Source organism: Rhodococcoides fascians NBRC 12155 = LMG 3623, assembly GCF_001894785.1.
In the GTDB taxonomy this organism is placed as follows: Bacteria; Actinomycetota; Actinomycetes; order Mycobacteriales; family Mycobacteriaceae; genus Rhodococcoides; species Rhodococcoides fascians.
In genome coordinates, this window is sequence record NZ_BCWW01000011.1 from 57,672 (window position 1) to 173,014 (window position 115,343).

Here is a 115,343-nt window from a genome sequence, read left to right on the forward strand (position 1 = left end):
CTCGTCGGCTGGGGCCTGATTCTGCTCTTCGGTAACCTGTGGAAGAGCAACGCGGACACCGCATATGCCTTCGGCGTCGCCGGCGCGGAAATGTTCCGTCATCCCCGGAAGGCACCGTTCATCATCGGCGGCTGCGTCATCGGGACCCTGCTCGCGCTCGTCGGTGTGCACAACCATCTGGTCGACTACCTGAGCCTGCTCGGCACCTTCATTCCCCCGTTGGGCGGTGTTCTCATCGGGGACTTCCTGTGCCGCTGGCGTCAGGGCATACCCGAGGGGCACACTCCCCCGCTCGTGCATTGGCGACATCTCGCGGTCTACGCCTTCGCGGCATTCCTTGCGTGGCTGTCCGGGGAACTCGAATTCGGAATACCACCCCTGATCGGCATCGTGGTCGCCATCGCGCTGACGGTGGTTCTGCATCGACGTGCCGCGGCGTCAGCAAGTGGCTCCGTGGCCGCTTAGGGTTGTCGACACGACTGTCAACCCCGAGGCCAGTGTTGGGCGAAAGAGGTGGCCGAAGCCGATGATCATCACCGGATTGTTCTTCGCGGAGTACGCGCGAGTCAGCGAAGACATGCTCGACATTCTCGGCGGTGTATGGGATACCTGCACGGTTCCTCGCGACACCCGAATGCTCGAATGCCGTCTCGTGGCGCTACTGCAGACGGGGCCCGACGACATCGGTAAGGACTTCCCCGCGACGCTCGAAGTGCTCGACGCGAAGGGCGAACACATCGTCAATCAACGTGGTCTCCAGATCCCCGGTGCCGGATTTACCGGGGAGAATCGATTCTGGTTCCTGCCGATGCAGATGGTGTTCCGCGACGAAGGACGGCACAACTTCATCCTCAGCGCCGGTGAAGCCACAGCGAGCGTAGGGCTTCGCATCGCGTTCGGTTAATCGAGCGGTAAGAGGCTTTCGGTCAGTTACTAGAGCGCCCGCAGCCGGGACAACACGCCTGACTGCTAGTCGACCCACTCAGCGGGACAACGCGTGCAGGGTCGCCTCTCCCGCGCGATATCCTGCCTCGAACAGCCATGGCCACTCGGAGAAGTCCTCTGGATCGACCACTACCGTCTCCACGCGGCCGTTTCCCCGCCGCTTTGGCTTGTTCTCGGGATGCGACGGGAACCGATCCTTCAAATAGGCCGGCTCGAGGCTCTGCCGAAAGATCAGCCACGTTCGCGGTGAGAAACCCACTGCTTCAGCACGTTTCGCAAGGTCGATCCAGGCTTCACTGTTCGCATATCCACCCTCGAGTACCAGCCTCCGGGTCTCGAGCATCGGGAACACCCCGAACCATATCGGCGGATAGCTCAGCAGCGTCTGGCACCAGGCACGACGACGATCCGGCGGAATGGGTTCCCATTTGGCTTGTGCTGCTGCGAGTCCGTCATCTGCAGACATTTTTCACCTCGTCCTGGAGGTGCGACCTCCATCGACTTGCGCACCCGCGGTCGCGAGATGCGCCGGTTCTTCCCCTGGGGCACCCTGTCGATGGAGACGGGGTTGCCGGACAGCCGGCCAGGTACCTACGGCTGTCGCTCTTGAACCTTCCTCGACAATAGCCGAGGGGTACGGCTGCGACAATCCTGTGGGTCAGCGGAGCATCTTCCGACGAAATTCGCATCCAGATCGGGACCCGCACTTCAGCTCGCACACCAACTGCGCAGCGGCGCAGTATCTGTCCAGACGGACCGGTGGCACCGATCGCGTTGGGCCTCGGACCTGAAAGGTCACCTGCCCAGACGCTCACCGATCTCCGCGATGGACGTCAACGTCCGCTGATCGGCGTACTCGGCTTCATCGAAGTAGCGCTTGAACACCGACCGCATCAATTCGATGACCTCGATGTGCTGCGTCAGCACGACGCGCAGCGAGCGATCACCGCTGTAGGCAATCCTCTCGAACTTTTCGCCGAGCTGCCTGGCCGAATCCAAGGAGCCGAATGCCTTGACGTCGACCAAGTTTTGCGTCTTTACCACCATGTCTTTCAAGTGCCGGATGTAGGCAGCACACACCTCGTCACACCGGAACGCCACGCCTTCTGGAATCTCGAGCTGCCCGGAATCTGCCTGCATCGACAGCGCCTGCCACTGCTGCATCGACGACGCCAGCTCGTTGGTCTCCGAACCCATCGATTACATCCACCTATTCTTCCGACGGCAAGGACAGTCGGAGCGAACGCGCCAACCGTTCGACCTCAACACACGGATTTTCAAGAGGTGGTGTCATCACCAACCCGTCGAGATTCAGGTAGACGACGCCACCCGGGTGGCCGAAGGCGACGCCGCAGTTGACCTCGTCGTACTTGATGGTCCGCTGGAAGCGCATGCCGTCGGAACCCTCGATGGGCTCGAATTTCTCGAACGGTCCCCGCTCACGCAAGTAGTCCAGACTTTCCGTGGAAGAAAAGATGCCGACGCGATACCACGGCGTCGGCAGAGGGTTCGTCCAAAAGCACGTCATCCAGTCTTCCGAAATTGGCAGATCTCCTACCAAGTTCGAGGACTTCGTCTCGACTGCCAAGCCTGCGTCCTCGATGGCCGAGTCCGGGATAGTGCACGGATCCCATGCACCATCTGCCGGTGCGGTTGTCGACACCGAGGTCGTCAACGGCGACGCAACAGGCATGCCTTCGGTCGCCCGTCCGCATCCGGTTACCGCCAGCATCACCCCGACCGCACCCGCGATCAGCAATCGCATCTTGCTCACAGCACTCCATCCAGGTAAGCCATCCTTGATGTTGGACGCAGCTAGCGACGCATCGGTTCCATTGGATCGGAGGCGAGCATGCCCTGCGTTTGCCGATAGGTGCGACGCGCTGTGGACCGAATGATCCCAGTGATGAACGGGCACCACTCCGGCCGAGGTTCTCGACGTAGATCGGACATCCGTCATCATTGATGCGTGATAAAACAGGCAACTTGTTTTGCTTTGCTCGGCGCTGTGATCGCGGTACTGGGTCACGCAGTGACCGGAACTTCGGGGTACGCGGCGTACGTCTCCGGCGAATCGTTCTATGAACCCGACACCACGCTGGGGCTATGGGTGCGACCCGTCGTCGCCGCTTCGACCGGCGCGGTGATCGGCATGTTCGCAGGGCTGGTGCTGCACCTGTGTGGCTATCGATTCATCGTCGAACCCTCTCGGCGCGTGGGGCTCGTAGTCGTTGCCGGTCTGGTCGGAGTGACGCTGGGGATGATGCCAGTGCTGATCCTCGTCGGCACAAGCTTCTCCGGTTCAAGTTCGGGCGTATCGACCGACTACGTGCTCCCGATATACGCAGGCACCGGAATATTGGCCTACGTGGTCGGAGTCGCCTCGGTCCGGTTGCTGCTCAGGGCAACTCATGATCCGTTGTCGTCTCGGACAACCAAGGTTGTAGCTGTCTTTCTCCCGATCGGAGGTGTCCTCGCTACCCTCGCTGGAATGGGGACCGCCTGGATTCTCGGATTCTCCACGACGGTATCCACTTTCGTCGCGGTGATGGTGGCGGTGCTGTGCGTACTCGTGGCAACATTCGCGCTCGCTCGGGCGTGGGCGTTGCGTACGACGGCATAGGCGCTCGAAGATCTACCGCCGAGATCGTTTAGCCTGAGGGCAATTCACGAACGAGCGAGCGAGCCGATGATCATCACCGGATTGTTCTTCGCGAAGTAGGCGCGAGTCACTGCAGACATGCTCGACGTCCTCGGCGGAAACCTGCACCGTCCCACACGAAACCCGCAGGCTCTAATGCCGGCTGGCCGCACTGTCGCAGCCGGGACCCGACGACATCGGTAAGGACTTCCCGCGACTCTGGGGGTTCTCGACGCCAAGGGCGAAGACACTGTCAATCAACGCGGTTTCCAGATTCTCAGTTCCGACTTCACCGACGAGGATAGATTCTGGCTCCTGCCGATGCAGATGGTTTTCCGCAACGAAGTACGGCACAACTTCATCCTCAGCGCCGGTGCCGCAGCAGCGGGCACCATCCGATCCGACGGCGTTTTCGGTGCCCCTCGCTATCGAACTTCGTGTGCCAGACGCCGTCCAGCGTCGATCAACCATTGTCGCGGATCCGCCATGGCGGCCTCACTGCTGCCGGCAAGGTCCGTCAGCGACACGGTCCGCACCTCGACGTCCGACTTCACCGCCCCGGCGACCACCACTACCGGAACCGAAGCGTCCGAACACATCTGAACTACATATCCGACCAGTTTGCCCGTCAGCGACGTGCGATCGAAGGTGCCCTCACCCGTCACCACGAGGTCGGCGGAAGAGACAGCAGCCGACAGTCCCGTCAGGTCCGACACCCGTTGCGCTCCGGCGGATACACGAGCCCCCAGCGCGCACAGCCCAAATGCGACCCCTCCCGCAGCACCGGTTCCCGGCATGGACGGGTCGGCCGGCAAGCCCGCATCGGCGAGCAGATCGGCCCAATACTCCAACGCTTCGTCGAGAGACTCGATGTCAGCGGCCGACGCACCCTTCTGCGGCCCGAAGATGTGTGCGGCACCGTCGAGTCCGAACAAGACCGCGCGCGTATCGGTCAGCAATTCGATATCGGACGGCACCCCCGCGAGGCCCGACGCATCCACCGACCGGGCGGCCACCAGACCTGCACCGCCCTCCGGAACGTCCTGACCCGATTGGTCCAGCACCCGAACGCCAAGCGCCCGAAGCACTCCTAGCCCGCCGTCGGTCGACGCCGAGCCCCCCAGCGCTACCGTAATTCGATCCGAACCGCAGCCTCGAATGACCTCACCGAGCCCGCGGGTGGTCGCAGCAAATGCATTCAGCGACTCCATCATCGCGATGCCCGACGACTCCGAAAGCTCGATCACCGCCCGGCCGTTGTCGAGCATCAACCATCGCGCGTCGACCGGCCGACCGTCCGGGCCGCAGACACCGCGCACCGATGACCACGTCGAGTCTGCCGAGCACGCTGCGAGCACGTCGAGCGTCCCTTCGCCCCCATCTGCCTGCGGCATCGACACCAGGTCGTCACCCTTGCGGACAGCCGCCCACCCCTCGATCAGTGCCGCGGCGGCATCCACAGCGTCGATGGTGCCTTTGAAGGAATCGGGGGCGAAGAGAACTCTCATGCGATCAGACTGGGAAGAACCAGATCGCGGTAGCGCTGCTTCATCGTCTCGATCACCTGGTCTCCATCGGTCGCCCACACGGCAGCGTTGAAGATCTCCACTTCGACATCACCTCGGTACCCAGCGTCCTGAATCCATCGGCCGATGGATTCGAAGTCGATCACACCGTCTCCCATCATTCCGCGCGACAGAAGCGGGTCGGCCTCCATCGGCACCAGCCAGTCGCACACCTGGTACGAGCTGATGCGGCCACGGTCACCTGCCGTTCGGATCAATGACTCCAGGTCCGGATCCCACCACACGTGAAAGGTGTCGACCACGACGCCTACCGCTTCCACCGGATGCGGCTCGGCCATCGACAAAGCCTGTCCCAGTGTGGAGATGACAGCACGGTCGGCCGCGAACATCGGGTGCAGAGGTTCGAGCGCTATGCGAACCCCCCGCTCGAGTGCATACGGAACGAGCAGAGCCAGCCTCTCTTCCACCCGAGCCCGCGCTCCGACGAGGTCGCGATCGGGGATGCCACCCATGACCATCACGAGCTCGGGCGCTCCGAGTTCGGCGGCTTCGTCGAGAGCGCGACGGTTGTCATCGAGACCGTCGTCGTCGATCGCCGTGAGGAACCCACCGCGGCAGAGGCTCGACACCCGCAGACCGGCATCGGAGATGAGCTTGGCCGATTCGCTGACACCGGCCTCCTGAATCCGATCCCGCCACGGGGCCACCGCACCCAGCCCGGCTCGCGCGGCCCCGTCGACGGCTTGCTTCAGCGTCCAGCTATTCGTCGTCTTGGTGTTGAGAGATAGTGACGCGTAGGGGTTCTCGATATCGAACGGTAACAATTTCACGAGGACACTCCGTTCAGATCCAGGTATAGCCCCATACGATGCGCAGCCAGCGACGGATCCGACAAGAGCCCGGCGCGATCGGCGAGGACGAACAGCGTGGTCAGGTGTTCCACACTGCGACCCGACGACAGACCGCCCACCATCGAATAGCCCGGTTGCTTGCCGTTGAGCCACGACAGGAACGCAATCCCGGTCTTGTAGTAATAGGTGGGCGCGGCGAAGATATGGCGGCCGAGCTCCTGCGTCGAACGCAGAATGGTCTCGGCGCGTGCAGTGTTCCCGCGGTCGAGCTCCTGCAACGCCGTCGACGCCGCCGGGTAGATGCCGGCGAAGATGCCGAGTAGTGCATCCGAATGATGCTGTCCATCGCCGATGATCAGCTCGGGGTAGTTGAAGTCGTCGCCGGTGTAGAGGCGGACGCCTGCGGGCAGCCCGGCTCGTAGTTCGATCTCGTGCTGAGCGTCGAGCAACGACACCTTCACTCCGTCGACCTTGGCTGCGTGCGACTCGATCAGCCCGCGGAAGGTACCCGTAGCGGACGAAATGTCAGCGCTACCCCAGTATCCGGCGAGCGCGGGATCGAACATCGTTCCGAGCCAATGTAATACGACAGGCTGTTCGACTTCGTCGAGCAATGTCGAGTAGACGTGCAGATAGTCGTCGGGTGACGTCGCCACCCGAGCCAGGGCGCGTGAAGCCATGACGATGACCTTTGCTCCCGACTCGGTGACCACCGAGATCTGCTCGCGGTAGGCGTCGAGCACAGCAGCGAGACCGTCTTTGCCCGACGGCAGCGCGTTCAAGTCGAGTTGGTCCGTTCCCGCGCCGCAGGCGAGTGATCCTCCGACGCGAGCGGCCTCGGCTCCAGAGCGACTGATCAGCTCGGACGTAGCGGCCCAGTCCAGGCCCATGCCGCGCTGAGCGGTGTCCATCGCATCGGCGACACCCAATCCGTAGGACCAGAGTTCATGGCGGTACGCCATGGTGGCGTCCCAGTCGATGTCGGCGGGTGCCCCCGGGGTGTTGTCTCCTGTGGCCCTGGGGATCACGTGCGCTGCGGCATATGCGACGCGTGAGGTGATGGGGGCGGTGGGCTTGGTCCACTCACCCGGTTCGCCGAGCGCGTAGACCCCGCGGCCGGGGAGGGTGATCGACACCCTGGAGTCGACGGCGGTCACAGCGCGATCTCCGGGACCTCGAGGCGACGGCCCTCGGCGGAGGATCGCAAACCGAGCTCGGCCAGCTGCACACCGCGGGCAGCGGAGAGCAGACCGTAGCGGTGCGGCCGTTCAGCGACGACGTCGCGCAGGAACTCTTCCCATTGCAACTTGAACCCGTTGTCCAAGTCCGCGTTCGCGGGAACCTCGAGCCACTGGTCGCGGAACGGTTCGGTGACGGGCAGATCTGGATTCCATACAGGCTTCGGGGTGTGCGAACGATGCTGGGCGACGCAGTTGCGCAACCCCGCGACCGCCGATCCGTGCGTGCCGTCGATCTGGAATTCGACCAGTTCGTCTCGGAACACTCGCACTGCCCACGACGAGTTGATCTGGGCGACAACGCCGTTCTCCATCTCGAAGATGCCGTAAGCGGCGTCGTCGGCGGTGGCGGCGTATTCGTTGCCCTGCTCGTCCCAGCGCGTCGGGATGTGGGTGGCGGTTTTCGCAATGACGGTCTCGACCTTGCCGAGGATGCCTTCGAGCACGTAGTTCCAGTGGCAGAACATGTCGACGACGATGCCGCCGCCGTCCTCGGCCCGGTAGTTCCAGCTGGGTCGTTGGGCGGGCTGACCGTCGCCTTCGAAGACCCAGTAGCCGAATTCGCCCCGTAGGGAGAGGATGCGGCCGAAGAATCCCTCGTCGACGAGCCGCTTGAGTTTGACCAGGCCTGGGAGGTAGAGCTTGTCGTGCACGACGCCGGCCGTGATGCCTGCGTTCTGCCCGATGCGGGCCAGTTCGATGGCTTGCGTCAGCGTTTCGGCTGTCGGCTTTTCCGTGAAGATGTGCTTGCCGGCCTTCATCGCCGACGAGAGCGCCTCGGCGCGCCGCGAAGTGACCTGAGCGTCGAAGTAGATGTCGACGGACGCGTCGTCGATGACCGATGCGCTGTCGGTGGTGTACTCGGCGATACCGTGTCGGCTGCAGAGCTCTTGGAGCTTGGCTTCGTTGCGGCCGACCAGGATCGGCTCGACCTGTATGCGTGAACCGTCGTCGAGGAGGAGCCCGCCGGCGTCGCGGATGGGCAGGATGGAGCGAAGAAGATGCTGACGGTAGCCCATGCGGCCGGTGACGCCGTTCATGGCGATGCGCAAGGTACGGGTGGGTGTGGGCATGAGAGATTGCCCTTTCTGTGCACTGATGACGAAGGACGTGGGACGACGGCGAGCCATGACGGATGGGGCCGCGGCGACGGTGTGGCGGAAAGTCCACTACGCGTCGTGAGGGAAAGTCAGCTTTGGAATGCGCTTTCCAAGCTATGCTGTCGATGTCGATCGGTCAAGTGCGACCGTCGATCACAACGATTTCGCAGGGGGTGAGGGGTTCATGGCGGCAGTCCGACTCAGCGATGTGGCTGCGGCGGCCGGCGTCTCGCAGGCCACAGCGTCGCGGGTGCTCAACGGCTCGTCACGAGTGCCCGGCGAGGGTGTCGCCGATCGCGTCCGTGCAGCGGCGGCGGATCTCGGCTATATCGCCAACGCGCAGGCCCAGGCGCTGGCTCGGTCGTCGACCGGACTGATCGGGCTCGTGGTGCACGATGTGGCCGATCCGTACTTCTCCTCCATCGTTCGCGGCGTGCAGAACGAGGCGCGCGACGCAGGCAAGCTGGTGCTCCTGGCCAGTACCGAGCGCGATTTCGCTCTCGAGCGGCAGTCGGTCGCCACCTTCATCTCGCACCGCGCCGATGCCATCATCCTGGCCGGCTCGAGGCAGAGCGGCGACTTGGACCGAGCGTTGGGACAGGAGTTCGCGGCATACCGCGACAACGGCGGCAGGGTGGTGGTGATCGGACAACCGGTGCCGTTCGCCTCTGCGGTCGAACCGGAGAACTTCGCCGCATCTGCGGCTTTGGCGCAGGCCCTGCACGAGCACGGCCATCGTCGCTTTGCCATCATCGGCGGACCGGGAAATATCCGGACCTCGACCGATCGTCGCAACGGCTTCGTCGAGACACTGTGCACACACGGCATCACACCGGAAATCGAAGTGGCCGGGGACTTCTCGCGAGACGGCGGCTACAGCGCCGCGCGGCGTCTGGCGGCTGCGCTCGAACTCTCCCCCGGCCACGGCGCTCCACCGTGCGTGTTCGCAGTCACCGACGTCATGGCCATCGGGGCAATCGCAGCGTGGCGTGAGCTGGGCCTGAGCGTGCCGGAGGATGTCTGCGTCGCCGGATTCGACGACATCCCTACACTGCGCGATCACTCTCCGAGCCTGACCACCGTCGCACTCTCGTTGGTGGATATCGGCGAGAGAGCCGTGCAGCTCGCCCTCGATCCGGACAGTCGCCCTGGCAGCCGGGAGTGGGCACCGGGCACCGTCGTCCTGCGCCGTAGCACCTCTCTGAACAGCTGATTGTCCGAATTGCTTGACACTGTGGGCGCGATCACACTACGTTGGGCGACAGCTTCGGAAAGCGCATTCCAGCGGGTGTAGACGGACCCGCCTCCTACTAGATCGAGGACTCCATATGACGACAACATCGTCGGTCGAAGTCCGTTCTGCCACTGCGTCGGTTCCTCAACCCGCACCGACCCGTCGTCGACGGTTCCCTTCGCTCCGCAATACCTGGTCCGGCCTCTGGCGACCTCTGGCCCTCGTGGCCGTGCTCGTCGCCGCATGGTGGGCCGTCACCGCCTCCGAACTCGTTGCGCCCTATATTCTTCCGTCACCCGGTGACACGTGGTCGACGATGGTGGACAACGCGTCCTACCTCGCCGGCCACACCTGGGTGACAACGTACGAAACCGTCGCCGGCTTCATCATCGCCAGCGGCGTCGGAATCGCCGTTGCAGTGGTGATGATCTACTCGTCCTCGATCGAGAAGACGATGTACCCGCTCATCCTGTTCGCACAGGTGATCCCGAAGATCGCCATCGCGCCACTGTTCGTCGTGTGGCTCGGCTTCGGTCCCAGCCCCAAGATCCTCGTGGCCGTCCTCATGGCCTTCTTCCCCATTGTCATCGCCGGAATGGCGGGATTGCGTTCCGTCGATCCCGAGATCCTCGAACTCACATCTACCATGGGTGCGAGCAAATGGAAGACGTTCTGCAAGGTGCGTTTTCCGGCGTCGTTGCCGCAGCTGATGTCCGGCCTCAAGATCGCCGCAACACTCGCGGTGACCGGAGCGGTGGTCGGTGAATTCGTCGGGGCCAACGAAGGTCTGGGGTACGTGATCCTCCAGGCCAACGGAAACATCGATACAGCAATGCTTTTCGCCTCTCTGATCATCATGTCCCTGCTCGGCATCGTGCTCTTCCTGATCATCGAGATCGCCGAGAAGTTCCTTATCCCCTGGCACGCATCGCGTCGCTCCACCGCGTCCGTCGGCGCTGTGTGACCCGCTTGCTCTCCCTCCATCGAAGGACATATTCCATGAAGCTCAAAAACGTTCTGGTGGCGACCGTCGCGTCGTCCGCTCTCGTACTCGCCGGATGCAGCGGAGGAGGTGGAGGCGAGGAGAAGGCCCCGGGTGCCGACGGTGAAACCACCGCGACCTCGCTGATGCTCAATTGGTATCCCTACGGCGAGCACGCCCCGTTCTACTACGGAGTGCAAGAAGGTATCTTCGCCGAGCACGGTATCGACCTCACCATCACTGCGGGCCAGGGATCGACCAAGACCGCACAGGCCGCGGGCTCCAACCAGACCGATTTCGGCTGGGCCGACACTGCGGCCGTGATGTCCAACATCGACAAGGGGGTCAAGGTCAAGAGCCTCGGCGTATTCCTGCAGACGACGCCGTCGGCTGTGCAGGTCTACGCAGACGGACCTATTCAGACCACCGCCGACCTCGCAGGAAAGACCATCGCCGTCTCCGCCGGGGATGCGCCCACCACTACATTCCCCATCTTCCTCGACCGCGTCGGCGTTCCCGAGGACCAAGTTCAGCAGCAGAGTCTGGACTCCGCGGGCAAGATCGCCGCGATGCTCTCGGGTCAGGTCGACGGTCTCATCGGCTTCGCACACGACCAGGGGCCCAATATTGCGAACAAGTCCGGACGCGAGATGCGCTACCTCCGTTACTCCGACGAGGGCTTGAACTTCTACAGCAACGGCCTCATCGCCAACACGTCGACCATCGAGCGCTCCCCCGAACTCGTTCAGGCCATGGTCGACGCCACCCGCGAATCGTTCGAGGCAGCCATCGCCAATCCTGAAGCGGCCGTGGCATCGATGGTCGGTAAGGACCCGCAGACTCCGCCGGAGTCGGTGCTTCTGCAGCAGTGGCAGGAAACCATTCCGCTGCTCACCACGGACAACACCGAAGGAATGGCTCCGGGTGTCAACAGCGACGAGGACTGGGCCAACACCATCAGCATCCTCAGCGATGCCGGACTCACCGAGGCTGGAGCCGAGTCCTCGACCTACTGGGACTCGACCTTCACCTCCAACGAGGAATGAGACGTGACCATGAATGCGATCACCAGTGAACGGCCTCCCACCGTGACGGACACCGCGGTCTCTGTCGACAACCTCACCGTTCAGTTCTCGTCCAAACGAGGTGACGTGACCGCTCTCTCCGATGTCGACCTCCGGGTTGGGAAGGGTGAATTCGTCTCCATTGCAGGGCCTTCCGGTTGCGGCAAGTCCACCCTGCTCAAAGTGGTCGCCGGTCTCACCGGTGCCTCACGTGGGTCGGTCCAGCTGGTCGGCAAGGAGGTCAAGGGCCCGCAACGCAACATCGGCTACGTCTTCCAACGTGCTGCACTGCTCGAATGGCGGACCGTGCGCAAGAACATTCTGCTTCAGGGTGAGATGCGCGGAATGAACAAGAAGGTAGCGGCCGCGAAGGCCGATCAGCTCATCGAGATGACCGGGTTGACCGGTTTCGAGGGAGCACTCCCCCATGAGCTGTCCGGCGGCATGCAGCAGCGCGTATCACTTTGTCGCGCATTGCTTCACGAACCCGAAGTGTTGCTCATGGACGAGCCTTTCGGAGCTCTGGACGCTCTCACCCGCGAGAAGATGAACGTCGAGCTGCACCGCATCTGGCGGGAGACCGGAACGACGGTCATGCTCGTCACCCACTCCGTCGCCGAAGCGGTCTACCTCGCCAACCGAGTGGTCGTCATGAGCCCACGGCCGGGTCGGATAGTGGACATCCTCGACGTCGACCTTCCTGTGCACCGCGATTACAGCGCAACGATGGAGAAGCCAGAATTCATCAGTGTTGCAAACACTGTCCGCGATCTCCTGGGAGCGACAACGAGCGCGGACTGATCACCACGCACAAGGCCCTGCAGACCTCGATGGTCTGCAGGGCCGCCTGCCGTCGTGAGGGCTGCATTTCACGGGTGCATTGTTCTCCGGCGTCGAGCTTGTCAGCTCCGCGCCATCGTCTCCCGTGCGACTCCTCGCTGCGCCACGCGTCGAGCACTCCGCGCCACGGCTTCGTCGATCAGGAATCCTTTGCTGTCCACCGCCACACCCGAGGTGGCACGTTCCAAGTCGGCCAACAGTTCCTGAGCTTCTCGTACCTCGTCCTCCGAGGGCACGAACACCGTTCGCACAGGACCGAGTTGAGCCGGATGAATACACGCACGACCGACAAAACCGAGACCAGCAAGCGTTCGGGTATCGGCCTCGAACGCATCGGCATCGCGGAAATTTCGCGACACCGCAGCAGGCGGTGGATCGATCCCCGCCGCCACGCTGGCTGCGACCACCTGAGCCCGCACGAACGACAGTGATTCCGCGGAACCGTCGACGCCCAGATCGGCGGCGAGATCCACCTCACCGATCTGAAGAAACTTGACCCTAGGCGCACGGGCGATCTCGAGAGCAGCGAACACTCCTGCGGCCGTCTCGATGAGGGGTGAGACCACCGCGCTGCTGCCACCCAGTAGAGCATCGGCCTGCTCCACCTCGCGAGCCGACGACACCTTCGGCAACCAGATACCGGTCAGGTTCGGGTGCAGCACTGCACGTATATCGTCCTCCTGCAACGGCCCTGGGTTGACCCGCACCCAGATCTGCACGTCACCCGGATCGCAGGCAGCAACCCACTCGGCTACCGTCGCGCGAGCGTGATCCTTGTTCGGCGCGGTGACGGCGTCCTCGAGATCCAGCACCACCGCGTCCGTGCCCGATGCCAGTGCTTTGTCGAACCGCTTTGGCACGTCCCCGGGAACGTAGAGGTACGTCAGAGCGGTCCTCATCCGATGACGCCCGTGCCCGCTACGAGGGACTTGGCAATGACGGTGCGCATGATGTCGTTGGTGCCCTCACCGATGGCCATGAGAGGCGCATCGCGGTAGAGACGCTCGACGACGAACTCGGTGGAGTATCCGTAGCCACCGTGGATGCGCATCGCTTCGAGGCTGGCGGTAATGGCGGCCTCGGAGGCGAAGTACTTCGCCATACCGGCTTCCATATCCACTCGCTTACCCGAATCTGCCTGCGATGCAGCCCAGTACGTCATCAGACGTGCAGCCTGCAGCTGGGTCGCGATGTCGGCGATCTTGAGCTGGATCGCCTGGAACTCGGCGATGGGCTGACCGAATGCGGTGCGCTGCTTGGCGTATTCGAGGGCGGCGTCGTAGGCAGCCTGCGCGATGCCGACGCTGCGGCCGGCGATGTTGAGACGGCCGATCTCGAGACCCGACAGTGCCTGCTGCAGACCGCGACCCTCGACGCCACCGAGCACTGCGTCGACGGGGACCCGTACGTCGGTGAACGTGATCTCGCACGATTCGGTGCCCTTGTAGCCGAGCTTGCCCATGTCGCGCTGGACCTCGAACCCGTCGGTCGTGGTGTCGATCAGTAGCAGCGACATGCCCTTGTGCGCGGGAGTCGTGGTGGTGTCGGTCTTGACCAGTACCGGAAGCACATTCGCGTGTCGGGCATTGGTGATCCAGGTCTTCGCACCGTTGACGACGTAGTGGTCGCCGTCGCGCTTGGCGGTGGTCTTGATGCCCTGCAGGTCGGTTCCGGCACCGGGCTCGGTCAGGCCGACTCCCGTACGCCATTCACCGGACGCGAGCTTGGGCAGCAGTGTGTTCTTCTGCTCCTCGGTGCCGTGCTTGCCGATCATCCAGCACGAGAGGTTGTGGCTGCCGAGAATTCCGGCGACGCCCATCCATCCGCGGGCAAGCTCCTCGTAGACCAGGGTGAACGAGACCTTGTCGAGGTCGAGGCCGCCGTACTCCTCCGGCGTCGTGATCCCGAACAGGCCCATGGCCTTCATGTGTTCGACGATCTCGGTGGGGTACCGGCCCGTCTTCTCCCACTCGTTGGCTACCGGGATGATTTCCTTGTCGACGAAGGTGCGCAAAGCTTTACGGAATGCCATCTGCTGTTCGTCGTACGTGAAGTCCATGATGATGTCCTGTCGGTTGAAGAGTCAGGGTGCCGGCGCGATGGCTGCGGCGAGATCGAGAATGGCGGTCAGGTCGGTTTCGTCGACCAATCCGAGGATGCGGTCGGAGAGCTCGGCAGCACGAGAATCGTTGCCGCAGTTGGCGAGAAACTTCTCCAGCAGACGGTCGTCGCTCAGGGGGAATCCGGCGGATCCATGACTGCCGCCGACGGAGGCGTCGAGCACTCGTCCGTCGGTGAGGGTGAGAACCGCCCTGCCCGACGCGGCGGCCGCGGGAACCTCGGACGGGAGGTTCGTCACCCGCACCTTCCGGGCGGTGACGAGTACGTCTTCGCGTGCGATGGATTCGTCGGTGTAGGTCGAGACGGTGATGGTTCCGTCGTGCAGTAGCGCCGCCACACTCCACGGCAGGTCGAACTTACCGTCGTAGGTGCTGCGCGGCGACGCGACTCCGGTGTTGGGTCCGCACACGAAGGGACTCGAATCGGGGTGAACGTACACCTCGATGTCCGCGACATCACTGGCCTGAACTGCGTTGTCGCCGAGCGCCTTTGTCACTGCATCGAGCGTGACGTGCATCAGCTGGCAACTGGGGTACGGCTTGATGCCGATCCGGGTGGCTTCCCACCGCGTGCCGAGTCCCTCGGTCAGCGCCGCGAAGTTCGTCGGCCGGTCGGTCAACGCGGCGTAGATCCCGCGTCGACCTTCGAGAACCGACGACGGGCCGGTCGCACCGGCGGCCGCGAGCCGAGCAGCGAGAACACCGTTCATACTCGCTGATCCCGGATGCAGTGCCTTGGTATCGGCGTCGGTATCGAGAAACTCCAGCAGTCCCGAACTCGACGATCCGGCGATCCCCAGGGCGTTGACCAACGTCTCGGTGTCGAACTTCGAGAGGTGTCCGGCGACGAGGGCGGCTGTCAACGGTCCCACCGCTGCCGTGGCATGCACACCCCGAGCATGGAATCCGTGCGGGCTGACTTCACCGAGGCGACAGGCGGTTTCGAGCCCGAGAGCTGCGGCGGTCAGCACATCTGCACCAGAAGCTGATACCTGCTGCCCGACGGCGAATGCCGCAGGAAGAGATACGGCCGTCGCGTGCACCAGTGCGCCCGCATGCGTGTCGTCGAAGTCCAGAGAGTGCAGCATCACCCCGGTCGCGAAGGCGGCTGCGGGCGCGGACAGACCTCGAGTGCCGGTGAGAGGACGCGCCTCCGGTGGGCCGCCGAGAGCGTCGGCCACTGTCCAGCCCGGTCGGCCGTAGCCGAGTCTTTGAGCCGCAACGGTATTGCCGACGCCATCGAGCAGGTGGCGCGCGGCCGCGTGCCGGACGTCCTCGGACAGATCGGCAACGGTGACACTCGATGCCCACTCCGCCAAGATCGTCGAGGTCACGCCCGCACCTCGTCCTTCGCCGTACCGAAGGCACCCTCCGCCTTCAGTTTTGCGACGCGTTCGTCGTCGTAGCCCAACTGATCGCGCACGATGTCGTCGAAGTGCTCGTTGCGCTGCGGCGCTCGGCGGTACTGCTTGGCCTCGGAACCGAAGTTCACCGGGGAGGCGACCTGGCGGACCGTGTTGTACACCGGGTGCTCGGTCTCGACCACAAGATTGCGTGCGAGCGTGTGCGGTTCGGTGAGTGCGTGCTCGACGTCGTTGATCGGACCGGTAGGCACCCCGGCTGGGCCGAGCTTCGAGAGCCAGTGCTCGACGGTGTTGGTGGCGAACACCTCTTCCAGGATCGGCAGCAGCACGTCCTGGTGCTTGCCGCGCAGGGAGAAGTTGGTGAACCGTGGATCGGCACCGAGGTCCGGGCGATCGATGGCGACGACGAGCCGGTCCCAGAACTTCTCCTTGGCGCAGCCGACGATGAGCCAGCCGTCCGTTGCCTCGAAGGCCTGGAACGGAACCAGGGACGGGTGAGCGGAGTTCTTCGTGCGGATCGGCTCGAAGCCGGCGTTGAGATGCCAGGTCGCGGGATAGGTGAGCAGCGACATCGCCGTGTCGTACAGCGAGACGTCGCAGTCACCGCCGATGCCGTCGCGTCGGGCAGCGTGCAATCCCGACAGCAGTGAGATCGCGGCGACGAATCCACCGGAGTAATCGACCAGCGACAGACCGGATTTGGTGGGCGGGCCGTCCGGGTCGCCGGTGACGCTCATCCATCCGGCGAGACCCTGCAGAATGTAGTCGTAGCCAGGCTCTTTCGCGCGCGGGCCGGTCATACCGAAGCCGGTGAGACTGCAGCACACGATCGCAGGATTGAGGTGCTTGAGCTGGTCGTAGGTGATGCCGATCTTCTCGGGCACGTCACCGCGGAGATTGGAGTAGACGGCGTCGCTGGTACGGACGAGGTCTTCGAACACCGCCCGCCCGCTCGGGGTCGAAAGGTCCAGTGAGAGAGAGCGTTTGTTGCGATTGAAGCTCTCGAAGAACAGCGAGTCCTCACCCTCGTTGTAGGGCGGGACGTAGCGGCCGACGTCGCCGCCGACGCTGGGGTCCTCGATCTTGATGACATCCGCGCCGAGGTCGGCCAGATGCAGGCTGCCGAACGGCCCTGCGCCGTACTGCTCGAGGGAGATGATGCGGACGTCTTCGAGTGGCCTCATGCGTCGGAATCTTTCGTCGTGGGGAGTTCGAGCGGGCCGTTCTGCGCTTCGGGGAAGTAGTTCTGCCCGATGCCACTGTCGCGGGTGGCGACCATGACCGAGCGTTTCCACGAAATGACCTCGACCCCATCCTGATTGAGGCCGCGGGTGATCATCGAGACAATGCCTGCGTAGGGGCGTGACTCCGACTTGCGCAGCCCGGTGCAGATGCTTTCGGCATACAGGGTGTCGCCTGCATAGACGGGGTGGGACATCTTGATGTCGGTGAAGGCGAGGTTCGAGATCGCGTTCTGGCTCATGTCGATCACCGAAAGTCCCAGCACCACAGAGACTGTGAAGCCGGAGTTGACGATGACCTTCCCATCGGTGATGGGGTTCTGCGACGCCAGGTGCGCGTTGAAGTGATTCTGGTTGGTGTTGAGCGACAGCAGCGTGATCCACGTGTTGTCGGTCTCCGAGATCGTCCGCCCGAAGGGATGTTGGTAGACGTCCCCCACGGTGTAGTCGTCGAAGAAGCGCCCCAGAACGGCCGGATGGATTGCCACCGTGTCTCCTCGTGTCGGTTTGGCGAGTGCCTTACCTAGACCATAAACATCAGATGTTTACGGCGTCAAGGGTTCGCGAAAACCGGTAATCGGCAGACTTCCCCTGAATCGACTCGATAAAGAGCAGATGTTTACGGGTTGCGGAGTCGATCCATCCGTCGGTACGAGTCACCGAGGTGATCGAGATGCTTGCGCATGAGATCCATGGCAGCCATCGAGTCACCGGCCTCCACCACGTCGAGCAGTCCCCGGTGGTCGCTGTCGACGCACTGCCAGAAGCCCTCAGGTGCGTGGTCACGGCCGAAGCGGCCGGACAGGACACGGAAGACAGGTGCGGTGATGAGCTCGAGCAGGGGGTTGTGGGCTGCGCGCAGCAAGACGAGGTGAAATTCCTGGTTCTTGGCGAAGGTTTCGGGCCCCTGCACTTGGTTGGGGTCGAAGATGGTCTCGTTGAGCTGCTCGAGATGCTCGTCGGTGCGGCGGAACGCGGCAATGCCCGCCGCCGGAACCTCCATCAGGTTGCGCACTTCCATGAGCTGGTCGACGGTGACAGTCTCCGCGGCAGCCATCAGAGCGACACCGGTTTCCAGGTGCTCACTGATGTGTCCGACACTGGGGACGGCGACGAAGCTTCCCCCGGTCACTCCCCTGGTCGTCTCGATCAGGTTCTGGCTGGCCAGGGACCGGAGGGCTTCACGAATAGTGCTACGCCCGACGCCGAATTCGGCGGTGAGTTCGGCTTCCCCGGGTAGCCGCTCCCCTGGCTGCAGCTCACCGGAGAGAATGCGGCCCCGAAGATGGCCGGCGAGAACCGCATACGCGGGGACACTCTTGGCGGTCGCCTTGAGCGGAGCCGATTGGGCCACGTCTTCCCCCTGATGTCGCTCGACTGTTTCTGCCGACTGGTGGGTACCAGTCGGCTCGAGCTTAGCCTGGCCGATGCCCGGAGATGCGGAGATCGCAACCCTCGATACATCCGCTTTTTAGCAAGAAACCACGCATACCTACCCGAATCTAGGCCGATATCTGGACAAAGCCGACGCAATACATCAGAGGTATTGCTTTTCCCGTCGATCATCAGCACTATGACTCATGTCACCTCAGCAGTGACCCCACGACTTCGTAGGACACGCGGAGCACGCCTTCCCGCTCCCCTCGGGCACCGACAGAACGGACGCAGCATGAAACGCATTGGAGTCGACGTCGGCGGCACGTTCACCGACCTCGTCCTGTGGGACGACGACGGCACGGTCGTCGTGCACAAGACCCCGTCCACCAACCACGATCCCTCGATCGGCACGATGGACGGAATCAAGGTTCTCGCCGAACGTGCCGGCATTGACCCGTCCGAAATCGACATGTTCTTCCACGGCACCACCGTGGCGACTAACATTGTGCTCGAGCACAACGGCTGCGACGTCGGCATGATCACCACCGAGGGTTTCCGCGACCTGCTGCACATCGCGCGTAAGAAGCGTCCTCTCAATTACTCGAACTACCAGGATCTTCCGTGGCAGAAGTGGCAGCTCGTGCCGCGACGCAACCGTCGGGTGGTCCCGGAGCGCATCGATGCCGCGGGAAATATTCTGACCCCACTCGACGAAGATGCGGTGCGCGAGCAGGTTCGCCTGCTGCGTGAGCGCGGCGTACAGGCCATCGCCGTCGCATTCCTGCACGCGTACCGCAACCCCACGCACGAGCAGCGCGTGCGAGCCATCATCGAGGAAGAGTTTCCCGGCGTCTTCATCTCACTCTCCAGCGAGGTGGCTCCGCAATACCGCGAGTACGAACGCTTTTCGACCGCAGCGCTCAACGCGTTCATCGGACCGAAGACCTCGAAGTACATCGAGAACCTGGCCGGTAAGGCCAAGGCGGCGCAGGTCGGCGAAGACGTACACCTCATGACCTCGGCCGGCGGGCTCGTCACCTCGCGCAGCGCCAGCGAAATCCCGGTCTCACTCCTGACCAGCGGTGTGGTCGCCGGCCTGCTCGGTGGCTGCGCCATCGGCAAGGCATCCGGGTTCCCGAGTGTCATCACTCTCGATGTAGGCGGCACCTCCGCGGATGTCGGCGTGGCCCCGGACGGCGCGCTGCGGATGAAGCATCTGCTCGACACGCGGATCGGTGACTACCACGCGATGGTGCCGATGGCCGAGGTCGACACCATCGGTGCCGGAGGCGGTTCCATCGCTGTGGTCGACGACGGGGGCATGTTCCGCGTCGGTCCTCGCAGCGCGGGTGCTGTTCCCGGACCGGCGTGCTACGGACACGGCGGCACCGAACCGACCTCCACCGACGCCATGGTGATGATGGGATGGCTGCGCGAGAAGAGCTTCCTGTCCGGAACCATGGAGGTCAAGCCCGAGCTGGCACGCGAGGCGATTCAGACTCACATTGCCGACAAACTCGACACCCCACTCGACGATGCCGCGATGGGCATCTTCAAGATCCTCGCCCATTCCATGACCGAGGCGATCAGCCTGCACTCGGTGCGCAAAGGCTATGACCCGCGCGACTTCTCACTGATCGCCGAGGGTGGTGCCGGCCCGCTGTTCGCCTGGCAGATCGCCGACCAGCTCGGTATTCCGCGCGTGATCGTGCCCGGTCACCCCGGCATCACCTCCGCTGTCGGCCTGCTCACCACCGACATCCGCTACGAGGAGCCGACGACGGTGTGGACGTCGTCTGCGGACCCGAACATCGAACTGCTGCAGGAGCAGGTCGAGCGTCTGTCCGCACTGGCCGTCGCGCAGCTCGAGAAGGACGGCGTTGCAGCCGAGAATATTTCGCTCGAACGCAGCGTCGACTGCCGTTATGTCGGCCAGGGCTACGAATTGCGCGTCGCCGCGCCGGACGGCGACATCGACGACGTGTGGGTCAAGACGGTTGCCGAGGCATTCCACGACGTGCACGGACGCACCTACTCTCAGCGGTTCGACGACAAGCCCGTGCAGCTGATCAACGTCCGCGTCACCGGCGTCGGTGCGGTCCCGCACGTGCAGATCGCCGACATCGCCGTAGGCTCCGCCGACTCCTCGGCCGCGATCAAGACGACCACCCAGGCGCTGTTCTGGCAGGACGAGACGTCCGCGCCGCAGTGGGTGGACACCCCTGTCTACGAGCGGTCGTTGTTGTTGGCGAACAACGAGATCGAGGGCCCGGCGATCGTCGAGCAGTTCGATTCCACCACGATCATCGGCATGAACCAGCACGCCACCGTCGACGCCGTCGGCCACATCATCATCGAGAGGAACCCCGCATGAGCAAGGCGCTGATGCCCACCACCGGAGTATCTCTGGCGGGCGAATCCACTCGAACCTGGAACGACGTCGAGGTCGATCCCATCACCCTGCGCGTCATCGGCGGAGCCCTGCAGTCGATGGCCAAGGAGATGGCCCAGGTCCTCTATCGCATGGCGTACTCCTCGCTCATCCGAGAGTCCGAGGACCTCGGCGCGGGCATCTTCGACATCAACGGACGTGAACTGTGCGAATCGGATTCGACTCCGATGCACTGTGGTTCGATTCCGGCGTACATCAAGGGTGTCAACCGTCGCCTCGCGGGAACGTACAAGCCCGGAGACGTGGTGCTGCACAATCATCCGTACCACGGCGCGGCTCACTCCCCCGATTACGGCGTGATCATTCCGATCTTCTGGCAGGGCGAGCACATCGGCTTCGCCGGGTGTACCGGTCACGTGTCCGACGTCGGCGGCAACTTCCCCGGCCTGTGCATGGACGTCGTCGATGTGTGGGCCGAGGGCAAGCTGATGGACTCGATGAAGATCTACGAGGCCGGGGTCCGCAACGACTACCTGATTCAGCACATCCTCGACAACGTCCGTACCCCGGAGCAGAATCGCGGCGACCTCGAAGCACTGATCGCGTGCTCGCGCATCGGGGAGAGGCGGTTCACCGAGCTGCTAGAGAAGTACGGCCTCGACACCGTCATGAGTGCGGGCGAGCGGTGGATGGACTACTCCGAATCCATGCTGCGCAAAAAGATTCGCGAGATTCCCGACGGCAGCTACACCGCACCCATCGGCTACCTCGACGACGACGGCAAGAACCGCGGCGAACCGCTGAAGGTGGCCGTGCGGGTGCAGGTCGAGGGCGAGGACATTCTCATCGACCTCACCGGCTCGAACAGCCAAGTGCCCACTGCGTTCAACGTCCCGTTCGAGGGTTCGGTTCTGCCGGTGACCGTCTCGGCCATTCGCACGATTCTGCTCGACGAGGATCTGACCGAGGAATTCGTTCCCCAGAACGACGGGTGCTTCCGACCCGTCAAGGCCTATGCCCCCGAGGGGACCATCTTCAACCCGGACTTCCCCGCGTCGTGCTTCGCGCGGTTCTCTCAGGTGAACCGGGTGTTCGACTCGATCAACCTGGCTCTGGCCCCGGTGCTTCCGGATCATGCCATCGCCGGATCGTCCGCCGCTCTGTGCGCCATCGCGTATTCCGGCATTGCGCCGGACGGCGAATCCTATTGGGTCTACATCGAAATCAACGAGGGCTCTTACGGTGGCCGCAACGGCAAGGACGGCATGGACGCCGTCGACGCCCTGATGGCAAACACCCGTAACAACCCCATCGAGGAACTCGAGCTCAACCACGCCATGCGCGCGTTGCGGTACGAGCTGCGCGACGAGGCTCCCGCACCAGGGAAGTGGCGCGGCGGTATCGGCAGTGTGCGCAAGTGGTTGATGGAGACCGATACGTTCCTCGGTTCCGAGGCCGACAATCGATCGGATCCGCCGGCCGGTGCTCTCGGCGGGCACGACGGTGTGTCCGGCTCGTTCACCAGGAACGCCGGGACCGATCGCGAGGAAGTGTTGTACTCCAAGGTCACTCAGGAGACGATTCGCTCCGGTGAGACGCTGGAGATCAAGCTCCCCTCAGGCGGTGGCTTCGGAAACCCGTTCGAGCGTGATCCGTTCCAGGTGCTCAGCGACGTCTGGGACGAGTACCTCACCGAGGACGATGCTCGACGCGACTACGGTGTGGTCGTGAACACCGATTCGTGGACGGTAGACGAGGACGCGACGGCCGAGCTGCGCGCCCGGAGCGCCGCCTGATCGAGGACGGGACCTTCGGCGGTGTCGTCCGGTGGATCGACGACCGGAACGACACCCCGGGGCCCCTGTCCGGCCTGAGCATCGGCGTCAAGGACAACATCGACGTGGCCGGCGTCGAGACCACCTGCGCGTCGAAGTTCCTCGAGCACAACGTCGCCGACGCTGATGCCGACGTCATCACCCGCCTGCGGCGCGCAGGCGGGTCGGTGGTCGCGAAACTGAACATGGCCGAGTTCGCCGTCGGAGTCACCTCGCAGAACTCGGCTGCAGGCCCGTCGTACAACCCGTGGGACCGCACTCGGGTCCCCGGCGGATCGAGCGGCGGTTCGGGGATTGCCGTCGCCGCCGGACTGGTCGACGCATCCCTGGGCACCGACACCGGCGGGTCGGTGCGCCTCCCCGCCGCGGCATGCGGAATCACCGGTCTACGCCCGAGCTGGGCATCGATCAGCAACGACGGCGTCTTCCCGGTGAGCGAGCAATTCGACACAGTCGGCCCGATGGCGCGGTCGGTCACCGAGGTGAAAGCCCTGTTCGACGTCCTGTCCGCCAGCCCATCCGAGCCCTCGAAGGTGACGCGCATCGGTGTCCCCACCGTGTTCCTCACCGCAGACGTGGACCCCGGCGTCGCGCAGACCGTTGCGGCCGCGGTGCGCACGTTCGCCGAACTGGGGTACGAGATCGTCCCCATCGAACTGGGGCATGCCGCCGATGCCCAGGACATCGTCTACACGATTGTCTACAGCGACCTCGCTCGCCGCCATCGGCACCGGCTCGACACCGAGCCTTCACGTTTCCAACCCGCGACCTACGAGCGAATAGCGTTGGGCCTGAGCATCTCCGAGTTCGACCGTGCCCGTGCACTCACCGGCCGTGATCGGTTCCATCAGGCCATGACCGCCACGTTCGAGACCGTCGACGTGGTGTTGACCCCGGCCATGCCTGTCGACGTTCCCCCGAGGGACGGGGGTGACGACGTCGTCGCGCTCTCGCGCCGGATGGGACAATTCACGTACCCGTGGTCGTTGCACGACGGCCCGACGCTGGCTCTGCCGGTCGGGTTCCACCCGTCCTCGGGCATGCCGGTGGGAGCGCAACTCACCGCTGCGGTGCACCGTGAGGGCGCGTTGTTCGGCGTGGGCGAGCGCTATCAGTCGGTGACCAACTGGCATCGGGCGACACCACCGCATACATCTGATCTTTAACCCCGGCCGTTCCGTCAATCAGCGGGTATTGTCCGTATTTACCTCATCTTGACGCCTAAAACATCTTATGTTTAAGTGGTGAGCAGCTGTTACGTACGTCTCACTACGGGTGGGCCTGCGACAGCCGACACTCCTACTTCGGCACCGTCACGCCGATCAGCAAGCGAGGACGCAGATGCATTTACGCCGAATCACCTCGATCATGACAGCAGTAGCGCTGTCCGGCGCGCTGGTGGCGTGCGGATCGGATCCCGGCCCCGACGCGGACCCCGCCAATCCGGTCACGATCGATGTCACCGTCTCGGCAGCGGCCGAAATCTACAGCATCCCTTGGCTTGTCGCGCAGAAGCAGGGACTGTTCGAGAAGCACGGCGTGATCGTCGAGAACATCGTGCCGGGCAAGGGCGGTAGCGCGACCATGCGCACGCTGCTCGACGGCAACATCCCCATCGGTGAGGTCAGCTACCCGTCGATCGTGCAGGCGGACGCGGCCGGCTCCGAACTGCGCATCGTCGGCGGCGGCACGCAGGGGCCGTACCCGATGAACTTCTACGCACTCGCCTCCAACCCCGACACCAACTCCATCGAGGACGTCCGCCGGTGGGCTTACACCCGGCCCAACTCGGCGTCCGATGCTCTGACGCGTCTGCTTCCCTCCGTTGCGGGCGTCGACCCGAGCCGGATCGAGCGGGTTGCCTCCGGCGGTATCGGCGAGGGCTTCGCACTACTCGAAGCCGGCAACGTCGATATCGCACTCGTTCCCTCCATCGTCGCCGAACAGCGACCGGGGGATTTCAAGCTGATCGTCAGCAGCCCCGACTACATGTCGCGATTCCTGCAGTCGACGATCACCACGACCAAGGATTACGCCGCGAGTAATCCCGGCGTCGTGCGCGCCATCAATGCCGGTTACACCGAGGCGGTGGCGTCGATCAAGGCCGATCCTGTTGCGGCAGCGCAGATTTATTCGGATTACACCGGATTCGATATGGAGTCGGCTATCGCGGTGGTCGAGCGCGCATCCTCGGTCGACACCTGGGGTGGCGGCTTCGACGCCGCGTCGGTCGAATCCGCCCAGGACGGCGTGGAAGCGTCCGGGAGCGATCGAGTACCCAACTTCTGCACCCTGTTCGACCCGGACTTCCTCGCCGCGGGAGTAGAGAACGATGTTCCCGGCGACTGCGACTCCTGACCGCAATTTCCCACCACCAGAAGGTAGCGACGTGACTCACGCAACGACTCGACCCCGCCCCGACACCACCTCCGCCATCGCCGTCGCCTCGTCGGTCTCGCGGCACTTCGGTGATGTCACCGCCCTCCACGAGATCGACTTGTCCATCGGCCGAGGAGAATTCGTCTCCGTCGTCGGTCCCAGTGGCTGCGGCAAGTCCACCCTGCTCGAGGTGTTCGCCGGACTCCAGGATCACGATGGCGGCACCGTGCAGGTCGACGGGCAACCGCTCACCGGCCCTCGATCCAAGACTGCGGTCATCTTCCAGGAATCGGCGACGCTGCCCTGGCGGACCGTCCGCGACAACGTCGGGTTCGCTCTCGAAGTCCGAGGTGTCGGCAAGAAAGAGAGGCGCGCCCGCGCCGACGAGCTGCTGAACACAGTGGGGCTGAGCAAGTTCGGTGACCACTACCCCACCCAGTTGTCCGGCGGTATGCGCCAGCGTGTGGCCATCGCGCGCTGCCTGTCCATGGAACCCGACCTCATACTCGCGGACGAGCCGTTCGGTGCGCTCGACGAGCAGACGCGACTGGTCATGTCGTACGAGCTACTCAAGATCGTCGAAAAGCTGACGTGCGGAGTCTTGTTCATCACCCACAGCATCCAGGAAGCGGTACTGCTATCCGATCGCGTACTGGTGATGAGTGCGCGGCCCGGTCGATTCATCGACGAGATGGACATCGACCTGCCCCGTCCGCGCTCCGAGGACGTTCTCGCCAGCCCAGCGGCTACTGCTCTGCACGAACGCATTTGGTCGAGTCTGCGCGACGAAGCCAAGAAGACGATGAGCATCGAACCATGAGTGCGCCGACGCGCGAGAGCACGCGCGCCTCCGTGGTCCCCGGATACATCCGGCCGGCACCCTCCACACAACTCGGTCTCCCCGCATGGGGCTGGACCGTACTCATCCTCGTCGCGGCACTGGTGACCATCGACATCTCGGCACGGTTCTTCGCTTCTCCGCTCGACATCGTGCCGGTGACCGATATGATCTCGACGTCGCTGAGCCTGCTGACCGACCCGGACTTCCTGGTCGACGAGTTGGGCCGGACGCTCGGCATCATCGTTCTGGCGTTCGTGCTCAGCTCCGTACTCGGTGTCGCCGCCGCATACGTTCTGTGGCGGTACGAGCTGTGGGACAGAGCATTTCAGCCGTACCTCAACGTCTACTACGCCGTCCCGACGTTCGCGCTGTACCCCATCATGGTGGTGCTGTTCGGTGCCGGTGTGGCTCCGATCGCCATTCTGTCCACCATCTTCGCCTTCGGCGTAGTCGCGTTGAACGCACGCACCGGTTTCAACTCGGTGTCGCCGATCGTCACCAAGCTCGGCACCACACTGATGCTCACGCGGTGGCAGTACTTCCGATCGGTTCTGCTTCCGTACGCGTTGCCGAGCATCGTGACCGGACTGAAACTGGGGCTCTCGTACGCCGTCATTTCGGTGTTGGCCAGCGAGTTCATCCTGTCGACGCAAGGGCTCGGGCACTTCATCTCGATAGCCTACGACGGGTTCGACATCGCCGACATGTACGCCGGGATCCTCATCGTGGCGCTGATCGCTCTGCTCTCGACCTCGCTGATCTCTCTCGCGCTCAACCGATTCGATTGGAGGCGCCGCTGATGAGCAGCACCTTGGACAGAGTAGCCACCACACCCACCGCTCCCCCGAAGGTCACCTCGTCCGCGGGCCGCACCAACGCCCGCCGCTTCCTCCCACCACTGGTCGTGGCCGTCGTCGCGGTCTTGATCTGGTGGGTAGCGGCCGTTCTGGTCGACAGTCTCATCTTCCCGACGCCTGCCGAGGCCATGGCCTCGCTCGTCGAAGACCTGGGCAAGGCAGACTTCCGCGCCAACGTCGGCGACTCGCTACGTATTCTTGTGCTCGCGTTTCTGGCCAGCACGGTCGTGGGTTCCCTGCTGGGCCTGACGCTCGGACTGAGTCCGTTCTGGACCCGAACCATCGCCCCGATCGTCTACTCGATCAACAGCATCCCGAAGATCGTGCTATACCCGATCTTCCTGTCATTCCTCGGTATCGGCGCATTGAGCCGATTCGGATTCTCCTTCTACGCCGCCTTCATCCCGATGTTCCTCGTCGCCGTCGAGGCCACGGCATCGGTCCAGAGAATTCACTTGAACATGGCAGCATCACTGCAGGTGAGCTGGCCCAGGTTGATCCGTCAGATCGTCATTCCCGCCGTGCTCCCGGCGCTCGCGACGGGTATGCGAATGACCTTCGGCTTGGCGTTCCTGGGACTGCTTCTGGCCGAGATGTTCTCGTCGTCCAGCGGCATCGGATACGAACTGCTCCGCAACGTCAGCCTGGTGCGGATGGAAAACATCATGGGCACGGTTGTGTTGATACTCGTGATGGCACTGCCGCCCACGATTGCGCTGCAGTGGTTGGAAAGTCGCACCACCTCGAAATACGGCGGTCGGTGACGACGACAGCTCAGGTTCTTGGCTCCTTGAGCTGAACTGAGACGAGACGCCGGCAGTCGGGCGGCGATTACCCACAATCTCGCTAGCTGACTACGGCGAATGGCCGGGCACCGTCTCGGTGCCCGGCCAACGAAAACCTCTAAGCTATCGCAGGGAGATCTCAGCCCCACCGGAGAAGACGGAATCGTGTACTTCGAGTGTCGCGGGGACCGCATCCGCGGGGATGTCGAACACGATCGTTATGTTCTGCGACAGACCGGGGTTGATATCTCCCCCGATTGCAGTTTCTGCCTCCAGATTGATCGCTGCCATCGCGTCGTTCTCGAACTCGCGACCTTGGACATCGATCAGCTTCTGGTTCGAGCCGAAGTAGCTTTGCGCCTTATCGGAAACATTGGTCACCGTGACACTGACCAGCACGAACTGCCCTAGTGCGTCTTTCTGAAGGTACGGGTTGTCGCCCAGGGTCGTAACACCTGTCTCGACGCCAGTCACGACGAAACCGAACTTGCCATCGCGGACTTCCTGGCCGATACCCGGTGCCGCCTGCTCGGGTTCGGTTGCGGGGGAAACCGATTCGACAGGAGCAACGACCGCAGCAGAAGGAGCATTTCCGGCTGCGACAGGTGCAGCCGTGGACGAGGTTGTGGATTGTGCCGTTGTGGACTTCTCATCATCACCCCCACCCAACATTCCGCCCACAACAAGAACCAGCACGACGCCACCCACAACCCACGGCCACTTCCGCTTCTTCTTCGCGGGCGGCTGCGGCTGTCCATACGGCTGCTGAGCGTAAGGCTGCTGCGCGTAAGGCTGTCCCTGCGTAGGTGGCTGGGCACCGTAAGAGCCTTGTGGCTGCCCGTAGGGGGCCTGCCCTGAGGACTGCGGCTGATTCGGATCGTGCGGAAATGTCATGAAGTCCTGGTCTCTGGTCGAAGTGGTGCTGAGTAGGTATAGGACCGGCGGGTCGGAATGTTTCAGTGCAGCGCAAAAATTCATTCGACCGAATGAACTAAGAGCATTTTCGCTTCCCCATAGGCAATCTCTGCTAGTCCCCTCGTGCGCGTCTGCGGTCCTCGGAAGTGAAGGCCGACGCCGAATACGCATCGACACCGGCCGATCGCTTCCGATGCTGGAAGTCCGCAACCGAATCGAAGGCCGCCGTCACCCGGCCGACGTCGAAACGTACGTCATCGACCTGCCGCGCTGAAAGCCTTGCCATCGCCCAAGTTTGCAGTCCATCACTCGAACGCAATCCCGACGGCCGACCGGACCAGTGCCGATACCGCCGGCGATCGGACTCCGGCCGGCCACGCGATGACCGTCGTGATCATCGGCGCATCGGACACAGGTACGGCCACATGCTCGGGCCATTGCCACGCGCGACTCGATGCTGGGATCACCAGCAGCGCCTGACCCAGCGCGACCAGTTGTGCGATCTGCGTTTGAGCGCGTACCTCGGGCCCGGGACCCTTCGGATAGGTGCCGTCGAGCTGCGGCCAGCGGGCCATCGGCAGATCCGGGACGTCACGGATATCGTCCATGCTCAGTTCGTCTTTCGAGGCCAAGGGGTGATCACACGGAACGATCGCGACTTGCCCCTCTGTGAGGAGGTCCTCGGAGTCGAACCCGACGAGGTCATCGACGGGACGATGCATCAACGCAACGTCGGCGTCACCGCGGCGAAGATATTCGGCCTGCTCACCGACTTCGCATAACAAGACATCCACGTCAGCGGGGTACGCATCGAGAACGCGGCGTAGGAGCTCGTGGGACGCACCGGCTTTGGTCACCAGCTTGACTCTGGCACCGGCGGCTCGCGCTCGCTGCGCTGCCGCTGCGACAGCGTCGAGCGCCGTCGCAGCGTCCCTCAGGAGCACGGCACCGGCAACAGTGAGTGCGACTCCGCGGCGATTCCGATCCAGGAGGGCGACGCCGAGTCGGCGCTCAATCCTGCTGATCGCTCGCGAGAGCGGTGGCTGGGCGATCCCCAATCGTTGCGCTGCGCGTCCGAAGTGCAGCTCCTCTGCAACGGCGATGAAGTACCGGAGTTCGCGTGTTTCGAGATCGTCCACTACGGCAGCGTAGCTGTGATACCCGTCGAGTATCACTGGTTGGTCGATCGGTATTGGACGCACTTGCTCTCGACGCCGACCATGGATCGCATGACGACAAAGACCGCGCTGATCACCGGCGCCAACAAAGGGATCGGCTTTGCTATCGCACACGGACTCGGAATGCAGGGAATCAGAGTAGGAGTAGGGGCCCGCAACGATGCACGACGACAGGATGCGGTCGACAAGCTTCGTACTGCGGGCATCGATGCCTTCGGAGTCCCTCTCGATGTCACCTCCGACGACAGCGTTGCTGCCGCCGCCGCCTCGATCGACGACCTGGACATACTGGTGAACAACGCAGGCATTTCCGGCGGCGACCAACAGAATCCGACGACGCTGGATATCGACGTGCTGCGAACTACGTTAAACACCAACGTATTCGGAGTCATCCGAGTGACGAACGCACTACTTCCGACGCTTCTTCGGTCTGCCTCGCCACGCATTGTCAATGTCTCGAGCAACATGGGCTCGCTCGCGCTACAGACCGGCCCGGTAATGGCGGCATATGCTCCATCCAAGACCATGGTGAACGCGATGACCGTGCAGTACGCACGGCAGCTCGCGGATACTGCGGTGATCGTGAATGCATGCTGCCCGGGCTATGTGGCAACGGATTTCACCGGATTTGCATCCACACGCACGCCGGAGGAGGGTGCGCGCATCGCTCTGAAGCTTGCCAGTCTGCCCGACGATGGCCCGCGGGGCGGATTCTTCGACGACGCCGGACCGGTGGCCTGGTGAGACTCTCGGTGCCGAGCTGACCACCGCCGGCGGTGTCGAGGAGAAAGTAGTAGACCTCCCCCTACTCCCCTCGCGCCCGTCTGCGGTCCGCCGGGGTAAAGGCCGATACCGAACACGCATCGACACCCGCCGATCGCTTCCGGTGTTGGTAGTCCGCCACCGAATCGAAAGCTGCCGTCACACCCAACGACGTCGAGACGTATGTCATCGACTTGCGACGCTGAAAGCCCAGGTCGGCACCCACCTCGACGGCGTCGATGTTCGATCCCAAGAACACGAAGTCCCAGTTGTACTCAGCCTCCTGCCGCTGGATCAACTCGCGCACAGCCGAATTCGTCCACTCCTGGCTTGAGTTCTCGTGACCGTCCGTCATCACGAGCACCGTTACCGAGCCGGGGCGCTCATCCTCCGGCATCGTGGCCAGCCCGGCCCCGACCTCGCTGACGAGCCGGCCGATCGCGTCGTACAACGCGGTGCCACCCCGCGGCTCGAGCATGAGCGGGTCGACGTCCTCGATCGGCACGTTGTCGTAGACCAGCTCGTACCGGTTGTCGAACTGCGCCAGCGTGACCACGGTCCGACCGTCGGCCTCACGCTCCCTGGCAATGAACGAATCGAATCCGCCGCGGGTGTCGTCGGCGATGGAATGCATCGAACCGGACCTGTCGAGCAAAGCAGCAACGAGAGATAGTTTCGGGTTGGTCATTGTTTCCTTCCGTGGGACGCAGCCTGAGCTGCGTCGAATGAATTGAATTGCGGGATAACGGAAGAGCGAATAGCGACGGCTACCGCAGCGCAACCGTCGTACCGCCCGAGAACGCCGAATCATGCAGCTCGATTTCCGCAGGCACGGTCCCGACGGGGACGTCGAACACGACAGTCGTGTCCAGCGCGTTGCCCGGGTTGATTTGCTCGTAGCCGATGCCCTCGTCGAGGTAGGCAGTTGCGAGGCTGTCGACCGAGTACTGCTTGCCGTCCGCGTCGAGCAACTTCTGCGAGGAAGCGTCCAAGCTCTGCGCACGATCGCCGATGTTGCGCACGGTCATCGTCACCTGAACGAACTCGCCCTGTGCGGTCTGCGTCAGGTATTCCGAACCGACCGTCGCGACGGGTGGTACGACCGCGGTGACGACGAACTCGAACTTTCCGTCGCGCACTGGGACGCCGATGCCCGGCTGAGTCGGCTCGGCCGGGGCCGCAGGAGCCGCTTCTTCCGACGACGGGGATCCGGCCGGCGCGGGAGCTGTCGGGCTCTCCGACGAACCACCACCGATGAGCCGAATGAGGACACCCAGCACGACGATAGCCAGGATGACGGTCAGGATCTTGTGTCGGGCAAACCAACTCTTCTTCTGCTCGGGAGCGGGCGGGGCGTACTGCTGCTGGGGGTTCGGGTTGTGGTTGGTCATGTCGAAATTCCTCTCGTTCGGCGATGCATCAACCACACCGCAGTCGGCCCTGTCCGCGCCTCGGCTGACCGGTCGGTACGCCTCCTCCTTTCGGTCGCATCCGATGGGTCATGCGGGCCGTTCGGACGATTCGCCGTGTCGGTGCACGGCCGTACGCTTCTCCTCGTGAGCACCCACCGGGCAGGCACCCTGCGCCGCAAAGCCTGGACTACGGCGGCGGTGGCCTTCAGCCTGTTCTGCTCGTTGATGACCGCCGGGTTGGCGGGCTCGTCCGGGACGCCCGGGTGGAACCTGGGCCTCGGAGTCACGCTCAACCTGATCGCCGGTGTCGCGTTGATCTGGCGACACGAACGGCCATGGGTGGTTCTGGGACTGGCGTTGGCCGGGCCGTTGTTCTTCGCCACCGATGCGACGGCCGCGTTGATTGCCCTGTTTGCCGTCGGTGCGTTCGCACGCACCAAGCCGCTGGTGCTTGCTGCCGTCGCGGTATATGTCGCGTGCGGGGTGTCGTTGACGTACGACGCGCATCGCAGTCGGTACTACTCCGTCCTGACCATCGGTTCGACGAAGGCCGAGGACGGATCCGTACCGGTGGAATGGGACGTCCCGGCCTGGATTCCGTGGGTCGTCGCGGCAGTGCTCGTCGGGTTGGTCGTGGGTGGAGCAATACTGCGCCGCACGCGATCCGACCTGACGGAGGCTGTGGTCACCCGTGACAAGGTGACGGTGGAGTCCAACGCTCTTCGTGAGGAGATGCTGCTGAATGCGGAACGTGCCCGCATCGCCCGCGACATGCACGACACCCTCGCCGCGAGCCTGAGCCGCATCTCGTTGTTCGCAGGCGGAATGCAGGTCAACAGCGCCGACGGGCCCGAGAAGGTAGCCCAGACGGCGTCGATGATTCGGCAGACCGCCCACGATGCGCTCGATGAGCTCAAGCGCATCATCGGTGTGCTGCGCGGATCGGCCGATGCCTCGAGCGGTGGCCGGCAGAGTGTCGAGGGCATCTCCGATCTGGTGCACTCGGCGCTGGACGCGGGCTTGCACACGTCACTGATGCTCGACGTGACGCCCGGTGATATTGGGGCTGCGAGCAGTCATGTGGCGTATCGGGTGGTGCAGGAATCGCTGACCAATGCGCAGAAGCACGCTGACGGTTCGACCGTTCGGGTGGCGGTGCACGGGTCAGATCAGACGGGCGTGCGCGTCGATGTGCGCAATCAGCTGATGGGGCAACCTGCGTTCGCGCACGGGTCGGGCACAGGGTTGGCGGGCTTGGCCGAGCAGGTCCACGGGGTAGGCGGCACGTTCAGTGCCGGCGCGCAGCCTGGTGAGTTCGTGGTGTCGTGCTGGTTGCCGTGGTACTCCTGACGGGCAGTGTCGGAGTCGCGTTCTAAGCTCAGCGAACCATGACAGCGCCAGCCGTGATCACCGTTCTGATCGTCGACGACGACCCCTTCGTTCGGCGGGGCGTGACCGACATCTTCGCGAAGACCACGGACATTTCGGTGGTCGCCGACGTGGAGGACGGTGACCAGGTGTCTGCTGCAGTGGCGGCGTACCGGCCGCACGTGGTGCTGATGGATCTTCAGATGCGACGGGTCGGCGGACTGGATTCCACCCGCGAGTTGATGACGCTGGCCCACCCACCGAAAGTCATCGCGATGACGGCGATGGATGTGGACGATCTGGTGGTACGGGCCATCGAGGTTGGGGCGCATAGCTTCCTGAGCAAGAGCGAGGCACCCGAGACGTTCCATCAGTCGGTTCGAGCAGTGGCATCCGGCAACACGTTGTTCAGTGAGGATTCGCTCCGGAAGATTGTGGCGACGTCGATGCTGCCGGCGGCCCGGCAATCGGTGTCGATGGACATGCTGAGCCCACGGGAGCGAGATGTGCTGCGCATCTTGGCTACTGGTTCGACCAATGCGGACATCTCCTCTGAGCTGTACCTCAGTGAGACAACGGTGAAAACCCATATCTCCGGGATCTTCGTGAAACTCGGTGTGCGCAATCGAGTCGAGGCGGCACTGGCTGCCTTTCGGGCAGGAATGGTTACGTGAGCGAAATCAAGCCACGATCGCCGGCCGCCTGAGTTCGAACTGCCGTGGAACAGAATGCGCCGCCGGATTAGGAGCCAGTCTCGCGCAATATGCATCTCGACAACGGACGGTCGATCTTGGAGCGCGAGGTATCCATTGGAGCGTTTGCTCCAAGACATCCGAATACCGCGCCAAGATCTCCTCGCGGCTTCTCGACGGCAATTCTGTCACCGTACAAGCACACGGCACCCAACCGCGGAAAGCCCGCCCATGTCACCCCCGGAGGGACAGTACCGGGCCTCTAGTCCTTGATCTGAGTGGCTCTTCGCAAGAACCGTGCCGAAGTCGACAACAGCGACCTCGGCAGCCATGCTTTACTCGCGGGTCAAATTCGGACAGACATGCTCGAAAAGCTGCGGACAATGGTATCGGGTGTGTGCGCAGAAATGCATTCCCATCAAGTTGACAACCAGCGCGCCTGCGGCCTTCACCACCCAAGGATCGGGTATCAACTTGGTGAGCGTGTCCAGCTCTTTGATCCAAAGCCTTAGCGTGCCAGCCCCCACGACTTCGCAGCCAGTCTCTAAGACTTCGACGCCTCGGATCACTCCCTCTTAAGGTTAAGTTCTGGCTGATGTTAATCGGTATCGACTCTCGCACCATACGGGCGGAATTGATGCGATTCTGGTGGACGAGAAACCGCACTCTCGGCCTGGGGCATCCCGTATACGCATGCGGAGCGGGTCTGCCTCAAGAGTAGCTGGTGGGTGGTACGAGACCATCGGCATCCCGGGAGACCCGCCCTGGTTGGCGGTGCCACCCAGGAGGGGAATTTCAGTGAGCGTCCATGTGGCATCTCGATGAGCGCTACCAGCAGTGGCGAATACCATCTGCGGAGAGCGCAAGGTAGCCCCTGCGGACGGTGGAGCAGCGCGGCCGATCTAAGACCCTACAACAGTCGACGCTAAAGCATGTCTCGTTCAACCTGGGGCCACCCGCCGCGATTCTCATCACTAAGCTGTACTCATAAATCGAAACATATACGCTTGGTTCTGCTTCAATGGCAAAGGTGAACTCGATCCAATACGAAGCCGCAAAATTTCCGGCATCAATCGCGAAGGCCGGCCACTGTCTGGTCAGTGATGCCAAGATGATCCATGCGGCCACAACCGTCGGGGTCGCACCCGCTGGATCCGGAGGAAGTCGTGCCGTTCGCACGGCATTGCACGGAAGAGCCCGAGCAGGACACCGCTCGTTGGCAGAGCTGATATGGAGAGTCGCGATGACCGACGCAAACCTAGTACGTCAGTCGACCGGATTTATGCGAAGCGACGGCTATATGCGTCTGGATCCGAGCGAAAAGTCCGCTGTAAGCTACTTCCTCGGAATGGTGCAAGCCAAAATCATCGCGGGTGATGTTCTGAATATCTCTCATCTCGTACACCTCGATAGCCTACCGTCGTTCTCTACAGCAACACGGTCCCGCCCCGATTTCTACGGAATTGACTGGTCACACCCGAAAACTTGTTACTTCTTAGAAGCCAAGGGGCGAACAATGGGCTACTCGGCAAGTGTGGTCGCAAAGGCAAAAAAGCAGACCACTCTGGTGACACACCACCCAAATTTCGACAGATTGACCGGCATCGCCTCCTTATCCTATTTCAATAGAAATGGGTTCTGGACTTCCTACCTTGAAGATCCACCCGCGGAATCAAAGACTTCTCCGAACGCTCCTTCCGCCGGCTCTCTGTACGCGTCTTATTACACACCCATTATCGACGCAATGACCAATGCAGATGTCGACAGACAGGATTCCAGTATTAGAACGGCATACATCGATGCGTTCGACTTTCAGCTCAGCTGCCCCACGTCTGTCTTCGACCTTTTAACTAGTAAACAAAATGACACCAGCCGAAGCGAACTGCCCGAGGCGCTCAACGAAGAACTTTCACGGCCTAGGAACAAATTGGAAGGATACCAAGACGGTAGTTCAAACTTCACCGGGTCAGATGGTATTCGAATCGAATTGGGCCCCTCGTGGTCCTCGAACGCCGACAGGGCGACGGAGGGAAACGAATCATGACAATAATACTCAGAGCAGTTGCCACTGACGGAGTGGTGATGGCAAGTGATGGCCGTACGGTGCACGGCTGGCCACACACTTCCATTAGCGAATACACTGAAAAAATCAGAGATTTCAAGCTTTGCTCTTCGGGCTTCATGGTGGCAACTTCAGGAAGGGCAACCATTGACCAGAAGCCTGTAAATGCCCACATTTCCGAAATAGTTTCGGAAATGGGTGTGATGAAATCGCTCGATACGAATCGATTGTTTGAGAATATTCAACAACGGATGCGTTCCGCACCGCCTACAAATGAGCATGATCAGGTCCTTCAGCTCGTCATCCAAGAGTATGACCTAGGCGGCCCGACGCGGTGCACTAGGTGGGCGGTCAATTCTGACAAGACTGTCGCTTTGGACTGCGCTACAACGTTCTCTGTTCAAGGAGAGCTGGAAGGCGAGCAAACGAATGGGATTAAACACAGAGTTCAACAAATAATGGACGAGAGAGCGCTACTCCCGCTTACAAATATGCGCACGACACGAAATATAGTGAAGGGCATACTGTCGTTCGCCTATAAAGATTCGTCTACAATCGCAAAGCGGCAGCCGTTTATGTATTGGCCGGAGTTCATCGAGGCTGAACTAGAGCTTAAGGAGTACGTTACAAAGAAATGGGGAGCTAACTGGAGTAATCTTTCAGAAAAAGCAAGACAAACTAACATTACGGATCTATCTGATTACCGCGAATTCGACAGAGATCTTCAATCGGCCATCGATGCCGGCACGATCTCAGCAGAGGAATCGGAGTTAATCATGGCTTCCGGCGGAGCTGCAGGAGTGGGGGGTTCAGCGCTCATTACTCAGATTGGGATGGACGGTCACGTCGATCTGGCCAATTTCGAGGAAAGGCAGGTCTTGGAGTGGGATCCGAATTTCGTAATCGAGGAAGTTCCAGGCGTTGGCGGACACTAACGTCTTACCCATTCAAATTCAAAAGAGCTCCTAAACAGACGCGATCAAGCTATCCACAGAGCGCTTTTAAAGGCGAGGACACGGTAGCCACGATTTGCGGTACCCCGTTGTCTGATTATCCGATGCCATTGGAAGTGCAATCCGGCGAGGGTGTTAGCAGCTGCTGCCAACTGGCACCAAGCTACTCGGCTCTCCCACCCACATGACCGCAAGCTCGTCTCTCGCCCTGGTTGCCGCGCCGTAGACCAACGACCGTTCCCGCTGCAGGGCATCGACACGGTCACCCTCCGGCAGTTGGGCGATAACGTAATCGCGGGGCATCGAGTTGGCACTGACGCCCACAAGGATGACGTTGGCAAACTCCATCCCCTTCGCCCGGTACATGGTCATCACCTGCACTCCCGCTGATGACGATTTGGTCGAATTGTCGACGAAGGTTGCCGTCACCCCTCGCTCGCCGAGAGCGCGTGGCAGCGCAGAGGCCTCTTTGTTTGCCGGAGCCAGTAGCCCGATGGATGACTCAGCACCACCGCCCCAGGCTGAACCTGCTCAGCCACCTTGTCGTACAAGTCCGTCAAATTCTTGGCGCGGGCAGCCGTTGGGGCGGGTCCCATACGTGCGGACCGATCGCCGACAGGTATTTCTTTGTCGCCCTCGAGACCGACAAATTCTTCCCCGGTCAACACAGCGAGTGCATAGTGCAAGTTCTGCTGTGTCGTGGGGTAGTTAAGAGTCAGCCGCCTGGACCACCCGACGATGTTGATTCCGAATTATTTCAGCCCAATCTTCTGACCATAGATTCGCTGATGAGCGTCCTCGGCGAAGAAAATGCACCGAGGGCGTGCAGCGCAACGTCATGGCCACGCCGGCGCAAGCGTAAACGGAACAACTCGATGTATTTCAAGACACTATCGAACAGAACCCACGGCCTCTGCAGGAGCGTCGTAAGTGGACCGTCATCCTCGATAGTGGAGGACCTTGAATTTTCGGTCACGAATAAGGTATTTTCCATTCGGGCCGGTTCTCACTTTCGCACACTTTTCAGGAAGTGCTTACGTTTTAAGCACGATCCACTACTCGAATTCCGGCCCTGTGATGTACCCCTGTTCTCATCCATATCGGATTTGAATGTCCCCACTCGTGGACTCTCCTCCGCGCAGCACTCCGCGCCGTTCATAGCGATTGACCAAGCCGCCTCTATTACGGTCCTCCGGCTTGATTTACGGGTATCCCGAGTCGGCTGCAGGTTCGATTGTGGGGCAACGAGGGACACGGACTGTGTACGACCCATCGGTGTTGACCGAGATGCCGCCGTAATCGCACGGTCGGGCCAATCTACGCAAAGTCGTACCGTTGCGCACCAGTGCCGCTCCAGGCTGACGAAGGACCCGATGGTTTGCCGGTGGCCACGGCGCTCCAACTAGCGCGGGGGATCATGCGGCATCTGCGACACCTTGTTGGTTCACGCTAAACCGGCATCGTCCTCGGCTATGCTCGAACAAAACCGGTGAAACCAGGTTTGGTCGAAGCGAAAGGTTCTGCGTTCTCTATGTCTGAGCCTTGGCTGTCTGCCGACGATATCGCCGCCCACCTGGGCGTCACGAAGGACACGGTCTACTCGTGGATCGCCGATAAGGCGATGCCCGCTCACAAGATCGGCCGTCTCTGGAAGTTCCAAGCGAGCGAGGTCGACGAGTGGGTCCGCAATGGCGGAGCAGCTGTCCCAGAGGCGCAGCCCCCACCCAAATGACGGCACTGATCATCGTCAGGCCGGGATGTCTGACGGTCGCGATATCTTGAACGACTTTGTTGGTGGCCAGAAGGAGGTGCACATGATGATGGACACGTCTCGGGGTTCGCGCTACGCACTGTCGTTCACCAGCGGTGCGCTTCTCATGCGCGAAGCGCTCATCGCTGCTCCGATGTACCTCCGCGAGCACGACTGGATGAAGGTCCGCCAGCTCATTGATGACGACAACCTGCTCCAGTCTCGAACCGTTGCTACCGGACGGCGGCTCGCTCGCGAGGTTGCCCAGCGTCTTTCCGTCCTGAGCGACGGCGAACTCGAATTAGTAATCGACGCGACGACATCAGAGCGCGGTCACCTGTTGTGGACTGCCGCATGCCGCCGCTACAGCCTGATCGGCGAGTTCGCCGAAGAGGTCCTTCGTGAGCGCTTTCTTCTCCTGACAGCCACGCTCGATTACGACGACTTCGACGGGTTCATCCGGAGCAAGGCGCTCTGGCACGAAGAGGTCGCGAACCTCAAGAGCTCCACCCTGCAGAGGCTCCGCTCCAACCTGTTTCAGATGCTCGTCGAGGCAGTGCTTCTCACGGATGACGGCCGAATCGTCCCCACCGTGCTGTCATCTCGCGTCTCCGACGTGCTGTATGCCCGCGCTCCGAGCGACATTCGCTTCTTCCCCACGGCAGTGGGTGTGCAATGAGCAGCGTCGACCTAGCCAAGCAAGAGAAGCACCTGTTCGCAGTGCTCAGCAGTAAGCGGTTTCTCCAGATGGAGGGCCTCGGCAACGAAGTGCCGTTCTTCATCTACCCATATCCGCCGGAGGACGCTCTTGCGGTCGCGCAGATCAAGAAGCGGGTCAAGAACAGACTGAGCCAGATGGGCATCAACGTTCGCGAGGTCAACCTCTACGACCTCTCGGTCGAGATCCTCAAGGAACGCGGCGTGTGGGAACGCGTACTCGCCGCGGAGCCCGACCAAGACAAAGACGACTTCCGCGAGCTCCTCCAAGGCATGCTGGATCCGCAGCTCCACCTCGCGCCCGCCATTCGCTCCAAGGTCGACGACGGCGACTTCGACATCTTCTTCCTCACCGGAATCGGCGAGGTCTTCCCGTACATCCGGTCACACAACGTGCTGAACAACCTCCAGAGCGTCGTGACCGGCAAACCAATGCTCATGTTCTTCCCCGGCCGCTACGAGCAGTCCGACACCCTCGGATCCACGCTCGTGCTCTTCGGTCGGCTGAAGGACGATCAGTACTACCGGGCCAAGAACATCCTGGAACAGGAAGCGTGACAACGATGTTGCTGAACGAGATCTTCGCTAAGGACGTGCAACGTCCGATCGAGGGCGTCATCAAGGCGGACGACACTGCGCATCTGCGTACCGAGGTGGACGAGTACGTCCTGACCAATGAGGCAGCCAAAGGCCTTGAGCTTCTACTCGAGGCCTACACGAATTACACCAACGCCAACGGGGTGTGGATCTCAGGCTTCTTCGGTTCGGGTAAGTCGCACCTTCTGAAGATGCTCGCTCACCTTCTCGGCGACGTCGAGGGCCAGACGTTCGACCGCACCAAGGCCACGGAAAGCTTCCGCGCCAAGGCAGCTGGCGCTTTCCTGCCCGCCCTTCTGACAAAGGCCGAGCGCATCCCTGCCAAGAGCCTGCTGTTCAACATCGATCAGAAGGCCACGCTCATCACGAAGGATCAGACCGACGCCTTGCTGAAGGTGTTCGTGAAGGTCTTCGACGAGAGTCGCGGTTACTACGGAAACCAGGGCCACGTGGCTCGCTTCGAACGAGACCTCGACAACCGCGGTCAGTACGTAGCGTTCAAGGGCGCGTACAGGCGAATCTCTGGCCGTGACTGGACCCAGGGGCGCGAGGAGGGCGTTCTCGAAGAACCCAACGTCGCCGCGGCCTACGCCGAGGTGAGCGGTCAGGGAGGAGCACCGACCAACATCCTCACCAAGTACCGCAACGAGTACTCGGTTTCCATCGAGGACTTCGCCGAGGAAGTCACCACGTGGCTCAACAAGCAGTCCGACGGCTTCCGGCTCAACTTCTTCGTGGACGAGGCGGGCCAGTTCATCGGCTCGAACACCCACTTGATGCTCAACCTCCAGACGATTGCGGAGAGCCTCAACACCAAGTGCCAGGGCCGCGCGTGGGTGTTCGTAACCTCGCAGGAGGACATGGACAAGGTCGTCGGAGACCGAACCAAGCAACAGGGCAACGATTTCTCGAAGATCCAGGCGCGCTTCAAGACTCGCGTGAAGCTCACCAGCGCCGATGTCGAAGAAGTCATCCGCAAACGCCTGCTGGAGAAGAACGCGGCAGGTGCCGCCGCACTCAGCGTCATCTACAACAAGGAGGCGGCCAACTTCAAGACCCTGTTTGACTTCGTCGATGGGGCGAAGGGCTACCGCAACTACACCGACGAAGCTCACTTCGTCGGTACCTATCCGCTTGTGAGCTACCAGTTCCCGCTGTTTCAAGCGGCAATCGAAGGCATCTCCGATCACAACGTTTTCGAGGGGCGCAACAGCTCGGTGGGCGAGAGGTCGATGCTCGGCGTCGTCCAGCAGGTCGCCAAGGATATCGGCGACGTGGAGGTCGGTCGCCTGGCCACCTTCGACCACATGTTTGCCGGTATCCGAGCGTCGTTGAAGTCGGCGGCTCAGCGCTCCATCGACGTCGCTGAGCGAAACCTCGACAACTTGCTCGCGATCCGCCTCCTCAAGGCACTCTTCCTCGTCAAGTACGTCGAGAGCTTCCGGGCCACACCGCGCAACCTGACCGTGCTCGTCTATGACCGCTTCGGCCTCGATCTGCCCGCGTTGTCGGCGGAGGTCAAGGAAGCGCTCACGCTGCTGGAGGCGCAGACCTACGTCCAGCGTAACGGCACCATCTTTGAGTACCTGACCAATGAAGAGCAGGTCATCGAAGAAGAGATTAAGAACGTCGACTTCGACTCCTCCGAGGTGAGCGCACGACTCTCCAGGATGCTCTCTGGCGACGTCATCAAGACCAACAAACTCCGCTACGCAAAGAACGGTCAGGACTTCCCATTCGGCTTCAAACTCGACGACCAGATCCACGGCCCCCAACGGGAACTTTCAATTCACTTCATCACACCGGAGTACCCGTTCACGGCAGACGAGACGCGGATGCACAGCGCCGGGAAGGACGAACTGCGCGTCATCCTCGAGCCAGACGCTCGCGTGCTCGCAGATCTCCGCCTACTAATCAAGACGGAGAAGTACACGAAACGCAAGCAGACCAGCGCACTTTCGGCAATCGAGGATCAGATCCTTCGATCCAAAGCTGCTCAGAACGTCGACCGCGAGAAGGAACTCATTGGGCGTCTCCGTCGCGCCGTGGGTGAAGCTGCGCTGATCATCAACGCCACCGACGTCTCCTCGAGCTCGCAGGACGGGCTTGCCCGCGTGACCGACGGTTTCCAGGACCTCGTCAGCCGCACCTACACTCAGTTGAAACTGCTCGACGGCGTTACCTATGCCGAGCAGCAGGTGGCCGGGGCGGCTAATCCGGACAGCGGCCTCTTCGACCCCGCGGCGTGGACTAAGCTCGCCATTCCCGGCGAGGAGGTGCTGTCGTTCGTTCTCCGCAAGGAGGCACAAGGTGAGCAGGTCACCGTCAAGGCGATCGTCGACGCCTTCCAGGCAAAGCCCTACGGGTGGGACCTCGCCTCGATCGAAGTATTCGTGGCCTTCCTGATCGGTGCCTCGAAGGTGACCCTGACAGTGGACGGTAACGTCCTCAAGCGAAGCGAAGTGGCGGCTGTGCTTCGGAATACGCAGAAGCATTCGCACGCAGTCGTCGCTCCGCAGAAAACGTTCGACGAACGTAAAGTCACCGCCTTCCGAAAGTTCTGCACGGACTTCTTCGACGATGCCAACGCGCCAAAAGATCCCCTCGAGCTGGCCCGCTACGGTGCTAACAGGCTCAAGGTCAAGCTCGGCGAACTAAAGGCCGTCGCCACTGGCTCGAAGTACCCGTTCGTGGAGCAACTCCACGGCCCCATCGGTTTGCTCGACCAGGCAGCAGGCAAACCCAACGAGTGGTACCTCACCGACTTCAATCTTGGCGATGAACTACTCGACGCCAAGGAAAGCACCGCCGACCCGATCCAGTCGTTCCTCAACGGGGCGCAAAGTGCGATCTATGACGAGGCCGTAGCACTGCTCGCCACACACAGCAGCAACCTCAGGTATCTGCCCGACGGCAGTGACAAGAGTGTCCGGTCTGGGCTCGCGGACCCAAATGCTTTCCGGGGCAACCGGATGGCGCAGCTCAAGAAGACCACCGACGAACTTCGCAGCCTCATAGACGACGTCATCGCTGCCAACCGGGAGAGTGTCGCCACCTCGATCGAAGGACGCAGGATCGAGCTTGTCGCCGGCGCCTATTACGAGAAGGCCACCGCTGAAGCCCAACAGGGCGTCGTCCGGCGGATCGACCTGACGCTCTCGCGAATCGGCGCAGAGAGCCAGGTGGCCCTCATTCTGCAGATCGGAACCGACTTCGAGGCCAGCGTGTATCCCTCGCTGGTCGACCAACTGGCCGCGTCCCAACAGGCCAGCGGGGACGGTCCGCCCCCGAAGCAGACGGTGGCGGTCAAGTCCGTCGTTGTGCCAGGAGCCACTGGCGTCCTCGAAACAGAGGACGACGTCGACAACTACCTCACCGAGCTCCGTGAAGCGCTGCTCCAGACCCTAGACGACGGAAAGCGAATCTCACTCTGATGGAGACTGCACCACTCAAATCCTTCGCGACGTGGGCGCGCACCGCACTCATTCGCGAAGTCACCGCGCGCATCGCCGTCGTGCTAGCACCGGCGTCACCGGAGCGAGTCGAGCAGCCCACAATCGTTTCCGCCCTTGAGAAATCCGTCAACGCCGCAGGGGGTGGCGACAAGGGTCGGTCGGCCGTGGCGGACCGGGTCGCCTACACCTGGTTCAACCGAATCATCGCTCTGCGCTTCATGGACGCCAACGGCTACACCGGTATCGGAGTCGTCTCGCCCCAAATGGGAGTTGACGTTGGCCAGCCAGAGATCCTCGCCGAGGCGAAGCGAGGCAACATCGACCCCGAAGTAGTCGGCCAGAAGGCTCGTGAGACCGTCACGGCGCTGCTCAACGGAACCCGACGCAGTGACGACCCGCAGGGCGAGACCTATGCGCTGCTGCTCGCCGAGTACTGCCGCTACTGGAACCGCTCCATGCCGTTCATGTTCGAGCGTGCAGGCGACTTCACTGAGTTGCTCATCCCGGCCAACCTCCTCGCCGACGAGTCGGTGCTGAACCGTGCGACGAAGGTCCTGACATCGGACGTGTGCCAGGACGTCGAGGTGATCGGCTGGCTGTACCAGTTCTACATCTCGGAGCGGAAAGATGAGGTCTTTGCCGGCTTCAAGAAGAACAAGAAGGCTGGCGCGGATGAAATCCCGGCTGCCACTCAACTTTTCACACCGCACTGGATCGTTCGATATCTTGTCGAGAACTCACTCGGGCGACTGTGGATGCTGAACCGCCCGAACTCGCGCCTGATCGACCAAATGGAGTACTACATTGCTCCTGTCGATGTAGAAACCGACTTCCTCAAAATCGATAGCCCCGAAGAGCTCAAAGTCATTGATCCCGCCTGCGGTTCGGGTCATATGCTCACCTACGCTTTCGACCTGTTGTGGGCGATCTACGAGGACGAAGGCTACGCCCCATCTCAGATCCCCGGACTGATCCTTACAAATAATCTTTACGGCACTGAGATTGATCCACGGGCCGGGGCGCTCGCCGCCTTCGCGCTCACGATGAAGGCCCGCGCGAGGCAGCGGACGTTTTTCAACAATCAGGTCGAGCCAAATGTTTGCGTAATCGATCCGATCTCGTTCGACCTCAACGAGATCGACATTCTCCTCAGTTCGGGCGACGATCGCCAAGAGCAGATTTCCTTCTGGAACCAATTCGCGGATGCCGACACTTTCGGATCTCTGATCGAGCCCAACGCCGACCAGACTTCTGAACTCGCGCGTAATCTTGAAACCCTCGACGATAGCGGAGACCTGTTCAATGCTGACGTCATCTGCCGGGCCGAACGCGTCGTACGTCAGGCTGAATTCCTCGCGACGACGTACGCAGTCGTCATCACGAATCCTCCGTATATGGGTACCGGGAACATGAGCGGCTCACTATCTTTGTGGCTAAAGGCGAACTATCCAAGCACGCGCTTCGATCTAATGACTGCGTTCATGGCTAGAGCGTTGTCACTTTGTTTAAAAGGAGGCGTGGTCGGCATGATCAATCTGCCTTCTTGGATGTTCTTGAGTTCGTACATAACGATGCGGTCAGAGTTACTAAAACGGGCCTGCATTGCTTCGATGCTTCACCTCGGCCGAGGGGTCTTTGGCTCCGATTTTGGCTCGGTCGCATTCGTGATTTGCCGTCAACCGCCAGTGGCAGACACTGGGGGTTCGTACCGCCGACTGTTCGATACAAGCTCCGAAGTCCGGTCCAACTCGGTGATAGAGGCGCGCTTTCAGGAGCGTAACCGCGATCGATACGAGGTTCGACAAAAGGACCTTGAATCCCTTCCAGGGACGCCGATTGCCTACTGGCTGTCCCCAGCCATGCGAACAGCATTTCGTGTCGGCCAGCCGATGATCGAAGTGGCAGAGCCGCGCCAGGGGATGGCCACGGCGGAAAACGCCCGGTTCCTGCGCCTCTGGTTCGAGGTTTCAGGAGATAGGTTTGGTCGCGGTTGCACCCGTGAAGTCGCCCGCACAAGTTCCTTCAAGTGGTTCCCGTACAACAAGGGCGGGGAGTATCGGAAGTGGTACGGAAATCATGAATGGGTTGTGAACTGGCAGAACGATGGAGCTGAGCTCTACGCTGAACGACCCAAGGCTGTTGTTCGAAGCCCGCAAATGTACTTCCGCCCATCGGTCTCGTGGTCCAAGGTTGGAATCGGGATTCCGGCGTTTCGTTACTTCCCTGCCGGGTTCCTATTCGACGTGGCAGGCACGTCAATCTTCGCCTCTGAAGAGCGACTGCTTCAGATAGCTGCCATCTGTAACTCGAATGTAGTTCAGGCGATGCTGGCCGCAACGTCACCCACCTTGAATGTGGAGGTGGGAACTATCGCCCAGCTTCCTGTGGTTGAGGTCTCAAGGACTGTGACCGAGGCGGCCCACGAGTTGATCGGGATTCATCGCGATGACTGGAATAGGCAAGAAAACTCCTGGGATTTCTCAACTCTCGACCTTGTGGAGACGAGGGAGCTGACGGTTAATGGAGCCGTCCAGGCAGTTCTCAAGTTCGGGCGTCGCCTGGCCGATGAGGTCCGCACTCTCGAAACCGAGATGAACGCCGAGATTGCACAGGCATACGGCCTGGAGGAAGAAGTCAACCCGGACGTACCTCTTAAGCGCGTCACACTTAATGCCAATCCTGAGTTCCGCTACGGGGTGGGGCTCACTCAGACTGAGCTTGCGGCCCGTTTCGCAACGGACCGAGTGGGCGCCCTCATCTCATACGCCGTGGGTTGCATGTTTGGTCGCTACAGCCTGGACGAGCCGGGCCTGATCCTTGCAGACCAAGGCGCCACGTTGCAGGACTATCTAGCCAAGATTCCGTCGCCGTCGTTCGTGCCGGACGCAGACAATGTGCTCCCCGTCGTGGACGGTGATTGGTTCGAGGACGACATCGTTGCCCGGTTCCGGCATTTTCTTCGTGCGGCTTTTGGTGAAAAGCATTTCGAGGAAAACCTTCGGTTCGTTACCGAGGCGCTCGGGGTGAAGGAGTTGCGCGACTACTTCGTGAAGTCCTTCTACAAAGACCACATCCAGCGGTATAAGAAGCGTCCGATCTACTGGTTGTTCTCCAGTCCGAAAGGCTCGTTCAACGCGCTGATCTACATGCATCGTTACACGCCATCGACGGTCTCGACGGTGCTCAATGAGTACCTGCGCGAGTACAAGGCCAAGCTGGGGTCCAGCCTTCAGCATCATGAGCGCTTCGCCTCGGGCGGCGGTCCACCTCGGGAATCAGCTGCGGCTCAGAAAGAAGTGGACCGGCTCCGCAAAGTTCTGCTGGAGCTCGACGAGTACGAGCACGATGTGATGTATCCCTTGGCAACCAAACAGATCGAGATCGATCTGGATGACGGCGTGAAGACAAACTACCCGAAATTTGGTGCCGGGCTGAAAAGGATTATCGGGTTGGATGTGGCGGAATGACTCGAATCGCAGCCTTGGTGGTGAGCAACCCCCTAAATGGGACCGCTCACGTTGGTAAACCGTCGCGGCGAATTCGAGGTCTTCCATGAGTGGCATTCGTGATCACCTGGTGCGTCGATTCGAGGGAACACGGGTCGTGTTCTGGCATGACCCCGATGGCCAGTACACCGCAGACTTGGACGGTCTCGATCTGGTGGATGTGGAGACGCTCTGCGTCGCAGACAACGAGTACGGCATCAAGCAGCGGTTGCTGCACGACGAGCCAGCGGGCAAGTTTCTCGTCTACCGCTCTGGGCAGGTGCCTAGCGGGATCGGCAACTGGCTACTCGATCTGGAGCTGGCCTACGGAGTATTCACTGCGGATCGCACGTCCCTGGTCGCTCAAGAACTCGGTCTCACTGGGAACGGCATCGCTGAGGTCGTCCAGGCGCATGAGAAGTTCTTCAATGCCGGTAAACGCATTCACAGTCTAAAGGGGCTGCTGAAACCTGACGACGACCCGACAGTCGTGCGCGCCAAGATGACCGCGGTGGTGCTGGGCCTTAAGGATTCGCACAGTCTGTTGGAGGTCACCCGGACGCTTCTGATGGAGAACGCCAAGGGCATCCGAACGAAGTACGACGCCCTCGTCGACTACGCACTGGACGACTTCTATTGGCGCGGCGTCGCTTCCATCTATGGATACGAGTCTCCGACTCCGAGCATCGACGACTTCGTGTTGTGGACCTTTCGCAAGGCGATCGAAGGCTTTGCGTCGGAACGACCGGGCGGCCTGCAGAACATACAGCTCGATTTCGCCAGCCTCCGCAACGACCGGCGCAGCCAGGAGTCGCTCGCCACGCTCGCCAAGCGCGCGGCTGTCGACCTCGACTACGCCTCCTCCATCGAAGACGCGAGCTTCCGCGACCTCGCAGCGGTCGACCTATTCGAAGAGACTGACCAGAAGATCCTCAGCGACCTAGCACGCGCGGTGGCCGAGCGAACCGTCACCGCGCGAGAAGTCGCCGAGGTCGTGCGTGCGCGGCAGAGCAGCGTATGGATCGATGGTTATAAGCAGCTCTATACGGCGATCGCCTGCGCGTCAGAGTTGCTGACCGAACTGGTATCGCTGAACCTCGTTGCGCAGTCGTTCGACGAGGCACTGGAGCGGTACCGCCGCGAATGGTTCCGTATCGACCAACTCTATCGGCAGTTCACCTTCGCCTATCGCACCTACGAAGGCCCGCATCCGCTTGGACCGCTTCGTGACCGAGTTGAGAAGCGCTACACCAACACATTCGTCTACGAACTGGGCAATGCTTGGCAGCAGAAGGTCGACGATACGAGCGCGTGGACGTCGTCCGTCCTGCGATCGCAAACCTCCTTCTACGCCGACTATGTCGAGCCGCTGGTGCGCGACGGCGACAAGAAGGCGGTCGTCATCATCTCCGATGCGCTGCGTTACGAGGTGGCCGACGAGCTCGGCTCCCGCATCCGCCAGGAGGATCGTTTCGACGCCTCACTCGACGCGGTCCTCGGTGTCCTGCCTAGTTACACACAATTGGGAATGGCAGCACTGCTGCCTCACACCACCCTCAAGCACTCCGGTGACGCGAAGATAGTGCTGGCGGACGACCAGCCCACTAACGGAACAGTCCTACGCGGCAAAATCCTTAAGCACGTTGGTGGTTCGGCGATCCAGGCCGAGGACTTCAAGGCCTTGAGTGCTGACGAGCGCCGGGAGCTATTCAAAGCCAACCGGGTACTGTACGTCTACCACAACCGCATCGACGCCACCGGCGACAAGCCCGGCACCGAGCGGCAGGTCTTCGAGGCCGTCGAGGACTCCCTGCGCGACATCGTCGACCTCGTGAAGAAGCTGGCCAACGCCAACGCCACGAACATCTTCATCACGGCCGACCACGGATTCCTCTTCCAAGACGACGCCCTCGCTGATTCGTTCTTCCTCTCGACGAAGCCGCAGGGCGACGACATCAAGGTGGTCAACCGCCGCTACATCCTCGGGCGCGGCCTCAAGATCGACATCGCCTTCAACACGTTCACCTCTGCACAACTCAACCTCGGCAGCGACTTCGAGGTGCAGATCCCCAAATCGATTCATCGACTCCGACTACCCGGTGGCGGCACGCGATTCGTCCACGGCGGCTCCACACTTCAGGAAGTCGTCGTACCGGTTCTCGCTGTCAACAAGAAGCGCAAGACCGACACCCGCTTGGTCAACGTCGAGGTGTGGCCGGAGTCCGACAAGATCACCACGGGGCAGGTCGTCGTTCGCCTGTTCCAGTCCGAGCCGGTGAGCGACAAGGTCCAACCGCGCACCGTCCGTGCTGGCCTCTACGTCGGGGAAACCCTGATCTCGAACCAAATTGAATTGGCTTTCGATCAGTCCTCAACCGATAAGCGGGACCGCTACCAGAGCGCTCACATGTTGCTTAGCCAGGACGCCAACGACTACAACAACCGCGCGGTTGATTTCCGAATTGAAGAGCGCATCCCCAATACCAACCAATGGCGCGTCTACGCGAAGGCTATTTACACGTTGAAGCGTTCGTTTGCCTCGGATTTCGACTTCTAAGGAAGGTACGTGATGAGCGAAGTGGGTGAGCTAAGCGAGGAGGCCATGGACGACAGGGCTCCTGATCCACTGGCGCAGTCGGCGCTCGACCGCAAGATCAACGAGCACTTTGCCGGAGTCGTCGTGCGCAAGGACTTGGTCAAGGCGGTCAAGGGCAACGCAATCGTGCCGTCATATGTGCTGGAATATCTACTCGGTCAGTACGCCGCCTCTGACGACGAAGCCACCATCCAGGCCGGCATCGACACGGTCCGGCAGATCCTTGCCGATCACTACGTTCACCGGAATCAGTCCGAGCTGGTGAAGTCGACGATCCGAGAACGCGGACGCTACAAGATCATCGACAAAGTCACCGTCACCCTCAACGACAAGGACGACGTTTACGAAGCCACCTTCTCCAACCTCGGTATCAAGCAGGTTCTCGTCGAGCCGTCCACCATCACGGCCCATCCCAAGCTACTTGTCGGCGGCGTCTGGTGCATCTGCGACATCGAGTATTTCCACAGCGACAGCGCAAAGGTCGTGCCCTGGATCCTTGGGTCGATCAAACCTATCCAGCTGTCCAACTTCGACTTCGACGGCTACATCGCGGCGCGACGCGAGCTTACTACCGACGAGTGGATCGATCTGTTGATCCAGTCGATCGGATTTAACCCGGAATTGTTCGGCCGGCGCGCCAAACTGATCCAGCTCGTTCGTCTCATCCCGTTCGTCGAGCGCAACTACAACCTCGTTGAGCTCGGGCCGAAAGGCACCGGAAAATCGCACATCTTCTCGGAATTCTCTCCCCACGGCATGCTCATCTCCGGCGGCGAGGTCACCGTTCCCAAGCTCTTCGTCAACAACTCCAACGGCCGCCTCGGCCTGGTCGGCTACTGGGATGTCGTCGCGTTCGACGAGTTCGCCGGCAAGAAGAAGCGCACCGACAAAGCGCTCGTGGACATTTTGAAGAACTATATGGCGAACAAGTCGTTCTCCCGCGGCGTCGAGACTCTCGGTGCCGAGGCCTCGATGGTGTTCGTCGGCAACACGTCACACACCGTGCCCTACATGCTGAAGAACTCCGACCTCTTCGACGAGCTGCCCGAGAGCTACCACGACTCGGCCTACCTCGACCGTTTGCACTACTACATCCCCGGTTGGGAAGTCGACACCATCCGCGGCGAGATGTTCTCCGACGGTTACGGATTCGTCGTCGACTACATCGCTGAAGTTCTCAAGTCGATGCGAGACGCCGACTACTCGGACCGCTACCAGCAGCACTTCACGCTCGGCTCCGACATCTCCACCCGTGACCGCGACGGCATCCACAAGACGTTCTCCGGGCTGTCGAAGATCCTCTTCCCACACGGGGAAGCCACGAAGGACGAGGTCGAAGAGATCCTCCGGTTCGCCATCGAAGGCCGTAAGCGGGTCAAGGACCAGATCCTGCGGATCGACACCACAATGGCCAACGTCAAATTCGGCTACCTCGATAAGGCTGAGGAGTGGCACGCCGTCACTACACTCGAAGAGGACGAGTACCCGAGGTATTACCACCGGCTTCAGTCCGAAGTCGACGACAACAAGGGCTCGCCGGGCAGCTCGATCCATGAGCCCGAAGTGCCGGATACGCCACCTGTCAATACCGCGCCAAAACCGGAGCGACTCTTTGAGGGGCACCTCGAATTTCAGGAGAACCAGCGCGGCGTCTCCTACGAGACGTTGCTACTCCCGTACCTCCGTGGCGCAAGCGAGATCACCGTCGTCGATCCGTACATCCGGCTACCGCACCAAGGCCGCAACCTTGTCGACCTTCTCGCACTGCTGGCTTCAGCGAAGGACCCGGCCGACGAAATCTCGGTGACATTGGTGACGAAGGAAGACACCGGCGAGTTCCAGAGGCAGCATCTGTTGATGCTCAAGGACATTCAGGAGGGGGCAGCTTCAGTCGGGATCAAGTTCAACGTCGAGTGGGACGCGTCGATCCACGACAGATCGATCCGAGCGGACAACGGCTGGAAGATCCTCCTCGGTCGGGGCCTCGACATCTTCCAGAAGGGATCCGGCAGCCAGTTCGATATCGGTGCTCGGCGTCAGGAGTTCCGGCAGGTCGTTGCATTTGGGATCACCTACATCCGACAATCGGAGAGCGAGCACCATGCCTGAAATGCCCGAGGTGCCTGAGCCATCCCCGGTGGAGCCCGACGGCGAGACGGCGCAGGAGAATTCGGGAACGGTATCTGCACATCCTCGAGGACTATTCGTGGTCGGCGGTGTCGTCAAACAGCTGATCAAGACAGGCGACGCGCACGTAGTGCGCGAGCATTTGAGCTCACTCTTACAGGTGAACAACCTCGTCGTGCTTTTGGGGTCAGGGGCCTCGTTCCACCTCGGGTCTCCACAGACTCGCAACCTCACCAACGAGAGCGTGCTGAAGCTGATCACAAAGGCTGGAGGCGAACCAACCGACTCTGACGTGGAGCTTCTCAACATCATCAACCCAACCGACAGTGGTGACCTGGAGAGGCTACTCAACGGACTGCAACTCGCTTCCTCACTCGCAAGGCAAGCTGGTCAAGACTCAGTTGCACTCGGCACTGGGGAGGCCACCCAGGCCTACCCGAAGGAGCAGGTCGAACGTCTCCGCCGAAGCATCAACCGGGCGCTGGCAGAAGCTTGTCGTCTGCCATCTGATGCAGCGGCACTTGACCCGCCGTTCGACGCAGACCCGTTCCACGCACACCGGACCTTCTTGTCACGGATCGTGCGCAGCCGGCGGTCAAACCTCCCGCGCCCGAGCATCTTCACGACCAATTACGACCTCGTGATCGAGCAAGCTCTCGATGAACTCGGATATCCGTACATCGACGGCTTCAGCGGTACTGTGGATCGGCGCTTGAACCTGGCGTATTACGGACTGGACTTCCACCGAGTCGAGACGAGCACCCAATCGGTTGTCGCAAGGGCAGAGGGAGCTGTGTACCTCCACAAAGTGCATGGCAGTCTCAACTGGCGCTCATCCATTGAGCGGGACCCTCTCACCGGCCTCGAATCACTGGAGGTCAAGCAGTTCGCCGATATGAACGCCGGAGACGACCTTGTGCTCATTTATCCGACCGCTTCTAAGGAGGCTGACTCGTTGGCCTACCCGTATTCCGACCTCCTGCGCCTTCTCGGAGACGCTGTACAGCAGGACGACACCGCAGTCCTCGCAATCGGATACGGCTTCGCCGATCCGCACATCAACCGCCTCCTGTTGCGCAGTCTTGCCAGTAATCCAGCACTCAACGTCTTTGTTGCCGACCCCAAGGCTGTGCTGACCGACGAAGATGTGGTGGCGGTTACGGACAACACAGATAACCTGGGCAGGGCGTTAACCGAAACCGGCGGGAACCTGAAATCGACGGCGATTGCAGCGCTTGCAGCCGCAGCCGATTCGCGTATCGCGGTCCTCACCGGAGACCTCGGTAAATTCTCTGAACTCGCCGAGTTGATGCCGGACATGAGTAGGCACGGACGCGTGCGTCCACCTGCGGCGATCACGAGCCTCATCGAGGCCCTGGAGCGGGCATCAAGCGGAGTTGTACCGCCTCTCCCTGGGATTGATCCCGCGTGAGGGACGTAGGTGTGATCGGGCGGATCATCGATGTTCGCAGCACCACGATCCGCGTCGGGTTGGAGGTCGGCGCAAAGGGCTTCACCAAAGTTGGCCCCGACGGTGTTCAGACAGTAGGTGTTGTCAACTCATACATCACCGTGCCAGCCGGAGCGCACCGCGTCGTGGGAATTGTCACCGCTGTGTACATCAGCGGGCGTCAGGATCCCAAGGCGCACATCGGATTGCTGAGCCAGGACGATACGGCTACCTACGAACTGGAAGCCACTGTCGTAGGGCGGTTCGAGGGAGACAAGTTCAAGTCTGGGCTAACCGGTTACCCACCGCTACACGCGCCCGTACAGGCGGCGACTCCCCACGAAGTCAAGGATATCTTCCATCCCAGAGGGGGCCTTGCGCTTCGGATCGGAACATCAGCTGTGGCCAGCGAACAGTCGGTCTACCTGGATGCGAATCTACTGCTAGGGCATCACTGTGCGGTTGTCGGTTCAACCGGTTCCGGCAAGTCATGCACCGTAACAGCCATCATTGATGGCCTTCTCGATCACGCGATACCTAACGGGCACATCGTCATCTTTGATATCAACGGTGAGTACGCTCAATCGTTTTCCACGTCGAGCGCCCGAGGCAAGAAGACGCGGCCCTTGATCCTCGGTCCTCGTCCAGGACCTTCGAGTGGCCTCTTCCTTCCGCATTGGTTCTTGAACAACGAAGAGCATCTGACGATGTTCAAGGCAAGCGAAGGCGTTCAAGCACCCGTTCTTCAGCGCTCGATTGCAGACGCACGTGTCGCTGGCACAGCGACCAATTTGGAGCTGCTCCGCCTACAGAATGTCTTGAGTTCAATGGTGATCACCGAGGGAGCGTTCTCAAACACCAGATCGGGCTCAGATACGACCTTTGCACAACTTGCAGGGATGCAGACCCTAGTTCACGACGTAGCGAGCCAGACGAGTGCGTGCTCTGCCCTGTGGGCCCAGATCAAGCACATCCTCGACACGGGAATCCCGCTGGCCGACGTTCAAAATGTCCAGTGGACACCATTGACGGCACCCCAACGGGATGTCCTTGCGCGCATGTTCTTTCGAATGAGGGGTCACATCCGGGAAGCGTTCGGCATCTTGGGCATGGGAAGTGCCCAGGCAGCACCGGATTTCGATGCGCCCGTGTATTACTCCCTTCAGGATCTCTGCGACCTATTCCTCCCTAATCGCATCCAATTGGAACAGGCGGTCGACAACAAGATCGCGGGCTACGTGGCAACGCTGCAGATGCGACTGAGCCGCCTTCTGGCTGATGGGCGCTACGACTTCATCACGCGCGTCGAGAAACATGCCGACCCGCTCGGCAACTACCTCAAGGCCCTAATGGGCGTCGATCCGACCGGAGGGAAATCCGACTCCGACTGGCCGGCGACGGACGCCTACCGCGCCCAGGCAGTCACCCATGGCTCGGGGCCGTCAGTCACGATATTCGACCTGAGCCTGGTCGCCGACGACGTGCTTGAAAACGTCACCGCTCTTCTCGGCCGGATCCTGTTCGACTTCGCGGTGCGAAGCCAGCCCCGAGCTGAGCATCCACTATTGCTGGTGCTGGAAGAGGCCCACCGATTTATCCCTTCCCGGCGCGACCTCGACGGGTCCGGCAGTCGCTCGGCAGCGGTCTTCGAGCGAATAGCTAAGGAGGGCAGAAAGTTTGGGCTGTCACTGCTCCTGGCAAGCCAGCGACCGAGTGAACTGAGCGAGACTGTCGTCGCCCAGTGTGGAACCGTTATCGCGCACAGGCTCACTCACGAAGCGGACCAGAGCTTGCTGCGGCATGCGACCGCCCTGAGTTCCCGCGCGCTACTCGACCAGCTGCCTAGCCTCGCGCAACAGCATGCCCTTGTGACCGGTGTCAGCACCGGTGTGCCAGTCTCGGTCCGCGTCCGTGATGTCGATGACCCGCCGAAGAGTAATGATCCAGACTTTATGAGCACTTGGGGAGAAACCGAGAAGTTATCCGGGCTCGAGGAACATATTGATCGGGTGGTCAAGGACTGGCAGGGCGACGAGCCGTCGAATTGATGTCGGCGGGGAGCGCCGCGATAGTTCGAGAACCCTGTCGGGGTGCGATCGCAACACGCCGGAACTATGGACGAAACCCGCATTCGGTCGGTTAGGTCAGCGGAGACCTGGACAACGCCAACCGCCGCTACCCAATTCTGGATGCACGCATCGCCTGCCACGGTCACGTTTCATACTGATGTCCATCATCCGGGATGACCAAGAACACTCGGTATTCGTCTGCACTAAGCTGAACTTTGTCGTGTCTTCCTTTTGCCTACTTATTGTGCGGCTTTACATTGCTTGCGACTGAGACTGAGCGACCGGCGCCGCAGAAGGCATTGCACTGTTGCCCTCTAGCGACTCGAACCTACGTATAGCGTCGATCCCTTTTTCTCGTATTTTGGCCACGTTTTCGATCGGAATGCCTTCTGATCTCGCCACTGTCATCACCGATCGACGCTGTTGCCCGCCCAAACCGAAGACATCGACGAGAATCCGAGCCTCCTTTGCTGTCAACGTCGCGGCATATCGCAACATCAAATCGAGATTGCCGGAAGCACCGCTCAAATCTGAGATTGAATCCGCTTGCACTGCGGTCGGGCTCGGCACAGTGGTAGGTGAGACAGCGGCATCATGATCCCTCCCTTGGGACCGGGACAGTTCACCACTGGCACCAGGCTCGATGAACGTCGGAGGCTTGGAGGGGACCCGGACCGGTTCCGGTTTGGGTTCGACGGGTCGCGTCAGCCATCCCGTGAGTAGCGTCGGCGCTTGCGCGATGGGGACATCAACCTGCTCCTCAGCAATCTCGAGGAGTTGCTCCAAGAACGCCTCGTGCGCGCCGAGCGCCGGGTCTTCCATGGTCCCCGGGACGTACATGATCACGAATGCCGCTGCCCGGTCTCCGGGCTTGAGCCGCAGTACCCGACCCATGCGCTGAATCATCTGCCGACGGGAACTGCTGCTGGCGATGATGACGCCGACATCGACGGCAGGAACGTCGATTCCCTCGTCCAGCACCCTCGGTGCGACGAGGTTTGTCAGTGCTCCGCTACGGAACTGCTGCAAAACGCGGGTTCTGGCCAGTCGGTCCAGTCCGCTGGAGTAAGCACTGGACTGCACGCCACGCTCACACAATATTGCCGAGCCGGCCTCAGCCGAAGCCTTCGTCTCGGAGAACACGATCGACCGGTCCGACTTCGCCAACGCCGATGCCAACGTGCCGAGCGCATCGATCTTGCCCTGGCAGTCCGCCAGCAACGACCGCCGCTTGCTGAATGCCGACAAGTACCGGCTGGCGAGTCGTCCTTCTGGGAGATCTCTTTGTTCGGCGAGCTTCGTCACGGTCTTCATGAACTCACCGAAAGGCGATGCGACACAGTCGTATTTGTTGATCAGATTCTTGCGCGAATCTCTTGCGATCGCATCGTGTTCCTCGAACTTGGCACGTTCGTCTGGTGTGAAGTCGATGGCAACCGTCATCACGCGGACCGGAGCAAGGACGTTGTCTCTCCGCCCACGGGCAAAGTCGCATCCTGCGATCTTCGTCCGGAAATACGGGAGGATGTGCGTGTCCACACCTTCGTCCTGGCGCTCCAGCGTGGCCGTCAATCCGAGACGATGATCGAACCTATCGGTGAAGACCCGCGCGAACCCATCGGTGCCATAGCGGTGGACTTCGTCCGCGATCATCAAGGCACCGGGACGCGGCTGAGGTGCACCCTTCATGATCGCCGACTGAATTGTGGTGATCAGAACGCTGCTGTGCCGGAAGTCATCCCGATGGCCATTCCCCCGCCTACCGACCGATACCGAGGGAAGTTGCTGTTTGACCTCCGTGTGCCACTGTTCGAGGAGGTCGATGGTCGGCACCACAACGAGGACCTGTTGGTTCAGGCTCCGCGCCGACACGATCGCAGCCACACCGACCCGTGTTTTACCAGTGCCTGTGACTGCTTCGACGATGGCGCGATTGCCAGCCCCTCGCCAGGCCTCGAATGCTTCCTTCTGCCAAGCCCTCAGTTCCGTCATGATGCCGCGTCCTCGGGTCGTACCCATTCGGCAACGCCGTTGGGCCGCTGTCTGCGCACGAGCTTCTTTGTCAGTTCCAAGTCTGCGAGCAGTTGCTGAGCAGCGATCGGGTTCATGCCTGTGATCAACGAGCAACGCCGCAACGTCAGTGGCGCATCACGACGCGCTGCAGCCACTGCGATGACGCGCCCCGTCGAACGGGAAGCCGCGGGTAGCGATGCCAATGCCGCTTGCACCGCGGCAGGGAGCGTTTCGATACCGACCCCCGCTGTAGCCGCGGCAGCAGGTGCTGTCGAAACGACGGGCTTTTTCGACGGTGCCCGTTTCGGCATGACTGCTGGCGAAGGACGCGTCCTGACAGGCTCGCGCTTGACCGGGGTGCTCCGTCGTGGGGTCGAGTATCGAGAGTCGACCCGAATCTCGCGCGAACCGTCGAACTTCGGCGGTCGTGTCTCTCCCGGCTCGAGCTCGACGACCTGAACGGAAGTCGATCGGACTGGATATTTTTCCTCGATTATGGTGGGCAACGGCGCGACCACGGTATCCACAACAGGAGCAGGAGTCACCGGCTTCTCGTCAGGAAGGGCGTCCTCGCTGGAATTCGCACTCAGTACAACCGGTTTCCAATTCGCATCCCGATTAGCGTCAGCAATCTCTACTTCGCCGGGAAGAATTCCGACCGCGTCCAGAATCTCGATGATCGGGGCGAGTGCCATCTCCACGTCGACGACGACCTGGGACGCACGCACTCTTCCGAACGTCCACCCACACCGCTTCAAATCCATTTCTCGGCGGAGGCGTTCGACAACAACGTCTCTCGAACGCATACGGTCGTCGTCGCATTCGATCGCGACCTTCGATGCGACACCGGTGACCACCAGATCCAGGACGAGTTCGTTGATCTCGATCGCAGGATTGACGTGGTATCCGCGATCACGCAGGGCGACGAACACCCTTTGCGCCGTCATCGATAGGAAATCGCTGTGGAGGGCTTTCTCGTCGACAACCTGCGGCATCTCCGGAACCGGGACAGTGGGGGCAGCTTCCACATAGGTGAGCAGCGATGCCCGCAGGTCCATCGGCGAGAGGTCCTCTGCCCGGACAGAATGGAACAGCCACACCTGGTCTCGTGCACGAGTTGCCGCAACATTGAAACGGCGCTGCCAGGATTCGCTGGTGAGCGCATTGCTCGACGATCCCGCGCCGACGACCATCGACACGAACACAACGTCCCGCTCATCACCCTGGAATTCGGGTGCCGTTCCCACGCGTAAACGCAGATTGTCCCGCTGCTCGGCCGGGATACGCTCCGAGATCAGCGAGCGGATCAACTCGACCTGCGCGCGGCTCTGCAAGACGACGACTCCGAAAGTCATACCGTCGTAGTCAGGATCGGAGATGCACCCGCACAGTCTCTCGACGAGGCCACGTGCTTCGATCTCGTTGACCAAGGTCGCACTCGACCCCGTCGTTTCAGCGCCCTCGACGTAGGTCGACACGAGCGGTTGCAGGCGTTCCGCTCCGAACTGTCGAACAGGAATCAGCGGAGTGTCTCGATAGAACTGCTGCGACGACCATTCGATGATCTCCGGCATGGACCGGAAGTGCTCACGTAGCCGTACACGCTGGTTGTACCGGCTCCGGAAAAGCGAGAACAGGCTCGAGCGAGGGCTGAAATTGTTCCGGACGTGCATCGGTAGATCTCCGAGGTGAGAGTCCAGACGCTCGAAAACAGTGTCGTCGGAGACCTGCTGTATTCGATCCGGTGCGCACTGCTTGTCGTCGCCCACCACGATCACCCGCGGTGCGAGCCACATCAGAAACAGACTGCTGACGTCGGCCTGACTCGCTTCATCGACAATCACGACGTCGAAGACGTTCTGCTGCGCGGGAATCGAAGACAGAACCTGCCCGATCGGCATGATCCACGCCGGCACAGCGCTCTGCGCTTCCTGCATTGCTGCCCGCGCGGCGGCTCGGTAACGCTGTGCGATTTTGGTACTGCCAACACCGATATTGCTGATGCTCTCCTGGTATGTGCGGAGCGCCTGCATCTGCCGTGACGTCATGCGCTGCAGACACTCTCGCCATGCTTTCTCGGCCGCCAGTGTCGCTGTGAGCTGGGAGATCTCTCCATCTACATCGTCGTACAGATCGTCCAAGTTCGAAGCCTCGGGACGGACGAGACGCTGCTCGACGTGCTGGTTCGCCCACCTCCACGCCCATGAGTCCTCGAAATCGCCGGCAACAGCCACCCAGTCGGTGACGCGGTCGCTCGTGACCAGATGACCAAGTGTCGGTGCTGCTGCATCGAGATCCCGCAGCAATATGTCCATCGACAACTGTTGCTGCTGTTCGACACTCGCGCGTGCGTATCCACGGACCGCAGCGTCGAATGCCTCGCGGTCGGCGGTGCGGAGCGCATCCGAGAGTGCGAGCGCTTCTGTGCTGTTCGCCCCGCCGGTGGCAGCGTCGAAACCATCGGCGACGATCACAAGCCGCTCCAGCGCGTCGCGTGCATTCGCGCCCGCCAGCGCCTTCTCGATATCCGACAACAGTCCTTCCACGCCGTCGAGCGTTCGTAGTGCCACCTGGTCTTCGAGCTCATCCGAGATTGTTGCAATACGCTCGACGACGTCCTGCACCAATACCACGTTGCGAACTGCACCGTCCACCTCGTTGATACGCGCCGCGCGACTCTCTCGGCCCGGAAGGCGAATACCGATGTCCGCCAATAACGATGCGGCCTCGTCTACCGAACGAAGCGCACGAATATGTTCTGCAACAAGGCGGTACGCATGGCCTCCTTGCGCCGGAACGCCATCGACTGTGGCCGTTACGGCCAGTTCGTCGACCGCGGTCTGCTCCTTCGGCATCCGCAACCACCGAAGGGTGTCGAACCGTCCTTCTGTGTAGAGACGCGCGGCGGCGTCGTACGTCTCCAGAGCAACGAGATCGGCTCTGTCGACGACCACATTCGCTGTACCGACCAATGCGTCGGCAGATTTCGCGTCGTCGAGCAGGGCTGACGCCCCGATTGCCCTCGTCCACAGGTAACCGAGCGAACCGGACAACACACCGTCCAGGACGGCGCGGAGGTCCCCATCCAGCTGCGTGCCGCGCGCAAGAACCTGACGAGACAGTGCTGCGAGTCGGCGCAGCTCCGCCGTCGGGAGATCAGCCAGTGCAGATACCGAAGCCCGACTGCTTGCACCGTCGCACAGTCGAGTGACCACGGTCTTGCTCGGTAGCACCGTTGACAGGTCCGGAAGAGACTGTTCGCGGCGATCCGCCGCATGAAGCTCGCTCTCGACCAGCAGACCCGCGAGTTCAGCAAATTGTGCCGAGGTGATTGGCGGCGACTCCTTATAGAGCGGACCCGGCACCCAGGACAGCTCTGCGGCCGACGCAGCAAGCTGCAAGGCCACTCCCGACATCGTTCCGTCGTAGTGCGAGCCGAAATTCTGGACCTCGGACTCGTCGGACCTCGTCGACGTCAGCGCTTCTTCCAGGGTGTACTTCTTGTTGATCGCTCGGTAACGGTCCCCGGCGATTCGCTCTATGTGCCGGTCCGCCTGCGCGATCTCGAAATCCGCAAGACGGCCGGCAATAACCGAGACACTGTGGTCGAGTTCCTCCGACCCGCCCTTCGCAAGGTCGGTGATCGACACACACAGATCTTGCAGTTCCGCCGGCAACTTGTCTCGTAGCACTCGCAATGCCTGCGACTTCTCACTGGTAACGAGAACTCGCTGCCCCTGAGCCAGCAACGCAGACATCAGGTTTGCGATGGTGTGGGTCTTTCCCGTTCCAGGCGGCCCTTCGACAACCACACCTGTGTCGTGTGAGAGCTTTTCCATGATGCTGGACTGCGCACGGTTAGCGGCAAGTGGAAACAGGATCTCGGGCGTCGGCTCTGAGGTGGGACGCGCCAACCAGTCGAGCCGGTCTGTCGACTCGATGCTTTCGACGAGCTGTTGAAGTCCTAACGGGACATCGGCACCGTCGTTCAACGCAGCAATCATGGCGTCGTAGTAGGAGACGAGCGCAAAGCCGGTTCGACGACGAAGCAGCAACGCAGGTGACTCTCGAACCGTCCCGCGTCGCGCAGCAGGCGGAAGATGCCGATCGGCGATGTACGTGATGCTGGAGATGGCCGAATTCGACCACTCCTTCAGAATTGCGGATGCAGAACTTGCGATCGGCGAGCCCGCGACGTCGCCCAGTTTCTGTGCAAGGGATGCTGCTGACGCCGTGCGGAGTCCATTGAGCCCGAGCAACAGTTGCCGGTCTTCGAGCCGAGGGCTGCTTCCAGCCGTCAACTTCACCAGCAGATCCCCGGTGTCCTCGTCTCTGATGACCTCCACAGGTTGCGTCACTAGGTGGGAATCGATGGACACTCCGGACACTGTCGCCGACAGGAGTCCTGATGCCAGAACGACTTCGACCGTCTCCGGCTGTGTGTGCGACTCTTCTCGCATTCGATCGACCGACAAGTACAGCTCGGCCAGCGGACGTTTCGTCGCGTCGTCGGCCGCCCACACCTGCCATTCGTTGAGCCACGATCGAAACAGCTCGGACTCGGCTGCAACGGCTCCGCGCGCGAGTGTCGGCGGTTGGGCGGCACGGTCGATCGGACCTTGCACCGCATCGACGAGCTGCTCGGGCAGTTGCGGGGGAGGTTCGACACTGACGCGGACAACTCTGACGACTGTGTCGCCTGCCGTTGCGTTGGCATCGACCTGGACATCGCGGTCCCGCCGATACAACCACTCGAGCCGAGTCGTCGGCCCGTAGGCGCGAACCGGTTTGGACTGAGCCGAGACCGTCTCGCGCAAGAACTCGAGCAACCGACGGACTCGCCCGCCGACCTCATCGCTGTGAACGGTCACCGCACTCCTCACTCGAACGTTGTTCCGACAATCTAGCGGCAGAGTCGGACAAACGTGACGGGCGGTCGGTTGGTGACGTGGGCTTGGTGCTGAGCCGTCGCGGGGGCAGGTCGGAGATCACGCCGTGGTCCCGCGTAAACCAGCGTGGATGTCGTGGGTGGTATGTACCGTGTGACTCACCGAGCAGGCAACCGAGGAGTCGTGTGAAGACCGAAGTCCGTTCCCCCCTGGATATTTTCAATCTCCCTCAGCACCTGGTCATTCCGTTGTTCCAACGGCCCTACGTGTGGAGTCTCGAAAACCAGTGGGCACCCCTGTGGGACGACATTCGCAGGTTGTCCGAGCTCCGCTTGAAAGACCCGTCGAGTAGCGCCACCCACTTCTTCGGAGCTGTTGTTCTGCAAGCGCAGGAAAATCAGACGGGCACATTTCAGCCGCGCCTGATCATCGACGGCCAACAGCGCCTCACCACACTGCAGCTCGTCATGGACGCAACTGCGTCCGTACTCGAGGCACGAGCCGAAGACAATCTGGCCAGACGACTGGAGGAGTTGACCCACAACCCCGCCCACTATGTCGACCAGGAAGAAGATCGCCTCAAGCTCCGACATACCAACCGGGACCGGATGGCCTTCGACGAGGTCATGCAGGCCGACCCGCCAATCGACTACGCGGGACTCACGCACGCACAGAGTCTGCTTTCGCAAGGGCATCAATACTTCAGCGCCGCCGTGGAGGAATGGCTAGGACCGGTGACCGACTCGTCCGCGCATTCCCGTGCGGAGGCACTGACGGGAGTGTTGACAAGAGGGCTGCAGCTAGTTGTCATCGACCTTCAAGCCGACGAGAACTCGCAGGAGATCTTCGAGACGCTCAATGCCCGTGGCACACCGTTGACCGCGGCCGATCTGATCAAGAACTTTGTATTTCAGAGACTGGATTCGGAGGGCACTGACACTGCGAAGTCTTACAAGGACGACTGGCCGTTCGACTCCACATTCTGGGAGCGCGAGGTCAGCGTCGGTCGGTACCTCGTCTCTCGGAGTTCGCTGTTCCTCAATCAGTGGCTGGTGGCACGCGTGGGTGAGGAGATCAGCCCCCGCCATACGTTCACACGGTTCAAGCACTTTGCCGAACACGAAGCGACACAGTCGATGACAACGCTTCTGCCGATCATCAAGGTGCAGGCCGATCAGTACAGGAGTTGGACCGAGCGCGCCGCTGAGCCTCACGCACCATTGACCGCGGTGGAACTCAACGTCTACCGACTGCATGCGAGCGAGCTCGAACTGCTCAAACCGGTACTCATCTGGCTCCACGAGCCGGACTCGAATTACGACCAGGCGACAATCGACGGAGTTGTCAACGCTTGCGAAAGCTGGGTGATGCGGCGAGTCCTCACCCGATTGGGGACGAGCGATCTCGGGCGGGTGGTGGCGGACCTCATCAAGAGCAACCGCCAGACACCGCCCGAGAATCTGATCAACGCAGTCCAGCTCTACCTCACCCGTCTGAACGCGGCCGGTACGTACTGGCCCGGCGACAAGCAAGTACTTGAGGACGTCAGGACGCAAGCTGTCTACCGTCGGTTCAAACGAGGCCGGCTCCGTGTGTTCCTCGAAGCGGTCGAAGATCACTTACGCGGCTTCACAACTGCGAAGCCGATGAGTAACTCCCGAGTTCCGCGAATTGGCTATCCCATCGAACACTTGATGCCTCAGAAGTGGGAGGCCCACTGGCCAGCGAAGACCCCACAGGGGCAAGACCAGCGGAGAGAACACATCCATCGGCTCGGCAACCTCACATTGCTGACGCAGGCTCTCAACGGGAAAGTGTCCAACGGTCCGTGGTTGGGCGAAAACGGCAAACGCGCGAGTTTGGACACTCACGACACCTTCTTGATGAATCGACGGAAGAACATCGCCGCCGACGGCTGGTCAGAGAAGGAGATCAACGAGCGAACCAATGCACTCATCCAATCTTTGCTCGCGACGTGGCCGGTTCCTGAAGGCCATATCGGGGAGGTCAAGGACAAGCCAGCAGAGCAAGCAGCATCGGTCACTCTCACGCAACTTGTTTCTGCTGGGCTCCTCGAGCCAGGCACTGAGCTTCACGCACGCTCGGGGACCTGGAAAGACCTGCGCGCCATAGTCAACGAAGATTCCAGCCTGTCTTTGGACGGACAACGGTTCACCACGCCGTCGGGTGCAGGCCATCACCTCAGGAAAGGTGCCACCAATGGGTGGTATTTCTGGCTTCTTCCGGACGGCCGGAAGTTGAAGGATCTTCGAGACGAGTACGTCGCCGGCCGTCAGCAGCAGGTCTGAGATCTCGGTGACTGACAGTGCGACGACCTTCGGGCAGCTGCACTGGGCCAAACCCATTCGTGAACAGGATAAATCGACAGCCGGAGGCATGTAGTGGCTACGACCGAGGACGGGTTCGCATTGTTCGAGGCAGAAGTACGTCGGCGCGGCGGAACCACGCAGCGGATGCCGGGCCTTGAAGCAGTCGTCGAGGTGCGGGGTCGAGATGCCCGTGTACACCGAGTCAGACTCAAGACGAAGAAGTCGGGAGACTGGCAAGACACCAAGAAGTCACGACTTGTTCGCCCACCACACAGACGCATCGACGCCTGGGCGTTCGTTGACGTGCGACTCGACGCGTCGAACATCAGCATCGTCGAACACGACTGGATGCGACAAACCATCGCCGGCGACGTGGATGTGTGGCTCTCACGGGACCCATCGCGCAACGCCGATACCGACACGCATCACAGGATCACCGATGCCCAGGTGATCGACTGGCGTGGTCGTTGGGATGTCATCGGGCTATCGGAAATACCTGCGATGCAGAGTGATTCCGTAACTTTGTCCAATCTGGGCGCCTGGGTCTTCAAGTGCAATCCGAAAACATGGGACCTGAAGTCATTCATGGCTGACGGTCATACCCTTATCGATAGTTGGTCCGTTGCGAACAACTACCGATCCGAGCTGATTCAGCACGGGCAGCGGGTAATTTTCTGGGTGAGCGGCGCCGAAGACGGCGCTATGCCGCGGGGAATCTGGGGCTACGGGTGGACGACTGGCACTCCCGATTTTGTGGCCCACCCATCCGAAGGCTATTGGGTGGACGACGACAAACGGATCGACGCTCACTCGTTCGCCCCTACCGATCTGCACTTGCTCGATGCGCCTCTGACAAGCGCAGAGTTGAAACAGATCAAGGTTCTCGATAACCTCGAAGTGCTTCGCCAGCCGTTCGCGAGCAACCCATCGTGGGTAAATCAGTCTCAGCTCGCAGCCATCCAAGATCTGCTGCCGCCGTGGCCCGAACTCGGTGAACCGGCCGGCCAGGCGATCACCGTGAGTGAGCGCGGAGCGGGCTTCGGCGATCCTGTCACGAACAAGCTTATCGAGAATGCCGCAGTCGATGCCGTGACTGACTACTATCGCGATCAATTCCATTGCGAGGTAACCGATGTAGGTTACCAAAAGCTGGGATGGGATCTTTCATGTGTGGCACCGGACGGCACGTTGTACAGGGTCGAGGTCAAGGGCGTCGCGGGTGCCAAGCCGTCAATTCTCCTGACGCGGAACGAATTGCGTTCCGCCAGAGAAGACCCCAACTGGGAGCTTGCGGTGGTTACAAAAGCTCTGAGCAGTCCGACAGTGTCGATCTACTACCCCGAAGACGTAGTCGACATCGCAGAGAGCATGGTCTACCGGGTCGACCTACCGCCAGTGTGACGCGACGAGCGCCCGGTTGACCCGGCCGGAGCCGTAGTCCACATCGACGGACTGAGCACGGTAACTATGTTTCCGCCTTACGTCCGGCGTAGACCCCTGGGCTGCCCGGCACAAGCCGAACAGCCGGTATTAACCTTTCGCTCGAAACAGACTCAATCCGCTCCGCTCGAAGGGCAGTCCATCAATGAAGTTGATCTACTTGCACGGTGTCGGCGACGGCGACACGAGCCGGGCGTGGCTCGACGCGCTCAACGAAAGCTTGTGTGACGAGAACCTGCCGGTGATCGACCCGAAGGACGTGATCGCACCTCACTACAGCGACCTCCTCTCCTCTTTGGACGCCGAGGCAAGCATTCCAAGGCCAACGGTAAGTACCGAGAAGTCCGACCAGTCTGCGGAGCGTGCTCAGTTCATCAACCGTCAAATCGAAGCCGCCCGAGTGGTTGGCGTCGACCCGAGGGTCGAGAGCCTTGGATTCCCGCTACCCGACTTCGATCCGTCGGATTCGATGTTGGGCGCATTTGCGAAAGCGATGCCCGACAAGTGGTTCGCTGACGAGATCAGCCAGATCAGGGCCTACGTGCACCGCAAAGGTCTTCGTGGGGCTGTCTTGACACGGGTGCTGGAATCGGTGCCACTACAGGGCGAGATCGTGATCGTGGGCCACAGCCTGGGTAGCGTCGTCACCGTCGATCTCTTGTCTCGATTGCCGGTTGACCTATCGGTCCGTCGCGTAATCACTATAGGAAGCCCCGCACAGACCAAATTATTTGCCGTGTCTCGGCGCGAACTAATCGGCAACTTCCCCTACGCGCAAACCAACTCGTGGTTGAACTTCTTCAGCGGACGAGACCCGGTGACACGAGCCCGCGGGCTTGCGTCGGTGTTCGCCGATGTGCAGGACATTCGGGTCGGCATCGGCCTCGTCGGTCACAGCTCGGCTGCATACCTATCGCAACCTTCCGTAGCCAGAGCCGTCGGAAGCGCATTCCACCAGTCTGCTCTCACTCCTCGACGCACGACGAGGGTGACAACGAAGCTGACCGACGATACGGCCGCCTTAATATTGGAACTGCATTTTCGGTACGCGGTATCCGACGCGATCACCGATTCGAAGGTGAAGGCTCGTTTCATCGAAGCAATCCGGATCAAGCGACTTGACCTAGTGACCCAGATATGGGAGGCAGACAGCAAGGGAGTGCCCCTCCCCCGCGAGCTGCACTTGTTGGCCGAAGGAGAAACACCAAAGGTACCGAAGTACTGGAGTGTGCCAAAAATGATCGAACAGCTCACCATCCTCGCGCTCAGCGACCTCACCGCACCCTTCGAGATCGATATCGCAGACAGTAGTTTCAAAGCACTTCCAGAGTTCGTCAAGCAAGTCGGCCGTACCCCGGAATTCGGAAATACTTTGGCTGGTGCGATACGAACTTTTAACAACAAAATGGCGAAACTCGGCAAACCCGAGGCAAATTGGCAGCGATGGGCAATCGCGGGCGCAGGAGTCGCAGTAATTGCAATTGCCCCTATCAGTCTTATCGCTCTTGCACCGGCTGGAGCTGCGGGCGCAGCAGCAATGACGGGTGGACTAGCGGCGTTGGGACCCGGAGGCATGGCGGGCGGTCTTGCGACCATCGGCGGAATCGCTGGATCGGGTGCAGCCATTACAACAGCGGCAACCGTTTCCGGACGTCGAGGTCAGCATCGCTTGAGCTCGGCGGAACTCTTGCTCGCTGTAGCCGTTGCCTACGCCCAGAAAGTTCTCGGCCATGCTTTCGACGACGAGCTTTGGCTGAAAGCATCTGGTGCTGTGTCGGAGCTGTCCGCTCAGATCAACACAGTTGAGGCGTTGAGCGATGCCAAGGCACCTTCGGTAGCAGCCATGATCGCGGAGCGAGACATGACGCAGAACCTAGTGCAGTTCATGGAATTGAACGATCTCATGCCAGTCGCCGTACCGCGAATAGCCCTAGCCTGAGGATAGGTTCCAATGTGAGGTTGTCACTGGTACGTGCGCTGTGTCGTTATATCGACACATAGATCTGGCTGCGATGCCAGTTGAGGTACGACACTTCGGGCGCTACAGACTCCGGACCCAGAAAAATTCGATCCCCTAACGGCGGCTTTCCCAGTGCGTATCTAAGCGGGGCGGCAGCCGACACGTCGTCCTCAACACTGGGCGCGTAGCTGATGCTGAGATCGTCATTCACCGTGATGAGCCCAGTATCGAATGCAACATCATGAGTGGGACACGCCGTCAGACCATTTCGCGGGTCCAGGCGCTCCTTGTTGTTGCTGTCCCGCCAGGGTTTGATGTGGCTTGCAGCCATCATCCGCGGTCGCCGCTTACCGCCGATCACCCCGCTCATTCCGCAGAACACGCACCGGTGCTGATGATTTCGCAACACCGATTGCGCAAACCGATGCTGCCCTACGCGTACCGCTGACGTCAGCATCCTCTCGGTCGTCAGAATGGGGATGTCGGCCCGCTTGCGCGACCACGTCTCGAGGGCATCTACGAGCGAGGTTTCGACGTCGCTCGAATCCAGCTCATACTGGCCTTCGAGCTCGAAGCGTTCGCCGTCTTCCAGACCCAGGAAATCGGGAAGCTCCTCGCGATCGATCCCGAGACTGCGCGCGACGTCGAGGATCCGCAGATAGACCCCCTGCAACAGCTCCACGTCCCCCAGTCGCGCAGCGACTTCCAGCTCATGCTTGCCACCGTTGCTACGGGTGCCGTCGAGATTCGCCATCTTGGCCAAGATTGAAGACGGGGGACGCTTGAACAGTCGCGCCAGAGGCTGAACCGGGAATTCAGCCTTGTGCGCCGTCGAGCTCCCGTACCTGCGGTGATCCATCAACAGCGATGCGCAATGGCACAGAACCACCTCGCAGGGAACGAAGTGCACTTGCCGGACGCCTTGCGGAACGACCTTTCGTGCAAGAACGGACATCCACTGCTCTCGCAGCATGTCGGTGGTGGGGTCGATGAACGCCGCCACACCACCGCCCATCGGTTCGGTTGTCATTTACCCTCCAACAACACGGCTACGACTCCACAGAGGTGCCTGACTTCAGCAACCGTCGGTGCCAACTCATACGCATGGTGGTGGCAGGCGTTGCTCAGCCTGTTCCACGCGACCGACGCGGCGTCCGCGCGTTCCGTGGTATCCAACGACCGCAAGATCACCAACCTAGATCGCATACTCGGTCGCTCGATGTCGACGCCCAACGCCACGCAACGCTCGATGACCAATTCCTCCAGCGCCTGGCGAGCGAGGAACGCAGCCAGACGCGCCGAACCGCCTGCAGCACCATGACTTCCGCCGAGCAGCAGTTCGGCATTTCTCAGCGCTACTGCCGGTGACGTGGTCGTAGTCATTCGGCGAGGATCCCGTCGACCATCTTCTTCAGGTCGTTCACCACTTCCCAGGTGATCGGCCGATCGGCACTGTTGTGGCTGCCGGCATTCGCGATATGAAGCGTCGGGAAGCGTTCGGTGCGGAAGCCGAGCCACTGCGACAGGTCGCGTTCGGGATCCTGGTGCACGGCGAGGGCAATCTTGTTGCGCGTCTTGAGCACTGCCGACCACCGCTCTTCAGTCGCCAGCCGAGACTCCCCCGCCCGGTGTTGCTTTGCGTAGAACACCTGCTGCGCAGCCGATTCCAGAGCCAAACGGAACAAGCCGGGTGCGACCCGACGCTTGACGTCGTCAGGCACGTTCTCGTCCAGGACCAATGCCCGCACATCGTTGAAATAGCGGGTCGCTTGATTCTGTGTCTCGGAAACACTGATGTTGGAACCTGGTTCGCGCATCACCTCGACGAGTCGAGCGTCGACTTCGAGTTGCCTGATCGCAGTGGCCAATCGGTCGTCGTGCGAGAACACGATGACCTGCCTGGTCTTCGCGAGCGTCGACAGCACCTTGATGAAGCCGTCGATCTTCGCTGGATCCATTGCCTGGATCGGGTCGTCCAGCACGATGAATCGAAACGGACTGTTCGGCGTAGTCGCTCTCGGTATGAACAGTGCCAATGCCAACGCATGCAACTCGCCCTGACTCATGACCGACAGTGCCTCGGACTCCACGCCGTCGACCGAGCCGGTCATCACCACTCGTCTGCTGGTGTTATGACCCACCAAGTTGATGGCACCGATGTCGACATTGCTTTCCTGCCGCAACTCCGCCCAAATGTCGCGCGCCTGCTCGGCAATCGGAGCAAGCCGCTGATCCCTCAATTGCTTGGCGTGCGAGGCAATCCACTTCCTGGCCGTGTCGACGTTCTTGACGGCCTCATCCGCCTCTCGCGCTGCGGATTCGAGGGTGGCCCACGCGGCCAGACGTCCAGCAATCGGTGCCCACGTGTCCTCACGCTGAGCCGCCGCTTCCTTGGCCTCTGTGCGCAGCGCCTCAGCAGACTCGATAACCGCGGGGATCGTCGTAGCGAAGTGATCCGCCACACCGGAAGAACTCGACGGTTGCTCTCGCGCCACGGCGACGGACTTTCGATACTCGGACAGGGAAGGCAGGTCGACGCCCTCCACCGCGGTGGCGTCGGCAATTCCGTTCCCCAGTTCGACTGCGGCGCGTTGCGCTTGGTCGAGTCGGCGGCGACTGTGCTTGTAGGCTGCCAGTTTCTGGCTCTGCTCGGCAAGCTGCGCCCGCGAGTGCTCGGCCCACGCATCGTCGAGCGTCCCCGTTGCGCAGACCGGGCATTCGATAGTGCCCGTCTCACTGTGCAGTCGCAGTGTCGCATCGAGCAGATCGTTGCGTTGCTCCACCACCGACAGTGCCTCATTAGCCGAATCCGCCGTATCGGCCGAAGCTGCCCGAAGCTCCGCCACCACCTCGTCGACACGCTGCTGCGTCGGGGCGCTCAACGCTGCGAGCCGCTTCAAACCGATGAGCGCGGGCGATGCCAGTGCGTCGGATCCGGTGGCGAACGCCAGCACCGCGTCGAGATCCGCAACCCGTTTCTTGACCAGGTCTGCAGCCGTTTTCGCACGATCGTCCGACGCATCCGACAACGAGGTCTTGAGCTGGCGCAGGCTCTCCGCTGCTCGTTGCCGGGGCCCCTTGATCTCCTTGAGTACCGCTGCCAGTCGCTTCTCTGCATCGGTGATCTCGTCGAGTCCGAGGAGTTTGGCCAGGGCGTCGTGCAGGGTGGACGGCGTCGCGTCGAACAGTCCGCCGATTTCGTCGTAGGACAGGATCGGGCGATGTAATTCGACGGCAGACTTCCACCCAAGTGCCTCGGTACCGTTACTGCGCTTCTGCTTTCCCACCTGAGTCCAGGTGGAGCATCCCTTCAGCGCGGCATCGGAGGTCCAATCGACACCGACAACCGTCGGTTCGGACCCTTCGATCGTGAGCCCCACCCGCACCTCACACGGGTCTCCCTGATGCAGATTGCGCCAAGTATCGGCCCACAGCTTGGCCTTGTTCTCCCAGCGGTAACTCGAACCGGTGATCGCGAATTCGAGTGCCTCGGCAAAGCTCGACTTGCCCGATCCGTTGCGGCCACTGACGATCGTGATCCCAGGCGCGGGGTGTAGCTCCAGCGCTGCCTTCGGCCCGATACCACGGAATCCCGCGACAGTGATCGAGGTCAGAAATGCACCGACCGGCTCTTCGACGAGGTGGCTACCCGACGGCTCCGGAACGTGCGGGGTCGAGACGCCGTTGAGAAGCTCTTGTAGCGCTGTCGGCCCTTCCAGGGCGGCGAGAACGAAGTACTTGGCCTCGTCGGACAGGTCGTTGTCCGCGTCGATGGCGTCGATCACCACGTCGACGAGTGGCCTGTCGACAGCATTGTCGGCAACGGGCACCGGCACTCCCCTGTTCGTTCTGATGGCTAACCAGACCCCACAGTTCCATATGGTGCCGACAGTTCGCAGGGACATGAACCATCTCCGATTCACCGTCAGCTCGAGCCTATGAAGGTTGGTCTCGGAAAGGTACGAACGTGAGGATTGTGTTCAGGCCCCCGAACCGCAGTCGACGGGCACGATCGCCCCGGTCACCGCGGACGCCCTGTCACTCAGCAGCCACGCGGCCGCCTCGGCAACTTCGCGGGCTTCGGCCATGCGACCCATCGGTGACGCAGCGCTACTGGCTGCGATGACACCGGGTGTCTTCGCCTCCCATTCGTCCATCATTTCTGTCGCAGTTCCTCCGGGCATCAGACCGTTGACACGGATGCCCTCAGGAGCCCAGGTGACCGCTGCTGTTTCGGTGATGCTGTTGAGTGCCCGCTTCATCGCCCCGTACGCCGGAAGCGGCGGAACGGCACGGCGGCTGCCGATGCTCGAAGTGTTCACGATGGCACCGCCGCCACTCCGACGCATAAGGGCGGCTTCGGCATTCATCGCCGTCCAGTGAGCGCGGAAGTTGACGGTGAACTGCTCGTCGAGGTCGTCTTCGGTGGTGGTGTCGAGGGGACCTATCTGCTGCTGGTTGACGCCGCCGTTGTTGAACGCGCCGTCGAGTCGTCCGTGCAGCTGCTCGACACGGGCGACGGCGGCACGGATGCTGTCGGAGTCAGCAAGGTCCATGGAGACCGCGTCGGCGGTACCCCCGGCCGTTCGGATTGTCGTCACGAGCTGATCGAGCGCGTCGACGTTGCGGGCGGCGAGCACAACAGCAGCACCCTCAGCCGAGAAGAGTTGAGCCGCAGCGGCACCGATTCCTCGACTGGCACCGGTGATGAACATGATTTTTCCGGCCAGAAGGCCGGCAGCACTGGAAGTTGTTTCGATGGTCATGATGCAAGCATCAAGGCGCATCGACACCGGATACAGGCACAAACGGTACTAGGGTCCGACGCTCCACTCGGGGCACAATCGAACTCATGGACAAGCAGGAACTCGGGGCGTTTCTCCGCAGCCGCCGCGAAAAGCTTCAACCGCAGGATGTGGGTTTACCGTCCGGCCCTCGCCGCCGGACCCCGGGTCTTCGCCGTGAAGAAGTAGCCGTGCTCGCGCATATTTCGACGGAATACTACGTGCGCCTCGAACAAGGCCGCGCACCACGCCCGTCGGCGGAGGTGCTGGCGGGCATCGCGGCTGCCCTGTGCCTCGGCGACACCGAGTCCGACCATCTGCACGCGCTGGCGGGCACCGCGCCCGCGAAATCAGGTGTGCACCGGCGCGATGTTCGGCCCAGCATTCTCACGCTCCTGGAACGGTTACCGCAGACCGCCGGCATCGTCATGTCGGCCGCGTTCGAGGTACTCGCCTGGAACGATCTCGCCGCAGCGCTCATGGAAGATTTCGGCACCCTGACCCCTCGTGATCGCAACCTTGCCCGCAAAGCTTTCCTCGGCACCGAGCAGCCGAGCGAGCGGCTCTACGGCATTTCCGACGACGTCCACTTCCGCCACAGCGCGGTCAACGAACTCCGCACCGCACTCACCCGATATCCGACAGACGAGACCGTGTCCGACCTCGTCGCCGAACTCCGCGACGGCAGCCCCGACTTCGCTCGACTGTGGGAACGACACGACGTTGCAGTCTCCCCCGCCCTGCGAAAGACCTTTCGGAACACCCCCGTTGGCGAGATCACGGTGGACTGCGATTCGCTGAAGCTCATCGAACTCGACCAGCACCTGATCCTGTACACCGCTGCCCTCGGCACCCCTGATGCCGACAAATTGGCGCTACTGGCAATGATCGGACCGCAGCAAACTGATCACTACGACAAACCAGCCGGGACCCGCTCGGAGTGACAGCAGCCTTCGAACTGTCGGTACCCGATGCTTCGATGGCGGTATGTCACGTCTCGACGAGGGGTTCCCGCCGCCCACGGCCTGTGTGCAGTGGTGTCAGCACCGCAGCTACGACCTGCATGTCCTCGACGACGGCGTGGAGGTGGACCTGGATTGGTGGAACGGCCACCTCGACCGGGCAGGTCACGACCTTCGACTGCGGGGCCGCAACCTCGACGGAGAAATCGTCGCATACGGCGATGCCACCGTGCAGCGCAACGATCTTCGAGTCGGCACCGATCTGGCTGTAGGCGAATACGATTCGCTCGGCCTGCTGTTTCTCTGCGCGGCCTGGCAGGGCAGTCACCGGCACCGTAGAGCGATGCGGCGATTTCCGGACGTCATGAACCCGCACCTCAGCCGTCCCGACGAGAACCCGGTCGCCAAGACTCTCGCTGTGCTCGACAGCTGTGTCCGCAACCGCGCAGTGCCCGAGCATCCGAACTCGACCTGGTCCGGCTGGCCAGATGCACCAGGCGTGGGAATGTCTCTGATGGCCACGTTCCTGTGGGCGGTGAAGGCATCGGTCTACGGCGGTCCGGCGCAGCTGATCGACCAATACGGAGTCTCGACCCTCATCCACGAAGGGTGGCTCGAAGACCCGTCCGTCACCGGGTTCACTCGTCGCCGCTACGACCGCTACGTCGAACTCATCACCGCATGGGCCGCCGACATCGGCACCAGCCCCGAGCTCGTCGAAATGTGGCTCGTACAGCGCTGGAGCGCCCGACTCAATGAAGCACGACACGGCCGCTACACCGCACCCACGTTGTTCTGAACCGCTCGAAATATCATTGCAGCTCAACGGCATTGGCCAGAACTGGAGGGGTTCGTCATCTGCTCGTCACCATCCGCACGTGCGGGATTCCAGCGTCCAGGTAGTTCTCCCCCACACGAACGAATCCGAAGCGGCCGTACCACTCTTCGAGGTGCGCCTGCGCAGAGAGTTCGACGACCCCGGGAAATGCCGCCTGTGCCGCTTTCACGAGTTCTCCGGCGTAGCCCTTACCCCGTGCACTGGCGGCGGTCGCGACGCGGCCGATGTGAACGGTGTTGTCGACGAGGACTCGGATGGTCGCCAGCACCTCACCGTCGTCGTCCTGCATCCAGAACAACTCCGTCGTCGGAAGCAGGTCGGCGCCATCGAGTTCGATGTCGTCGACGATTTTCTGCTCGTGCACGAATACCGAGACCCGAAGCGCCATGATGCGGTACAGGGTGTTCTGGTCGACGCGCTTCAGCGGGGCGTGGTGGAGAGTGGGCATGGGGGTCCGTTCTGTCGAAGGTAGGGACAAGGTCACCGGTCGGTTGCGGCACTGCGGTCGACCACGCTGGCGATCGTCCGCTGAGCCAGTCGTTTCTGCGTCGCCGGCGGATACGTCTCGGGATCGAGTACCGCCAGAACCACGATGCCTTCCACCGCGGTAGCGATGTGCTGAGCGCACTCTGCAGCCTCGACATCGGTGATGTGAGTGCCGAGGTCGGCAACGAGACCGGCTATGCGAGTGAGCCACTGACGCGTGTGGGTCACGTGTGGGTTTTGGAGCTCATCATCCGCGATCGCAGCCGCCGCGAAGCCCGTGAAAATCTTGGCCTCGACTATGCGCTCGTCGTCGAGCGGAAGCACCGAGCAGACAACGGAATACAGCCGCTCCGCCGCGGACTGCGTGCCGCCGGCTCCGGCCTCGTCGGCGCGCGCTGCCGTGCGCTCGAACAGGGTCTGTCGCGCGTGCACCAACATCGCCGACCGGGAGCCGAAGCGGTGCATGATCAGACCGGTGGTGCAGCCCGCCCGAGTCGCGACCGCGCGCACCGTCGTCGCCTCGATTCCCAACTCCCCGATCGTGTCCCACACTGCCTGCGAAATGCGATGCCGCGGGTCGTCCGATTCGAGAGTCACTCGTCCTCACCTCTCCGCTTCGCCGTAACACCTGTTACGAACAAGCGTAACAGGTGTTACGGCGAGCCGCATTCCGGGAGTCGACGGAAGGGGTTGCCGAGACACGTCATCCGCCTTATTGTTTTTCCGTAATTACGGATGAACAACCAAGGGGCTAGAGATGCGACGCCTCACCCTGGTTTCGGCAGCCTGTGCGACGGTCCTGTTGATGAGCGGATGTGCCTCCACCGACTCGGACACCGCCGAGGCCGCCACCCCGACACCGGAGAACTGCGCACCCGTCACCTCCACCGACCTCACCGCCGAAGACGGGTGGATCGGACTGATCGATCAGGCACCCGACACCGTCGGCCTCGTGATCGACGACGGACGCGGCCGCACCGTCGAACACCGAGCCGATCAGGAGCAGGTACTCGCATCGGCGATCAAGGTGGTGCATCTCGCCGCCTACGCCCAAGCCGTCGCGAACGGCAGCATCGACCCGAACGAGCGAGTGACGCTCTCGGATTGGGAGCGCTGGTACGTACCCAACACCGACGGCGGCGCGCATCCTAACGCCCTGAATCGCTTGAGAATCGCAAACACCGGCACCAACGCAACCGACCCCAATGCCACGGTCCGCATCGACGACATCGTTACGGCCATGATCCAGGAAAGCGACAACTCTGTCCCCGACTTCCTCCGTTACAAACTCGGCGATCAAGCGATCATCGACGCAGCCGCTACCGGAGGGTGGGAGAACTTCGAGGTGCCCAGCCTGGTGACGGACATCCTGTCGCTCTACGACCCCGCCCTCGCCGCCGGTGACCGGTGGGAGACCGCGCAGAAGTGGGCATTCGACCCGCAGTTCCGCGCCCAACTGGAGGCGTCGTTGCAACCGTCCACTCCCGAGGAGCAAGCCGACCGAGTGCAGAGCACCTTTCGCGGTGGTTCGGCCGCACAACTCAACGGTATGTATCGCGCCTTCACGGATGGAACCTTCGGCACCGCGTCGGATACTATTCTGCGCCAATTGGAATGGCAGCCCGCAGGGGACGACGTTCTCGGTGTCGGGTTCAAAGGCGGCAGCCTCGCGGGGGTGATCACTCAGGGATTCGAGCTACGGCGCACCGATGGAACGGTGGCGACCGCAGTGTGGCTGATCGATGGTCTTTCTGCAGACAGATTCGAGCAAGCGTATGCGGACGCAGGCGTGCAGCAGCAACTCATCCTCGAGGCCATGCTCTCGTCGGACGTACTCGACCGGATAGCCTGCGTGGTGTGAGTTCAACGTTCGAGTCGAGACTGGCAGAGCTGGAAGCTCGCGTCGCCGAGCTGGAACGACGCGACGCTCCCGAGCAGGTCGATGCCGCCCCGTCGACGGGCGGCATCGTCGCCTACCAGGGCGACGTGCACCTGCACGGCACTGTCCGCTGGGACATCAGCTACTCCCCCGACGCCATCGTCGACCTGCCCATCGCCTCGATGTCGGAAGTGCTTGCTGCGCTGGGCCATCCCGTTCGGTTGCAGATCGTACGAACCTTGCTGCGCGGTCCGGCGAACGCCGCTGATCTCCATGCCGCGGTGGGAGTCGGCTCCTCGGGCCAGATCTACCACCACCTCAAGACGCTGAGCTCGGCGAACATCGTGGAGCAGCAGGGCCGCGGTGACTATCGAATTTCCGCGAAACGAGTTGTGCCGCTTCTGGTATCGATGCTCACGGCAGCCGACATTGCCGGTGACCTGGGTACCTGACCGTTACGGCCAGGTGAGGCGACACCACAGTCTCCCGCAATCGATCGGAATGCCAGCCGTGCTAACTTTCGTGGCAGTGACACCCGTCACCAGCAGAGCACAGGGAGAAGCGGCAGTGGGACGACGCGCAACGGCAGCGATACTAGGGCTGTTTCTGATGGCGGGCGGTCTCGTCGGCACCGGTACCGCTGCGGCGCAACCCGCACCGGCCACGACGTGGCTGTGTAGCCCCGAACTGACAAGCGACCCCTGCGACCTGGGCGGCGACACCACCGACCTCGGCACCGGCACAGTGACTCCTGGACCCGCGGCCGTGCCGGAGTCCGACAAGCCCGTCGACTGCTTCTATCTCTACCCCACCGTCACCAACGACGTCGCACTCAATGCCCCCGGCAACGCGACGCCCGAGGTGGCTTCTATCGCCAGTTTCCAGGCTGCCCGGTTCAACACCCAATGCCGAGTGTTCGCGCCGGTCTACCGCCAGACCCCGTTGGTCGGGCTACCTCTGGCACTGGTGGGTGCGGCCGGACCGTCGATAGATCTGGCGTACTCCGATGTGCGCGCCGCCTGGGACAACTACATGGCCACCGAGAACAACGGCCGAGGCGTCATCCTCATCGGCCATTCACAAGGCACGTTCATGCTCCGCAAACTGATGCGCGACACCTTCGATCAGGACGCGGCCCTGAGACAGCAACTCGTCGGCGCATTCCTGATGGGCGGGAATGTCGAGACGGCCCGCGGCAGCACCACCGGTGGCGACTTCACGAACATCCCTTTGTGCACCGAACAGGGCCAGTTCGGTTGCGTCGTAGCATATTCCACCAACACGCTCCTGCCGCCGCTGTCGACGTTCGGCAATTCGTCGCTGGATCTGTGGTCTCAGCGATGGGGCCTGCCGAGTGGCCCGCAGTATCAGGTGGCGTGCACCGATCCGGTGGCACTCAGCGGAGACGATCGGCCCGTCGGAATCACGGTGCCGAGCGCACCGTTCGCGTTCGGAATCATTTCGATTCTGCTGCAGTACACCACGGCACCCGAGACCGTGCCGACCTCGAACTCGACGTGGACCACCAGCCGCGGCCGAGTGGTGGGATCCTGCATCGACGCCGGCGGGTACAACCAATACCACCTGCAGTTCGTAGAACCTCAGCCGCTCAACGAGGTTCCGCTACTCGATTCACATCTGGTCGACATGAACGTGGGCCTCGATCGTCTGGTCAGCATCGCCGATCAGCAGACGACAGCGTGGCAAACAACCCGCTGACCGTCCAGACGTGTCACGGAACGAGCAACACACCCAAGCCGGGGATGAGGGCATTCGATGCGGGTGGGGCTTGCCACTGCTCACGATTGTGGGTGACGGTCACGACCACCGGGCCCGCCCCGGTCTGCGCAGTTACTTCGAGAGGCAAGTTGACCGGATATCTCGGCTCAGCGTTGATCGGGAGCGATGGATTCTCGAGGGCTTCCCAGTGCCGTAGATCGACCGCTCCGACGGCACCCGTGGCGAGATTGCGCCAGTTCACCGTCAGGAAGCGGTAATTGAACTGGTAGTAGTACGGCCTGATGTCCGCGGCCGCAAAGCGCACCTCACCCGGCTTCTCACCTACCGTCGCCGTGATCGGAATCGTCTGAACGAGTCCGCCTGGAACCCCAGCCGGACCGAACTCCGGCCCGGTGACGACAGGGACCAGAAGCTCGGACGTCGTCGGTGCCGCCGTCGCCGCACCCACTCCCACACCCAGAACCAGTGGTACGGAGAGCGCCAGCGCAATTACTCCGCGTCGTAAAGATGTTCGCATCGTTTGCCTTTCATCCGCGATCGAATTCAGGGGACCAGCACCATGCCGGCACCGGGGAGAAGAGTGTCGAGGTACGGAGAGCCCCATTGGCCGCCGTTCGAGTAGTCCTTGGTGTGCGTCACCGTCACCACCACAGGACCCGGTCCGGTATTCGCGACCACCTCGAGGGGCAGATCTTCCCGTCCGTAGGGGCCACTCGGGGATGGTGTCGGATCGTCCTGCCAATGCCGTAGATCGGCGGCACCCGCCGCACCTGTCACGAGGTTTCGCCAGTTCAGGTTCAGATACCGGTAGGGATACTGATCGGCGAACGGGGCAATGTTTGCGGCTGAGAAGCGTGCGACACCGGGCTCGTCGCCCACAATGGCCTTCATCGGAATGGTCTGGAACAGGCCACCGGGGACGGCTCCGGGGGCTATCTGGAATCCGGTCACGACGGGTACCTGCAAATTCGTCACCTGCGGGGCAGCCGCTGCCGTGCCCACTCCGATCCCCAACACGAGGGGCACAGTCAGTGCTGTAGCTACTGCCGCTCGCCGCAATGACTTTCGCATACTGCGTACCTTTCGTCGAAGTCGCACAACGTGATTCCAGATCGAGATCGATCCTGCGCCAGGCGTCTCAGGTTGAACCTGAAACATCAACTGGCGGTTGAGTGTTATCTCCGTCCACACTCGCAGGCGAAATATCCGATAGTCCACCCGTATACCGATTCGTGACGGGGTCGTGACACGAACGACGTTAACAGACCATCTGGCCCGTTCGATTCATAGTTCAGAGGTGATGCACTCTGCAGCCACCGGTGAGGACGAACGAATGAGGCAAGTCCGCAACATCGTCGCCATGTGTGCTCTGGTCGCCGCTACCACCCTGTCCCTCACGGCCTGCGGGTCAGAGGCACCGACAAGCACCGATGCAGCGCCGGCCACCAGCGCCGCCCCCGCGCCGTCCGCGGGTGGCTCTCCCGACACAGGCGGCGGCACCGAGGCCGACAGACCCGTAGTCGAGGCCCCTGAGGTCGTGACTTCGGCACCGGCGCAGCCTGCCGATACCGGGACTCCTGCCGTTCCGTCCGCTCCGAATCGTGACGACGTGAACGTCGACGCACGCGACTTCGAGGTAGACGGTGGCCAGTACTTCTTCCAATCCCCGAGCGGGAATGTGTTCTGCGCATTCAATTCGTCGAATGCTCCCGGAACGATCGTGGGCTGTCAGGTCCGCTACTCGGTGCCGGGCAACACCGGGCGCGAGTGCTTAAACACGGCAAACAACACCTACGGCGTGCAGATCACCCAGGACGGCACCGTCGAACAGATCTGCACCAACCAGGGAATCTTTTTCGGCGGGAATCCCGGCCCACGAGTTCTCGAATACGGCCAGGTCATCGGAGTGACGGGCAACTTCTGCCGCTCCACTGAAGCCGGCATCACCTGCTACGACGGCGACAGAGGCTTCATGATCTCCCGCGACGTCAACATTGCTTTTTGATGAAGGAGCTCCGAATGTTCCGAAGAACTGCTCTGCTCGCGGCGGCCGCAACACTCACGGCCGTGACTCTGACGGCCTGTGGGAGTGACGACGCCCCCGCGGCCGCACCGGCCCCCACCGCTGCGCCACAAATCTCCGCTCCGCCGCAGGTGACCGTTGCAGCGCCGACCCAGACCGGTGGAAGCAACGCCGGAGGTGAGTCCGGTGCACCCGCGGCGACCGAATCGACGCCAACCGCTGCCGACCCCGGGAACAACACCGCACCGATCACGCCCGTCGACCCGGCCAGCTTGATCGTTCCCGGTAATCAGGTCGCGTGGAAGTCGCCGTCCGGCAAGATCTACTGCAAGATCGGCTCCGGACCCTTCTCCTCCGGCTGCCAATCGTCCGACGCCCCCGTTCCCGACGGTGCCGAAGCCGACTGCGCCCCGAACTCGACCTTCAGCGTGGACATGCTCTCCAAGGGCTTCTACCTCGACCCCGGCAAAGTGACTCCCACCTGCTTCAACCAAGGAGTATTCGGTGCCGAGGACGCCCAGGTATTGGAGTACAACACGTCCGTCTCCTACAACGGCTTCAAGTGCTTCTCTCGAGTCGAAGCAATGATCTGCGACGCCGGTGGCGGGCATGGCTTCGTGTTGTCGATGCAGCAAGCGACGTCCAACTGATGCCGAGACACAGCAGTCGCGTGGCCCTAGCCGCCATTGCGTTCATCGGTGTACTCCTGACGGGATGCAGCAGCTCGGACGAACCGACCAATGCGATGCCGTCGGTCATTCCCACCGTCGTCGCGGGTGCGCCGGCGACATCGACCGAGGCGGCACCGCAGGTGACGGTTGCTCCGCAACCGGGTGGCAGCCATTCCGAGTCCGATTCTGCGACAACACCATCGGTCGACTCTGCGCCGATCACTCCCGTCGACCCGGCCCGATATGCCGCCATCAACAACGAAGTTGGCTGGAAGTCGCCGTCGGGCAACATCTACTGCAAGCTCGGCTCCACCGCGTTCTCGTCCGGCTGCCAGGCCACGGACGCACCCGTGCCCGACGGAGCGGACTGCGACAAGCCACCGTTCTCGGCCGACGAGATGAGCAAGGGCTTCTTCCTGGACCCGGCCGAGGTGACTCCGATGTGCTTCAACCAAGGCGCCTTCGGGGTCGAGAACGCGCAATCGCTGGACTACAACACATCGATCTCGCACCTCGGCTACACCTGCTACTCCCGAGTCGACGCCATGGTCTGCGACGCGGGCGGCGGGCACGGCTTCGTGTTGTCGATGCAGCAGGCGACGTCCAACTGATCAGCGAGCCTCATCCCGTCGAGGCTCCATGACGAAGTCGTCGAGATCGGCCCGCCGCGTCATCTCCCAGTAGTCGACGATGCGCCATGGCAATGTCGAGACCACTCGTCCGGCGTCGTTGCGGTACCAGTTGTCCATGCCGCCGTGCGACCAGATCATCTTCGCGTGCGCCTCGTCGTGCTTGCGGACGTACTCCGTTTCGACGTCGGCCTTGCACTCGATGGCTCCGATTCGCTTGTCCACCATGTCTATCAGCACATCGACGATGTAGCGGACCTGGCATTCGGCGATCGTGATGTAGCTACCCCCGTGGCCCAATACCGTTCCGGGGCCGCAGGTGATGAAGAAGTTCGGGAAGTCCGGGACGGTGATGCCGAGATAGGCGTGCGCATCCTCCGGACCCCAGATATCGCGGATGGACTCACCCGACCGTCCGCGCACGTCGATCGGCGTCAGCAGCTTGTGGGTCTCGAAGCCCGTCGCCAGGATCACCACGTCGACCTCGGTCTCCGAACCATCGCGCGCAACAACCGAATTCGAGGTGATGGACTCGACGGCGTCGGCGATGAGGGTGACGTTGTCTCGTTTGAGCGCGGCGTACCAACCGTTGTCGAGCAACATCCGCTTGCCGAAGGGCGGGTAATCGGGAAGTGACTTCTCGATCAGGTCCGGCCTGCCTTCGAGCTCGCGTTCGATGTAGCGGGTGAACACCCGTCGGTGGGCGTCGTTCATCGGGTTGATCGAGCGCTGCGGATGCTCCCACTCGGGATCGACCTGTAGCGAGCTGTGCACGCGATCGTTGAAGTTCCAGGCCAACCGCGTCCGGTACCACAGGCGATACAGCGGAACGACGTCCATCAAGTAGTTGGCGTCGTCGCCCATCTCGGTGAAATACACGTCGCTCGACGACACCCACTGCGGCGACCGCTGGAACACGGTCGCATGCCCCACCGTCGACGCGATGGCCGGCAGCACCTGCATGGCACTGGCCCCGGTTCCGACGATAGCGACACGCTTGCCGGTCAGATCCAGATCGGCCGGCCAGTTCGCGGTATGGAAGATGGGGCCGTCGAACGACTCAAGCCCGGGGATGTGGGGCACCTTCGGCCGATTGAGCTGACCGGTAGCGGTGATCACCATGTCGGCGGTCAAGATCTCACCATCCATCGTCGTGACGGTCCAGCCTTGCCGCTGCGCGTCGTACTCGGCGGTCGCCACTTCGGTGTCGAAGCGAATTCGTTGCCGCAGATCATGTTCGGAGGCAACGTCGCTGAGGTACTGCCACACCTCGTCGCGCTTGCCGAAGTGCGTGCTCCAGGCCCGCGGCGCGAAAGAGTAGGAGTACAGGTGACTGGGGGTGTCGACGCCCGCACCGGGGTAGGTGTTCTCGAACCAGCCGCCGCCCACATCGGAGTTCTTCTCGAGCACGGTGTGACTGATGCCCGCCTCGTGCAGCTTGATGGCAGCGAGCATCCCGGAGACGCCGGCACCGATCACGATGACCGACAGATCGTTCGGTGCAGCCACCGGAGTGTCCGAGGCAGTGAAGCCCAAGTCCTCGGCCACCATGACGCCGAACTCGGGTGGAACCTGCTCACCGACAGCCACGCTGATCATCTCGACGAGGTGCTCCGAGTCAGGGGCGGGCACCGCCATGGGCGTGCCCTCGTGGAACGCGCAGATCGCGTCGAGCGCCGCGGCGCGGATGCGGTCGGCCACGGCGTCGTCGAATCCGCCCGTGTCGTTGTTGTCCATGCCCCGACTACGGGTGGGGCGATACGGATCGATGAGCCACGTACGGTCTCCGGTCAGCTGATAGAGCACCGCCACCAACGTGGGCAGATTCGCCGCGGTGAGAGCGCGCGTGAGCCGATCCCGATCCACGCCTTCCACGGTCTCCGCTGCCGTTGCTGCATCTGTGGACACCGGTTACCTCCTGTTGCGTGCTGCTCTCTCCGACTCCGATAGCTCAACTAACCATGGTTAGGCAATTTCGCGCAAGGGATTCGCGGTCTCAATGTTCACAGCACTTCAGGCCTTGACAATGTGGCCCACGCCACACAATGCTTCAGGGCACTACCTAACAGCGGACAGGCGAAGGGACTTTACCCATGGAACTCACCGAGGCGATGCGCACCACCGGCACCTGCAGGCGGTACCTCAGCGATCCTGTTCCCGACGAGGTGTTCAAAGCCGCGTTCGACGTCGCGCGCTTCGGCCCGCAGGGCGGCAATCGTCAGCCCGTGCGGTGGATCGTCGTGCGCGACGCCGCCCGCAAGCAGGCTCTCGCCGATCTGTACCTCCCGATGTGGGACGCCTACTTCGCCGGCATCACGGGCGGAACCGTCGCCGTCGGCGCACTGCCCAAGACCGTGCAGGACGCCGATTACTTCGCCCGCCACCTCCACGAGGTGCCCGCCATCGTGGTGGTCTGCGCCGCGCTGGACGGACTGCACCCCACCGATCACGAACTCGGCCGACTCTCCGTCGTCGGCGGCGCGTCAATCTACCCCACCGTGCAGAACCTGTGCCTGAGCCTGCGCGATCAGGGCGTTGCAACTGCTGTGACCACTCTCCTGTGCCATGAGGAGCCGGCCATTCGCGAACTGCTCGGCATCCCGGACGACTACATCACCGCCGCGCACATCGCCGTCGGCTATCCGGAGAAGTCGTTCCCGCGCAAACTCACCCGTGATCCGGTGGAGCAGATCGTTGCGGCAGAGACGTTCTCGCAGCCGATGTTCGACTCCGCTGCACTCTCCCCTGCCCTCTGAACCACGTTCATCTCAGGAGTCCGCCGTGCCCGGTACCGCCATTCACCACCGTTCCCCCATCGGTCGCGCCACCATCGGCGATCAGCTGCGTCGCCATGCGCGGACTCAGCCGAACAAGGTCGCCTTCATCAGCTACGCAGCGGACGGCACCCGTGCGGTCACCACCTACGGCGAACTCGATTCTCGCGCAAATCAGTTCGCCAACCTGCTGGTCGATCTCGGGGTGACGACGGGTGACCGCGTCGCATCGATGGCCCGTAACAGCGTCGACGTGGTGGTGGCGTACTACGGCACACTCAAAGCCGGAGCGGCCTTCACCGGCATCAACGTGATGTATCGCGCGGCCGAGGTGAAGCACCAACTCGAACACGCGGAACCGACTGTAGTGGTCGCCGATCCGGCCTTCGCCGAGATCATCTCCTCGGTGAAGCCGGACACCACCACCCTGGTGACGTTCGGCTCCGAATACGCCGCGCTGACCGCGAACATCCCGTCCACCGAGCCGGACGTCGAGATGGACGAGAACGACGTCGCGATGGTCATCTACACCTCCGGAACCGAAGCGGCTCCCAAGGGCGTCATGATTCCGCACCGCAACTTCCTCATCTCCACCGCGCCCGCGTGGAGCTGGGGCCTGCGCACGGGACCGGAAGACACCTGGTTGTTTGTCATGCCGTTCCACACCATCGCCGGACTCGGCTCGATGACCACCCTCACGCTGATGGGCGCGACCCTGGTGCTGCCCGCGACGGTCGACCCGGCCCAATCGCTCCGCATCATCGCCGCCGAGAAGATTTCCGTCATCGCGCAGACTCCCACCTTCTACCTGGCGCTGGCCCGTGATGCGCAGTTCGGGCCCGAGGCCGTGAGCCAGGTGCGGCGCTGCCTCACCTACGGTGGCCAGGTGTCACCGCACACGATCAGCGCCTGGGCCGCCGCTGCACCCGAGGCCATCTGGGGCACCTACTGGGGACAGTCGGAACTCTCGCAGCTCGGCTCGGTCGGCTGGTTCTCCACCCTCGACGACATTCCCGACGGCGACGCGTCGTGGATCGGAAAGCCCGTCACCCACCTCGAGATCAAGGTGGTCGACCCCGCGGGCAACGAGAGCGAGATCGGTGAATTGCTCTGCCGCACTCCATCGGTGATGCTCGGCTACTTCAAGGACCCCGAGCGCACCGCCGAGGTGTTCCGCGACGACTGGGTCCACACCGGCGACATGGTGCGCATCGACGCCGACGGCAACCTGTTCTTCTACGATCGGATGAAGGACATGATCAAGTCGGGAGGGATGAACGTGTCGTCGCAGGAAGTGGAACGCACCATCCACACGCACCCGGATGTGCTGCGCGCCGCCGTCGTCGGCGTACCCGACCCGTACTGGTCCGAGGCCGTGACCGCCTTCGTCATCGCCCGCGACGGGGTGACCGCCGACCCGGCCGCGATCATCGAATACTGCCGCACCGAGTTGGCGTCGTACAAGGCCCCGAAGTCGGTACACATCGTGGCCGAACTGCCCGTCGACCCGCAGGGCAAGATCCTCAAGCGTGAACTGCGACTGCTGGCGGCGGTCGAGGAAACCGTATGACGCAGCCATCCGAGGTCACCGCTCTCCCCCGTCAGGTTCGGACCCGACAACGACGACAGGACATCGTGGCCAATGCCGCGAATATCTTTGCGCGTGAGGGTTACTCGAATGTCGGGATGCGCGATATCGCCGACGCCGTCGGCATCAAGGGTGCCAGTCTCTACCACCACTTCCCGTCCAAGGAAGACATCCTGTTCGCGATCTGTCTGACGGTGACGCAGGAACCGGCCGAGGAGAACCTGCCGCTGCTCGACGCGGCCGGAACCCCCACCGAGCGCATGTCGTCTCTGGTGCGCGCGCACCTGGTGCATCTCAATCGCCGACGGGTGGAGTACATCGTGGGCCTGCACGAGCTGGCCTCGCTCACCCCCGAGCACCGCACTGTTGTCGAGGACTATCGCCGTCAGTACCAACGACGCGTCCGCGACGTGATCACCGCGGGTATGCGGAGCGGCGAATTCACCGTCCCGGATGCGCGATTGGCATCCTTTGCGTTGACCGACATGCTCAATGGCATCAGCAACTGGTTCCACGACGGCGGCGAGCTGAGCATCGACGACGTTGCTGACAACTACGTCGAACTGGCCGTTCACCGCGTTCTGGGGGCATCACATGGCAATTGACGGTCACTGCGACTCGGCCTTCACTGCGGTGCGCGAGAAGTTGGCGGCCAACTTCGATAGTGGGGAAGAACTCGGCGCGTCCATCGTGATCGACATCGACGGCCACACGGCCGTCGACCTGTGGGGCGGCTACCGCGACACCGAGCGCAGCCTTCCGTGGGAGTCGGACACGATCACCAACGTGTGGTCGACGACAAAGATGGTGACGTGCTTGGCCGCGTTGATGCTCATCGACCGTGGGGTGCTCGATCCGGATGCGCCGGTCGCGACGTACTGGCCCGAGTTCGCCGCCGAAGGCAAGCAGGACATCCTGGTGCGGCATCTGATGTCGCACACCTCCGGCGTCTCGGGCTGGGACCGGCCGTTCGGCGAAGAGGACCTCTACGACTGGGAACTGGCAACATCGCTTCTGGCCGCGCAGGCACCATGGTGGGATTCGCGCACCACGTCGGGCTATCACGCTGTCAGTCAGGGCCACCTGATCGGAGAAGTCGTCCGCCGCATCGCCGGAAAGTCGTTGCGGCAGTTCGTCGCCGACGAGATCGCCGGGCCACTCGGTGCCGACTTCCAGATCGGTGCCGCCGAGGCCGACTGGGATCGAATCGCCGATGTCGTTCCGCCGCCAACACCCACCGATGATGCCGTGCCCGATCCGACGATGGTGCGTCGCAAGACCTTTCTCGGACCGTTGGTCCAGGCCTCGTCCGCGAACACCGCGGCATGGCGTGCCGCGGACTTGGGTGCCCTCAACGGGCACGGCAACGCACGATCGGTCGCGAGGATCCTGTCGGTCATCTCCCGCGGCGGAACCGTGGACGGCGTACGGCTGCTCAGCCCGGAGACGATAGACACGATCTTCGAGGAGCAGTCCAACGGAATCGATCTGGCCCTGGGCATTCCGTTGCGCTTCGGCCTGGGCTTTGCCCTCCCACAGCACGAATCGATTCCCTATATCCCCGACGGCAAGATCTGCTTCTGGGGAGGTTGGGGCGGATCGCTCACCGTTCTGCACCCGGAGTCGAAGCTGACCATCTCCTACGTCATGAACCGAATGGGGCCCGGAATCATCGGTTCCGACCGCGCGGAGCAGTACGTCCGGGCGGTGTACGCCGGAATCTGCTGACAGTGCGTATCACCGACTCCGAGCGGCCGAGGACCGGCTATGGCGCGAGCAAAGCCAACGGAATCACCGCGATACCGTCCTGTCGGCGGTAAGCGTGAGGACCTGTCGTCACTACGATCGCGTCCCTCATTCGACTGCCCACTGCGCTCCGAAGCCACTTCAGATGTCGGACATCGTGGTCCGTGATATCGGGCGAGACTTTCACCTCGATGCCGATGAACGATCCATCGCCTTGCTCGACGATCAGATCCACTTCGGCAGTCCTGCCACGGAAATGAAACAGCCTCGCCTCGTTCGCTTGCGCGTACACCTCGAGGCTTTGCGTTACGAACGACTCGAAAAGGTGCCCCAATCTGACGCCCGCCGAGCCGCCAGGCGTCAACAGGGACTCAGCTGTCACGCCGAGCAATCGAGCGCACAGGGCTGGGTCCACTAGATGGTGCTTAGGTGCCTTGGCCAGCTTCCCCAACGAATTATCCTGCGGCAACCAAGCTTCTACGTCATGCAGCATGCGCAGGCGACTGAGCACATCGCGATAGTTGATCGATGTTTGACGGGTTGGCTTGTGGGTCGCACCCGGCGTTGCCGCATCCCTGATCGACTCCCAGGATGCTGTGGTCGATGTGGCTGCGGCGTATGCAGTCATCCAGGCACGAAGGGATTCCGGACGTCGAACCACGTGGCCTTGCTCCGGAAAGTCGTGTTCGATGATCGCGTGCAGGTAGCCGTCCAAAGCTGCGCGATTCGCGCGACCGGCGAGACGACGGATGCCAGGGAAGCCGGAAACCAACACTTCTTCGATGTAATCGCCGAGCACGGTCTCGGTCGAACCCGAAATAGTCACCTGCCGGGGAGACAGCAAGTCCTTCAGGGATACAGCCGAATCCGACGGCCGACGTTCGGCGAAGCTCAGAGGCCACATTCGTACACGGACAATTCGGCCTGCACCGGAGTGGACGACAGCGTCGGAAGGCGGCGCGCTTCCCGTCAGCAGAAATTGCCCACCCGACGCATCGTTGTCCACGGCTCTGCGAACCAGATCCCACGACGGCGGGAATCGTTGCCATTCATCGATAAGCATGGGGCGCGCCGATCTCGCGAGCAGATCTGGGTCCGCAGAAATCAGCTGCCGATCCACCGCGTTGTCGAGTTCGAGAACCGACTTCGCACGGCGGGTGGCGGTGGCGGTCTTGCCTACGCCCTTCGCACCGTCGAGGTTGATCGCGGCTAGGTGAGGGAGGAGGTCGTCGAGCTCCTCGTCCACGATTCGCGGGACGTACATGGCACTGGACACGCAGCCATCATACAGATTTGCCCTCGTCTATCATCCATTTTTCACACCATCTACTGGACAGATTTCCCAATTGCGCAGACCCGGCGGGTTCGATCCCACGTGCTCTAGCGCGCGGGAACCGTGATTCCTCGTGCGTCGAGGATGGGGCGTACTCCCTCGGCGAAGTGGTACGCCTCCTCGAGGTGTGGGTAGCCCGACAGGATGAACTCGTCGAATCCGGCGTCGTGATACTCGCCGATCAGGTTGGCAACTTCCTCGTGCGAACCGACCAGCGCGGTACCGGCACCGCCTCGAACGAGACCTACTCCGGCCCACAGGTTCGGGTAGATCTCGAGAGAATCCTTGCTGCCGCCGTGCAAGGCCGCCATCCGCCGTTGTCCCTCGGACTGTGAGGACGAATGAAGTGCGTGTGCCGCAGACACCTGCTCCTCGGGAAGCTCGTCGAGCAGCTTCTGTGCGACGGCCCAGGCCTCTTCGGAGGTGTCGCGACTGATGGTGTGCAGGCGAATGCCATAGGTGAGCTTGCGGCCCTCGGCGTCCGCGAGCGCCTGCACCTTCTCGATCTTCGCGCGAGCGTCGGCCGGCGGCTCGCCCCACGTCAGATACGTCTGGACGTGCTTGGCCGCGACAGCGAGTGCGGGATCGGAGGAACCGCCGAACCAGAACTCTGGCAACGGGTCCGGGGCCTCCGAAACTCGCGCGTCAGCCACCTTGAAGAACTCGCCTTCGTGATCGACCGCCGTCTCCGTCCAGATCCGATGCACCAGTCCGAGGAATTCGTCGGTGCGGGCGTATCGCCGATCGTGGTCGATCCAATCCCCGAAACGACGCTGCTCGACGTCGTCGCCGCCGGTGACGATGTTGAACAGCACCCGACCTTCCGAGAACCGCTGGAGCGTCGCTGCCTGTTGCGCCGCCAACGTGGGCGGCGTGAGGCCGGGACGGAAGGCGACAAGGAACTTCAACCGTCGGGTGCTCTGCAGTAGCGCGGCGGTGGTCAACCAGGCGTCCTCGCACCAGGTTCCGGTCGGAGTCAACACTCCCTCGTAGCCGAGGCGGTCCGCGGCCTGAGCCACCTCCGTGAGGTACCGCAGCGACGGACGACGGAACCCGGCAGGTTCGACGATGTTGGCCGACGCGTGAGATGCACCGACGATGGAGCGGCCGTCGCCTGCGGTGGGGAGGAACCAGAAGATTCGTGCGGTCACGAGTGAACTCCTACGACGTGGTGGGTGATCAGTTGGTGGAGGCGGTCGCGGCGGCGATGGCGTCGTTGTAACGCGTGTCGACGAAGTCTGCGAACGTGTTGCCGCCGGGGATGCTTCCGCTCTCGACGAATACATCGAACAGCGTCTGCTCGGATTCGATCACGTTGTCGTCCAGAGCAATTGCTGGTCGCTGGCTTCGTCCCTGCGCCAATTCACCCGCGGCCGGGTCGATGCCGACGGCGGTCGAGTACGCCGCCGCCCACTCTGCCGGGTGTGCGTCCGCCCATGCGGACGCCTTGGCCAGGCGAACCACGAAGTCCTGCAGCGCAGTGTTTTTCGCGGGGTCGTCCAGAGCCTGCTGAGACGCGATACCGAAGCCGTACCCGTTGGCCACACCCTCGGCAGTGGTCAGTGTCTTGGAGCCGTTCTGCACCTGCGCGATCGCGGTGAACGGATCCCAGATCGCCCAGGCATCGACCTCGCCCGAGGTGAATGCCGTCAGCGCGTCGGCAGGCTGAAGGAACACCAACTGAACGTCGTCGGTGGTCAAGCCGGCCTTCTGCAACTGCAGCAGCACGTGGCCGTGCGCCGAACTTCCCTTGCCCACCGCGATCTTCTTACCGCGCAGGTCGGCGAACGACGCCAGAGTCGAATCCGGTGGCACGAGAATCTGATCCCCGCTCGCATCGTTGGTGTAGGCAGAGACGACCTTGATGCGGGCATTGGCTGCAACCCCGAAGACGGGAGGCGTGTTGCCTGTGACCGCGAAGTCGATCTGTCCGGCCGTTGCGGCCTCCACCTGAGGCGGGCCGGAGGTGAAGGTGGAGAACGCAACATCGTAGGGAGCGGAGTCCAGCTCACCCGACGCGCGCAGCAGGGCTTCGGTGCCACCCTTCTGGTCGCCGACGTCGAGGGTGACTGTGGCGAGTTGGTCGTTCGAGACGAGCGCGGGGGCTTCGGTGGCGGTGGTGTCGCTGCCACGCGAGACGCAGCCGGTGAGTCCGACGACCGTCATGGACAGGGCAGCGAGCACACCGAGTGCGCGCAGAGAACGAGGACGAGCGTATGACGACATGCGTGAAAGATCCTTGTCAGGTGCCGAATTGGACGGTCAGTGAACTCCAAGAGCTCCGAGCAGATGGGTGCGAAGGCGGGAGAAGCCCGGCGTTCCGCGATCGCGGGGGCGGGGCAGATCGACGGTGACGGTGTCCGAGACTGCGCCGTTCTCGAGCACCACAACCCGATCGGCCAGCGCGATCGCCTCGTCGACATCGTGCGTGACCAGGAGGATGCCGAAGCGGTGCCGTCCCCACAGGTCGAGCAGAAGTGACTGCATGGTCAGTCGTGTGAGTGCGTCGAGCGCTCCGAACGGTTCGTCGAGGAGCAGCAGTTCGGGCTCCCCCACCAACGCCCGCGCCAGCGCAGCGCGCTGAGCTTGCCCACCGGACAATGTGAGTGGCCATGCGTCTCGCTTCTCGGCCAGCCCCACCTCGTCGAGAGTCGCGTCCGCAGCAGTCAATGCTTCGTTGCCGGTGACGCCTGCGGTGTTCAGACCGTAGGAGACGTTCTGGCGAACCGACCGCCACGGGAACAGTCGTGGTTCCTGGAACGCGACTGCAGGATGTCCGGCGACGTGCCGCTCCCCCGTGTGGTCGGTCGACAGTCCGGCCAGGACACGCAGGATGGTCGACTTGCCGGAGCCGGATCGTCCGACCAGCGAGACGATTTCGCCGCGCTCGATGGACAGGTCGACACCCTTCAACACGTGACTGGATCCGTAGAACTTGTCGATGCCGTGCAGGGTGGCGACGGAAGTCGTCGTCGTAGTCATGAATCACGCATCCAATCGATAACGGAGGGCTCGCTTTTCGAGGATTCGGACGATTCCGTCGGTGCCGATTCCCATCAGCGCGTAGACGACGAGACCGAAGATGATGGTGTCGACCCGCAGGAAGTCCCGCGCGTTGTTGATGATGTAGCCGAGCCCCGATTCGGCGTTGATCTGCTCGGCCACGATCAACGACAGCCACGCGATCGCCAACGACTGCCGAAGTCCCACCAACAGCTGGGGCGCGATGCTCGGCAGAATGATGGTGGTGAATCGCTGTCGCCACGAGAAACCGAGGACAACGGCGGTGTCGAGAAAGTCGCGATCGATCTGACGGATGGCCGAGAACGTGTTGAGGTACAACGGAAATGCCACTCCGAGAGCGACGAGCAGAATCTTGGGAGTCTCGCCGATTCCGAACCACAGGATGAACAGTGGGATCAACCCGAGGTGCGGGAGTGCACGCAGCATCTGCAGCGGCGGGTCGACGGTTGCTTCGGCGAGCTTCGACAGTCCGACGAGCGCCCCGAGTGCCACCCCGATCAGCCCGCCCAGCAGGAGTCCTTGAACCACTCGCGTTCCGGAAATGGCCAACGCGTCTGCCAATTCACCGTTGCGCAGCAATTCCAGGCCCGCGTCGAAGATCAGGGACGGTGCGGGCAACACTCGTTCGGAGAGAACTCCGGCAGCACTGGCGATCTGCCAGAGGACGAGGAGGACGATCGGCGACAAGGCGCGCAGGACGGTCCATCGGTATCGCTGCCACAGTGGCGTTTTGGACGAGGCGGAAACCGGGTCGACCTTCGGTACGACGCTGCGCCGCGTGTCCACAGGTCCCGCGGGAGCGGCGTACGACGTCACGACCATGTTCACGTGCCTTCCACTTGATGACGATCAGCTTCGACTCACCACCCTCCGTTACGAGAGGGGTACGGGACCAGGGTTCGAATCAGCGTGAATCTAGGTCGGGCAGAATCGGACATATGACAGTCGAGCCCATCCACACCGAGCGCCTGACCCTTCGTCTGTACGAACCCGACGACGCAAACAGAATTCTCGCGTACTACAGCGACCCCGAGGTGTGCCGCTATCTCCTGCACGAGGCCTGGACGCACGCCGACGCCGTTGCAGCGGTGGGTAAACGGATGAAGCGATCCGGATTACACACTCAGGCGCTCGCCATGGTCGTCGAACACGAGGGGACGGTGGTGGGCAATGTCGAGGCGTGGCTCGTTGACGGTTCGCCGGCACTCGTCGAACTCGGCTGGACGTTCTCCCCTGCCGTGGCCGGTCGTGGTTACGCCACCGAGGCGGTCGATGCGTTGATCGAGCACGTGTTCTCACTGCCCCAGATCCACCGGGTCAGCGCACAGATGGACGGACGCAACGACGCGTCGGCCCGATTGGCCGCACGGGTCGGGATGCGTCAGGAAGCGCACTTCCGCCAGAACTGGTGGTGCAAGGGCGAATGGACCGACACGCTCGTCTACGCATTGTTGCGCGAGGATCGCTGACGCACATCATGCGACGTTCACCTCCGCGTCGGTTCCCCGACACCGGCCGGTGACCGCGGTGCGACAGTCTCGGAAAACTTCACTTTCCGAACTCTGGGAGTTTCACGAATGGCATCGCGTCGCAGAGCTGCTCTACTGGGCACGCTCGCTTTGATCTCGATCGTCTCCACGTCGATGGGCGGCGTCGCCACTGCCGCCCCGGCACGGACGGCGTCGCCGTTGTGTCAGGTTGCGGACCTGCTCCCCAGTGGATCGTCCTCGGGCCTCGGCTACCAATGTGCCGAAGCGGGTGAGCTTCTCGATCTGCCGATCGGTGATGTCCGCGCCACGCAACCCTCACTCGGATACGACGAGGTGTACTACAAGCTCGGTCGATACACACTCGGCAAGGACGAGATCAACAAGAAGTTCGACGACTGGTGCGAAGCCAACGGCCAGGAGAAGGCCGCGTCGGCGCTACCCGATGCGCGCCTGGACAATCCGTCGTCGTTCACCTGCACCGTGCCCGTCGGCCAGGAAACGCCCGACACGATCGCGCCCATGAAGACGGTTGTCATCGGACCGGGCGGCGTGCCCTATCTGACCGACGGACACCACACTCTGACGTCGTTCTACGAAACGGCCGACGGTGGACCGAATCTGCATCTTCGTCTGCGAGTGGTCGCGAACCTCAGCGACCTGAGCCGTGCTGACTTCTGGGCTCGGATGAAAGCCGAGAAGTGGGTGTGGAACTACGACGTCGACGGCAACGAGGTTCCGGTGGAACAGCTTCCGTCAGGAGTCGGTCTCGCCAAGTTCCAGAACGACAAGTACCGCAGCCTGATGTACTTCGCGCGCGACATCGGCTTCACACCCGGCACGATCCCGTTCCAGGAATTCTATTGGGGTGCATGGGTTCGCGACTCGGCGGAAGTCGACATCAGCGGATGGGACAGCAACAACCTGGCCAGCTACCTGAGCACCGTCGAGTCGGTCTCGCGCGCTCAGGTGGCGGCCCCGAAAGACGCGGTCATCGACAGTGGTCGTACCGCAGCGGAACTCGGCGCACTGGCTTCCTGGAACGACGGCAAGACTGCTGGTAAGGGCGAGTTCGGGAAACTCTCCGCACCGTACGCGAACGACAAGCCCGGAAAACTGGCCTACGCCTTGCAGTACAAAATGGGGCTGCCCCGATAGGTGCATGTCAGGTCGCCGGGGCCGGCGTCGTCACACACCGGCCTGGCGGCGAGACCGCAACCGCAGGGCCACGAAGGCGACGAAGGCAATGGCGACCGTCACGATAACGATTTTCTGCAGGATCTCGGCGTACGAGTCGACCAGGTGCCAGTTCTCGCCGAGCTTGTATCCCGCGGTGACGAAAATGGTGTTCCAGATGAGACTCCCAATGGTGGTGAGTAGAAGGAACTTCGCCATTCCCATCCGCTCGATCCCGGCCGGCAGGGAGATGAAGCTACGAAAGAGCGGGATCATTCGGCCGAGCAGAACTGCCTTCGAGCCGTGCTTGGCGAACCATGCCTCCGAGCGGTCGAAGTCGCTGGCCTTGATCAGGGGAATTCGCGCTACCAATGCCCGTGTGCGCTCGCGTCCGATGAGCGCACCCACCGCGTAGACGATGACCGCGCCCAGTACCGAGCCGAGCGTCGTCCAGAAGAGCGCAGCACCGAAAGAGAACGCTCCCTGACTGGCCGAGAACCCGGCAAGTGGGAGAACGAGTTCGCTCGGGATCGGCGGGAACAGATTGTCTGCACCGACGACGACCGCTGCGCCGGGGCCGCCGAGGGCATCCATGACGCCGACCGCCCACCCGGCCAGTCCGTCGAGAGTGCTGGTTTCTGCTGCTGTAGCAATCGATATGTTGGACATGGCAATTCCCTTGTTCGTCTATGTTTCCGGTCGTGAAGGACACGGAAAACGCTACGAACTATGTGGTTGCGGGACATCGAGGAAGACCGTCGCCTGCCGCGGGGCTATCTGCATGGAAGTGTGTGGTTTACCGCAGTATCAGCGGCCACTTGCTCGGATACGCTGCTCGTGTGCTGGCCAACCGTGACGTCTACTCACCCGAGCAGGCTGATCGCGCGTCGATCGGCTCACTTCTACGGCGCTGGCTCACGGCACTTTCCGGAGTTCTGCTCGGAATCTTCACCGCGATCGCGGCTCTGTCGTTCTCCGTGGCGGCTTTACTCGCCCTAGCACTGGTGCGTCTCCTCGGCCGGTGGGGAGAACCAATACGGACGGCCGTAGATGAGACCGCATTGATATTGTCCGACTTCGAGATCCGGCGGATCACACGCTTTCACGGCGCGTTCTCCACGGATGCGGCGGCCCCTCGTCGCTGCCGCTGGTATCTCGGAATTCGTTGGCCTATCGGGCTGCTCGGGCTCGGCGTGGTTCTCCTCCTGACGCTGTGTCTCGTGGTCGCCGCATCGATGGTCTCGGCATGGACTCTCAGCGGCGACTGGGGCTTGATCGAGGACTCGAACCGCGTCGACGGCGGACTCGTTGCTATGGCCGCACTACCCGGAATCCTCCTGATTTTCGTCGCGGCAGTCGGAGTGGCAGGGGTGGGATCTCTCGATCGTTGGTTCGCCATCCAGGTACTCGGCCGGCAGTCGGATCGGTTGCTGCACCACCGGGTTGCCGAGCTGACGAGCACCCGCGATCATGTCGTGGACGCTATCGACGACGAACGCCGACGCATCGAGCGTGACCTGCACGACGGCGTGCAACAGCACCTGGTTGCTTTGGGAATGCTCGTCGGCCGGGCTCGCCGCGCTGAAGATCCCGACAAGGTGAACGAACTCCTCCGCCAAGCCCAGGTCGCCTCGCAGGGAGCGATGGACGAGCTGCGCGAGGTTGCCAACCGGGTGTATCCGATCGCACTCGACAAGGACGGCCTGCGTCCAGCTCTCGAGGCGCTGGCCGAGCGGTCCGGTGTGCCCGTTCGACTCTCGTACGAACTGACAGAGAGGTTGCGCCCCGCTGTGGAAACAGCCGTCTACTTCGTCATCTCGGAGGCGGTGACCAACGCAGCCAAGCATGCCTCCCCGAGATCGTTGGAGGTCGAGGTCACTCGGCAGATGTTCGATCGCATACTGGCAACCATCACCGACGACGGGTCCGGTGGTGCCGATCCGTCCGGCACCGGATTGTCCGGACTGGCCCGCCGCGTCGCTGCCATGGATGGCACCCTCACCGTGGACAGCCCGGTCGGCGGCCCGACCGTTGTGACTGCGAGCATCCCATGCGCGTGATCGTCGCGGAGGACTCGACGTTGCTGCGTGAGGGCCTGGTCCGTCTGCTGGTCGACGAAGGCCATGACGTGATCGCGTCCGTGGGCGACGCCGACGCGCTCCTGGCTGCCGTGGAACTGGATCATCCCGACATCGTCGTCACCGACGTTCGGATGCCTCCAGGCAACAGCGACGAGGGGCTTCGGGCAGCATTGACCATTCGCAGTCGATGGCCGGAGGTGGCAGTGCTCGTGCTCTCCCAGTACGTCGAAAACCGCTACGCGGCAGAGCTGATCAGTGGGCCAGGAGGCAAGGTCGGGTACCTGCTGAAGGACCGAGTCGCGCAGGTCGACGAGTTCCTGGACGCCCTCGACAGAGTTGCCGGCGGCGGGACTGCCTTCGACCCGGAGGTGGTGCGCCAGCTGTTGTCTCGCACCACCCGATCCAATCCCCTCGAACGACTGACGCCGCGCGAGCGCGACGTGCTCGAGCTGATGGCGCAAGGTCTCACGAACGCCAGAATCGCCGCTGGTCTGTTCATTTCGGTGAGCTCAGTCGAGAAACACATCAACGCCGTGTTCGACAAACTCGGATTGGCGAACTCGACTGGTATGAGCCGACGCGTGATGGCGGTGGTGGCCTACCTTCGCACCTAGCCGGGCCGACTACCACCGATCGACGTGCAGCACCGTCTCGATCGGATCCCTGGGCGCGACCTTGAAGGTCTCCCCCGTGTAGTACGCCGTCGGAATCAGTGCACCCTGATGGAAGCCTTCGGGAATACCGAGCAGTTCGGAAATCTCGGCTTCCTTCGCGAGATGGATTGTCGTCCACGCTGTTCCGAGTCCACGCGCCCGAGCAGCCAGCGCGTAGTTCCACACCGCAGGCAACAACGAGCCCCATAAACCGGCCTGATTGCCGGCCGGAAGCGTCTTCCCTGCCTTGATGCACGGAATCAGCAGCACGGGAACTTCACCCATGTGCTCGCCGAGCCACCCGGCACTGTCGCCGACGCGCTTCTGAACCGATGCGCGTTCGGGATCGTCCGCGAACAAGGCCGACGCGGATTGCTTCGATGCCTGGTACTCGGCGAACAGTTCGCCGTAGATCGCACCGATGCGGGCACGAAGATCAGGATCGGTGACGACGATCCACTGCCACCCCTGCTTGTTCGAGCCGGACGGGGCCTGCAGCGCGATCTCGAGACATTCTTTGATCAGGTCCATCGGCACCGGCCGCGTCAGGTCCAGGCGCTTGCGGACCGTACGCGTCGTAGTCAGCAGCTCGTCGGGAGTCAGATCAACGATCGGGAAATAAGTCACCCTTCGATCATGCACCATTCGGCCTCTGCAGGGCCCGCTTGGTCAATTCCTCGTTCGCAGCGTCCCAGCGCGCCGCCATGGACAGTCCCCCGTGCCCGTCGCCCTCATCGATGACGAGTGTCGAACCGGGCCAACGTCGGTGTAGATGCCACGGCGTGACAGCCGGTCCGGAAACGTCCTTTCGGCCGTGGATCAGGACGCCCGGAATGTCTCGGAGACCGTCGGCGCGATCGAGCAAGGGTGGATCGCAGAAGCCGTCGTGCGACCAGTAGTGCGCGGTCAACCGCACGAAGCCGAGCCGGAACCGGTCGTCGTCCCATCGCGGATTGCGCCGAACGCCATCGGTACCGATCGATATGTGGACGTCCTCCCACAGCGCCCATTCTCGGGATGCATTGTCGCGCAACGTCAGATCGCTCGAATTGAACAGGCGGTTGTACGCGTCGACGATTCGGCCCTCACCGCGTCGATAGCCGACTCCGGCCTGCTCGGCAAATGTGGCGAACCGATCCCACGCCTCCGGGAAGACCGCGCCGACTCCCTCCGTAATCCAGTCGACCTCACCACGACCGGTCGTGGTGACGGCGAACAGGACGACGCCGAGAACACGCGTCGGGTGCGCGAGGGCGTAGGCGACAGCGAGGGTGGATCCCCAGGACACGCCGTTGACGATCCACGCCTCGACGCCGAGGTGCACACGCAGTGCTTCGATATCGGCGATCAGATGCGCAGTGGTGTTGGTAGCCAACGACGTCGAGGGATCGGACGCGTGCGGGGTCGACCGGCCGCACCCGCGCTGCTCTAATCCGATAGCGCGAACACGGGACAGGTCGAAGTGACGACGAAACTGACTGGCATTCAGGGTCCCGCCCGGTCCGCCGTGCAAGTAGACCGCCGGGACGCCGTCGGACGGACCCCATTGCTCCCAGTAGACGCGCTGCCCGTCCCCGACATCCAGCATTCCGCGCAGTGTCGGTTCGTCCTCCGGTGTCATACCGCCATCACATCATTCGAGAGGCAGCATCTGTCGGATCACTGCCCACGCGGACGCGTCGACCCATGAGGGATTGGACTGCTGCGGCGACCGGAACACCTCGAGCGTCGACAGTTCCGCAACGGCCTGCAGATCCGACGCGAGGATCGGCTCATCGAACAGCGTGATGTTCGTCGAGACCTTCCACTGGGGGCCGGGGACCGGGGTGCCGGTCAACCGACCCGCACCCCAGATCCCGCGCCGCGGGTGGCTGCTGACCCAGAACAACACCGGCTGCCCAGGTGCCATCAGACGAGTTCGATAGTTGTCGGCGACGCACCAATTCTCGTGCGCACGTCCGGCTTCGACCATTGGTGCGAGGTCGGTCTTGTGCGGATTGCACTTGATCACCCATGCGCCGAGCGTCTGGTCCGTTATCGCTCGTGCCGTCACACTCGCCATCGTAATGACGAGCTACGCCACCGCGTCGTTGCCCTGCGCAGCCGAGACCACCAGATTGCTCGCTGTGAGCCCGTTTCCGTTCTTGACCGCGTCGATCCACTGGTCGGTCGTCGCCACCGCTGCGAAATTGGACTGGTAAAGCACCATCAGCGCCTTGTGGAGTTGTTCGGCTGAGACTGTCCCCGCCTCGTTCGAAAGGTTGATCGCGCCAGTGGCGTCGGACAGGATTTCGACGGTCAGGTCCAGTGCTTCGGCGTCGGCGCTGGTGGCGAGATCGCAGTTGTTGGTCATGTATCCGACGATCGTGACGGTGTCGACATTGTTGCCCTGCAACCACTTCGCCACGTCGGTGCCAGCGAAGACGCTGCTGTACTGCTTCTCGACTCGCTCGAAGGACGGCTGCACGACGGCCTGAATGTCGGGATGAAGCTCGTACGTCGGGGTTCCCTTGACGAAAGCAGGCGAGCCTTCGGGCATCTCGTGCTGCACGATGGCCACCGGAACATCCTGCGCCACAGCCGCTTCGATGGTACGAACGATGTTGGCCAGCGACTCGTCGCGAGGCGGGTACTGAATCTTCAGAACTCCCTCGAAATATTCCTGCTGTACATCGATGACGATGAGGGCTCTACGCGGTGCAGTCATGAACGTTCTCCTTCAAGTGGCGTACTCGGTCGATCCCCATACTTCGGCACCGACCTTGCGTTCACGAGTGGCACGGATGCATACTTTCGATGAAATTGCGCCAATTCGTCGATCGGAGATTCATGCGCATCGCGCTGTACGTGTTCGACGGCATCACCATGTTCCACCTCGCCGCGCCGTTGATGGTGTTCGGCGAGGTGACGCGCCTCGGGCTGGCCCCCGACTGGGAGACGCGGGTGTGGTCCGACAGGCCAGGGTCGATCCGCACCGAGGAGGGCTTTCCCGTCGGCGAGATCGAGGGCCCCGACATCGCCGATTGGGCCGACATCGTGATCGTGACGTCGTGGCCGGAGTCGTTGCCACACATCGGCACTCACCTGTCCACCGCTCTTCGAGGCGCTCACAGACGGGGAGCCCAGATCGCGGGACTGTGTCTGGGGTCGTTTGCCGTCGCCGACACCGGACTGCTCGCGGGACGCCCTGCCGTCACCCATTGGTCCAAGATGACCGAACTGCGCGACCGCAATTCGCAACTGGGCCTCGACGAGTCCGTGCTCTACATCGACCACGGCGACGTCATGACTTCCGCGGGCACGGCATCGTCGATAGATTCCTGCCTGCACATCGTCCGCAAACACCTCGGTGCTGCGGCGGCAACGCGGGTGGCACGCAGCCTCGTCGTCGCACCCCATCGCGACGGCGGTCAGGCGCAATACATCGAACGGCCGGTCATCGAGGCGTCGGAGGACTCCGCGATCGCCGACGTCCAGAGCTGGGCGATGGAGCGACTGGCCGAGCCCCTACCGATCGAGCGGCTCGCCGAGCGGGCACGCATGAGCCGGCGCAGCTTCATCCGGCAATTTCAGTATGCGACGGGCACCACGCCCGCGCGCTGGGTACTCGACCAGCGGCTCGACGCGGCCCGCAGCCAACTCGAAACCACCGGCCACAGCATCGAGAGCATCGCTGCCTCGTGCGGATTCGGCAGCGCCGTCACCCTGCGTCAGAACTTCCACTCGGCGTTCGCCGTCACGCCGACGGCCTATCGGAAGCAGTTCGCGGTGGGTTGTGCAACCACGGACACCGCCGAGAGGCGAGGATGAGCAACGTGATCCTGTGGATAGTTGCCGGAGTCGAGCTCGCCGCCATCATCGCGCTCGGTGTGGTTCTCATCGTGTCTCGACGAAAGTTGAAGCACACGCGCCGAGCACTCGACCGCGCTCTCGAATCGCAGCAACGCCGTAAGCGACGTGGCCTGGTGCCCTTTGCGATCAGAACCGCCTTCCACACCACGGAGCTACTCATCAACAAGGGATTCGGCGCTACCGTCCGAAACTCCGTAGAAGACCTCGCGGGCTGGGCCAAGGTCGAACGCCCCGACCTGGCACGCATGACCGCCGACGGCGACATAGTGGTCATGTTCTCCGACATCGAAGGGTCCACCGCCCGCAACGAGGAACTGGGCGACCGCGGTTGGGTGAAACTGCTCGAGAAGCACAACAAGCTGATCCGCAAACACGTCGACGACCACGGCGGACATGTGGTCAAGAGCCAGGGCGACGGTTACATGATCGCCTTCTCCGACCCGGCTGAAGCCGTGCGCTGCGGGGTGGAAGTGCAAGAAGCCCTTTTGGAAAACCCGGATCGATGGGATCGCATCCGCGTCCGCATGGGCATCCACGTCGGCAGCTCGGTGCGTAGGGGCGACGACCTGTTCGGACTCAACGTGGCCATGGCGGCACGGGTGGCGAACCAGGCCGAGGGCGGAGAAATTCTTGTCAGCGAGCCGGTGCGTGACGCCATCGCCAGGGCGGACGGCCTGACTCTGGGGACGCCCCGCGACGTCGAACTCAAGGGAATGAGCGGAAGCTTTCGGTTGTATCCGGTGGCGCTGCCGGCACTTCCGAGTGCGGAGACCGGCCCCGCGAGCGCATGAATGTCCCATTCACCACGTCTGAACGCGTGAATGTCGCATTGATCCCAACCGGGGGCGAACTGTGGACCTGGACGGCTGGCGGCTGCTGCTAAGCCCGAAAGCTGTTGCCTCCGAACGAATGAATGGCCCATTCACAACGTCTGGGCAGTTTCAAGCGGTCGTTGCAACGACTAGCTCGTTGATCACTTTTGCTGGTGAGTTCCAGCCTAGCGTTCGGCGGGGGCGGTCGTTGAGTTCGGCGGCGACCGCTTGAAGCCGCTCTGCGGTATGCGCGGAAAGGTCTGTGCCCTTCTTGAAGTATTGCCGCAGAAGCCCGTTGGTGTTTTCGTTCGTGCCACGTTGCCAGGGACTGTGGGGGTCGCAGAAGTAGATTGCCATGTCGGTGGCCATCGTGATCTCTGCGTGCCGGCGCATTTCCATGCCTTGATCCCAGGTCACCGACTGTTTGAGCGTGTCCGGCATCGATCGGATCGCGGCGATCATCGCATCTCTGACGGCGTCGAGGTTGTGTGAATGTGGCAGGTGCAGCAGCATCGTGAATCGGGATGTGCGCTCGACCAGGGTGCCGATCGCCGATTTGTTTCCGGCGCCCAGGATCAGGTCGCCTTCCCAGTGCCCAGGGACTTTGCGGTCTTCGACGTCGTCGGGGCGCTCGGAGATCAGCGTCTTATCGGGAATGTGGTGGGCATTGCTGGGCACTCGCCCATGCTTGCGGCGATGAGCCCGGCCGGTCCGGAGCGCGTCGGCGACATCTGCTTTGAGTTCGCCTTTGGCTTGAACGTAGATGGCGTTGTAAATCGTTTCGTGCGACACGTGCATCTCCGGCCGATCGGGGAAATCGATCTTCAGTGTCGCCGAAATCTGTTGCGGTGACCACTTTTTCCCGAGACGGCGAACAACTTCCGCGCGGAGTTCACTGCCGGGATCGGCCAGTTTCGCAGCCTTGGGTCGGCGGGCGCGTGTCTCCGCTCGCTGCTGCGCGGACACCGATCGGTAGGTGCCACCGAGGTTGGTGTTGCGGCCGAGCTCACGTGAAACGACCGACTTGTCGCGACCGATGAGATCGGCAATGTCGGTCTGAGACAGCCCCATCGCACGGCCTATGGCGATCTCTTCTCGTTCGGACTGAGAAAGGAATCGCCCGCTGGGTTCGGACCGGATCCGTTTGGCCCCGCGGACGATTCCTTTCCTCTGATCTGTCCACCGCATCCCCGTGGATCGACTGACGCCGGCGGCGGCAGACGCAACGATCACTGACGCGCCCGAATCTCGCATGGCATGGAACCTAGCGACTACCTCTGCTCGGTTCGGGATGACACGTCGGGACATTTGCTCCACATCTCCTCAGGTGAGGAGCTGTGTTGCAACCATCACTTGAAACTGCCCTGAGCGCGTGAATGGGCCATTCATCCCGAAGGGGGTGGTGAAGCAGGCAGAAGAACTACTGCTTCGCAGACTCCAGTGCCTCGTTGAACGTCGTGGACGGACGCATCACTGCGGCGGTGGCTTCGGGGTCCGGGTAGTAGTACCCACCGATGTCGACCGGGTTGCCCTGTACCGCGTTGAGCTCGCCGACGATCTTCTCTTCGTTCTCCGCGAGGGTCTTTGCCAGAGCTGCGAAGTGCTTGGCCAGCTCGGTGTCCTCGGTCTGCTCGGCGAGTTCCTGTGCCCAGTAGAGGGCAAGGTAGAACTGGCTGCCACGGTTGTCGAGTTCACCGGTCGAGCGCGACGGCCCTTTGCTGTTTTCGAGCAGCTTGCCGGTGGCCGAGTCGAGTGCGTTGGCGAGGATGGTCGCCTTGACGTCACCGGTCTTGGTTCCCAGGTCCTCGAGGCTGACCGCGAGAGCCAGGAATTCACCCAGCGAATCCCAGCGGAGGTGGTTCTCCTCGATGAGCTGCTTGACGTGCTTGGGGGCCGAGCCGCCCGCTCCCGTCTCGTACAGTCCACCGCCGGCCATCAGCGGAACGATGGAGAGCATCTTGGCGCTGGTGCCGAGTTCAAGGATCGGGAACAGGTCGGTGAGGTAGTCACGCAGGATGTTGCCGGTCGCGGAGATGGTGTCGAGCCCGCGGATGAGACGTTCCATCGTGTAGCGGATCGCACGTACCTGCGACATGATCTGAATGTCGAGGCCCTCTGTCTCGTGATCCTTCAGGTACTTGCGCACCTTGCCGATCAGCTCGTTCTCGTGCGGGCGGTACGGGTCGAGCCAGAAGACGACCGGCATTCCGGACTCACGGGTGCGTCGCACTGCCAGGGCAACCCAGTCGCGGATCGGCGCATCCTTGACGATGCACAGACGCCAGATGTCACCCTCTTCGACGTCCTGCGTCAGCAGAACCTCGCCCGTCGCCAGGTCGGTGATGTTCGCGACGCCCCCGGCGGGGACCTCGAACGTCTTGTCGTGCGAGCCATACTCCTCGGCCTTCTGTGCCATCAGGCCGACGTTGGGAACGGTGCCCATCGTCGTCGGATCGAACTGGCCGTTTGTCTTACAGAAGTTGATCATTTCCTGGTAGATGCGGAAGAAGGTCGACTCCGGGCTGACTGCCTTGGTGTCCTTCGGCCGGCCGTCCGCACCCCACATCTTGCCGCCGCTGCGGATCATCGCAGGCATCGACGCGTCGACGATGACGTCGCTGGGCGAGTGGAAGTTCGAGATTCCGCGGGCGGAGTCGACCATCGCCAGCTCAGGACGAGTCTCGTGGCACTTGTGCAGGTCGTCGATGATCTCCTCGCGCTGCGCGCTGGGGAGTGCTTCGATCTTGCTGTACAGATCCGACAGGCCGTTGTTGACGTTGACGCCCAGTTCCTCGAACAGATCGCCGTGCTTGGCGAACGCGTCCTTGTAGAAGACCTTGACGGCGTGACCGAACACGATGGGGTGCGAAACCCGCATCATCGTGGCCTTCACGTGCAGGGAGAACATGATGCCCGTCTTGTAGGCGTCCTCCATCTGCTCTTCGTAGAACTCGATGAGCGCCTTCTTGCTCATGAACATGCTGTCGATGACGTCGCCGTCGGTGAGCGACACCTTCTCCTTGAGCACGATGGTTTCGCCGCCCTCGGTCAGCAGTTCCATCTTGACCTCGCGGTCGCCCTCGACGGTCATCGACTTCTCGCCGTGGTAGAAGTCGCCGTGGCGCATGTGCGCAACGTGAGTGCGCGACGCCGGTGACCATTCACCCATGCTGTGCGGGTGCTTGCGGGCGTATTCCTTGACGGCCTTGGGAGCGCGCCGATCCGAGTTACCCTCCCGCAGAACGGGATTGACCGCACTACCCAGGCACTTGGTGTAACGGTCGCGGATGTCGCGCTCTTCGTCGGTCTTCGGGTTGCCGGGAAAGTCGGGGATCGCGTAGCCCTTGTCCTGCAACTCCTTGATGGCCGCGAGCAACTGCGGCACCGAGGCGCTGATGTTGGGCAGCTTGATGATGTTGGTCTCGGGCAGCTGCGTCAGCTTGCCCAGCTCGGCGAGGTTGTCGGTCACTCGCTGGTCTTCGTTCAGGTAATCGGGGAACTCGGCGAGGATGCGGTTGGCAACGGAGATGTCACTCGACTCGACGTTGATCTCGGCCGCACTGGCGAAAGAACGTATGACCGGAAGAAACGCGTGAGTCGCCAGCATCGGCGCCTCGTCGGTCAGTGTGTAGATGATGGTCGGCTTCTTCGCTGTCATGTTTCGCCTTTGCCTCAGTTTCAACGTCGTCTTTTGGATGCGTTCGCCATCGACTTTAATCTTCCGAACCCGCGACTGTGGGGGCAGTGGGGTATCACTCCACCTGGGGTTCCAAGTTACCGACCAGTAGGACGCCCACAGGGTTTCGCAACTTCACCCCGCCCCATCCTTGACCACCGTCGGAGCATCCGATTTGCCCGAGTCGGAACAATCGCACCCTCCCCGACCGTTGAGCGAGGTATGACGACCTACAAGACTGTCAATCCTGCCGACGGCACAATTGTCAAGGAATTCGAGACTCTCGACGGTGCCGGCGTCGAGCGTGCACTTGCCGATGCACACGCCGGTTTCCAGACATGGCGCAAGACCTCACCGAAGCATCGCGCCGACATCCTGCACAAGGTCGCCGATCTCTACGCCGAGCGTTCCGACGAACTGGCCCGCACGATCTCGCTCGAAATGGGCAAGCCTCTCACCGAATCCCAGGGCGAGGTGGAACTGTCGTCGAACATCTACCGCTACTACGCCGACCACGGCCCGTCGCTTCTCGAGGATGAGAAGCTCGACGTACCCGGCGCGGAAGACACTGTGCTGCAGCGTAAGCCGGTGGGCGCACTCGTTGGCGTCATGCCGTGGAACTTCCCGTACTACCAGGTTGCCCGGTTCGCCGGCCCGAACCTGATGGTGGGCAACACGATTCTGCTCAAGCATGCGCCCAACTGCCCGCAATCTGCGCTACTGATGGAGGAAATCTTCCAGCAGGCCGGTCTGCCCCGGGACGCATACATCAACATTTTCGCGACCAACGACCAGATCGCCGACATGATCGCCGACTCCCGCGTCCAGGGCGTCTCGCTCACCGGTAGTGAGAGGGCCGGAACCTCCGTCGCCGAGACGGCCGGACGCAACCTCAAGAAGGTCGTCCTCGAACTCGGCGGATCGGACGTATTCATCCTGCTCGATTCCGACGACATGGACGCCACCGTCGAATCCGCGACCCGGGCGCGGCTGTCCAACGCAGGCCAGGCCTGCAACGCCGCCAAGCGCATCCTCGTCGCCGAGGAGGTCTACGACGACTTCGTCACCAAGCTCGTCGCGTCGTTCGAGGCCGTGCAAACCGGCGACCCGCTGGACGCGAAGACCACCCTCGGACCACTGTCGTCGCAAACCGCCGCCGACACGCTGATCGAGCAGATCGACGACGCCGTCGCCAAGGGCGCAACGCTGCTGACCGGCGGTAAGAAGATCGACGGACCGGGTGCCTACGTGCAGCCGACGCTGCTGACAGACGTGACCCCGGACATGCGCGCCTACAGCGAAGAGCTGTTCGGGCCGGCCGGTGTGATCTACAAGGTCGAAAGCGCGCAGCAGGCAATCGAACTGGCGAACTCCTCCGCATACGGTCTCAGCGGCTCGGTGTGGAGCGCTGACCTCGACAAGGCCCGCGACGTCGCCGAGCAACTCGAAGTGGGCATGGCGTTCGTCAACGAACACGGCACCACACTGCCCGGCCTGCCGTTCGGCGGTGTGAAGCGCTCCGGCGTCGGCCGCGAGCTGGGACCGTGGGGCATGGACGAATTCGTGAACAAAAAGCTCGTCCGAGTCTCCGCGAAGTAGCCGTACTCGCCGATGCTCCCCGGGCAGTTGCTCGGGGAGCATCGCGCTGCTGCGGTCATACTGTCTCGGTGATCGTCGAACACGCCCTGCTGCATGTCATCCCCCACCGAACCGACGAGTTCGAAACCGCGTTCGCCGATGCGAAATCGATCATCGCGTCGATGCCGGGGTTCGTGAATCTGACCCTCTCGCGGGGCATCGAGCAGCCGAATACCTACCTGCTGTTGGTGAAGTGGGAACGACTCGAAGACCACACCGACGGCTTTCGTGGTTCCGACGAGTATCAGCAGTGGAAGTCGCTGCTGCACCATTTCTACGAACCGTTCCCCGTCGTCGAGCATTTTGCTCCGATGCTCGAGGCGTAAGAGTTAGGTTCGTGTCTCGACCCTCTCGCCGCACCAAGGAGATTTCCGTGGCCAACGCTTCGTCGTTCGTGTCCAAGCAGGACGACCTCGAGATCAGCACCTACACCTGGGCGACGTCCGCCGATCCTGCTCGCGGCGTTGTACAGATCGCGCACGGACTGGCCGAGCACGGCAGCCGCTACGCGCGATTCGCGGCCGCTTTGAACGGCGCCGGCTTCCACGTCGTCGCGTCCGATCATCGCGGCCACGGCGAGTCCATCGTCGACACCCCGGGCGATTTCGGTGCCGCTGCATTCGCTGGGCTGTGGGCCGACATCGAGCAGCTCGGCGAATCGTTGCTGAACGAGTACCCGGACCTGCCGCTGTTCTTGTTCGCTCACTCGATGGGTTCGTTTGCCGCGCAGCATGTTCTGATCGAGCGCTCGGACCTGTACGAGGGTGTGGTGCTGTCGGGCTCGACCACGCTGAACATCCTCGCCGCCGGAATGGCCGACGCCCCCGCAGGCGATCTCAGCGTGTTCAACGCCGCCTTCGAGCACCGCACCGGATACGAGTGGCTTTCCCGTGACGAGGCCGAAGTGGACGCCTACGTCGCCGACCCGCTGTGCGGCTTCGACCTCCCCGAGTCGACGGTGCCCGCGCTGTTCGGTGAGGCCGAGAAGCTCGCCGACCCACACAACCTCGAGCAAATCCGCTCCGACCTGCCGCTGCTCATCACGTCGGGAACGGACGACCCACTCGCCGGCGGCGGCCAGTTGATCGAGACACTGGCGTCCCGCTACCGCGCGGCCGGCATGAGCGATGTAACCGTCACCCTGTACCCCGGTGCCCGCCACGAAATCCTCAACGAGACCAACCGTGACGAGGTCACAGCCGACATCATCGGTTGGCTCACCGACCGCGCCGGATCGGCCTAACGCCGTCTCAGCTGCACGGGCTGGCCGTCCTCCGGGAAGGGCAGCGACGTGAAGTTCAGCGGTGCAACGTAATCGGGGTCGACCGTCCAGTCGAATCGCAGCAACAGGTGATGCATGATCGTCTTGATCTCGGCCCCGGCGAAGAACATGCCGATGCATTTGTGGACGCCGCCGCCGAACGGCTCCCACGCATAGCGGTGCACCTTGTCCTCGCGGCGATCGGCGGCGAACCGTCCGGGATCGAATTGCTCGGGGTTGGGCCAGTACTGCTCCATGTGATGCGTGAAGTGCGGCGCGACAGAGGCATACGTTCCCGCGGGCACGAACTTGCCTTGCACCTCGGTGTCCTTCACGGCGCGGCGGGCCACTACCGGTGTGGGCGAGACCAGGCGCAAGCACTCCTTCATGACCAGATCGACGTTGGTCAGCTCGTCGAGTTGCGCGAACGAGGGAGCATCGGTGCCCAGCGCCTCGCATTCGGCCCGGCACTTGTCTTGCCACTCCGGATGCTGGCCGAGGTACTGCATCATCGTCGACAGCGTGATCGTCGACGTGTCGTGCGCAGCCATGAGCAGGAAGATCATGTGGTCGATCACTTCGTCGTCGGAGAAATGCTCTCCGTCGTCACCCTCGATGTGGCACAACACCGAGAAGAGGTCGTCGGTCTCGGTGGCTCGACGGGCCGGGAGGTAGCGGCGGAAGAACTGGTCCAGCACCGCTCGGCCGTCCAGACCCCGCTTCCACCGCGTGCCCGGAACGCGGTAGCGCACGATCGACGTGGCAGCCTGCACGCAGGCGATGAAACTCGCATTGAGCTCCGCAATGTCGGCGTCCGTCGTTCCCTCGGCACCGCCCATGAAGATGCTCGTCGCGACGTCCAGCGTCAGCGCTTTGAGCGCCGGGTAGACCTGGAAGTCGCGGCCCGGCTGCCATGCGTCCAAACCTGTTGCCGTGACGGGATTCAACGCTGCGACGGACTTGGTCAGCCGGTCCCGAGTGAAAGCCTGCTGCATGATTCGTCGATGACGTAGATGCTCTTCGGAGTCGAGCAGCATCAGCCCGCCGTGGAAGAACGGCCCGATCAACAGCGACCACCCGTCACCGTTGGCGAACGCCTTGTCCGCATTCTGCAGCACTTGCTGACACGCATCGGGGCCGAGAACGGTGATCCACTTCTGTCCGGCCATCGTCATCCACGAGACCTCGCCGTACTTGTCCCACCGACTACCGAGCAGCTTCAGAGGGTCGCGAATGTACTCGAGTGTGTGCCCGACGACGGGAAGACCGCCGTCGCCGAACACCGGTTGGAGAGCTGAATCTGCGGGTGGAGCAGCCAGAGCACGTGCCATTGTCGACCTCCGTCAATCTGACATGACGTCATGTCAGATGAGATGTAGTCTGCGTCACAGTCACGGTCTCTGTCAAGATCTACCCATGCCCCCTACGACGCGTCGCTACAACGGCATGAGCGCCGACGACCGCGCGGCCGACCGCCGAGCGAGATTGCTCGACGCCGGCCTCGAGGTATTCGCGGCAGCCGGAGCGAAGGGTGCGACCATGACCGCGATCTGCGCATACGCCAAGCTCACCGAGCGCTACTTCTACCAAAACTTCACCAGCAGAGACGACTTGCTCGAGCAGGTCGTGGAATCGGTGTCCGCCGAGATACGAACGGCAGCGCTGGATGCACTGCACTCCCCCGCCCGGACCGTCGACGAGAAGGTACACAAAGCGGTGACCGCGTTCGTCGGCGTCCTGACCGAGGACCGTCGCAAGGGCCGGGTTGCGATGATCGAATCGCTGGCCGTCGACTCCCTCCGCGAATACCGACGAAAGTCCCTGCGCGGCTTTGCTCATCTGGTGGCCGAACAGTCGCGCGAACTGTACGGCGACAAGGCTTGGCCCCAACCACAGTCCGAGATCAACGGTCTGCTCTTCATCGGTGGACTTGCCGAACTCGTGATCGCCTGGCTGAACGACGAAATCGACATCGCACCTGCAGACATCGTCGACGCCGCAACACGTCACTTCATCGCTACCGCGCACCGCTGAGGTGCCTTCGGCAGTGGCGTGATTATGTGCCCGCAGAGGCACTTACCCGCACCACTGCGCCGGAGGCGCACTACTACCGGTCGAAGTGCGCCTTCGAGATCTGTCCGTGCACGCCGACGGTCTTGTCGACCACCTGCGAGACGGTGAAGTTCGCGGCAGCGGAGAGGTACGCATACGCCGTCGCTCGGTCCATGCCGAGGTCCGTCTCCAAGAAGTCCAGAGCGTTGACGACCGCGCGACGCATCGCCGCGTTCAGGTCCGAACTCTGGCCGCCGACGGCCCCGTCCGGATCTGACAGGCCGATCGGAATCCACGAGTCCTCGTTCTCGGCAAAGGGATACGAGTACGCGACAGACGGCGCGTCACCGCTGCCCGCCTTGCAGACCGTAAGGCGGAAGGTGCCGCGCAGAGACCCCTCCATCGCAGTCAGGGCCACCTCACCGTCACCCATCGCCATGTGCGGATCGCCGACGTAGAACAGCGCGCCCTCCGCGAACACGGGAAGGTAGAACGTCGAGCCGACGCCGAGCAGACCGACGTCGATGTTGCCGCCGCCGAGCGTCGGGGGAATCGAGTTGGCATTCGGGGATGTCAGACCTGGGTCGCTGGCGAACGCCACGCCCATCATGCCCATGAACGGGCGCAGCGGAAAGCGCACGGCCGCATCGCCGTACCGCATCACGCCCTGTCCGTCCTCGACGGCCGTGAACGTGGATACATTGCCGTACTGCGTCGGGTCACCCGATTTCCTGCCGTCGCTTCCGATCGGCGGCATGACTTCATCAAGGCTGATGCCCGCCGGTGCCTCGCCGGACGCCGTAACTGCCAGCGCGCCCTTGCCGTGCCTACTCGACACCACCCCGTACGGCACCCGCGGAACGGCCTCGAGTGTCTCGATCTTGAGAACGTCTCCGCGCTGAGCGCCCTCCACGAACACCGGACCGGTCACGACGTGCGGTCCGTCGACGTCGAAGTTGCGTACCGTCCTGTCGTATCCGCTGGCAATGTCGATGGCGTCCTGGAGGACGTCGGACTCCGAAACGCCTTTGCCGCCGAAGAATTCGACGGGATCGCGGCCCTGGTCCTCGAGAATGCCCTCGTGGCTGAGCGCATCGATGGTGACAGTCTCGCCGGACTTCATCTGCAGTACCGACTCCGATTCGACCGTCGGGACGTAGCCCCACAGAACCTTGTCGACCTCGGAGCTCAGGTAGTGGTCTCCCGAGATGTCGCCCGATCCTGGGTTGAGAATGGCACCCGCGGGCGCTACCGGAGCCGATGAGCTTGTTGCCGCGGTAGTGGTCGAGGACGTCGAACACGCTGCTGTAGTTGCCAAACCAGCCCCTGCGCTCATCGCTGCCACCGCCCGAATGAAGCCGCGTCGACCGATTCCTTTGCTGATCGTTTCCGCTGCGTGCTCTGCCATCGACTGCGCCATGCTGCCTCCTGAATTGTCCGAATATCGAACGTAGATCAGGGGTGTTTCTCAGCAGTTACGAACGCGCGTCACGCGAATTGCTCAGCGACTCAACTGGGGTCGCTGCCGGCGATCGCCGACCACCAGATCGCGGTGACAGCTGCCAACAGACTCACTGCCAGAAATTGTGCAAAGCCCCCACCGTCGACGATCAACCACAGCAGCCCGATGAACGGGCCGGCCACCGCTGCGGGGGCGTCGAGCATGATCCGACGACGCAGCGAACCGAATCTGGCGCTGCGCCTGCGCAGATCGGAGTCGTTGAGGCGCGGGGCATCGAGAGGTGTTCCCGGCGGTAAGGACGATCGACGCCGACCAGACGGCAACGCAACGATCCCCGGTTCGACGACGAAGGCGCGGCGTCCGAGAAACGACCTACCGACCTTCGCTTCGGCGTCGGGGACCAATCCGAGAAGACCGATGTGGAAGTAGACGGGGTACCAGGCCCGCCCGCCGTTCTCGTGGACTTCCAGGTACCCACGCGAGCGCATGCGGTGTTGAAACCGAACACGACGCACGGCGATTCGATCCCGAGACCGCGCTGCGGATCGTCCGGCCAACAAGGCCGAGGCCACAGACCAACCCGTCCAGATGAAAACGACGAGCGCAACCAACAGGCCGAGCGGGGTGTAGACAGCGGTCGATGCCGCGACAACCAGCGTGATTGCCGCGACACCGACCGGATATTCGAGCCCGTTGCTTATTTTAGGAACCCGACCTTCGACATGTCGATGTCGCCGAATCCTGGAGCACCGAAGTTGGCGAGATTGGACTTCGTCGCGTAGGTGAACGGACGCTGGAACAGCGTCAGGCTGTGGCCTTCGGCCCAGATCGCCTTGTCCGCCTCGTTGTAGTCGGCGATACGTGCTTCGTCGTCGAGCTCGCCCGCAGCCTTGTCGAGTAGTCCGTTGATCTCCTCGGACCCGACCTGGCCGTAGTTCTGCAGCGTGCTGCCGGGCGTCAAACGGAAGATGCCGTCACTGCTGGACGTGTACGGCGTTCCCTCCCAGGTGAAGTGGGTGACATCGAAGGCACCCACCAGGATGTACTTCTCGAAGAAGTCGTCCGACGGCACCGCATCGATGATGAGGTTGGCACCGACAGCCTTGAGGTTCTGCTGGATGATCTGCGCTTCCTGCGTCGCGTTCGGGGTATCGGCCGGAATGATGTCGTGCAGATCGAGCTGCTGACCGTCCTTCGAGCGGAACTCACCGTTCATCGTCCAGCCGGCCGCGTCGAGTTCGGACTTCGCCTTCTCCGGATCGAACGTGATGTCGCCGTTGTTGGCCTGGTAGCCCTTCTGTCCGTCGACGTAGATATGACTGTTCAGCACCGTCGGGTTCGAGGTGATCTGGCCCAGCTGCGAGGTGGCCAGGTAGTCGCGGTCGATCGCCTTCATCAGAGCCAACCGGACCGCCTTGTCGGACGTGATGCGTCCGGGAGCACCGTTGAAGTCGAAGTGGCGGTACTGAGACCCGAGGCTCTGCCGCAGGTCGACGTTCGGGATACCGCGGGCAACCTTGAACGCATCTGCGCTGCTGCCCAGTTCGTAGTAGTCGATCTCGCCGCTCTGCAACGCGCCGACGGACGCTGTCGAATCGAGTGGCAGGTACGTGATGGTGTCGAGCACTGCGGGATTTTCGCCCCACCAGTCCGGGTTGCGTTCGGCGACAATGCGCTTGCCACCGGGCTCGATGGTCCGGATACGGAACGGTCCTGCGGTGGCCGGCATCGTGCTCACAGATCCGGTGTTGAATGCGTCGACACTGGCCATGGACTCAGCCGGCATCAGAGGCTCGTACAACGACCGCCAGTCACCGAACTTCTCGGCAAAGGTCAGGATGACCTGCTGGTCGTTCTCGCCGCGGACGACGGACTCGACCTTGTCCCAGCCAGCGGTGCTGGACGCCTCGTAGGCCGGATCCTTACCGTTGTTGGCCGTCCACGTTGCCACGAGGTCTGTGTAGTCCAACGGACGCCCGGTGCTCCACTTGGCCTTCGGGTTAATGTTGTACGTGATGACCTGCTTGCCGTCGACATCGGACTCGGTGATGTCGGTGAAGAAATCCGTCGCGACCGTCAGGCTTGCATCGGCTGCAGCATTGAATGCTCTCGGCATCAATGCCAGGTAGTACCGTGCCGCATCGACCGTCGTGCCATCGATTTGGTAGTAGTTGTAGTTGGTCGGCACCTGCGAGAGCGGAAAGTTCATATTTCCGCCCTGCTGGAGATCGCTGATGGGATGCGGATTGATCTGCGCTCCGCTCTCGAAGGACGCGGGCGCATCGGGGTTGGGCCCGGTATCGCCCGAGCTGCACCCCGCCACCAGTCCCACAGTGGTCACGGCCACCGCGATCGGGACCAGTGCCCGAAATAGCTTGGCTCTCATCAATTCACCTTTCTCAGTGTGCACGTAACCTGCAGGGTCAGATGGCGTCGGCCAGTGCTGCGGCCTCGGCGATTCGGGCTCGTTGGAGCACGGGATCGGGGATGGGGATGGCTTTGAGTAGCGCCCGTGTGTACGGGTCCTTCGGTGCGTCGAAGATCTGCTCCGTCGGACCCTTCTCGACGAACACTCCGTTGCGCATCACCACCACTTCGTCGGCGAGGTGACGCACCACCGAAAGATCGTGCGAGACGAACAGATACGCCAGACCGAGCTCCTCCTGCAGATCCTGCAGCAGGTTGAGCACACCCGCCTGGATCGACACGTCGAGAGCAGACACGGGCTCGTCGAGCACCAGGATCGACGGCTTCAGCGCCAAAGCCCGTGCAATGCCGACTCGTTGGCGCTGCCCGCCGGAGAACTGGGTGGGATACCGATCCGCGAGCTCGGGACGCATTCCGACGGTGTCCATCAGTTCTCGAACTCGGCGGGTTCGCTCGT

The 115,343-nt window shown here is 62.3% G+C and carries 100 protein-coding genes, 1 pseudogene and 1 riboswitch (2 of these 102 cut by a window edge); of the genes and pseudogenes, 53 read left to right on the forward strand and 48 right to left on the reverse strand.

The window, feature by feature from the left end:
- Positions 1 to 465, forward strand: partial view of a cytosine permease gene (codB, locus tag RFA01S_RS21455; protein WP_032406914.1) — the end only. The gene continues 846 nt to the left of window position 1, outside the view; 465 of the gene's 1,311 nt are visible here — the last part of the coding sequence; its start codon lies beyond the left edge, outside the window; it ends in the stop codon at positions 463 to 465.
- Between the two features lie 61 nt (positions 466 to 526).
- Entirely contained in the window at positions 527 to 904 is a 378-nt protein-coding gene (locus RFA01S_RS21460; protein WP_032364353.1) for a DUF6941 family protein, read from the forward strand.
- Between the two features lie 78 nt (positions 905 to 982).
- Here RFA01S_RS21460 and RFA01S_RS21465 read toward each other — a convergent pair whose 3' ends face one another.
- The 3 genes from RFA01S_RS21465 to RFA01S_RS21475 form a co-directional block, all read right to left on the reverse strand.
- The gene (locus RFA01S_RS21465; protein ID WP_027497761.1) at positions 983 to 1,411 is read right to left on the reverse strand and encodes a hypothetical protein; all 429 of its coding nucleotides are present in this window, start codon (positions 1,409 to 1,411) and stop codon (positions 983 to 985) included.
- A 27-nt stretch (positions 1,412 to 1,438) separates the two neighbouring features.
- A riboswitch (SAM riboswitch) is annotated at positions 1,439 to 1,557 on the reverse strand.
- Positions 1,558 to 1,740: 183 nt separating this feature from the next.
- The gene (locus RFA01S_RS21470; RefSeq protein WP_052054987.1) at positions 1,741 to 2,142 is read right to left on the reverse strand and encodes a hypothetical protein; all 402 of its coding nucleotides are present in this window, start codon (positions 2,140 to 2,142) and stop codon (positions 1,741 to 1,743) included.
- Between the two features lie 13 nt (positions 2,143 to 2,155).
- Positions 2,156 to 2,974, reverse strand: coding sequence for a DUF3558 domain-containing protein (locus RFA01S_RS21475; protein ID WP_238325076.1), 819 nt, complete (start codon positions 2,972 to 2,974; stop codon positions 2,156 to 2,158).
- Positions 2,975 to 2,977: 3 nt separating this feature from the next.
- On the opposite strand from RFA01S_RS21475, the gene RFA01S_RS21480 reads away from it, so the two are divergent.
- Positions 2,978 to 3,568, forward strand: a complete 591-nt coding sequence (locus RFA01S_RS21480; RefSeq protein WP_139278490.1) for a hypothetical protein — start codon at positions 2,978 to 2,980, stop codon at positions 3,566 to 3,568.
- Positions 3,569 to 4,011: 443 nt separating this feature from the next.
- Here RFA01S_RS21480 and RFA01S_RS21485 read toward each other — a convergent pair whose 3' ends face one another.
- Genes RFA01S_RS21485 through RFA01S_RS21500 form a run of 4 tightly spaced genes read right to left on the reverse strand, consistent with a single transcriptional unit; the run spans position 4,012 to position 8,274 of the window.
- Positions 4,012 to 5,094, reverse strand: a complete 1,083-nt coding sequence (locus tag RFA01S_RS21485) for a glycerate kinase (protein ID WP_027497763.1) — start codon at positions 5,092 to 5,094, stop codon at positions 4,012 to 4,014.
- Entirely contained in the window at positions 5,091 to 5,942 is an 852-nt protein-coding gene (locus RFA01S_RS21490) for a sugar phosphate isomerase/epimerase family protein (RefSeq protein ID WP_032406917.1), read from the reverse strand. The genes RFA01S_RS21485 and RFA01S_RS21490 overlap by 4 nt, the downstream gene beginning before the upstream one ends.
- Positions 5,939 to 7,120 carry a dihydrodipicolinate synthase family protein gene (locus RFA01S_RS21495; RefSeq protein WP_032406918.1) on the reverse strand — a complete coding sequence of 394 codons (1,182 nt, stop codon included), beginning with the start codon at positions 7,118 to 7,120 and terminating at the stop codon, positions 5,939 to 5,941. Before RFA01S_RS21495 ends, RFA01S_RS21490 begins: the two co-directional genes overlap by 4 nt.
- A complete protein-coding gene (locus RFA01S_RS21500; protein ID WP_027497766.1) occupies positions 7,117 to 8,274 on the reverse strand; it encodes a Gfo/Idh/MocA family protein in 1,158 nt (385 codons plus the stop codon). Before RFA01S_RS21500 ends, RFA01S_RS21495 begins: the two co-directional genes overlap by 4 nt.
- 211 nt (positions 8,275 to 8,485) lie before the next feature.
- Between RFA01S_RS21500 and RFA01S_RS21505 the strand changes: the two genes are divergently transcribed.
- From RFA01S_RS21505 to RFA01S_RS21520, 4 genes are all read left to right on the forward strand, one after another.
- Positions 8,486 to 9,514: a LacI family DNA-binding transcriptional regulator gene (locus RFA01S_RS21505; RefSeq protein ID WP_032406992.1), complete on the forward strand. Its 1,029-nt coding sequence runs from the start codon at positions 8,486 to 8,488 to the stop codon at positions 9,512 to 9,514.
- A 115-nt stretch (positions 9,515 to 9,629) separates the two neighbouring features.
- On the forward strand, positions 9,630 to 10,499 hold the full coding sequence (locus RFA01S_RS21510) for an ABC transporter permease (RefSeq protein ID WP_032406919.1): 870 nt from the start codon (positions 9,630 to 9,632) through the stop codon (positions 10,497 to 10,499).
- Positions 10,500 to 10,534: 35 nt separating this feature from the next.
- A complete protein-coding gene (locus RFA01S_RS21515; RefSeq protein ID WP_032406920.1) occupies positions 10,535 to 11,563 on the forward strand; it encodes an ABC transporter substrate-binding protein in 1,029 nt (342 codons plus the stop codon).
- 9 nt (positions 11,564 to 11,572) lie between these two features.
- Positions 11,573 to 12,382 carry an ABC transporter ATP-binding protein gene (locus tag RFA01S_RS21520; RefSeq protein ID WP_032406993.1) on the forward strand — a complete coding sequence of 270 codons (810 nt, stop codon included), beginning with the start codon at positions 11,573 to 11,575 and terminating at the stop codon, positions 12,380 to 12,382.
- Positions 12,383 to 12,483: 101 nt separating this feature from the next.
- On the opposite strand, the gene RFA01S_RS21525 is transcribed toward RFA01S_RS21520, so the two are convergent.
- The 6 genes from RFA01S_RS21525 to RFA01S_RS21550 form a co-directional block, all read right to left on the reverse strand.
- The gene (locus tag RFA01S_RS21525; RefSeq protein ID WP_032406921.1) at positions 12,484 to 13,320 is read right to left on the reverse strand and encodes an HpcH/HpaI aldolase/citrate lyase family protein; all 837 of its coding nucleotides are present in this window, start codon (positions 13,318 to 13,320) and stop codon (positions 12,484 to 12,486) included.
- Positions 13,317 to 14,480, reverse strand: coding sequence for an acyl-CoA dehydrogenase family protein (locus RFA01S_RS21530; protein WP_032406922.1), 1,164 nt, complete (start codon positions 14,478 to 14,480; stop codon positions 13,317 to 13,319). Before RFA01S_RS21530 ends, RFA01S_RS21525 begins: the two co-directional genes overlap by 4 nt.
- Before the next feature lie 24 nt (positions 14,481 to 14,504).
- Positions 14,505 to 15,875 (reverse strand): MmgE/PrpD family protein, encoded by a 1,371-nt coding sequence (locus tag RFA01S_RS21535; protein WP_052060618.1) that lies wholly within the window; start codon positions 15,873 to 15,875, stop codon positions 14,505 to 14,507.
- Positions 15,872 to 17,089: a CaiB/BaiF CoA transferase family protein gene (locus tag RFA01S_RS21540; protein ID WP_032406923.1), complete on the reverse strand. Its 1,218-nt coding sequence runs from the start codon at positions 17,087 to 17,089 to the stop codon at positions 15,872 to 15,874. Before RFA01S_RS21540 ends, RFA01S_RS21535 begins: the two co-directional genes overlap by 4 nt.
- Positions 17,086 to 17,634 carry a MaoC family dehydratase gene (locus RFA01S_RS21545; RefSeq protein WP_032406924.1) on the reverse strand — a complete coding sequence of 183 codons (549 nt, stop codon included), beginning with the start codon at positions 17,632 to 17,634 and terminating at the stop codon, positions 17,086 to 17,088. The genes RFA01S_RS21540 and RFA01S_RS21545 overlap by 4 nt, the downstream gene beginning before the upstream one ends.
- Before the next feature lie 131 nt (positions 17,635 to 17,765).
- Positions 17,766 to 18,500 (reverse strand): FadR/GntR family transcriptional regulator, encoded by a 735-nt coding sequence (locus RFA01S_RS21550; protein WP_032406925.1) that lies wholly within the window; start codon positions 18,498 to 18,500, stop codon positions 17,766 to 17,768.
- 315 nt (positions 18,501 to 18,815) lie between these two features.
- On the opposite strand from RFA01S_RS21550, the gene RFA01S_RS21555 reads away from it, so the two are divergent.
- From RFA01S_RS21555 to RFA01S_RS21585, 7 genes are all read left to right on the forward strand, one after another.
- A complete protein-coding gene (locus RFA01S_RS21555; RefSeq protein ID WP_032406926.1) occupies positions 18,816 to 20,897 on the forward strand; it encodes a hydantoinase/oxoprolinase family protein in 2,082 nt (693 codons plus the stop codon).
- Positions 20,894 to 22,711, forward strand: coding sequence for a hydantoinase B/oxoprolinase family protein (locus RFA01S_RS21560; protein WP_032406927.1), 1,818 nt, complete (start codon positions 20,894 to 20,896; stop codon positions 22,709 to 22,711). The genes RFA01S_RS21555 and RFA01S_RS21560 overlap by 4 nt, the downstream gene beginning before the upstream one ends.
- Positions 22,657 to 23,916 (forward strand): amidase, encoded by a 1,260-nt coding sequence (locus RFA01S_RS21565; protein ID WP_238325077.1) that lies wholly within the window; start codon positions 22,657 to 22,659, stop codon positions 23,914 to 23,916. The genes RFA01S_RS21560 and RFA01S_RS21565 overlap by 55 nt, the downstream gene beginning before the upstream one ends.
- A gap of 175 nt (positions 23,917 to 24,091) precedes the next feature.
- Positions 24,092 to 25,108, forward strand: coding sequence for an ABC transporter substrate-binding protein (locus RFA01S_RS21570; RefSeq protein WP_032406928.1), 1,017 nt, complete (start codon positions 24,092 to 24,094; stop codon positions 25,106 to 25,108).
- Between the two features lie 76 nt (positions 25,109 to 25,184).
- Positions 25,185 to 25,949, forward strand: a complete 765-nt coding sequence (locus tag RFA01S_RS21575) for an ABC transporter ATP-binding protein (protein ID WP_052060630.1) — start codon at positions 25,185 to 25,187, stop codon at positions 25,947 to 25,949.
- Positions 25,946 to 26,770 carry an ABC transporter permease gene (locus RFA01S_RS21580; RefSeq protein ID WP_032406929.1) on the forward strand — a complete coding sequence of 275 codons (825 nt, stop codon included), beginning with the start codon at positions 25,946 to 25,948 and terminating at the stop codon, positions 26,768 to 26,770. The genes RFA01S_RS21575 and RFA01S_RS21580 overlap by 4 nt, the downstream gene beginning before the upstream one ends.
- A complete protein-coding gene (locus RFA01S_RS21585) occupies positions 26,770 to 27,591 on the forward strand; it encodes an ABC transporter permease (RefSeq protein ID WP_032406930.1) in 822 nt (273 codons plus the stop codon). Before RFA01S_RS21580 ends, RFA01S_RS21585 begins: the two co-directional genes overlap by 1 nt.
- 144 nt (positions 27,592 to 27,735) lie before the next feature.
- On the opposite strand, the gene RFA01S_RS21590 is transcribed toward RFA01S_RS21585, so the two are convergent.
- From RFA01S_RS21590 to RFA01S_RS28450, 4 genes and pseudogenes are all read right to left on the reverse strand, one after another.
- Positions 27,736 to 28,506, reverse strand: coding sequence for a DUF4352 domain-containing protein (locus RFA01S_RS21590; protein ID WP_072692190.1), 771 nt, complete (start codon positions 28,504 to 28,506; stop codon positions 27,736 to 27,738).
- Positions 28,507 to 28,639: 133 nt separating this feature from the next.
- Complete coding sequence (locus tag RFA01S_RS27875; RefSeq protein WP_155290484.1) at positions 28,640 to 28,813, reverse strand: hypothetical protein; 174 nt, start codon at positions 28,811 to 28,813, stop codon at positions 28,640 to 28,642.
- Positions 28,814 to 28,832: 19 nt separating this feature from the next.
- Positions 28,833 to 29,384: a LysR substrate-binding domain-containing protein gene (locus RFA01S_RS21595; RefSeq protein ID WP_238325084.1), complete on the reverse strand. Its 552-nt coding sequence runs from the start codon at positions 29,382 to 29,384 to the stop codon at positions 28,833 to 28,835.
- Positions 29,385 to 29,534: 150 nt separating this feature from the next.
- Positions 29,535 to 29,819: pseudogene (locus RFA01S_RS28450) on the reverse strand (LysR family transcriptional regulator); the annotation flags it as partial.
- On the opposite strand from RFA01S_RS28450, the gene RFA01S_RS21600 reads away from it, so the two are divergent.
- The gene (locus tag RFA01S_RS21600) at positions 29,757 to 30,449 is read left to right on the forward strand and encodes an SDR family NAD(P)-dependent oxidoreductase (RefSeq protein ID WP_202902200.1); all 693 of its coding nucleotides are present in this window, start codon (positions 29,757 to 29,759) and stop codon (positions 30,447 to 30,449) included. The pseudogene RFA01S_RS28450 and the gene RFA01S_RS21600 overlap by 63 nt on opposite strands.
- Before the next feature lie 61 nt (positions 30,450 to 30,510).
- On the opposite strand, the gene RFA01S_RS21605 is transcribed toward RFA01S_RS21600, so the two are convergent.
- A complete protein-coding gene (locus RFA01S_RS21605; RefSeq protein ID WP_032406932.1) occupies positions 30,511 to 31,155 on the reverse strand; it encodes a vWA domain-containing protein in 645 nt (214 codons plus the stop codon).
- A 79-nt stretch (positions 31,156 to 31,234) separates the two neighbouring features.
- Positions 31,235 to 31,858, reverse strand: coding sequence for a DUF4352 domain-containing protein (locus RFA01S_RS21610; RefSeq protein ID WP_032406933.1), 624 nt, complete (start codon positions 31,856 to 31,858; stop codon positions 31,235 to 31,237).
- A 165-nt stretch (positions 31,859 to 32,023) separates the two neighbouring features.
- On the opposite strand from RFA01S_RS21610, the gene RFA01S_RS21615 reads away from it, so the two are divergent.
- The 4 genes from RFA01S_RS21615 (at position 32,024) to RFA01S_RS21630 (ending at position 36,936) form a co-directional block, all read left to right on the forward strand.
- Positions 32,024 to 33,229: a sensor histidine kinase gene (locus tag RFA01S_RS21615; RefSeq protein ID WP_307718875.1), complete on the forward strand. Its 1,206-nt coding sequence runs from the start codon at positions 32,024 to 32,026 to the stop codon at positions 33,227 to 33,229.
- A gap of 38 nt (positions 33,230 to 33,267) precedes the next feature.
- The gene (locus RFA01S_RS21620) at positions 33,268 to 33,921 is read left to right on the forward strand and encodes a response regulator (protein WP_032406935.1); all 654 of its coding nucleotides are present in this window, start codon (positions 33,268 to 33,270) and stop codon (positions 33,919 to 33,921) included.
- A gap of 1,039 nt (positions 33,922 to 34,960) precedes the next feature.
- Positions 34,961 to 35,983, forward strand: a complete 1,023-nt coding sequence (locus RFA01S_RS27500) for a hypothetical protein (protein ID WP_139278492.1) — start codon at positions 34,961 to 34,963, stop codon at positions 35,981 to 35,983.
- Positions 35,980 to 36,936, forward strand: coding sequence for a hypothetical protein (locus RFA01S_RS21630; RefSeq protein ID WP_139278493.1), 957 nt, complete (start codon positions 35,980 to 35,982; stop codon positions 36,934 to 36,936). Before RFA01S_RS27500 ends, RFA01S_RS21630 begins: the two co-directional genes overlap by 4 nt.
- A 153-nt stretch (positions 36,937 to 37,089) precedes the next feature.
- Here RFA01S_RS21630 and RFA01S_RS28565 read toward each other — a convergent pair whose 3' ends face one another.
- The gene (locus tag RFA01S_RS28565) at positions 37,090 to 37,383 is read right to left on the reverse strand and encodes a 3'-5' exonuclease (RefSeq protein ID WP_139278494.1); all 294 of its coding nucleotides are present in this window, start codon (positions 37,381 to 37,383) and stop codon (positions 37,090 to 37,092) included.
- A 1,102-nt stretch (positions 37,384 to 38,485) separates the two neighbouring features.
- Between RFA01S_RS28565 and RFA01S_RS21645 the strand changes: the two genes are divergently transcribed.
- The 9 genes from RFA01S_RS21645 (at position 38,486) to RFA01S_RS21685 (ending at position 55,179) form a co-directional block, all read left to right on the forward strand.
- Positions 38,486 to 38,686 (forward strand): helix-turn-helix domain-containing protein, encoded by a 201-nt coding sequence (locus RFA01S_RS21645; RefSeq protein ID WP_032406940.1) that lies wholly within the window; start codon positions 38,486 to 38,488, stop codon positions 38,684 to 38,686.
- 82 nt (positions 38,687 to 38,768) lie between these two features.
- Positions 38,769 to 39,383, forward strand: a complete 615-nt coding sequence (locus RFA01S_RS21650) for a DUF1819 family protein (RefSeq protein ID WP_032406999.1) — start codon at positions 38,769 to 38,771, stop codon at positions 39,381 to 39,383.
- A complete protein-coding gene (locus tag RFA01S_RS21655; RefSeq protein ID WP_032406941.1) occupies positions 39,380 to 39,979 on the forward strand; it encodes a DUF1788 domain-containing protein in 600 nt (199 codons plus the stop codon). The genes RFA01S_RS21650 and RFA01S_RS21655 overlap by 4 nt, the downstream gene beginning before the upstream one ends.
- 5 nt (positions 39,980 to 39,984) lie before the next feature.
- A complete protein-coding gene (brxC, locus tag RFA01S_RS21660; RefSeq protein WP_032407000.1) occupies positions 39,985 to 43,452 on the forward strand; it encodes a BREX system P-loop protein BrxC in 3,468 nt (1,155 codons plus the stop codon).
- The gene (gene pglX / locus RFA01S_RS21665) at positions 43,452 to 46,940 is read left to right on the forward strand and encodes a BREX-1 system adenine-specific DNA-methyltransferase PglX (protein ID WP_032406942.1); all 3,489 of its coding nucleotides are present in this window, start codon (positions 43,452 to 43,454) and stop codon (positions 46,938 to 46,940) included. Before brxC ends, pglX begins: the two co-directional genes overlap by 1 nt.
- An 85-nt stretch (positions 46,941 to 47,025) precedes the next feature.
- Positions 47,026 to 49,515 carry a BREX-1 system phosphatase PglZ type A gene (pglZ, locus tag RFA01S_RS21670; protein WP_032406943.1) on the forward strand — a complete coding sequence of 830 codons (2,490 nt, stop codon included), beginning with the start codon at positions 47,026 to 47,028 and terminating at the stop codon, positions 49,513 to 49,515.
- A gap of 12 nt (positions 49,516 to 49,527) precedes the next feature.
- On the forward strand, positions 49,528 to 51,663 hold the full coding sequence (gene brxL / locus RFA01S_RS21675) for a BREX system Lon protease-like protein BrxL (RefSeq protein ID WP_081371389.1): 2,136 nt from the start codon (positions 49,528 to 49,530) through the stop codon (positions 51,661 to 51,663).
- A 1-nt stretch (position 51,664) separates the two neighbouring features.
- Complete coding sequence (locus tag RFA01S_RS21680; protein WP_032406944.1) at positions 51,665 to 53,113, forward strand: SIR2 family protein; 1,449 nt, start codon at positions 51,665 to 51,667, stop codon at positions 53,111 to 53,113.
- An 11-nt stretch (positions 53,114 to 53,124) separates the two neighbouring features.
- The gene (locus tag RFA01S_RS21685; protein ID WP_162182879.1) at positions 53,125 to 55,179 is read left to right on the forward strand and encodes an ATP-binding protein; all 2,055 of its coding nucleotides are present in this window, start codon (positions 53,125 to 53,127) and stop codon (positions 55,177 to 55,179) included.
- Between the two features lie 273 nt (positions 55,180 to 55,452).
- On the opposite strand, the gene RFA01S_RS21690 is transcribed toward RFA01S_RS21685, so the two are convergent.
- Together RFA01S_RS21690 and RFA01S_RS21695 are read right to left on the reverse strand one after the other, a co-directional pair.
- Complete coding sequence (locus RFA01S_RS21690) at positions 55,453 to 57,192, reverse strand: DEAD/DEAH box helicase (RefSeq protein WP_052060619.1); 1,740 nt, start codon at positions 57,190 to 57,192, stop codon at positions 55,453 to 55,455.
- The gene (locus RFA01S_RS21695) at positions 57,189 to 62,084 is read right to left on the reverse strand and encodes an AAA domain-containing protein (RefSeq protein ID WP_052060620.1); all 4,896 of its coding nucleotides are present in this window, start codon (positions 62,082 to 62,084) and stop codon (positions 57,189 to 57,191) included. Before RFA01S_RS21695 ends, RFA01S_RS21690 begins: the two co-directional genes overlap by 4 nt.
- A 203-nt stretch (positions 62,085 to 62,287) precedes the next feature.
- Here RFA01S_RS21695 and RFA01S_RS21700 point away from each other — a divergent pair, with 203 nt between their 5' ends.
- The 3 genes from RFA01S_RS21700 (at position 62,288) to RFA01S_RS21710 (ending at position 67,811) form a co-directional block, all read left to right on the forward strand.
- Entirely contained in the window at positions 62,288 to 64,411 is a 2,124-nt protein-coding gene (locus RFA01S_RS21700; RefSeq protein WP_032406946.1) for a GmrSD restriction endonuclease domain-containing protein, read from the forward strand.
- 93 nt (positions 64,412 to 64,504) lie between these two features.
- Positions 64,505 to 65,833, forward strand: a complete 1,329-nt coding sequence (locus RFA01S_RS21705; protein WP_052060621.1) for a protein NO VEIN domain-containing protein — start codon at positions 64,505 to 64,507, stop codon at positions 65,831 to 65,833.
- A gap of 184 nt (positions 65,834 to 66,017) precedes the next feature.
- Positions 66,018 to 67,811, forward strand: coding sequence for an alpha/beta hydrolase family protein (locus tag RFA01S_RS21710; protein WP_032406947.1), 1,794 nt, complete (start codon positions 66,018 to 66,020; stop codon positions 67,809 to 67,811).
- A 46-nt stretch (positions 67,812 to 67,857) separates the two neighbouring features.
- Here RFA01S_RS21710 and RFA01S_RS21715 read toward each other — a convergent pair whose 3' ends face one another.
- The 4 genes from RFA01S_RS21715 to RFA01S_RS21730 all read right to left on the reverse strand — a co-directional run bounded on the left by RFA01S_RS21715 (position 67,858) and on the right by RFA01S_RS21730 (position 72,598).
- On the reverse strand, positions 67,858 to 68,862 hold the full coding sequence (locus RFA01S_RS21715) for an HNH endonuclease (protein ID WP_032406948.1): 1,005 nt from the start codon (positions 68,860 to 68,862) through the stop codon (positions 67,858 to 67,860).
- Entirely contained in the window at positions 68,859 to 69,215 is a 357-nt protein-coding gene (locus tag RFA01S_RS21720; RefSeq protein ID WP_032406949.1) for a hypothetical protein, read from the reverse strand. The genes RFA01S_RS21715 and RFA01S_RS21720 overlap by 4 nt, the downstream gene beginning before the upstream one ends.
- On the reverse strand, positions 69,212 to 71,662 hold the full coding sequence (locus RFA01S_RS21725; protein WP_238325078.1) for an AAA family ATPase: 2,451 nt from the start codon (positions 71,660 to 71,662) through the stop codon (positions 69,212 to 69,214). The genes RFA01S_RS21720 and RFA01S_RS21725 overlap by 4 nt, the downstream gene beginning before the upstream one ends.
- Positions 71,663 to 71,812: 150 nt before the next feature.
- Positions 71,813 to 72,598 carry an SDR family NAD(P)-dependent oxidoreductase gene (locus RFA01S_RS21730; RefSeq protein WP_032406951.1) on the reverse strand — a complete coding sequence of 262 codons (786 nt, stop codon included), beginning with the start codon at positions 72,596 to 72,598 and terminating at the stop codon, positions 71,813 to 71,815.
- An 86-nt stretch (positions 72,599 to 72,684) separates the two neighbouring features.
- Between RFA01S_RS21730 and RFA01S_RS21735 the strand changes: the two genes are divergently transcribed.
- Complete coding sequence (locus tag RFA01S_RS21735; RefSeq protein WP_032406952.1) at positions 72,685 to 73,560, forward strand: helix-turn-helix transcriptional regulator; 876 nt, start codon at positions 72,685 to 72,687, stop codon at positions 73,558 to 73,560.
- Positions 73,561 to 73,603: 43 nt separating this feature from the next.
- Positions 73,604 to 74,377, forward strand: coding sequence for an 8-oxoguanine DNA glycosylase OGG fold protein (locus RFA01S_RS21740; protein ID WP_032406953.1), 774 nt, complete (start codon positions 73,604 to 73,606; stop codon positions 74,375 to 74,377).
- A 55-nt stretch (positions 74,378 to 74,432) separates the two neighbouring features.
- On the opposite strand, the gene RFA01S_RS21745 is transcribed toward RFA01S_RS21740, so the two are convergent.
- On the reverse strand, positions 74,433 to 74,864 hold the full coding sequence (locus RFA01S_RS21745; protein ID WP_032406954.1) for a GNAT family N-acetyltransferase: 432 nt from the start codon (positions 74,862 to 74,864) through the stop codon (positions 74,433 to 74,435).
- Between the two features lie 32 nt (positions 74,865 to 74,896).
- A complete protein-coding gene (locus tag RFA01S_RS21750; protein ID WP_032406955.1) occupies positions 74,897 to 75,499 on the reverse strand; it encodes a TetR/AcrR family transcriptional regulator in 603 nt (200 codons plus the stop codon).
- Positions 75,500 to 75,659: 160 nt separating this feature from the next.
- Here RFA01S_RS21750 and RFA01S_RS21755 point away from each other — a divergent pair, with 160 nt between their 5' ends.
- The 3 genes from RFA01S_RS21755 to RFA01S_RS21765 all read left to right on the forward strand — a co-directional run bounded on the left by RFA01S_RS21755 (position 75,660) and on the right by RFA01S_RS21765 (position 78,500).
- Positions 75,660 to 76,763 carry a serine hydrolase gene (locus RFA01S_RS21755; protein WP_032406956.1) on the forward strand — a complete coding sequence of 368 codons (1,104 nt, stop codon included), beginning with the start codon at positions 75,660 to 75,662 and terminating at the stop codon, positions 76,761 to 76,763.
- Positions 76,760 to 77,233, forward strand: a complete 474-nt coding sequence (locus RFA01S_RS21760; RefSeq protein WP_032406957.1) for an ArsR/SmtB family transcription factor — start codon at positions 76,760 to 76,762, stop codon at positions 77,231 to 77,233. Before RFA01S_RS21755 ends, RFA01S_RS21760 begins: the two co-directional genes overlap by 4 nt.
- Before the next feature lie 70 nt (positions 77,234 to 77,303).
- Positions 77,304 to 78,500: a DUF3089 domain-containing protein gene (locus RFA01S_RS21765; RefSeq protein WP_307718876.1), complete on the forward strand. Its 1,197-nt coding sequence runs from the start codon at positions 77,304 to 77,306 to the stop codon at positions 78,498 to 78,500.
- Positions 78,501 to 78,513: 13 nt separating this feature from the next.
- Here RFA01S_RS21765 and RFA01S_RS21770 read toward each other — a convergent pair whose 3' ends face one another.
- A complete protein-coding gene (locus RFA01S_RS21770; RefSeq protein ID WP_052060622.1) occupies positions 78,514 to 79,038 on the reverse strand; it encodes a hypothetical protein in 525 nt (174 codons plus the stop codon).
- A gap of 26 nt (positions 79,039 to 79,064) precedes the next feature.
- Positions 79,065 to 79,592, reverse strand: a complete 528-nt coding sequence (locus RFA01S_RS21775) for a hypothetical protein (RefSeq protein ID WP_052060623.1) — start codon at positions 79,590 to 79,592, stop codon at positions 79,065 to 79,067.
- A 262-nt stretch (positions 79,593 to 79,854) separates the two neighbouring features.
- Between RFA01S_RS21775 and RFA01S_RS21780 the strand changes: the two genes are divergently transcribed.
- The 3 genes from RFA01S_RS21780 to RFA01S_RS21790 are packed head-to-tail and all read left to right on the forward strand — an operon-like array spanning position 79,855 to position 81,826.
- Positions 79,855 to 80,526, forward strand: coding sequence for a hypothetical protein (locus RFA01S_RS21780; RefSeq protein WP_032407007.1), 672 nt, complete (start codon positions 79,855 to 79,857; stop codon positions 80,524 to 80,526).
- A 14-nt stretch (positions 80,527 to 80,540) separates the two neighbouring features.
- A complete protein-coding gene (locus RFA01S_RS21785) occupies positions 80,541 to 81,194 on the forward strand; it encodes a hypothetical protein (RefSeq protein WP_139278495.1) in 654 nt (217 codons plus the stop codon).
- 20 nt (positions 81,195 to 81,214) lie between these two features.
- A complete protein-coding gene (locus tag RFA01S_RS21790; protein ID WP_139278496.1) occupies positions 81,215 to 81,826 on the forward strand; it encodes a hypothetical protein in 612 nt (203 codons plus the stop codon).
- Here RFA01S_RS21790 and RFA01S_RS21795 read toward each other — a convergent pair whose 3' ends face one another.
- Positions 81,827 to 83,752 carry a flavin-containing monooxygenase gene (locus RFA01S_RS21795; protein ID WP_174557301.1) on the reverse strand — a complete coding sequence of 642 codons (1,926 nt, stop codon included), beginning with the start codon at positions 83,750 to 83,752 and terminating at the stop codon, positions 81,827 to 81,829. It abuts the gene before it with no gap.
- Positions 83,753 to 83,937: 185 nt separating this feature from the next.
- Here RFA01S_RS21795 and RFA01S_RS21800 point away from each other — a divergent pair, with 185 nt between their 5' ends.
- Genes RFA01S_RS21800 through RFA01S_RS21815 form a run of 4 tightly spaced genes read left to right on the forward strand, consistent with a single transcriptional unit; the run spans position 83,938 to position 87,934 of the window.
- Positions 83,938 to 84,600: a nitroreductase family protein gene (locus RFA01S_RS21800; RefSeq protein ID WP_027497814.1), complete on the forward strand. Its 663-nt coding sequence runs from the start codon at positions 83,938 to 83,940 to the stop codon at positions 84,598 to 84,600.
- A 25-nt stretch (positions 84,601 to 84,625) separates the two neighbouring features.
- Positions 84,626 to 86,188, forward strand: a complete 1,563-nt coding sequence (locus RFA01S_RS21805; protein ID WP_032406959.1) for a class I adenylate-forming enzyme family protein — start codon at positions 84,626 to 84,628, stop codon at positions 86,186 to 86,188.
- On the forward strand, positions 86,185 to 86,811 hold the full coding sequence (locus RFA01S_RS21810) for a TetR/AcrR family transcriptional regulator (RefSeq protein ID WP_032406960.1): 627 nt from the start codon (positions 86,185 to 86,187) through the stop codon (positions 86,809 to 86,811). The genes RFA01S_RS21805 and RFA01S_RS21810 overlap by 4 nt, the downstream gene beginning before the upstream one ends.
- On the forward strand, positions 86,801 to 87,934 hold the full coding sequence (locus RFA01S_RS21815) for an EstA family serine hydrolase (protein ID WP_032406961.1): 1,134 nt from the start codon (positions 86,801 to 86,803) through the stop codon (positions 87,932 to 87,934). The genes RFA01S_RS21810 and RFA01S_RS21815 overlap by 11 nt, the downstream gene beginning before the upstream one ends.
- Positions 87,935 to 87,971: 37 nt before the next feature.
- On the opposite strand, the gene RFA01S_RS21820 is transcribed toward RFA01S_RS21815, so the two are convergent.
- The 5 genes from RFA01S_RS21820 to RFA01S_RS21840 form a co-directional block, all read right to left on the reverse strand.
- Positions 87,972 to 89,228: an ATP-binding protein gene (locus RFA01S_RS21820; RefSeq protein WP_238325079.1), complete on the reverse strand. Its 1,257-nt coding sequence runs from the start codon at positions 89,226 to 89,228 to the stop codon at positions 87,972 to 87,974.
- Between the two features lie 104 nt (positions 89,229 to 89,332).
- Positions 89,333 to 90,436, reverse strand: a complete 1,104-nt coding sequence (locus tag RFA01S_RS21825) for an LLM class flavin-dependent oxidoreductase (protein WP_032406962.1) — start codon at positions 90,434 to 90,436, stop codon at positions 89,333 to 89,335.
- Between the two features lie 28 nt (positions 90,437 to 90,464).
- Positions 90,465 to 91,511 carry an ABC transporter substrate-binding protein gene (locus RFA01S_RS21830; protein ID WP_032406963.1) on the reverse strand — a complete coding sequence of 349 codons (1,047 nt, stop codon included), beginning with the start codon at positions 91,509 to 91,511 and terminating at the stop codon, positions 90,465 to 90,467.
- A 36-nt stretch (positions 91,512 to 91,547) separates the two neighbouring features.
- On the reverse strand, positions 91,548 to 92,267 hold the full coding sequence (locus RFA01S_RS21835) for an ABC transporter ATP-binding protein (protein ID WP_032406964.1): 720 nt from the start codon (positions 92,265 to 92,267) through the stop codon (positions 91,548 to 91,550).
- A gap of 3 nt (positions 92,268 to 92,270) precedes the next feature.
- On the reverse strand, positions 92,271 to 93,131 hold the full coding sequence (locus RFA01S_RS21840) for an ABC transporter permease (protein ID WP_080733420.1): 861 nt from the start codon (positions 93,129 to 93,131) through the stop codon (positions 92,271 to 92,273).
- 116 nt (positions 93,132 to 93,247) lie between these two features.
- Between RFA01S_RS21840 and RFA01S_RS21845 the strand changes: the two genes are divergently transcribed.
- Together RFA01S_RS21845 and RFA01S_RS21850 are read left to right on the forward strand one after the other, a co-directional pair.
- Positions 93,248 to 93,778, forward strand: a complete 531-nt coding sequence (locus tag RFA01S_RS21845) for a GNAT family N-acetyltransferase (RefSeq protein WP_032406965.1) — start codon at positions 93,248 to 93,250, stop codon at positions 93,776 to 93,778.
- Positions 93,779 to 93,886: 108 nt separating this feature from the next.
- The gene (locus RFA01S_RS21850; RefSeq protein WP_032406966.1) at positions 93,887 to 94,954 is read left to right on the forward strand and encodes a ParB/Srx family N-terminal domain-containing protein; all 1,068 of its coding nucleotides are present in this window, start codon (positions 93,887 to 93,889) and stop codon (positions 94,952 to 94,954) included.
- A gap of 30 nt (positions 94,955 to 94,984) precedes the next feature.
- Here the strand turns inward: RFA01S_RS21850 and RFA01S_RS21855 are convergent, their stop codons facing one another.
- Entirely contained in the window at positions 94,985 to 95,641 is a 657-nt protein-coding gene (locus tag RFA01S_RS21855) for a DedA family protein (protein ID WP_032388500.1), read from the reverse strand.
- A 170-nt stretch (positions 95,642 to 95,811) separates the two neighbouring features.
- On the opposite strand from RFA01S_RS21855, the gene RFA01S_RS21860 reads away from it, so the two are divergent.
- Both RFA01S_RS21860 and RFA01S_RS21865 read left to right on the forward strand, forming a co-directional pair.
- Positions 95,812 to 97,032 carry a sensor histidine kinase gene (locus tag RFA01S_RS21860; RefSeq protein ID WP_032406967.1) on the forward strand — a complete coding sequence of 407 codons (1,221 nt, stop codon included), beginning with the start codon at positions 95,812 to 95,814 and terminating at the stop codon, positions 97,030 to 97,032.
- Positions 97,023 to 97,667, forward strand: a complete 645-nt coding sequence (locus tag RFA01S_RS21865) for a response regulator (RefSeq protein ID WP_032388499.1) — start codon at positions 97,023 to 97,025, stop codon at positions 97,665 to 97,667. The genes RFA01S_RS21860 and RFA01S_RS21865 overlap by 10 nt, the downstream gene beginning before the upstream one ends.
- Before the next feature lie 9 nt (positions 97,668 to 97,676).
- On the opposite strand, the gene RFA01S_RS21870 is transcribed toward RFA01S_RS21865, so the two are convergent.
- The 4 genes from RFA01S_RS21870 to RFA01S_RS21885 are packed head-to-tail and all read right to left on the reverse strand — an operon-like array spanning position 97,677 to position 100,413.
- The gene (locus RFA01S_RS21870) at positions 97,677 to 98,333 is read right to left on the reverse strand and encodes a nitroreductase family protein (protein ID WP_032406968.1); all 657 of its coding nucleotides are present in this window, start codon (positions 98,331 to 98,333) and stop codon (positions 97,677 to 97,679) included.
- A gap of 7 nt (positions 98,334 to 98,340) precedes the next feature.
- On the reverse strand, positions 98,341 to 99,327 hold the full coding sequence (locus tag RFA01S_RS21875; RefSeq protein ID WP_032406969.1) for an alpha/beta fold hydrolase: 987 nt from the start codon (positions 99,325 to 99,327) through the stop codon (positions 98,341 to 98,343).
- Between the two features lie 12 nt (positions 99,328 to 99,339).
- On the reverse strand, positions 99,340 to 99,759 hold the full coding sequence (locus RFA01S_RS21880) for an EVE domain-containing protein (protein ID WP_238325080.1): 420 nt from the start codon (positions 99,757 to 99,759) through the stop codon (positions 99,340 to 99,342).
- Positions 99,760 to 99,780: 21 nt separating this feature from the next.
- Positions 99,781 to 100,413 (reverse strand): isochorismatase family protein, encoded by a 633-nt coding sequence (locus tag RFA01S_RS21885; RefSeq protein ID WP_032369027.1) that lies wholly within the window; start codon positions 100,411 to 100,413, stop codon positions 99,781 to 99,783.
- 122 nt (positions 100,414 to 100,535) lie between these two features.
- Here RFA01S_RS21885 and RFA01S_RS21890 point away from each other — a divergent pair, with 122 nt between their 5' ends.
- Both RFA01S_RS21890 and RFA01S_RS21895 read left to right on the forward strand, forming a co-directional pair.
- The gene (locus tag RFA01S_RS21890; RefSeq protein WP_032406970.1) at positions 100,536 to 101,516 is read left to right on the forward strand and encodes a GlxA family transcriptional regulator; all 981 of its coding nucleotides are present in this window, start codon (positions 100,536 to 100,538) and stop codon (positions 101,514 to 101,516) included.
- On the forward strand, positions 101,513 to 102,349 hold the full coding sequence (locus tag RFA01S_RS21895; RefSeq protein WP_032406971.1) for an adenylate/guanylate cyclase domain-containing protein: 837 nt from the start codon (positions 101,513 to 101,515) through the stop codon (positions 102,347 to 102,349). The genes RFA01S_RS21890 and RFA01S_RS21895 overlap by 4 nt, the downstream gene beginning before the upstream one ends.
- A gap of 150 nt (positions 102,350 to 102,499) precedes the next feature.
- Here the strand turns inward: RFA01S_RS21895 and RFA01S_RS21900 are convergent, their stop codons facing one another.
- Together RFA01S_RS21900 and RFA01S_RS21905 are read right to left on the reverse strand one after the other, a co-directional pair.
- Positions 102,500 to 103,678: an IS30 family transposase gene (locus tag RFA01S_RS21900; RefSeq protein ID WP_306902533.1), complete on the reverse strand. Its 1,179-nt coding sequence runs from the start codon at positions 103,676 to 103,678 to the stop codon at positions 102,500 to 102,502.
- 112 nt (positions 103,679 to 103,790) lie between these two features.
- Positions 103,791 to 106,028: an NADP-dependent isocitrate dehydrogenase gene (locus tag RFA01S_RS21905; protein ID WP_032406972.1), complete on the reverse strand. Its 2,238-nt coding sequence runs from the start codon at positions 106,026 to 106,028 to the stop codon at positions 103,791 to 103,793.
- Between the two features lie 240 nt (positions 106,029 to 106,268).
- Between RFA01S_RS21905 and RFA01S_RS21910 the strand changes: the two genes are divergently transcribed.
- From RFA01S_RS21910 to RFA01S_RS21920, 3 genes are all read left to right on the forward strand, one after another.
- Positions 106,269 to 107,645, forward strand: a complete 1,377-nt coding sequence (locus RFA01S_RS21910; RefSeq protein ID WP_032406973.1) for an NAD-dependent succinate-semialdehyde dehydrogenase — start codon at positions 106,269 to 106,271, stop codon at positions 107,643 to 107,645.
- 68 nt (positions 107,646 to 107,713) lie between these two features.
- The gene (locus RFA01S_RS21915; RefSeq protein ID WP_032406974.1) at positions 107,714 to 108,010 is read left to right on the forward strand and encodes an antibiotic biosynthesis monooxygenase family protein; all 297 of its coding nucleotides are present in this window, start codon (positions 107,714 to 107,716) and stop codon (positions 108,008 to 108,010) included.
- Between the two features lie 47 nt (positions 108,011 to 108,057).
- A complete protein-coding gene (locus RFA01S_RS21920) occupies positions 108,058 to 108,927 on the forward strand; it encodes an alpha/beta fold hydrolase (protein WP_139278497.1) in 870 nt (289 codons plus the stop codon).
- Here RFA01S_RS21920 and RFA01S_RS21925 read toward each other — a convergent pair.
- Positions 108,924 to 110,276 carry a cytochrome P450 gene (locus tag RFA01S_RS21925; RefSeq protein WP_032393136.1) on the reverse strand — a complete coding sequence of 451 codons (1,353 nt, stop codon included), beginning with the start codon at positions 110,274 to 110,276 and terminating at the stop codon, positions 108,924 to 108,926. The two genes, RFA01S_RS21920 and RFA01S_RS21925, sit on opposite strands and share 4 nt — an antisense overlap.
- A gap of 85 nt (positions 110,277 to 110,361) precedes the next feature.
- Here RFA01S_RS21925 and RFA01S_RS21930 point away from each other — a divergent pair, with 85 nt between their 5' ends.
- Positions 110,362 to 110,979, forward strand: a complete 618-nt coding sequence (locus RFA01S_RS21930) for a TetR/AcrR family transcriptional regulator (protein WP_174557302.1) — start codon at positions 110,362 to 110,364, stop codon at positions 110,977 to 110,979.
- Positions 110,980 to 111,052: 73 nt separating this feature from the next.
- Here RFA01S_RS21930 and RFA01S_RS21935 read toward each other — a convergent pair whose 3' ends face one another.
- The 4 genes from RFA01S_RS21935 to RFA01S_RS21950 all read right to left on the reverse strand — a co-directional run.
- Complete coding sequence (locus RFA01S_RS21935) at positions 111,053 to 112,417, reverse strand: acetamidase/formamidase family protein (RefSeq protein ID WP_032388492.1); 1,365 nt, start codon at positions 112,415 to 112,417, stop codon at positions 111,053 to 111,055.
- A gap of 89 nt (positions 112,418 to 112,506) precedes the next feature.
- Positions 112,507 to 112,947 carry a hypothetical protein gene (locus RFA01S_RS21940; RefSeq protein WP_139278498.1) on the reverse strand — a complete coding sequence of 147 codons (441 nt, stop codon included), beginning with the start codon at positions 112,945 to 112,947 and terminating at the stop codon, positions 112,507 to 112,509.
- 209 nt (positions 112,948 to 113,156) lie between these two features.
- Positions 113,157 to 114,845, reverse strand: a complete 1,689-nt coding sequence (locus RFA01S_RS21945; RefSeq protein ID WP_032388553.1) for an ABC transporter family substrate-binding protein — start codon at positions 114,843 to 114,845, stop codon at positions 113,157 to 113,159.
- Between the two features lie 37 nt (positions 114,846 to 114,882).
- On the reverse strand, positions 114,883 to 115,343 hold the 3' portion of the coding sequence (locus tag RFA01S_RS21950; protein WP_032406976.1) for an ABC transporter ATP-binding protein. It continues 1,441 nt past the right edge of the window; 461 of the gene's 1,902 nt are visible here — the last part of the coding sequence; its start codon lies off the right edge, out of view — the gene reads right to left on this strand; it ends in the stop codon at positions 114,883 to 114,885.

Bases quoted from the DNA above. Each gene is read 5' to 3' on its own strand.
- RFA01S_RS21460 (WP_032364353.1), top strand. From the start codon at position 527: ATGATCATCACCGGATTGTTCTTCGCGGAGTACGCGCGAGTCAGCGAA.
- RFA01S_RS21465 (WP_027497761.1), bottom strand. From the start codon at position 1,411: ATGTCTGCAGATGACGGACTCGCAGCAGCACAAGCCAAATGGGAACCC.
- RFA01S_RS21470 (WP_052054987.1), bottom strand. From the start codon at position 2,142: ATGGGTTCGGAGACCAACGAGCTGGCGTCGTCGATGCAGCAGTGGCAG.
- RFA01S_RS21485 (WP_027497763.1), bottom strand. From the start codon at position 5,094: ATGAGAGTTCTCTTCGCCCCCGATTCCTTCAAAGGCACCATCGACGCT.
- RFA01S_RS21500 (WP_027497766.1), bottom strand. From the start codon at position 8,274: ATGCCCACACCCACCCGTACCTTGCGCATCGCCATGAACGGCGTCACC.
- RFA01S_RS21505 (WP_032406992.1), top strand. From the start codon at position 8,486: ATGGCGGCAGTCCGACTCAGCGATGTGGCTGCGGCGGCCGGCGTCTCG.
- RFA01S_RS21510 (WP_032406919.1), top strand. From the start codon at position 9,630: ATGACGACAACATCGTCGGTCGAAGTCCGTTCTGCCACTGCGTCGGTT.
- RFA01S_RS21515 (WP_032406920.1), top strand. From the start codon at position 10,535: ATGAAGCTCAAAAACGTTCTGGTGGCGACCGTCGCGTCGTCCGCTCTC.
- RFA01S_RS21520 (WP_032406993.1), top strand. From the start codon at position 11,573: ATGAATGCGATCACCAGTGAACGGCCTCCCACCGTGACGGACACCGCG.
- RFA01S_RS21525 (WP_032406921.1), bottom strand. From the start codon at position 13,320: ATGAGGACCGCTCTGACGTACCTCTACGTTCCCGGGGACGTGCCAAAG.
- RFA01S_RS21530 (WP_032406922.1), bottom strand. From the start codon at position 14,480: ATGGACTTCACGTACGACGAACAGCAGATGGCATTCCGTAAAGCTTTG.
- RFA01S_RS21540 (WP_032406923.1), bottom strand. From the start codon at position 17,089: ATGAGGCCACTCGAAGACGTCCGCATCATCTCCCTCGAGCAGTACGGC.
- RFA01S_RS21555 (WP_032406926.1), top strand. From the start codon at position 18,816: ATGAAACGCATTGGAGTCGACGTCGGCGGCACGTTCACCGACCTCGTC.
- RFA01S_RS21560 (WP_032406927.1), top strand. From the start codon at position 20,894: ATGAGCAAGGCGCTGATGCCCACCACCGGAGTATCTCTGGCGGGCGAA.
- RFA01S_RS21570 (WP_032406928.1), top strand. From the start codon at position 24,092: ATGCATTTACGCCGAATCACCTCGATCATGACAGCAGTAGCGCTGTCC.
- RFA01S_RS21580 (WP_032406929.1), top strand. From the start codon at position 25,946: ATGAGTGCGCCGACGCGCGAGAGCACGCGCGCCTCCGTGGTCCCCGGA.
- RFA01S_RS21585 (WP_032406930.1), top strand. From the start codon at position 26,770: ATGAGCAGCACCTTGGACAGAGTAGCCACCACACCCACCGCTCCCCCG.
- RFA01S_RS21590 (WP_072692190.1), bottom strand. From the start codon at position 28,506: ATGACATTTCCGCACGATCCGAATCAGCCGCAGTCCTCAGGGCAGGCC.
- RFA01S_RS27875 (WP_155290484.1), bottom strand. From the start codon at position 28,813: ATGGCAAGGCTTTCAGCGCGGCAGGTCGATGACGTACGTTTCGACGTC.
- RFA01S_RS21600 (WP_202902200.1), top strand. From the start codon at position 29,757: ATGACGACAAAGACCGCGCTGATCACCGGCGCCAACAAAGGGATCGGC.
- RFA01S_RS21605 (WP_032406932.1), bottom strand. From the start codon at position 31,155: ATGACCAACCCGAAACTATCTCTCGTTGCTGCTTTGCTCGACAGGTCC.
- RFA01S_RS21610 (WP_032406933.1), bottom strand. From the start codon at position 31,858: ATGACCAACCACAACCCGAACCCCCAGCAGCAGTACGCCCCGCCCGCT.
- RFA01S_RS21620 (WP_032406935.1), top strand. From the start codon at position 33,268: ATGACAGCGCCAGCCGTGATCACCGTTCTGATCGTCGACGACGACCCC.
- RFA01S_RS27500 (WP_139278492.1), top strand. From the start codon at position 34,961: ATGGCAAAGGTGAACTCGATCCAATACGAAGCCGCAAAATTTCCGGCA.
- RFA01S_RS21630 (WP_139278493.1), top strand. From the start codon at position 35,980: ATGACAATAATACTCAGAGCAGTTGCCACTGACGGAGTGGTGATGGCA.
- RFA01S_RS21645 (WP_032406940.1), top strand. From the start codon at position 38,486: ATGTCTGAGCCTTGGCTGTCTGCCGACGATATCGCCGCCCACCTGGGC.
- RFA01S_RS21650 (WP_032406999.1), top strand. From the start codon at position 38,769: ATGATGATGGACACGTCTCGGGGTTCGCGCTACGCACTGTCGTTCACC.
- RFA01S_RS21655 (WP_032406941.1), top strand. From the start codon at position 39,380: ATGAGCAGCGTCGACCTAGCCAAGCAAGAGAAGCACCTGTTCGCAGTG.
- brxC (WP_032407000.1), top strand. From the start codon at position 39,985: ATGTTGCTGAACGAGATCTTCGCTAAGGACGTGCAACGTCCGATCGAG.
- pglX (WP_032406942.1), top strand. From the start codon at position 43,452: ATGGAGACTGCACCACTCAAATCCTTCGCGACGTGGGCGCGCACCGCA.
- pglZ (WP_032406943.1), top strand. From the start codon at position 47,026: ATGAGTGGCATTCGTGATCACCTGGTGCGTCGATTCGAGGGAACACGG.
- brxL (WP_081371389.1), top strand. From the start codon at position 49,528: ATGAGCGAAGTGGGTGAGCTAAGCGAGGAGGCCATGGACGACAGGGCT.
- RFA01S_RS21680 (WP_032406944.1), top strand. From the start codon at position 51,665: ATGCCCGAGGTGCCTGAGCCATCCCCGGTGGAGCCCGACGGCGAGACG.
- RFA01S_RS21690 (WP_052060619.1), bottom strand. From the start codon at position 57,192: ATGACGGAACTGAGGGCTTGGCAGAAGGAAGCATTCGAGGCCTGGCGA.
- RFA01S_RS21710 (WP_032406947.1), top strand. From the start codon at position 66,018: ATGAAGTTGATCTACTTGCACGGTGTCGGCGACGGCGACACGAGCCGG.
- RFA01S_RS21715 (WP_032406948.1), bottom strand. From the start codon at position 68,862: ATGACAACCGAACCGATGGGCGGTGGTGTGGCGGCGTTCATCGACCCC.
- RFA01S_RS21720 (WP_032406949.1), bottom strand. From the start codon at position 69,215: ATGACTACGACCACGTCACCGGCAGTAGCGCTGAGAAATGCCGAACTG.
- RFA01S_RS21730 (WP_032406951.1), bottom strand. From the start codon at position 72,598: ATGACCATCGAAACAACTTCCAGTGCTGCCGGCCTTCTGGCCGGAAAA.
- RFA01S_RS21735 (WP_032406952.1), top strand. From the start codon at position 72,685: ATGGACAAGCAGGAACTCGGGGCGTTTCTCCGCAGCCGCCGCGAAAAG.
- RFA01S_RS21740 (WP_032406953.1), top strand. From the start codon at position 73,604: ATGTCACGTCTCGACGAGGGGTTCCCGCCGCCCACGGCCTGTGTGCAG.
- RFA01S_RS21745 (WP_032406954.1), bottom strand. From the start codon at position 74,864: ATGCCCACTCTCCACCACGCCCCGCTGAAGCGCGTCGACCAGAACACC.
- RFA01S_RS21755 (WP_032406956.1), top strand. From the start codon at position 75,660: ATGCGACGCCTCACCCTGGTTTCGGCAGCCTGTGCGACGGTCCTGTTG.
- RFA01S_RS21770 (WP_052060622.1), bottom strand. From the start codon at position 79,038: ATGCGAACATCTTTACGACGCGGAGTAATTGCGCTGGCGCTCTCCGTA.
- RFA01S_RS21775 (WP_052060623.1), bottom strand. From the start codon at position 79,592: ATGCGAAAGTCATTGCGGCGAGCGGCAGTAGCTACAGCACTGACTGTG.
- RFA01S_RS21780 (WP_032407007.1), top strand. From the start codon at position 79,855: ATGAGGCAAGTCCGCAACATCGTCGCCATGTGTGCTCTGGTCGCCGCT.
- RFA01S_RS21785 (WP_139278495.1), top strand. From the start codon at position 80,541: ATGTTCCGAAGAACTGCTCTGCTCGCGGCGGCCGCAACACTCACGGCC.
- RFA01S_RS21800 (WP_027497814.1), top strand. From the start codon at position 83,938: ATGGAACTCACCGAGGCGATGCGCACCACCGGCACCTGCAGGCGGTAC.
- RFA01S_RS21810 (WP_032406960.1), top strand. From the start codon at position 86,185: ATGACGCAGCCATCCGAGGTCACCGCTCTCCCCCGTCAGGTTCGGACC.
- RFA01S_RS21815 (WP_032406961.1), top strand. From the start codon at position 86,801: ATGGCAATTGACGGTCACTGCGACTCGGCCTTCACTGCGGTGCGCGAG.
- RFA01S_RS21830 (WP_032406963.1), bottom strand. From the start codon at position 91,511: ATGTCGTCATACGCTCGTCCTCGTTCTCTGCGCGCACTCGGTGTGCTC.
- RFA01S_RS21835 (WP_032406964.1), bottom strand. From the start codon at position 92,267: ATGACTACGACGACGACTTCCGTCGCCACCCTGCACGGCATCGACAAG.
- RFA01S_RS21840 (WP_080733420.1), bottom strand. From the start codon at position 93,131: ATGGTCGTGACGTCGTACGCCGCTCCCGCGGGACCTGTGGACACGCGG.
- RFA01S_RS21845 (WP_032406965.1), top strand. From the start codon at position 93,248: ATGACAGTCGAGCCCATCCACACCGAGCGCCTGACCCTTCGTCTGTAC.
- RFA01S_RS21850 (WP_032406966.1), top strand. From the start codon at position 93,887: ATGGCATCGCGTCGCAGAGCTGCTCTACTGGGCACGCTCGCTTTGATC.
- RFA01S_RS21855 (WP_032388500.1), bottom strand. From the start codon at position 95,641: ATGTCCAACATATCGATTGCTACAGCAGCAGAAACCAGCACTCTCGAC.
- RFA01S_RS21865 (WP_032388499.1), top strand. From the start codon at position 97,023: ATGCGCGTGATCGTCGCGGAGGACTCGACGTTGCTGCGTGAGGGCCTG.
- RFA01S_RS21875 (WP_032406969.1), bottom strand. From the start codon at position 99,327: ATGACACCGGAGGACGAACCGACACTGCGCGGAATGCTGGATGTCGGG.
- RFA01S_RS21885 (WP_032369027.1), bottom strand. From the start codon at position 100,413: ATGACTGCACCGCGTAGAGCCCTCATCGTCATCGATGTACAGCAGGAA.
- RFA01S_RS21890 (WP_032406970.1), top strand. From the start codon at position 100,536: ATGCGCATCGCGCTGTACGTGTTCGACGGCATCACCATGTTCCACCTC.
- RFA01S_RS21895 (WP_032406971.1), top strand. From the start codon at position 101,513: ATGAGCAACGTGATCCTGTGGATAGTTGCCGGAGTCGAGCTCGCCGCC.
- RFA01S_RS21900 (WP_306902533.1), bottom strand. From the start codon at position 103,678: ATGTCCCGACGTGTCATCCCGAACCGAGCAGAGGTAGTCGCTAGGTTC.
- RFA01S_RS21905 (WP_032406972.1), bottom strand. From the start codon at position 106,028: ATGACAGCGAAGAAGCCGACCATCATCTACACACTGACCGACGAGGCG.
- RFA01S_RS21910 (WP_032406973.1), top strand. From the start codon at position 106,269: ATGACGACCTACAAGACTGTCAATCCTGCCGACGGCACAATTGTCAAG.
- RFA01S_RS21925 (WP_032393136.1), bottom strand. From the start codon at position 110,276: ATGGCACGTGCTCTGGCTGCTCCACCCGCAGATTCAGCTCTCCAACCG.
- RFA01S_RS21930 (WP_174557302.1), top strand. From the start codon at position 110,362: ATGCCCCCTACGACGCGTCGCTACAACGGCATGAGCGCCGACGACCGC.
- RFA01S_RS21935 (WP_032388492.1), bottom strand. From the start codon at position 112,417: ATGGCGCAGTCGATGGCAGAGCACGCAGCGGAAACGATCAGCAAAGGA.
- RFA01S_RS21940 (WP_139278498.1), bottom strand. From the start codon at position 112,947: ATGCGCTCGCGTGGGTACCTGGAAGTCCACGAGAACGGCGGGCGGGCC.
- RFA01S_RS21945 (WP_032388553.1), bottom strand. From the start codon at position 114,845: ATGAGAGCCAAGCTATTTCGGGCACTGGTCCCGATCGCGGTGGCCGTG.